General features: G+C 60.2%; 80 protein-coding genes, 13 pseudogenes and 1 riboswitch (1 of these 94 cut by a window edge). Of the genes and pseudogenes, 21 read left to right on the forward strand and 72 right to left on the reverse strand.

The genetic code is table 11. The annotated features are described in order from the left end of the window. The 6 genes and pseudogenes from IVA79_RS31845 to IVA79_RS31870 form a co-directional block, all read right to left on the reverse strand. On the reverse strand, positions 1-2,275 hold the 5' portion of the coding sequence (locus IVA79_RS31845) for a strawberry notch family protein (protein ID WP_247560577.1). It extends 2,024 nt beyond the left edge of the window; only the first 2,275 of its 4,299 coding nucleotides appear in the window; it begins with the start codon at positions 2,273-2,275; its stop codon lies beyond the left edge, outside the window. Positions 2,276-2,411: 136 nt separating this feature from the next. Then, positions 2,412-4,531 (reverse strand): annotated as a pseudogene (locus IVA79_RS31850) (ParB/RepB/Spo0J family partition protein). Positions 4,532-4,635: 104 nt separating this feature from the next. Next, on the reverse strand, positions 4,636-5,589 hold the full coding sequence (locus IVA79_RS31855; protein ID WP_247560578.1) for a zincin-like metallopeptidase domain-containing protein: 954 nt from the start codon (positions 5,587-5,589) through the stop codon (positions 4,636-4,638). A 504-nt stretch (positions 5,590-6,093) separates the two neighbouring features. Beyond that, positions 6,094-6,276, reverse strand: coding sequence for a hypothetical protein (locus IVA79_RS31860; RefSeq protein ID WP_247560579.1), 183 nt, complete (start codon positions 6,274-6,276; stop codon positions 6,094-6,096). 678 nt (positions 6,277-6,954) lie between these two features. Beyond that, on the reverse strand, positions 6,955-7,170 hold the full coding sequence (locus IVA79_RS31865) for a hypothetical protein (RefSeq protein WP_346658221.1): 216 nt from the start codon (positions 7,168-7,170) through the stop codon (positions 6,955-6,957). A gap of 108 nt (positions 7,171-7,278) precedes the next feature. Further along, positions 7,279-7,639, reverse strand: a pseudogene (locus tag IVA79_RS31870) (IS3 family transposase); the annotation flags it as partial. On the opposite strand from IVA79_RS31870, the pseudogene IVA79_RS31875 reads away from it, so the two are divergent. Beyond that, positions 7,600-8,970: pseudogene (locus tag IVA79_RS31875) on the forward strand (IS30 family transposase). The pseudogenes IVA79_RS31870 and IVA79_RS31875 sit on opposite strands and share 40 nt — an antisense overlap. Positions 8,971-9,010: 40 nt before the next feature. Here IVA79_RS31875 and IVA79_RS31880 read toward each other — a convergent pair. After that, positions 9,011-9,873, reverse strand: a pseudogene (locus IVA79_RS31880) (IS3 family transposase); the annotation flags it as partial. Positions 9,874-9,990: 117 nt separating this feature from the next. Between IVA79_RS31880 and IVA79_RS31885 the strand changes: the two are divergent. Both IVA79_RS31885 and IVA79_RS31890 read left to right on the forward strand, forming a co-directional pair. Continuing rightward, positions 9,991-10,851, forward strand: coding sequence for a hypothetical protein (locus IVA79_RS31885; RefSeq protein ID WP_247560581.1), 861 nt, complete (start codon positions 9,991-9,993; stop codon positions 10,849-10,851). Positions 10,852-11,112: 261 nt separating this feature from the next. Then, entirely contained in the window at positions 11,113-11,367 is a 255-nt protein-coding gene (locus IVA79_RS31890; RefSeq protein ID WP_247560582.1) for a hypothetical protein, read from the forward strand. A 168-nt stretch (positions 11,368-11,535) separates the two neighbouring features. Here the strand turns inward: IVA79_RS31890 and IVA79_RS31895 are convergent, their stop codons facing one another. From IVA79_RS31895 to IVA79_RS31905, 3 genes are all read right to left on the reverse strand, one after another. After that, entirely contained in the window at positions 11,536-12,057 is a 522-nt protein-coding gene (locus tag IVA79_RS31895; RefSeq protein WP_247560583.1) for a hypothetical protein, read from the reverse strand. Between the two features lie 526 nt (positions 12,058-12,583). Further along, entirely contained in the window at positions 12,584-12,817 is a 234-nt protein-coding gene (locus tag IVA79_RS31900; protein ID WP_247560584.1) for a hypothetical protein, read from the reverse strand. 50 nt (positions 12,818-12,867) lie between these two features. Next, positions 12,868-13,602, reverse strand: a complete 735-nt coding sequence (locus IVA79_RS31905) for a Crp/Fnr family transcriptional regulator (protein WP_247560585.1) — start codon at positions 13,600-13,602, stop codon at positions 12,868-12,870. Between the two features lie 391 nt (positions 13,603-13,993). Between IVA79_RS31905 and IVA79_RS31910 the strand changes: the two genes are divergently transcribed. Continuing rightward, positions 13,994-14,653, forward strand: a complete 660-nt coding sequence (locus tag IVA79_RS31910) for a hypothetical protein (RefSeq protein WP_247560586.1) — start codon at positions 13,994-13,996, stop codon at positions 14,651-14,653. After that, entirely contained in the window at positions 14,641-14,970 is a 330-nt protein-coding gene (locus IVA79_RS31915) for an ATP-binding protein (RefSeq protein ID WP_247560587.1), read from the forward strand. Before IVA79_RS31910 ends, IVA79_RS31915 begins: the two co-directional genes overlap by 13 nt. A 96-nt stretch (positions 14,971-15,066) precedes the next feature. On the opposite strand, the gene IVA79_RS31920 is transcribed toward IVA79_RS31915, so the two are convergent. Then, positions 15,067-15,486 carry a hypothetical protein gene (locus IVA79_RS31920; protein ID WP_247560588.1) on the reverse strand — a complete coding sequence of 140 codons (420 nt, stop codon included), beginning with the start codon at positions 15,484-15,486 and terminating at the stop codon, positions 15,067-15,069. Between the two features lie 1,238 nt (positions 15,487-16,724). Here IVA79_RS31920 and IVA79_RS31925 point away from each other — a divergent pair. Beyond that, positions 16,725-17,432 carry an SPASM domain-containing protein gene (locus tag IVA79_RS31925; RefSeq protein WP_247560589.1) on the forward strand — a complete coding sequence of 236 codons (708 nt, stop codon included), beginning with the start codon at positions 16,725-16,727 and terminating at the stop codon, positions 17,430-17,432. A gap of 113 nt (positions 17,433-17,545) precedes the next feature. Further along, entirely contained in the window at positions 17,546-17,860 is a 315-nt protein-coding gene (sugE, locus tag IVA79_RS31930; RefSeq protein WP_247279066.1) for a quaternary ammonium compound efflux SMR transporter SugE, read from the forward strand. A 1,866-nt stretch (positions 17,861-19,726) separates the two neighbouring features. Here the strand turns inward: sugE and IVA79_RS31935 are convergent. Further along, positions 19,727-20,248 carry a thermonuclease family protein gene (locus IVA79_RS31935; protein WP_247560590.1) on the reverse strand — a complete coding sequence of 174 codons (522 nt, stop codon included), beginning with the start codon at positions 20,246-20,248 and terminating at the stop codon, positions 19,727-19,729. Between the two features lie 454 nt (positions 20,249-20,702). After that, a complete protein-coding gene (locus IVA79_RS31940; protein ID WP_247560591.1) occupies positions 20,703-21,446 on the reverse strand; it encodes an energy-coupling factor ABC transporter permease in 744 nt (247 codons plus the stop codon). Positions 21,447-22,167: 721 nt separating this feature from the next. Here IVA79_RS31940 and IVA79_RS31945 point away from each other — a divergent pair. Continuing rightward, positions 22,168-23,002: pseudogene (locus IVA79_RS31945) on the forward strand (RMD1 family protein). A 1,006-nt stretch (positions 23,003-24,008) separates the two neighbouring features. Here IVA79_RS31945 and IVA79_RS31950 read toward each other — a convergent pair. The 8 genes and pseudogenes from IVA79_RS31950 to nifH form a co-directional block, all read right to left on the reverse strand. Further along, on the reverse strand, positions 24,009-24,344 hold the full coding sequence (locus tag IVA79_RS31950; protein ID WP_247560592.1) for a hypothetical protein: 336 nt from the start codon (positions 24,342-24,344) through the stop codon (positions 24,009-24,011). 560 nt (positions 24,345-24,904) lie between these two features. Then, positions 24,905-25,201: a ferredoxin family protein gene (locus IVA79_RS31955; RefSeq protein ID WP_247560593.1), complete on the reverse strand. Its 297-nt coding sequence runs from the start codon at positions 25,199-25,201 to the stop codon at positions 24,905-24,907. Between the two features lie 41 nt (positions 25,202-25,242). Further along, positions 25,243-26,550 (reverse strand): FAD-dependent monooxygenase, encoded by a 1,308-nt coding sequence (locus IVA79_RS31960; protein ID WP_247279061.1) that lies wholly within the window; start codon positions 26,548-26,550, stop codon positions 25,243-25,245. Positions 26,551-26,561: 11 nt separating this feature from the next. Beyond that, on the reverse strand, positions 26,562-27,674 hold the full coding sequence (locus tag IVA79_RS31965; RefSeq protein WP_247560733.1) for an electron transfer flavoprotein subunit alpha/FixB family protein: 1,113 nt from the start codon (positions 27,672-27,674) through the stop codon (positions 26,562-26,564). Positions 27,675-28,819: 1,145 nt separating this feature from the next. Then, entirely contained in the window at positions 28,820-29,152 is a 333-nt protein-coding gene (gene nifW, locus IVA79_RS31970; RefSeq protein WP_247560594.1) for a nitrogenase stabilizing/protective protein NifW, read from the reverse strand. 118 nt (positions 29,153-29,270) lie between these two features. Then, positions 29,271-30,416: pseudogene (locus IVA79_RS31975) on the reverse strand (homocitrate synthase); the annotation flags it as partial. Between the two features lie 583 nt (positions 30,417-30,999). Further along, entirely contained in the window at positions 31,000-31,728 is a 729-nt protein-coding gene (locus IVA79_RS31980; RefSeq protein WP_247560595.1) for a nitrogen fixation protein NifQ, read from the reverse strand. A 66-nt stretch (positions 31,729-31,794) separates the two neighbouring features. Further along, positions 31,795-32,685, reverse strand: a complete 891-nt coding sequence (nifH, locus tag IVA79_RS31985; protein WP_026233535.1) for a nitrogenase iron protein — start codon at positions 32,683-32,685, stop codon at positions 31,795-31,797. A gap of 522 nt (positions 32,686-33,207) precedes the next feature. On the opposite strand from nifH, the gene IVA79_RS31990 reads away from it, so the two are divergent. Next, positions 33,208-33,762, forward strand: a complete 555-nt coding sequence (locus tag IVA79_RS31990) for a peroxiredoxin (RefSeq protein ID WP_247560596.1) — start codon at positions 33,208-33,210, stop codon at positions 33,760-33,762. An 899-nt stretch (positions 33,763-34,661) separates the two neighbouring features. On the opposite strand, the gene IVA79_RS31995 is transcribed toward IVA79_RS31990, so the two are convergent. The 13 genes from IVA79_RS31995 to IVA79_RS32055 all read right to left on the reverse strand — a co-directional run bounded on the left by IVA79_RS31995 (position 34,662) and on the right by IVA79_RS32055 (position 45,859). Next, complete coding sequence (locus IVA79_RS31995; protein ID WP_247341862.1) at positions 34,662-34,925, reverse strand: hypothetical protein; 264 nt, start codon at positions 34,923-34,925, stop codon at positions 34,662-34,664. Between the two features lie 667 nt (positions 34,926-35,592). Then, on the reverse strand, positions 35,593-35,730 hold the full coding sequence (locus tag IVA79_RS37075; protein WP_346658217.1) for a hypothetical protein: 138 nt from the start codon (positions 35,728-35,730) through the stop codon (positions 35,593-35,595). Positions 35,731-35,866: 136 nt separating this feature from the next. Next, positions 35,867-36,226 carry a hypothetical protein gene (locus tag IVA79_RS32005; protein WP_247560597.1) on the reverse strand — a complete coding sequence of 120 codons (360 nt, stop codon included), beginning with the start codon at positions 36,224-36,226 and terminating at the stop codon, positions 35,867-35,869. Between the two features lie 11 nt (positions 36,227-36,237). Beyond that, a complete protein-coding gene (locus IVA79_RS32010) occupies positions 36,238-36,477 on the reverse strand; it encodes a nitrogen fixation protein NifZ (RefSeq protein ID WP_247560598.1) in 240 nt (79 codons plus the stop codon). Next, positions 36,474-36,794: a nitrogen fixation protein NifZ gene (locus IVA79_RS32015; RefSeq protein WP_247560599.1), complete on the reverse strand. Its 321-nt coding sequence runs from the start codon at positions 36,792-36,794 to the stop codon at positions 36,474-36,476. Before IVA79_RS32015 ends, IVA79_RS32010 begins: the two co-directional genes overlap by 4 nt. A gap of 1,114 nt (positions 36,795-37,908) precedes the next feature. Continuing rightward, positions 37,909-38,133, reverse strand: coding sequence for a 4Fe-4S binding protein (locus IVA79_RS32020; protein ID WP_247560600.1), 225 nt, complete (start codon positions 38,131-38,133; stop codon positions 37,909-37,911). 17 nt (positions 38,134-38,150) lie between these two features. Beyond that, positions 38,151-39,707, reverse strand: coding sequence for a nitrogenase cofactor biosynthesis protein NifB (nifB, locus tag IVA79_RS32025; RefSeq protein ID WP_247560611.1), 1,557 nt, complete (start codon positions 39,705-39,707; stop codon positions 38,151-38,153). A gap of 636 nt (positions 39,708-40,343) precedes the next feature. Then, positions 40,344-42,455: a prolyl oligopeptidase family serine peptidase gene (locus IVA79_RS32030; protein WP_247560613.1), complete on the reverse strand. Its 2,112-nt coding sequence runs from the start codon at positions 42,453-42,455 to the stop codon at positions 40,344-40,346. Between the two features lie 21 nt (positions 42,456-42,476). Continuing rightward, positions 42,477-43,237, reverse strand: a protein-coding gene (locus IVA79_RS32035; RefSeq protein WP_247560615.1) for an IS5 family transposase whose coding sequence is annotated in 2 segments (ribosomal slippage) — positions 42,477-42,898 and positions 42,898-43,237 — 762 coding nt in all. Because the reading frame shifts where the segments join, the coding sequence is not laid out codon by codon here. 537 nt (positions 43,238-43,774) lie between these two features. Continuing rightward, entirely contained in the window at positions 43,775-43,996 is a 222-nt protein-coding gene (gene nifT, locus IVA79_RS32040; RefSeq protein WP_247279050.1) for a putative nitrogen fixation protein NifT, read from the reverse strand. After that, complete coding sequence (gene nifS, locus IVA79_RS32045) at positions 43,993-45,186, reverse strand: cysteine desulfurase NifS (protein WP_247560627.1); 1,194 nt, start codon at positions 45,184-45,186, stop codon at positions 43,993-43,995. The genes nifT and nifS overlap by 4 nt, the downstream gene beginning before the upstream one ends. 18 nt (positions 45,187-45,204) lie before the next feature. Further along, positions 45,205-45,498 (reverse strand): NifU family protein, encoded by a 294-nt coding sequence (locus IVA79_RS32050; RefSeq protein WP_247560630.1) that lies wholly within the window; start codon positions 45,496-45,498, stop codon positions 45,205-45,207. Positions 45,499-45,538: 40 nt separating this feature from the next. Next, positions 45,539-45,859, reverse strand: coding sequence for an iron-sulfur cluster assembly accessory protein (locus tag IVA79_RS32055; protein WP_247560632.1), 321 nt, complete (start codon positions 45,857-45,859; stop codon positions 45,539-45,541). A 326-nt stretch (positions 45,860-46,185) separates the two neighbouring features. Here IVA79_RS32055 and IVA79_RS32060 point away from each other — a divergent pair, with 326 nt between their 5' ends. Together IVA79_RS32060 and IVA79_RS32065 are read left to right on the forward strand one after the other, a co-directional pair. Beyond that, positions 46,186-46,776 (forward strand): hypothetical protein, encoded by a 591-nt coding sequence (locus tag IVA79_RS32060; RefSeq protein ID WP_247279047.1) that lies wholly within the window; start codon positions 46,186-46,188, stop codon positions 46,774-46,776. Between the two features lie 696 nt (positions 46,777-47,472). Further along, positions 47,473-47,885, forward strand: a pseudogene (locus tag IVA79_RS32065) (IS5 family transposase); the annotation flags it as partial. A gap of 148 nt (positions 47,886-48,033) precedes the next feature. Here IVA79_RS32065 and IVA79_RS32070 read toward each other — a convergent pair. From IVA79_RS32070 to IVA79_RS32165, 21 genes and pseudogenes are all read right to left on the reverse strand, one after another. Next, the gene (locus IVA79_RS32070; RefSeq protein ID WP_247560634.1) at positions 48,034-48,318 is read right to left on the reverse strand and encodes a hypothetical protein; all 285 of its coding nucleotides are present in this window, start codon (positions 48,316-48,318) and stop codon (positions 48,034-48,036) included. 150 nt (positions 48,319-48,468) lie between these two features. Further along, positions 48,469-48,606: a hypothetical protein gene (locus tag IVA79_RS32075; protein WP_247560636.1), complete on the reverse strand. Its 138-nt coding sequence runs from the start codon at positions 48,604-48,606 to the stop codon at positions 48,469-48,471. Between the two features lie 127 nt (positions 48,607-48,733). Then, positions 48,734-49,783: a type 2 isopentenyl-diphosphate Delta-isomerase gene (gene fni, locus IVA79_RS32080; RefSeq protein ID WP_247560638.1), complete on the reverse strand. Its 1,050-nt coding sequence runs from the start codon at positions 49,781-49,783 to the stop codon at positions 48,734-48,736. A gap of 85 nt (positions 49,784-49,868) precedes the next feature. After that, positions 49,869-50,770, reverse strand: a pseudogene (locus tag IVA79_RS32085) (hypothetical protein). Beyond that, positions 50,767-52,317, reverse strand: coding sequence for a hypothetical protein (locus IVA79_RS32090; RefSeq protein ID WP_247560640.1), 1,551 nt, complete (start codon positions 52,315-52,317; stop codon positions 50,767-50,769). The pseudogene IVA79_RS32085 and the gene IVA79_RS32090 overlap by 4 nt, the downstream one beginning before the upstream one ends. A 281-nt stretch (positions 52,318-52,598) precedes the next feature. Beyond that, positions 52,599-53,597, reverse strand: coding sequence for a polyprenyl synthetase family protein (locus IVA79_RS32095; protein ID WP_247560743.1), 999 nt, complete (start codon positions 53,595-53,597; stop codon positions 52,599-52,601). A gap of 148 nt (positions 53,598-53,745) precedes the next feature. Beyond that, entirely contained in the window at positions 53,746-55,089 is a 1,344-nt protein-coding gene (locus tag IVA79_RS32100; protein ID WP_247560642.1) for a cytochrome P450, read from the reverse strand. Next, complete coding sequence (locus tag IVA79_RS36730; RefSeq protein WP_253075260.1) at positions 55,089-55,637, reverse strand: SDR family NAD(P)-dependent oxidoreductase; 549 nt, start codon at positions 55,635-55,637, stop codon at positions 55,089-55,091. The genes IVA79_RS32100 and IVA79_RS36730 overlap by 1 nt, the downstream gene beginning before the upstream one ends. Then, the gene (locus IVA79_RS36735) at positions 55,628-55,882 is read right to left on the reverse strand and encodes an SDR family NAD(P)-dependent oxidoreductase (protein WP_346658218.1); all 255 of its coding nucleotides are present in this window, start codon (positions 55,880-55,882) and stop codon (positions 55,628-55,630) included. Before IVA79_RS36735 ends, IVA79_RS36730 begins: the two co-directional genes overlap by 10 nt. Further along, a complete protein-coding gene (locus IVA79_RS32110; RefSeq protein WP_247560644.1) occupies positions 55,869-56,177 on the reverse strand; it encodes a ferredoxin in 309 nt (102 codons plus the stop codon). Before IVA79_RS32110 ends, IVA79_RS36735 begins: the two co-directional genes overlap by 14 nt. Before the next feature lies 1 nt (position 56,178). Then, on the reverse strand, positions 56,179-57,468 hold the full coding sequence (locus tag IVA79_RS32115; protein WP_247560745.1) for a cytochrome P450: 1,290 nt from the start codon (positions 57,466-57,468) through the stop codon (positions 56,179-56,181). Between the two features lie 871 nt (positions 57,469-58,339). Continuing rightward, a complete protein-coding gene (locus IVA79_RS32120) occupies positions 58,340-58,567 on the reverse strand; it encodes a hypothetical protein (protein ID WP_247560646.1) in 228 nt (75 codons plus the stop codon). 81 nt (positions 58,568-58,648) lie between these two features. After that, positions 58,649-58,933 (reverse strand): ferredoxin III, nif-specific, encoded by a 285-nt coding sequence (gene fdxB / locus IVA79_RS32125; protein WP_247560648.1) that lies wholly within the window; start codon positions 58,931-58,933, stop codon positions 58,649-58,651. A gap of 13 nt (positions 58,934-58,946) precedes the next feature. Continuing rightward, entirely contained in the window at positions 58,947-59,147 is a 201-nt protein-coding gene (locus IVA79_RS32130) for a CCE_0567 family metalloprotein (RefSeq protein WP_247560650.1), read from the reverse strand. Positions 59,148-59,154: 7 nt separating this feature from the next. After that, positions 59,155-59,625: a NifX-associated nitrogen fixation protein gene (locus tag IVA79_RS32135; RefSeq protein WP_247560652.1), complete on the reverse strand. Its 471-nt coding sequence runs from the start codon at positions 59,623-59,625 to the stop codon at positions 59,155-59,157. A gap of 10 nt (positions 59,626-59,635) precedes the next feature. Next, on the reverse strand, positions 59,636-60,031 hold the full coding sequence (nifX, locus tag IVA79_RS32140) for a nitrogen fixation protein NifX (RefSeq protein ID WP_247560655.1): 396 nt from the start codon (positions 60,029-60,031) through the stop codon (positions 59,636-59,638). A 22-nt stretch (positions 60,032-60,053) separates the two neighbouring features. Continuing rightward, the gene (gene nifN / locus IVA79_RS32145; RefSeq protein ID WP_247560657.1) at positions 60,054-61,436 is read right to left on the reverse strand and encodes a nitrogenase iron-molybdenum cofactor biosynthesis protein NifN; all 1,383 of its coding nucleotides are present in this window, start codon (positions 61,434-61,436) and stop codon (positions 60,054-60,056) included. Between the two features lie 9 nt (positions 61,437-61,445). After that, positions 61,446-63,080, reverse strand: a complete 1,635-nt coding sequence (nifE, locus tag IVA79_RS32150) for a nitrogenase iron-molybdenum cofactor biosynthesis protein NifE (RefSeq protein ID WP_247560660.1) — start codon at positions 63,078-63,080, stop codon at positions 61,446-61,448. A gap of 119 nt (positions 63,081-63,199) precedes the next feature. Continuing rightward, entirely contained in the window at positions 63,200-64,759 is a 1,560-nt protein-coding gene (gene nifK, locus IVA79_RS32155) for a nitrogenase molybdenum-iron protein subunit beta (RefSeq protein WP_247560747.1), read from the reverse strand. Between the two features lie 72 nt (positions 64,760-64,831). Beyond that, positions 64,832-66,334 carry a nitrogenase molybdenum-iron protein alpha chain gene (gene nifD / locus IVA79_RS32160; protein ID WP_247560662.1) on the reverse strand — a complete coding sequence of 501 codons (1,503 nt, stop codon included), beginning with the start codon at positions 66,332-66,334 and terminating at the stop codon, positions 64,832-64,834. A 1,407-nt stretch (positions 66,335-67,741) separates the two neighbouring features. Continuing rightward, a pseudogene (locus IVA79_RS32165) lies at positions 67,742-68,067 on the reverse strand (ISNCY family transposase); the annotation flags it as partial. Between the two features lie 62 nt (positions 68,068-68,129). Between IVA79_RS32165 and IVA79_RS32170 the strand changes: the two are divergent. Then, entirely contained in the window at positions 68,130-68,303 is a 174-nt protein-coding gene (locus IVA79_RS32170) for a hypothetical protein (protein ID WP_247560664.1), read from the forward strand. Between the two features lie 561 nt (positions 68,304-68,864). Here the strand turns inward: IVA79_RS32170 and IVA79_RS32175 are convergent. After that, the gene (locus tag IVA79_RS32175; RefSeq protein WP_247560666.1) at positions 68,865-69,158 is read right to left on the reverse strand and encodes a hypothetical protein; all 294 of its coding nucleotides are present in this window, start codon (positions 69,156-69,158) and stop codon (positions 68,865-68,867) included. A gap of 1,974 nt (positions 69,159-71,132) precedes the next feature. Here IVA79_RS32175 and IVA79_RS32180 point away from each other — a divergent pair. Continuing rightward, a complete protein-coding gene (locus IVA79_RS32180; RefSeq protein ID WP_249816265.1) occupies positions 71,133-72,200 on the forward strand; it encodes a cytochrome-c peroxidase in 1,068 nt (355 codons plus the stop codon). 76 nt (positions 72,201-72,276) lie between these two features. On the opposite strand, the gene IVA79_RS32185 is transcribed toward IVA79_RS32180, so the two are convergent. After that, positions 72,277-72,768, reverse strand: coding sequence for a reverse transcriptase domain-containing protein (locus IVA79_RS32185; protein ID WP_247560668.1), 492 nt, complete (start codon positions 72,766-72,768; stop codon positions 72,277-72,279). 1,612 nt (positions 72,769-74,380) lie between these two features. After that, positions 74,381-76,696 (reverse strand): 5-methyltetrahydropteroyltriglutamate--homocysteine S-methyltransferase, encoded by a 2,316-nt coding sequence (gene metE, locus IVA79_RS32190; protein ID WP_247560670.1) that lies wholly within the window; start codon positions 76,694-76,696, stop codon positions 74,381-74,383. A 100-nt stretch (positions 76,697-76,796) separates the two neighbouring features. Then, a riboswitch (cobalamin riboswitch) is annotated at positions 76,797-76,996 on the reverse strand. 173 nt (positions 76,997-77,169) lie between these two features. Between metE and IVA79_RS32195 the strand changes: the two genes are divergently transcribed. Beyond that, entirely contained in the window at positions 77,170-77,481 is a 312-nt protein-coding gene (locus IVA79_RS32195; RefSeq protein WP_247560672.1) for a hypothetical protein, read from the forward strand. Between the two features lie 498 nt (positions 77,482-77,979). On the opposite strand, the gene IVA79_RS32200 is transcribed toward IVA79_RS32195, so the two are convergent. Both IVA79_RS32200 and IVA79_RS32205 read right to left on the reverse strand, forming a co-directional pair. Then, positions 77,980-78,183: a 4Fe-4S binding protein gene (locus IVA79_RS32200; RefSeq protein ID WP_247560674.1), complete on the reverse strand. Its 204-nt coding sequence runs from the start codon at positions 78,181-78,183 to the stop codon at positions 77,980-77,982. A gap of 617 nt (positions 78,184-78,800) precedes the next feature. Continuing rightward, positions 78,801-80,015: an EAL domain-containing response regulator gene (locus IVA79_RS32205; protein ID WP_247560676.1), complete on the reverse strand. Its 1,215-nt coding sequence runs from the start codon at positions 80,013-80,015 to the stop codon at positions 78,801-78,803. 617 nt (positions 80,016-80,632) lie between these two features. Between IVA79_RS32205 and IVA79_RS32210 the strand changes: the two genes are divergently transcribed. Continuing rightward, entirely contained in the window at positions 80,633-81,121 is a 489-nt protein-coding gene (locus IVA79_RS32210; protein WP_247560678.1) for a GNAT family N-acetyltransferase, read from the forward strand. Between the two features lie 569 nt (positions 81,122-81,690). On the opposite strand, the pseudogene IVA79_RS32215 reads toward IVA79_RS32210, so the two are convergent. The 6 genes and pseudogenes from IVA79_RS32215 to IVA79_RS32240 all read right to left on the reverse strand — a co-directional run bounded on the left by IVA79_RS32215 (position 81,691) and on the right by IVA79_RS32240 (position 87,383). Further along, positions 81,691-82,584: pseudogene (locus IVA79_RS32215) on the reverse strand (SMP-30/gluconolactonase/LRE family protein). Further along, on the reverse strand, positions 82,581-83,408 hold the full coding sequence (locus tag IVA79_RS32220; RefSeq protein ID WP_247560680.1) for a citryl-CoA lyase: 828 nt from the start codon (positions 83,406-83,408) through the stop codon (positions 82,581-82,583). Before IVA79_RS32220 ends, IVA79_RS32215 begins: the two are co-directional and overlap by 4 nt. Before the next feature lie 54 nt (positions 83,409-83,462). Beyond that, positions 83,463-84,728 (reverse strand): CoA transferase, encoded by a 1,266-nt coding sequence (locus tag IVA79_RS32225; RefSeq protein WP_247560682.1) that lies wholly within the window; start codon positions 84,726-84,728, stop codon positions 83,463-83,465. A 53-nt stretch (positions 84,729-84,781) separates the two neighbouring features. Continuing rightward, positions 84,782-85,804, reverse strand: a complete 1,023-nt coding sequence (locus tag IVA79_RS32230) for an ABC transporter substrate-binding protein (RefSeq protein ID WP_247560684.1) — start codon at positions 85,802-85,804, stop codon at positions 84,782-84,784. Between the two features lie 33 nt (positions 85,805-85,837). Further along, positions 85,838-86,611, reverse strand: coding sequence for an ABC transporter permease (locus tag IVA79_RS32235; RefSeq protein ID WP_247560752.1), 774 nt, complete (start codon positions 86,609-86,611; stop codon positions 85,838-85,840). Further along, entirely contained in the window at positions 86,595-87,383 is a 789-nt protein-coding gene (locus IVA79_RS32240; protein ID WP_247560754.1) for an ABC transporter ATP-binding protein, read from the reverse strand. Before IVA79_RS32240 ends, IVA79_RS32235 begins: the two co-directional genes overlap by 17 nt. Positions 87,384-87,545: 162 nt before the next feature. Here IVA79_RS32240 and IVA79_RS32245 point away from each other — a divergent pair, with 162 nt between their 5' ends. After that, positions 87,546-88,235, forward strand: coding sequence for an IclR family transcriptional regulator (locus IVA79_RS32245; RefSeq protein WP_256465677.1), 690 nt, complete (start codon positions 87,546-87,548; stop codon positions 88,233-88,235). A 198-nt stretch (positions 88,236-88,433) separates the two neighbouring features. Here the strand turns inward: IVA79_RS32245 and IVA79_RS32250 are convergent, their stop codons facing one another. Next, the gene (locus IVA79_RS32250) at positions 88,434-88,655 is read right to left on the reverse strand and encodes a hypothetical protein (RefSeq protein WP_247560688.1); all 222 of its coding nucleotides are present in this window, start codon (positions 88,653-88,655) and stop codon (positions 88,434-88,436) included. A 623-nt stretch (positions 88,656-89,278) separates the two neighbouring features. Between IVA79_RS32250 and IVA79_RS32260 the strand changes: the two genes are divergently transcribed. The 3 genes from IVA79_RS32260 to IVA79_RS32270 all read left to right on the forward strand — a co-directional run bounded on the left by IVA79_RS32260 (position 89,279) and on the right by IVA79_RS32270 (position 92,593). Next, positions 89,279-89,506, forward strand: coding sequence for a hypothetical protein (locus IVA79_RS32260; protein WP_247560691.1), 228 nt, complete (start codon positions 89,279-89,281; stop codon positions 89,504-89,506). Between the two features lie 609 nt (positions 89,507-90,115). After that, positions 90,116-91,585 (forward strand): outer membrane beta-barrel protein, encoded by a 1,470-nt coding sequence (locus IVA79_RS32265; RefSeq protein WP_247560703.1) that lies wholly within the window; start codon positions 90,116-90,118, stop codon positions 91,583-91,585. Between the two features lie 639 nt (positions 91,586-92,224). After that, positions 92,225-92,593 (forward strand): hypothetical protein, encoded by a 369-nt coding sequence (locus IVA79_RS32270; protein ID WP_247560705.1) that lies wholly within the window; start codon positions 92,225-92,227, stop codon positions 92,591-92,593. Here IVA79_RS32270 and IVA79_RS32275 read toward each other — a convergent pair. From IVA79_RS32275 to IVA79_RS32290, 4 genes and pseudogenes are all read right to left on the reverse strand, one after another. Next, positions 92,556-93,644: a transposase family protein gene (locus IVA79_RS32275; protein ID WP_247560708.1), complete on the reverse strand. Its 1,089-nt coding sequence runs from the start codon at positions 93,642-93,644 to the stop codon at positions 92,556-92,558. The genes IVA79_RS32270 and IVA79_RS32275 overlap by 38 nt on opposite strands. A gap of 200 nt (positions 93,645-93,844) precedes the next feature. Further along, positions 93,845-94,189, reverse strand: a complete 345-nt coding sequence (locus IVA79_RS32280; protein WP_247560710.1) for a hypothetical protein — start codon at positions 94,187-94,189, stop codon at positions 93,845-93,847. Continuing rightward, positions 94,189-95,259: pseudogene (locus tag IVA79_RS32285) on the reverse strand (IS5 family transposase). Before IVA79_RS32285 ends, IVA79_RS32280 begins: the two are co-directional and overlap by 1 nt. 636 nt (positions 95,260-95,895) lie before the next feature. Beyond that, positions 95,896-97,323: an MATE family efflux transporter gene (locus IVA79_RS32290; RefSeq protein ID WP_247560712.1), complete on the reverse strand. Its 1,428-nt coding sequence runs from the start codon at positions 97,321-97,323 to the stop codon at positions 95,896-95,898. A 463-nt stretch (positions 97,324-97,786) separates the two neighbouring features. Between IVA79_RS32290 and IVA79_RS32295 the strand changes: the two genes are divergently transcribed. Further along, the gene (locus IVA79_RS32295; protein ID WP_247560715.1) at positions 97,787-98,011 is read left to right on the forward strand and encodes a hypothetical protein; all 225 of its coding nucleotides are present in this window, start codon (positions 97,787-97,789) and stop codon (positions 98,009-98,011) included. Positions 98,012-98,127: 116 nt separating this feature from the next. Then, a pseudogene (gene queD, locus IVA79_RS32300) lies at positions 98,128-98,489 on the forward strand (6-carboxytetrahydropterin synthase QueD). A 168-nt stretch (positions 98,490-98,657) separates the two neighbouring features. On the opposite strand, the pseudogene IVA79_RS32305 reads toward queD, so the two are convergent. After that, positions 98,658-98,777 (reverse strand): annotated as a pseudogene (locus IVA79_RS32305) (ATP-binding protein); the annotation flags it as partial. Positions 98,778-98,865: the final 88 nt, after the last annotated feature.

A 98,865-nucleotide genomic window follows, 5' to 3' on the forward strand; every position in this document is an offset into this window, starting at 1 on the left:
CGGTGATGTTCGCGGCCCGCATCGCCGCATCGAGGTTGTTATGGATGACGCTGAACGCGCCACCATAGGCGTCATAGATGCGTACCTGCTCCGGCGTGAGCTGGTGCTCGACGAGTTCGTACGCGACACCCTCGTAGGACAGCGAGCGAGCCGCATAGAGACCGAGCGCCTTGAGGTCGCGCGCCAACACTTCCATGGCCGCAACGCCGCCCTCCTCGATCGCTTCGACGAACTCGGCGCGCGTGGCAAACGGGAAATCGGTGCCTCCCCACAGACCCAACCGCTGAGCGTAGGCCAGATTATGCACAGTCGTGGCGCCCGTCGCCGAAACATAGACGACGCGGGCATTTGGCAAGGCGTGCTGGAGCCTCAGGCCGGCACGCCCCTGCTGAGAGGCTGCCTGGTCGCCGCGCTCGCCCTTCTGGCCTCCCGCGTTCTGCATCGCGTGGCTTTCGTCGAAGACGATCACTCCGTCGAATTCGGAGCCCAACGATTCGACGATCTGTCGAACGCGCGAAAGCTTTTCGCCGCGTTCGTCGGTTCGCAGCGTAGCGTATGTGGTAAATAGGACGCCTTCCGAAAGCCGGATCGGCGTGCCCTGGCGAAAACGTGACAGCGGCGTCACGAGCAGCCGCTCCATGCCGAGCGCGGACCAATCTCGCTGCGCGTCCTCGATCAGCTTGTCAGATTTACTGATCCAGACCGCGCGACGGCGGCCCTTGAGCCAGTTGTCGAGCAGGACGCCGGCGACTTGGCGTCCCTTGCCCGCGCCGGTGCCGTCACCCAAAAACCAGCCGCGGCGAAAGCGGACGACATTCTCTGCGTCGTCGCGCGCGGTCGCGACGACGTCAAAGGTTGCATCGACCGTCCAGGAGCCCGCGAGGAATTCGGAATGCGCCTCGCCGGCGTAAATGACGCTCTCAAGCTGGGCGTCCGACAGAATGCCATCCGTCACGAGACTGGCCGGCAGATGCGGCCGATAGGATGGCCTCGGTGGCGCGACAGATGCCATTGCAGCCGACTGCACGAGCTTGGTCGGATGCGCGTGCGCGCCCGGAATACGGATCGACTGCAATCCGTATTCCTCATAGAGCGCATCGGTAAGCCTGGCGCCTTCCGGCGGCGACCACTCGACCATCTTGTACGAAAGTTCGACGCCTTCTTGCGCGGCGCCGCCGGAAGTAGAGGGCGGACGTGGTGCAAAGGCGCCGGCCGGCCGCAACGTCGCAGGGCGCCTGATGACGTCGGGCACGACGGGCGTGGCAATGGGCAGCCTCGGGGGCACATGCTGGGTCACCCAACTGAGCAAGGTGGCGACATCACCCGCCATGCCGAGCGAGGCAGGACGGTCCGCCGCGGGCTGCTTGTCGATCACAAGCAGCCTTTTATCGATCTGAGTTCCGTGCTTCGCGTAGACGGCTCCGTCGACTGGGGCAGAGAAAACAACTCGCCCGCGTTCCTGAAGGCGAACGAAGGCATCTCGCCATGCCGGATTGTCCGGCCCGAAGCTTGCACCGGTGATGGCGACCAGACGCCCACCCTCGCAAAGGCGCGCGAAGGCTGAGGCGATGTGCCGGAGCGCCGCGTCCGCCATTCGTCGATCAACGTTCGCCAGTGCCGAGAACGGCGAGTTCATCAAGACGACGCTAGGTACGAAATCGGCTTCGAGATGATCATCGATCTGGGCGGCGTCGAAGCGGGTGACCTCAATGCCGGCGAACAAATGATCGAGCAACTCAGCACGGGGTTCGGCAAACTCGTTCAATATCAGGCCGCCGCCGGCGAGCTCGGCGAAGATGGCGAGCAAGCCTGTCCCCGCCGACGGCTCCAGAACGCAATCAGCGGGTGTAATCGCGGCTGCGGTACATGCGGCCAGCCCCAGCGGGATTGGCGTCGAGAACTGTTGAAACAGCTGGCTGTCCTCGGAACGCCGCGTATGGGTCGGCAGGCAGCTCGCGATTTTCGCGAGCATCGGCAGCATTGCGGCCGTCTGACCGGCCTTGGTCGGGATGGCCGAACCGAACTTGCGAAGGAAGAGAACGGTGGCCACCTCACAGGCGTCATAGGCGGTCTTCCAATTCCAAGCACCGGCCGCGTCCGAAGCGCCGAAGGCAGCCTCCATGGAGTTGCGCAGGACAGGGGCATCGATGCGACGGCCGCGTTCGAGATCGGCCACGAGCTGTCGCGCAGCTCGGACAACGGCGGAGGTGAGGCTTACAGCGGCACGCATCGAGAGCGGCGCAGCGGCAGCGCCGCCGGCGAGAGATTCGGTCATGGGGATTTCTTTCGGAGAGCAGGAAGGGGTCGAACCGCCCGGCGCTCTCACGACCACGACGATTCAAACCCTTCCCGGCCCCACTCTTCCTCTCAGCCCTTCCCATTAAAATGGGACCGGTGCTGGGCACCGGTCCCTAAGCAACTGCAGGAGAGCCGGAGTGTTGCGAGTGCTCGTCGCTGCCGTTCTCCAGATCCTCCTCGCCAGCGAGGAATTCCGGCAGCGGGCCCGCTTCACCTTCCAGCTCCACCGAAGACGGGCTGGAATCGACGAGACGCAGCGGCTCCGGCAGCCAGCCCGAGCCATCCAGGAGACGCTCAGCCTCTTTGGCCATGTCGGCCTTCTTCAGATGGTCGATCAGTTGCGCCGACGACTCGCCCTTGGCCTCCCGCACCGCCTCCAGAATGCGAGGCTTGGTGACTCGGCCGAGATAGTTGTCGACTGTCGGTCTCCAGCCAGCCTGCACCATGTCGAGTCCGGCAGCACGCGCCAGCACGTTGGCCTGGTCGGGACGCGTGCGGACGCCGTGGGCTGAGACGCGACCCTGATTGTAACGATTGGCCGGCTCATAGACGGCGTTGACCGCAAAGGACGCGCAGTGGGCGAACAGCGATGCCTGTGCACCACCATCGAGAGCCGTCAGCCCATCCCAGAGATCGTTCTCGCTCTTCGGCAACCGTGCCTTCCAGCCCTCATGCCGCACCTCGACAGCCTTAGCCGAGATGCTTTCCCTTAAGCCAGGAGCTTGAGCGGGAAAAGGTTGGTGTGCGCAGTCCGATTTCAAGGCAGCTCCCGGACGAAGCAAACCGGTAAAAGGCCGTCTGCACGAAGTTGTGCAGCGCCGCTTGGAACGCGATCTCAGGATTTTCCGCCAGTGCATCCCGCAATGCCAGCGTACGGTGCGCCGTCAATTCGATGATGAGCCGATCTGGCAACGGCCTTGCCGGGTCTTCATCATCCTCCTCGGCTTCGGTCGACACGCCTGCGACCGAGATCGCTGCGCGCCTTGCAGACGCTCCAGTATCCTGTCCTTCAGTCGACGGCACATCGGTGGCCCGCTCGATATCGATATCGATATCGGCGGCAGGCGCCTCATCCTCAGGCCGAACATAGCCCCGATCGACGGAAAGCCGTCCTTCGGAATCGATGCTGACGAAGACGCCCGCCCGGGCAATCTCGGCCGGATCGTAAGTCTTAGGCCGGTCTTCGAGCGCGAGCAGCGCGGCTTCGATCGCGCCGAGACGCTGGTCGACCTCTTCGGGCAGCTCATCCGCATCCTGATATTCCGTTTCGAGCTTCGCCTGCCCGGCGTTGAGAGCGTCGATGGTGGCCTGCTCCTCGGAGGTCAGATCGACAGGTTGGCCTTCCAGCTCGCGCAGCCCTGTCGTGTCGCCGTAGGGGAAGTCAACGGCGGCTGAGATCCATTTCCATCCCTCCGCACCAATTGCTTCCGCCTCGGCTTTGAGCTCCTCCGTCACAAGGCGGTCGAGCAGAGCGACGTCTTCAAGCCAGCCACCATCATCGTGCTCGAACAGGTCGCGCAAAACGCTGCCACCAGCCTGCTCGTAGGCACCCAGCCCAATGAACTGCACGCGGTGGTCGGACGCGCGCACGTATTTTCGGTCAGCATTCGCCGGATCTGATAGGGCTCGTCATAACCGGATCGGCTGACATTCTCTCAGACCTGCTCCTGCCGTGTGTGATCCGCCGTGACCGAAAAGGCCATGAGCTGCTCGAGGGCCATGCCGTCTTCGGCATAGACCTCGTGCAGCTTGACGACACGGACGCCAGCCGGTTCACGACGGCCGGCGTCACGAAGTGCCGGGCCGCGATATCCTCGTCGGAAAGACCGGCGCCACTCAAGGTCTGGAAGGCTCGGAACTGATCGAGGGGGTGAAGGCCTATCCGCTCGTCGTTCTCGGCAAGCGAGTCGTCTTCGGCAATGCCCCCATCACGCACGACACACGGAACGGCCTGCGTCTTTGCCATGCGCTTTTGCTTGACGAGAAGTTCCAACGCACGATAGCGCCGGCCTCCGGCCGGTACCTCGAACATGCCGGTCTCATTGCCTTCCGCGTCTACAACCGCCCGCACATTGAGACTTTGCAGGAGCGTCCGCTGCGCGATGCTTTCCGCGAGTTGCTCGATCGAAACGCCCGCTTTCACACGCCGAACGTTCGACTGGCTGAGCACCAGCTTGTTGAATGGAATGTCGCGTGAGGGCGATAGGATGATCTTTTGGACAGTCTTCGTCATGTCGATTCTCCACGACGGGCGGCCGGGAGCCTCTCTCTCGGCCTCCAACCCGTCGCGGAAAACGACCCCGCCCTCTCACTCTCGTGCCGCGGCCATCGAGAACCTCATGCCGGTTCCTGATCCGCTCTCTCCACCGTCATGTCGACAGTCCGTTCCGGCAAGAATTCAAGGAGATAGTCCGCAACCTTGCTGGCCTGCGAAGCGGCACGCACAATTGCACGATTGTCCTCGCGCAGCACGTCGAGCCACGAGCCGATATAGTCGGCATGTCGCACCGTGGGCACGATGGCGAGCGACGCGCAACTGAACGCAGACGAGATCTCCGCAACCAGCTCCTCGAACGCGTACTTCCTCGTGCCGTAGCTGCCTGACAAGTCACGGTTGAGACGTGACGGATGACCGCTGGCATGCGCCAGCTCATGCAGGGCCGTTCGATGCCAATTGATCGGTTCGAAATAGGCTTGCGGAGGCGGCACCTGCACGTAATCTTCTGCCGGTGTATAGAAGGCCCGGTTCCCGCCGATGCGAAAGTCGATACCTGTCGCCCTGATCAGGCTTTCGACCCGCGGCTCGATCAGGCCTGGCGGCGGAGGCTGCGCCGTCGTTGCGATCTCTGGAGGCAGGCCATCGCACTGGTCGGTATTGAACACCGTGAAACGCTTGAGAAACGGAACAGCCTGTGCGTCCTTGCCGGTCTCATGTGCGCGGCGCTTTTCGTCGGCCGGCACAAAACGGTCGGCATAGACGACGGTCGTGCCGCGCTCGCCCTTGCGGACCTGACCGCCGAGCGACAGCGCCTGCCGAAATGTAAGCCAGCTCTGACTGGTGAATGCACGCTCGGTGGCAGCTCCCCAGAGGATCAGAATGTTGATGCCGCTGTATTGTCGACCGGTCGCGGCGCTTTTCGGCAAGGCCAAGGACGCCTTCGCCACGGTGCCCCATGGCTGCACCCACGGCACTCGACCGGCCTCAAGTTCACCGATGATCTTGTTGGTGATTTCGTCATAAAGGCTCGTCCGGTCCTCACCGGCGCGCGCCCGAGGATAGTATCTGGACATTGCGGATCTCCGCGACGGGCGCCGCGAGCCTCTCTCGCAGCCTGTAACCCGTCACCGCAAACCGCGCGATACTCTTACTCTCGGCCCACTCAGCGACAGAGTGCGAAATCCGCGACGCGGCCCGGCTTTCGTCCATTTCATCATGGGGCTTTGGCCTCAACTGCCCACGACCGCAGGCCCTGATCAGGCGTGCGCCAACGGCACATCGCCTCAGCGGAAAATGGCACCCGGAGAGCGTGAGCATAGCGACCCGAAGGGCCACGCGGGTCCGAGTGCAGCGATGAGACGGGTTAATAGCGGCACCCGGGAACGGGGCAGTGATAGCGATCGCCGAAGGCGAGCCCCTTTCCCGAGTGCCCCCGGCGAGGAGCTCCGAAGCTCTTGGCGCGAGGGATCGAAGCCGGGACGGCCGAGACGCAAAGCGGCTCGGTTCACGAGAGCCCGATGCGGCGAAAGCCGCACGCGCGCAAGCGGAGAACTCCGCTTAGACTCGAACCGGCGGATCTAGATTTCATCGCGAGCATGCGTCTGCGCGTCGTAGATCCTGATCTGAAGCATGGGAAAACGCTTCTTTAGCTCTTCGCCACCCGCCCTGGCGCCGTCTCTGGTTGTAAATTCGGCTTTGAACCGGCCGTCCACTTCAAGCGCGTAACCAGAGGTCGGCAATTCACGAGTGGCAGCAACCATTTCATTCCCATTGTGCAGTGAGGTGATAGGCAATGATGGGTAGCGTGAGTCGCCCAAACCGCGCCAGACCCACCTGCCCAACTGCGATGATAGGCCAATACACGTTGTGGATCGGCTCTCCGGAACCGCATCAAGGATGGGCATTTGCGTCATCCGAGCAGGTGGCCGGCTTTCCACTTGCCCGGATGCATGCACGATAGAGCCACGGCTCGACGTAGCTGACCATTGCAAACCGGTCAGCACGCGCGGACTACTGGCAACCGCGCCAGTTTCGCACCAAAAATGACCTCACCGAAATGCAACAAACGCGATCGAACGCAGACGAAACCGGAGCAAAATCAACGAAGCTGATCGATAGTCTGCCGCTCACAACGGCCTGGTGCTGGTTCGAGTCCTGCCGCACACATCGGGAAATCGCCCGCGGTAGATTTTCGACCAGTCTCCTTCACCCCTGCGGCTCTGATCTTGGACGCCGCGTGATAGTTCGCCACTAGGTGGGCTTCTTTTCTGCTCAACCTTCCAGGGGGTTCTTTAGTCAACCACCAACTGCAGCTGCCCAGCTGAAATCATAATGAGCGCTCAACAACTTCATTGCGACAACAGCGACGAGAACGCAGATGATTTGCAACAACGTTCTGGTCGAGAACACTCTATTGAAGAGCGTCATGATGCCGCCTGCTAGCGCTGGTGACCGAGCCGGATTCCAAGCTTGATCGCTTTTTGGCGAAGTGAGCCTTCGGAGCGCTTTGTAAGCTCCGCAATTTTTGCAACTGGAGTCTTCGCTTTCGAATGAGCGCGCAGCTCCTTCACGTCAGCCTTTGTGTATTCGCGACGCACAGCCTTCTTCTTCGTAGCCGTCTTCTTTGCCTTCTTCACCACTTTTAGCTCCTCGATTCGAGAGTGGGCGTACTAGCAACAGCCGCATTGAGGCGCAACCCTCCATCAGTTGGCTCTATTTGTAGGTCCGATGTGTGAGCTGCTGCCACTTTGATGGACACGAGGTTAAACTAATCCCACCTTGCGCTCGAACTCAACCGGGCCGAGATAGCCGATGGTCGAGTGCCGGCGGATCGTGTTGTAAAATCTTTCGATGTAGTCGAAAACATCGACTTTGCCTCGTCTCTGGTTCGGTAGATCTTGTTGCCGGTCCGTTCGGTCTAGAGCGACGAGAAGAAGCTCTCCATCGCCCCGTTGTCCCAGACGTTGCCGGAACGGCTCATGCTCCAGAGAATGCCGTGGTCGGCCATCAAACGCTGGAACTGCTCGCTGGTGTCCTGGGCGGATTCAAACGGTCGTCGCAACACTCGGAGGTTGGAGGTTGCGATGAACGTTGTAAGGCGCCGATCGGCGCGGTCAGGACAAGCCCCATTGCCATCGCCAGGACGGCCGTCTGTTGCAGGACGCAACGAACAGAATAAATTTTGGCGGACGATTGCTGTGGGGCTGAGTAGCGAAGATGCTGCGCTCGACGCTGGATTGTCACAACCTGTCGGAAGCAGAATATTCCGAAAGGGGCGGCATGCCACCAGCGATGTTCAGATCTTCGGCAAAACCGCTCTCCGGGCGGTAGCTCTCGTTGGTAGAGCGCGACGAGATCGCACTTTTAAAGGTGCAGGGCCATTCCATGCAAGAGATTGGACGTCGCCTGGGGCGGGCCGCTTCGGCAGTCTCCCGTGAACTGCGGCGCAACGCGGCCACCCGCGGCGGCGGGTTGGAGTATCGGGCAACGACCGCCCAATGGCATGCGGATCGATCCGCGCGCCGGCCCAAGCCGAGCAGGCTTGCGCTCAATGCAACCTTGCGCACTTATGTGGAGGAGAGACTTGCTGGCGACGTCGTAGCCCCGAGCGGCGCTCCCGTTCTTGGTCCCGCCGTTCCGTGGAAGGGCCGCCGGCGTGGCCCGCGCAAGGATCGGCGATGGGCCAAAGCCTGGAGCCCTGAGCAGATTGCCCGACGCTTGCCGATCGACTTCCCGGACGACAAGACGATGCGCATCAGCCACGAAGCTATCTATCAAGCTCTCTTCGTTTAGGGCCGTGGGGCGCTCCGCCGCGAGCTGACGGCCTGCTTGCGAACAGGACGTGTATTACGGATGCCCAGGGCGCGCGTACGCAGGCGAGGCAAGGGCTTTGTCTCGTCGGGGATCATGATCAGTCAACGTCCTGCTGAAGCTGCCGATCGAGCAGTGCCGGGACATTGGGAGGGAGACCTCATCCTCGGTCTTGGCAGCTCGGCGATCGGCACGCTGGTCGAGCGTACGACGCGCGTCACGATGCTATTGCACGTTCCCCGGTTGGCAGGGCATGGCGATGCTCCGCGCGCGAAGAACGGACCTGCGCTGGCGGGACACGGGGCCGAAGCCGTGCGCGATGCGATCACGCGCACCGTCATCTCCTTGCCCGAAGAACTGCGTCGCTCGCTGACGTGGGACCAGGAGGCCGAAATGGCTCAGCATCATCGTCTCAAGATCGATGCGGTTATCCAGGTCTACTTCTGCGACCCGCAAAGCCCTTGGCAGCGCGGACTAACGAGAACACCAACAGGTTGCTGCGGCAGTACTTCCCGAAAGGCACGGACCTGAGCATCCACAGCGCCGACGAGATATCCGCTGTGGCAGCGGCCCTCAATGCCCGACCAAGAAAGACACTAGGCCGGAAAACGCCGGCGGAGGCGCTTGACGAATTGCTGTCATGAGTGAAAATAACTGATGTTGCGACGACCGTTTGAATCCGCCCTGACTGCCCTGGTCGGAGTGGTGCAACAGGGCGTCCGGCTTGCCGCGTCGCCGGACAACCATCAGCAGGGCATCGGTTACCAACTGAGCTGTCATGGCGGCGCTCATCGACCAACCCACCACCCGGCGTGAGAACAGGTCGATCGCTGCTGCGACGTAGAGCCAGCCCTCGGCCGTCCAGAGGTACGTAAAGTCGGCGATCCACTTCTGGTTCGGCCGCTCGGCGGCGAACTGCCGGTCAAGGAGGTCCGCAAGCACGGTCTCGAGCTGTCGATCGCCGCTGTCCTTCGGCAAGCGCCGGCGTCGCGGCCGCGCCCGCAAGCCTTGCAGGCGCATCAGCCGTTCGATTTCGTGCAAGCCACAGTCCGCCCCATCGGCGAGCAGATCACGCCACACCTGGCGCGCACCATAGGTGCGGTCGCTCGCCATGAAGCTGGCCTTCACCTTGCCGCCGAGCTCTTCGTCGCTGCGGGACCTGGCGCTGGGCGAGCGATTCAGCCAGCCATGGAAGCCCGACCGCGACACCCCCAGCGCATCGCATCCATGCCAGCGCCCAGATCGCCCGGTGCTTCGCAATGAAGACGAACTTCATGTCGCTTCCTTCGCGAGTTTAGGATATCCCGCTCGGCCTTCAACTTGGCGACCTCACGGCGCAACCGCTCGATCTCCTGCTGCTCCGGCTTCATCTGCCCGTGGCCGGGAAAGGCCTGCACCGGATCGGAGCCGAACTCTTTCACCCATTTGCGCAGAACGTGCTCATGAACATCCAGATCTCGCCCGGCCTGCGCCACCGACACCCCACGCTCCCTAACCAGCTTGACCGCCTCGATCTTGAACTCGCGACTGAACTTCCGTCTCTTCATCGCCCACCTCCGGCTTCATGAAGCACCCAATCTCGGTGTCCATCAAACCGGCAGCAGCTCAATCGACTGATAAACTGGCGGGGTGGACGACGCCTCCTCACCATCGTCGATGAGGCCTTGGCCAACGTGGTGAAACACAGTCAGGTCAAGCTCGATGAGCTAAGCCAGGTGATCGGCAACATTCCGCACGAGATGCGGCTCACTTATCCCACCCAGGTGGAAGCCCTGGAGACCCTACGTGAGGAGATGCTGTTTCACGCCGGGGTGAATGATGGCTTTCGTATTGGCACGGCATTAGCGTGGGAGGCCGGTAACAGTCCGGGCGTGGTCGACCTCTCCGACTTGCGCGCTGAAATGCGCAAGCTGCCATACGACCGCATCATTGGAAGGGACGATGATAAGGAGCGCGACCGAATAGCAAAACGGTATGACAAGACGCTTGCCGCCGCTGAAGATTTGCTCGACCAACACGCGTTTATGGCCTTGAGGGGAAACGAGCACACCCTGAACTCGTCGGCACTGTCGGTGCCCTTGGAGCTACCTGGGCCCGTGGTGCTCGATGCCACGGCCGGTGTGGACCTGATGTACGATTTGATGGAGGACCCGTGCCGACATCATCCCTACCCTCGCGGAGTTCGGGACTATAGCAACCTGACCATCCACGTGGCTCGCACTGAGAGGATCGGTAAGACTGCGATGGAGGAACTGGCCGCGCCCCGGTTTGCGGCTCTGCAAGAGAACCTTCCTCAGCGCCTTGGCCCCGAAAGACAGGTCCTCTTCGTTGTGCACAAACGGGTGGAGCACCTCGTCCCGACTGCGGGTGAGCTCAAGGTGAAGGCGGTTTCAGCAACGCATTGGGGAGCCGTAGACGGCCGCAATGAGTTCAAGGACTACGACACGGCGGTGATCATGGGCTTCCCGTTTAGAGACCACGTGTGGGCACCAATGTTTTCTTTGCGTTCCAAGGGCGCAGAGTGATGACGGCACGATAACCCCTCGTGGAAGGGCCACGTAAACGTCCGTGAGCTTCAGCAGCAGCGTCATCTTGCAGCATCCATCGTGCAGGCTATCGGACGCGTTCGGCTCCGAAACGTCATTGACGTGCAAGGCCGATGCGCCCCGACAGGCGTTTTCATCGTGCTACCGACCGGAGAGCGTGGGTCTGAGATACTGCGCTACATCCGGCAGGAGCTGCCCAACGTGTTGGTGCAAGACTGGGCATTTGAGCTAGACGGTCCAATGGTCCGCGTGAAGCGCTCGGCGGTACCTCACGAGCGGCTGGTGACCTTCATGGCGCACCGCAATCCTGGCCGCACCTACATGAACGTGATCGGCCGAGAGTTCAGCTTGAAGCCTCAGCAGCGCAAGGACTTGCAAAGAATGCTTCGTGACGAGAACCAGGAGACCACGCTGGCCCTGCGGTCCATTGTGGTGACGTATGGTTCGGAAGGTAAAGGCGGGGGAGCGAAGAGCTTCGTCGTGAAGGCCGCCTGATCAGCAATGGCCGCACCAAGGTTTTCCCATTTGGAGCCTCCGGTGCGGCCTTTTTCGCGCATCGTGGCGCCTCCGCTTAGAACGCAAAGGCGGACATAGCTGCGGTTTGGCCGAGATGCCGCTATGGGGCCACATGCGGACGTCCACCGGCATCGCCGTGTAGGTCAGCTAGGAGCGGTCCGTGTCGTGTTGGAATGGCTTGCTGCGAAACTTGCCTTCGGTGAGTACCTCCTGGAACTCTTCGGGCAGGTCGTCGTTTTCGCTGACAAAGCCGACCATAGCGAACGAATGCCGAAATCCGCACAGGAAAACGCTGAACTGCCGGTCAGTCGCGATCTGGTACTCGTAATCGAATTGACTGCGCAGATCGATGCTCGCTTGGGTCAAGACAGGCGCGCGCCCCAGAACGCGCAAGATATCTGCTGGTAAATTGCCGTCCATCACCTGCACATTGCTGAAAAAGCGGGTGATGATCTCGCCTTCCAAGGGAACTATGCGGCCGGTGTGCTTGTAATGAAGCGCGCAGAACAGCTTGGTTGCGAATGCTCGCAAAGCTTTCATGAACTCCGGCCGGCCGATGGAGATCACGGGGATCTGGTCTAGAGTTTGATATCCTTGCGCCTGAAAGTCAGTCCGGGAAAGGCCAGTGCGCTTCAAGAAGCCACGCACCTCGTTTGCCGAGAGGCGCATGGCCTCGAAGGCCTCCGGGAAAGCGAACGCACCGCCGCCATTGATCTTCGCATCTCCTTATTCTGAACCTCGTTTGTGCGGTTTTCTGGGTGCATTATGCGAGCGAGCATGGCGACAATCTTCACGTCGTCGCGCGTGATCGCATTGCAAGGCTCGTAGGCCGGAAAATTATAATCGACCGGCCAGTGTCTTTCATCAAATATACCCCGTGCTGGGATATGGTCTTCCGTTGTCGTAGCAGCCGCGCCACCGCAAAATCAGCATCTTGGATGAGCCGCAAGGAATGCCTGCTTGCGTCGTCGTTTGTCCCCCATATGATCTCACTCTCGTGAAGCTAACCCTGGAGGCGTGATTCGCGAATCGGCGAGGTGCGCTCGCGCAGATTAAACCCGCGCGGTAGAACTCAAATGGCCGCCTAACGCCCGCTTAACAGCGGCGCGAGAGCGAACGTCTCTCGAGGTCGGTTGAAGGGCCAACAGACGACAGCGGAGATGAGCGAGAGGGCCGCCCGAGGCGGTTGCGAAGATCACAAGCTTTCAATCTGTTCAATGTCGGCACAGACTCTCAGGAGAATGCCGGCCTTACTCCTAACCACAATCGCGATGCTGCCCGGGCGAGCAGCAAGGGTAAAATCGCGCACGGCCTCGCCCAAGGCAACCATGGCCATTCTGCGGGCTATATCAGCAGTCTGCAGTTCCTGGCCGACCTCGTCGAGAATGACGCGTTCCGCTTCATGATAGTCGAAATGAAAGCGTGGCATCCGGCGCTAAGCTAGTATTTGCCCGGATGTTCCTATAAGCCCCAGTCAGCTTAGCTGACCTTAGATCCTCCGCTTGGGTTCAGCTCGTGAAGATATTCAGGGCTGAACTCGGCTAAGGCTTTCAATTCCTCTGGGCGGAGCAGGGTCACGGTGTGGTTTTCCCATTCAATGAGGCCTAAACCCCTGATTTCCTGGATCGTCCGGTTCACGTGAACTACTGAAAGCCCACATGCATCGGCAACATCTTGCTGCGTGAGCGGAATTCGGAAGCTGCCGCTGTCCGCCAGCCCAACGAATTCCATGCGGACGGTAAGCTCGCAAAGAAGATGCGCGACCCTCCCCAAAGCTTGGCGCGATCCAAGATTTTCTACCCATTCGCGATAGATGGCAGCGTGTATCAGCGTTTCGCGCCAAAAAGCGTGCGCAAGTCCTGCAGATTCGTTCATCATCTCTCTGAGTGCTGAATGGGGCACAGCGGCTATCGTCGAACTGCCCACACTGCAAAGATCACAATCCGCGATCGGCAAATGCAGGGTAGGCAAGTCAGGCATGTCCCCGGCGAGGTAGAACGAAGATATCTGGTTTCGAGCATTCACTACTCTTTGCCGAGATAGAAGGCCGCTCATCACGACGATGCAGCTGCTGGGCTTGTCGCCCTGGCGCAGCACATATTCGCCATCTGCCAGCGATTTCACCTTGTATGGCAGGCGCGTGAGCCTGGTCTGATCTTGGTCAGATAGGCCGCTAGCGGCCTGTAGGCGCGATATTAGCTTTTGGTGCGGCATTGTATGCTCCCTGTGTGACGCAGGCGGGAGCCCAATGCGTCTCTCAGCCACCGACGCCTACGGACAAGCCGAAGCCGGTGATGCCGGAACAATAAGCTTCCCATGAAAGGGTTGCAATAAAGAGAAAAGCCGCCAGCCTTGGGGCTCGGCAACACGCCCGCGGTGCCTGAACGCCAGGCTTCTGAGGTCAAACGCTACGGTCGATCCGGACTCTCGTCGCGCTTTGCGCATGTCTGACGCTTGCTTTCGAAGTTCATGCGAATAAAGCCAACTCTCCCGATCACCGGCCGCAGGCGCGAACCTTTCGCCCATACGAGCCCCCTGCCACAGTTCCATTCTCGATTATCACGTCGAGATCGCCAAGCATTACTACAGCGTCCCTCACAACCTCGTGCATCAGGAGGTCGAGGCTCGCATCACCCTAAAGACCGTTGAGATTTTCCTGCGCCGCAAGCGCGTCGCTTCGCATCTGCGCAGCACCCTGCCGCATCGTCCGACGACGATCCCCGAGCATATGCCAAGCTCGCGTCGCCGCTACCGCGATTGGACCCATGAGCGCATTCGTTCCGAAGCCGCCAAAGTGGGCCCCGACGCCGAGACGTTGGTCGACATCATCCTGCGGTCGCGGCCGCATCCGGAACAGGGCTTCCGCTCCGCCATCGGCGTTCTCGGGCTGGTCAAGCGCTATGGCCAGGAACGCGTCGACGCCGCCTGCGCCCGTGCCCTCCTGCTCCATGCCCGTTCCTACAAACCGGTCGCCGCCATCCTCAAGAACGGCACTGACAGAACCGCTCCTCCCACCGAGGAGGCGCCCAGCTCTTCCACGCCAACATCCGTGGCCGCAACTACTACAACTGATCAGGAGATCATCGTGCTCATTCATCCGATCGTCGAACGCCTACGCGCCCTCGGCCTCACTGCCATGGCCGATACCCTCACCGAACTGCAAAACAATCGCGAGGCCGCCGAGATGCCGCACCCCGATTGGCTGGCCTCCTCGTCGATCGCGAGGTCACCGCGCGCGACAACCGTCGCCTCATGCCGCGCCTGACCAATGCCAAGCTCCGCCAGGCCGCCACCATCGAGAACGTCGACTATCGCACCGCTCGCGGTCTCGACCGTTCGCTCTTTCAGATCCTCGCCACCGGCCAATGGATCCGGGATCACAACCATCTGGTGATTGTCGGCCCAACCGGAACCGGCAAGTCCTGGCTGGCTTGCGCGCTTGGCAATAAAGCATGCCGCGACGGCTTCTCCGTCCTCTACAAACGCGTGTCCCGCCTGTTCGCCGATCTCGCCCAGGCGCGGCGAAGGCCGTCTCGCTCGCCTGATCGCCGCGCTGGAGCGCGTCAATCTCCTGGTCCTTGACGATTGGGGACCCGAACCGCTCACTGCCGACCAGCGCCGTGATCTGCTCGAGATCGTCGATGATCGCTACGACAAGGGATCATTGTTGATCACAAGTCAGGTCCCCGTGTCGCAATGGCATGACGTGATTGCCGAGCCGATGACTTCATGATGCCTCCGTCTTTGAGCGCTTGGTACGTCGTATCCGATTGCGCAGCCGACTGATTTATTCGTCTGAGAGCTCGATCTGCCATGGGGCCTTTGGTTAACTGACGACCTGCCAGCTTCCGCGCGCAAGATAATCGAAGATGTTTGCGGGGTTACTCCAAGCTCGGCCGCTGCGCCCTGAATCGAGAAGCTGCCGTCGGGCCAGCGCATCGGATTCTTGTCCACGCCGTTGATTTTGACGGTGGGAATGCCCCAGCGGGCGCGCAACAGCCAGACGTCCTCGCCTTTGAAGGCGCAGCCTCGGGCCGCGTCAAAACCTTCCTGATTGAATATTGCCGCCGATCTCGCCATCCATTTTGTGTTCAGCATTCAACTCGACGATCCGTCGCCGCAACCGATCAATGTCGATATAGTTGCGGCGATCCGTCGCCGCAACCGATCAATGTCGATATAGTTGCGGTAGGTACCCAACAGCGGTGCAGCCACAGTGATGGCCGTCGTGGCGCTGGCGTGTTGTCTAGTGGATTATCCGAGCACCATTTCGAATGCCCCTCATCCCTGTGGTCAGGCTCGATGACGAGATTGTCATCGCGATCATGATATTACCGCGGCCTGAGGCCAAACACATACCAGGCAGGCGTCGATGATGCACGGATGAGTCGTTCCCGGCTCGTGAAAACTCTCATCGCAAAACTCGACGGGTGGCTCGCGACAATGCTTTCTGGTAGGCAACTTTGTACCGATGCCGCCACCGGCCTGGTTTGCCTTGATATAGATCTCAGGGCCATTTATCAGCAAGAAGTCAGCACGTGGCGTCGCTGCGATCGATCGCCTAGCCTCATGCGACGTCCTCTTGAGTCTTGGTTTGCGCGTCATAGATTCTGATTCGCAGCATCGGAAACCGCTTCTTCAGCTCAGACTTTGCATTCTCGACGGGGCCAATGGCACTCGCAATCGGAACTTCGCGGGTCGATGCCGGCCACGTTGATCATGATGACGTGGCGCTCAGGGCTGCGGCTACACCGTCACGTTTTCATAAGAAAGCTGCCATTCAACTCATTCTCGAGAGAGTTTGAATCGTACGTAGCGTCATATTGTACGCTATCGATCCCGTAGAGTTGCGCTTCGGTTGCGGCATTTGGGACGACACTTATCGCGGACGTGTCGAGTTATAGACAGTACCGCCAATGGCATGACTGATGCTTGTTGGAATAAACGAGACGTTAGACCAACCCTATCGACACATGTGCATTCGGCAGCCGTCCAATCCTGCTGGACTGGTACGCTAAGGGGAGAGAGCCGTGGCGCTTTCTTCATCTGTCGCGACCGCGCTTGCGACGGTGCCGTGTCGCACTGATGGACGAAGAATCGAGAATGATGGATGAGCGAACCGGCATGAGATGCAACTCGACGGTCCCCTCAATATCTCTTTGTTCCAAATGCGGAGCGCGGAATTGGACAATATAGAATCGATGACTCTACAGGAGCTGCGCTCTGCGATCAGTGGCGGTAGGGTCTTGGAGATAACTACGACAACGGGCTGTGTCGTCGGATGTTCTTATTGCCCGCAGGACAAGTTTGCCGAACGGCAAAGAGCGATATCCGACGTGAAGCATCTTTCTCTCCAAGATTTCAAGCGATGTCTGGCGCGCGTACCAGCAGCTGTCGACATCAGCTTTTCCGGCTATTCGGAGCCTTGGCTCAATCCGGCTTGCACCGAAATGGTTGAGCATGCCTATGCGTGTGGTCATGGAATCCGGATTTTCACAACCCTAGTAGGAATGAACGGACGGGATCTAAGACGCTTGCGTGCGCTGCAGTTCCGCGTTTTCCTGGTGCATGTTTTTGATGACGGCACGCACATGGACAGTGGTCTCGTCAGGCGCAACTATGTCGATTTGATGCGCCAACTTGTCGATGCCGACATCTCATCGTTGCTCTTCATAGTCATGGGCGAGGTGCATCCCGATCTTGTCGGCATAATTCCTGACGAAGCGCTGGTTCGCTCGCGTCCGCTGCGCAGCAGGGCTGGCAACGGCAAGAAGATGGTTGGAGCGCGGCCGCCAATCATTCGAGCACTGACATGTCCTGACGAACGGCAATATCGTAATGTTCTTCTGCCAAACGGCGACGTTACTTTCTGCTGCATGGATTTTGAGCGACGACACGTTTTGGGCAACCTCCTCCGCGATAGGTACAAGGATCTCTTCGAAGGGGCAGCTTTTTGCAACATTGCCAATCGTATGAACGGAACGGACGGCTTTCTGCTTTGTCGATCGTGTGAATTCGCCGAACCAATAACGTCGGATTGCTGACTTTGAGAGAAGTTGACCCCCTTGGAGCGAATCGCGAGTCCTGGCAAGGATGGCCTTCCAGCTCATCACCACATCAGCCGCGGGGACGACCCTGCCATGAACGGAGGGCCGCCGTGGCCTGGAGCATTTTGTTGGTCGCCGGCCTGCTGGAGGTCGCCTGGGCAATCGGACTCAAATACACCGAGGGCTTTACCAAGCCCGTTCCGTCCGTGCTCACGCTCGCGGCCATGGCCGGCAGCGTGATCCTGCTCGGCTTGGCTCTAAAGACGCTGCCCATTGGAACTGCTTATGCGGTCTGGACCGGCATCGGCGCGGTTGGCACCGCAGCGCTCGGGATCATCCTGTTCGGAGAACCGGCCGCCGCGTTTCGCCTTGCCAGCATCGGACTGATCGTCGCCGGCATTGTCGGGCTGAAGCTCGTGTCCTGACGAAAACATCGAAAGCATTGACCCCACCAGGTCAGCGCCGCAACGATCGCCGAGGCAGGCACATAATTCTCCAGGCATAGAGGATCGAGATGGCCACGTTCCAGCCGCACCGCCGAGAGGCGCGGCGCCGACAATGGCGAGGAAATCGCCAAGAACAATACGCTGATGCAAGGCCTCTGGGCCGAGACCATCTGGCCGCGACCTGGTCGTGACGCGTGCGGACGATACGCCAGCCGCCCATCAGGGTCCCACCGGCATCGGTCTGGCACGATAGCACCACCCAGAACGGCACGAACAATTCGCCGCCGAGATCACCGTGCGAATAGAACGGCAATGAAGCTATACTGGCTGACCTCCGGGCGACGGTCAAGAAAGGTCGCTTGCCCGAGTTATACGATGCCTGATCTGCGGAGCAGCAGGGGAGAAGATGCAGACTGGCAGATCGTGTTCGTTTGCTCCGAACTGCTTCCGACCATCCCGCGTCAGCACCATCGGGGGGCTGCCGACCAGTTCATCTCTAAGATCGCAGTCAGTTGAGCTTGCGATCTCTGACTGAGTTCAGCTCCGCGCCTCGAATTACCGGTGCGACTTCATTGTGTGGTTGCAAAGAAGCTCGATCACCCAATCTCTTTCGCAGGAGCGTTCATGAAATCATCGAACTGGCGGTGCCGGCGCACGGCATTCGATTCGTGTTCGACCTCAGACCCGCGGCTGTTTGAACAACGACCGCTATTGTCGCGTAGACGACGACATCGCGATCGAACAACGCCGGGAGCTTGCATCGTGCCCGTCCGCACAGAGTCTGCACACAACGAGGGCAACGGGGCGACGCTGCGAGTTCAGTGGCTCACGCTTCGTTCTGGAAGGCGCGCGCACTTCGCGTTCGGAAGGTGACATGCGATCTGACGTTCTTGTTCGGGCTGCCGCAGCAGCTGCGCTCGTCGCATGCGGTGTTGCTCATTCAGCGGATCTCCAGCCAATCGTCAGCGGGCCATGCTGTTTCCAACCCAACGAACAGCTGCATTGTCTTCTGTGGCATTGTTGTGATCGGCGCCTGCAAGGCGGGTCCACACGTCCTTGTCACCGAAACCGCACGTGTGGTGTTAGGCTCCTTACCCGCACGGCCATATGCTGGAGCAGCCGTGGCTTGAAAAGGCAATTGCGGCCGACATCGCCAACAGCAGCGAAGTCCGCGAAGGTATCTATGCGGCGTTCCCGCGGCAAAGCGCGCAATTCGACTACCGTCGTTTCGATGGGCCCCTCGGAGCCGGCGTTGAGCAAGCACCTGCTTGGTCCATCAGATTTGAGTGCTAGTGTGTGAGTTTTGGCGGGACAGCATCTGGCGACGTCTGGGAATCAAGCTGCGAGCTGCTGGACATGTCAAAACCTGAAAGTTTGAGGCGAATGGAGTGGAGGTAGGCTGCATCCCAAGCCTCATTCCTGTTTGCCTACCTCGCCCAGTGGTGCCTTGAACGGCATTGGCCTTCTTTCTTCCGCTCAACCTGTATCCGGCGGAATCTGATTGTTGTTCCGTTCCACGCCTTTGTCTTGTTTAGGCTCCAGAGAGCCCACCATTTTTCCGAGTAAATGCGGCTCTCTCCCGAACTCGAAAAGGCGCCTGCTTGGCATGACCGCGAGTCCATGGTTCCGAAGAATTACGCCAAGAACGATGGCGTTCCTGCGGAGCTCGCGATTTTCTGTCTTTCGACTTTCGCGCTTACGAGAGCTTGAGGGCATCCTACTTGTTTGAGCATGGTTGGACGGCAGTGGTAAGCTTGCTCACTCCCCGGTCTACGCCAGCTCGCCCGCGACTGTCACTTTGTGCGGAACTGTCTCTGGGATATATTCTGGTGTGGGGACTACGAGTCAAGGGTGTGCATTCGCGTCGTCAGAACAGCTGGCTGGTCGACCACCTAACCGAATGCACGCTCGATATAGCCAAGGTACGGCAAAGCTGCCCGCCCACAAGCCCAGTCCGGCACGATCGGCCGCGCGTTGCGCAGCGTGGTATCGTCCCCTGGAGTATCGCGCCCAATCGAGCACGAGACCGTTACGCACCAACCATTCTCCGAGATCGATGCCGTCAGCTGAACAGATCGCCATCGTCCGTCCACACTCATCCTCCAGGATTGACAGACAACTGACTTCGCGCTCTGCAACGAAGCTTTCAAGATCGTTCGCTGCCCTGAGGCCACATCGATATGGATTGACGTTGATATCTCGGCACATTTGAGTCTTGTCCGGCGCGTCGATGCCCCAGAGCCGAACGCGTGTTCCGTGAATTTCCAGGGTGTCGGTGCTGATGACCTTTGCCGGCCCCGTCAATTCGCCGGCAAACACGATGCTGCACAGTGCGAGCATGGTCAACACCACGATCAATCCATACATGGCGATCTTCTTTTTCGAACTGCGAACATTCCGGCCGAGTGCTGCAGAGCGTGGGAAGCCGCCGAACGGCGTGCCATCGCGGCTGTGCTTAGGAGGCTGCTAATGTTGTATGGGTAAGCTCGTTCGACGGATAAATCCCCGTGTATCAGCAGCGCAAGACGCCCCTCGTGTCCAACCTCGCCCCCGATGCTCTGCGACCAGGCTGCTGCGCTGACCGCATCCCGCCATTCCTCCAGCTCGTTGCGGCAGTTCGCTTTGGCCGCATCACGCACCAGCAAGTCGAATTCGGCAGTACGCGTCCGCTCATTAGCGACCGGGCCGACGCAGACGGCCGGCCGCAAGTCGGCGAGATATGATTTCCTGGTCGCCTTGTGCGGAATGAGCATAAGCTCGACCCCCTCGCTGCCACCGATAGCAGCGAGCGAGCGTCGCCCGGGATCGCGGCAGCCGGCTGCTATCGGGCAAAGTTTACGCATCGCTTGAGCAAAACGGGCGACATGGCGGCCATCGTTGCTATCAACAGCAACATGCCTTCTAAAAGCGATGGGCGACAGATCCCCTCGCACTCACGCCGCCCAATTTGTTTCGCGAGCGCCAGCACGGCCAGATCAGCTACCGGCTCGACCAAGGCCACAACAACTGCATAGAAAACTGCGAACGATGCGACGTGACCGAGGTTGGCGGCGCCGAAACCTACGCCATACAGCGCCCAAAACGCGACCGAGACAACGATAGCGGATTGATACGCAGTTGAGAACGCAATCGCGTTACTGTACTGCAGATCGCGATAGGTGGCCTTGGATGGAATGAGCCGCTTGGCGAGCGCCCGGACCGCAAACAGCGGCACTAGAAGCGTCGTGGCATTCATAGCATTTTGCGACCGGTCGGTCGGAACAAAGAGGACGCCTTGCAGCAAAAGGCCGAGCGCAAGACCAAAGGCAGCCGGCGCAGCGCCGAACAACAGTGACAGCGTCGAGCGCAGGACGAAGTGCACTTCGGAGACCCCAACCGTAAAGTGCGGCAGGATTTCGAAAAGCGTGAACACAAGGCCACTCGCGGCGATGGTTTGCATAGCAAATGACAGAGCGCCCCGCTCGCGTATAGCCACAAGCTTGGCGATGACGCAGCGCGTCGCAGTGCCTGTCGCGTACCTCAACACGAGCTTGGCGCCTGTTACTATTCCCGGTTCGATATGCACGGTCTCAAGTCCTTTCTGCCGTTGTACTCGGGCCTTGGCTCAAGAATTTGCCGGGACCGTCGTGTGGCTGACGGTTGGAAAACGGCACTTCACCTTCGCCACCCTCGGTCCACTGGTCACGTCCTGTTTTCGCCAGAGCGGAGCGGATGTGCACTCCGCCTTCGCTCGGTCATTGCGACATTTGATAGCAACAGCTATGCCAGCGCCGCTGCGGCGGTTAAGGCTCTGATTGCCTTGAAACATCCCGCGGCGCGCAGGATTCGCCGTGTTCTGTAGCCGACACGCTCTGGAGGAAATTGAACACACATCGTGGCCAGTCTTTGGTCAACCTGTGCCGTTTCACACAATCATTTTCGCTCGCCCGTTGAAGCGGTAAATCCTGACGCCGCTGGCGCGAAGACACCGGTTCGGCATCAATCTTGCTCGACCTTGTTCGAGGACGGCGCCTACGGCGCAGCCAAATGTTTGGCGGCCCGGGTCGTCGAATTCCTCGAAGAGCTTGCTGGGTCGTTCGATTGACGTTGCGGCCAAGCATGCACGAACATGCAAATGGCGACGCACCCATCCAAACTTGGAGCCGGCATTTTCTGGATCGCAGCATCATCTCTCAGGGACGCGCCCGGCAAATTCCGCTGCACGATCTGCAACGAAGTTCTGGACGTGTTTGAAGGTCCCGGGGGAACGCTATCGTGTCGCAGTCAAACCGGATGCTAAAGTGAACATGCATCAACTTACGCCCGGTAAGCCTGCCGTCTCCGAACAGACGGCGGCCACCTCGATGCTGAGTATTCGCGCAGTCATGCTGGGCGATCGCATCAACCCGTCGGCTCTCGAAATCGGACCGCTGACGTCCTCGACGCCGATCGCTTTCCGCATTCATGCGGGCCTTGTCGTGATCTTCCGCTATGGCGTTGTAGTGCTCATCGGATTATCGCCCTCGGAAGAAACCGCTCTGATCGAAACGCTGATATCGCAGGTCATCGGTGAACTCCAGCTCCTACGAGGAGGAGAGCGCGCAGGCGCAGCTCTGCAACGACCAGAGCGCCGAGGTCATCCTCCCGGGCGGACGGATTTGTCTCAGAGAATTTAGCGACGATCGGCTGCTGCTGATCGCCGATACGCTAGCCAAGAGCACGGCGTTGGAGCGAGATGAGCGCCGTATCGCCGCGGTGTTCGACGTGATCGAACCCTTTGCACGCGAACTAGCCGAGCACGGCCGGACGCCGCGGGGCCGCAAGGGCATTCTCCAACTGATCGGCAATGCGTTCCTGGTCCAGCAGCGCGTCGCGCGCCGCGTCGCCATTGCCGAAAAGCTCGACGCACTCTGGGAGAAGCGGGAACTCGAGCGGCTCTATTCGCGTCTGAAAGACGAATACGAACTGAAGGAGCGTCTTGAGATGCTTGAGCGCAAGCTGTCGGGCATATCCGGAACGGCTAACGCACTGACGGACATCATCGACACACGGCGCTCGCTGCGTCTTGAGTGGATTATAGTCGTGCTGATCGTGATGGAAGTTGCGATCGGATGCTTTCAGATTATTACAGCAGCTCACTGAATGCGGCTGGCCCCAGCGCGTGAGGCGCCTTCGTGGGGTTTGAGCGGGCCTACTGACCGACCTGACCGGCATTGACCTGGGACGCGCCGTTCGGCCGCACTCAGCTGCGTTTTTCGGCTATGTCTTCGCCGTGCTCGTGGACACGAGGTTCGGCGAAATCCCGGTGCGCCCACGAACACAGCGAATAGCCGTGGCGAGTTCGTATCCCCGGGGATCGAGCGAGGATAGGGGATGTATGGCAGACGCGCGGCTGAGCGTTCATGTCGACGATCCAGCGCCACCCAAGAAGGCCGTTTTGCCCAATTTGCAGCGGGCCGCCACTCAGCTTCTCTGCTATTGTTGACTTGGTCGCGGCATACTTGCCAGGCCTTTCCCCGCCGCCCCAGGGCGCAGCCAGCGACTACCGAAACAAGGACGGTCGATTTCACCAGGAGCCCCACTGAGTTGATCGACTGCCTTTCGCCGCTTTGCCACATCGCCGCGGCTCGGTCGACGTGTCCTGCCGTGATTTCCCTTGCGTGGCTGTCAGCGAACGGTTGCATGATTCGCCAGCGCGCAAACGCGCGCTGCAACGGAACATGAAAGCTCAGAACTGCGGATCTCGTCCTCGCTAACGCGAAGCTCGCCGAGCGTGACGCGGCCGGGGACTGCGACCGGGCGTGCATAGCGGCTCCGCGTCAGCGATAAACACTGAACGGATGACAAAGGAATTACGCCGCGAATTTCGACTCGGTTTTGAGCTCGCAAGCAAGCGCCTAGATTTTCTGACGTCGGCATCCGCACTGGACATTCCATCTACAGGACTGTCCCTCAAAGCGCCCTCGGCAGCTCCTCTCAAATCTACTTCCGAACCGATCCCGGCATGGCGATCCTTCGCTGGCTGGTTCAGGAGCCGGGCGAGCCTGAGGCCCTCAAGGACTCCTTCGAGCCGCTGTTCGCGAATGATTGCGGCCAGCAGCGAACGGCCTCCTCCCGATCGACGGTGAAGCAGACGTCAGGTGCTCGCTCAACCAACAGGACCAGCAAGGTCCGGAAGGTCAGCAACGTGGTGGCGTAAGGTCGAGACCACATCATTCGCGAGATAGCTCGCCAAATCAGCATTCGGCGGCGGATCAAAGTCCAAGTCGACCTCGGCGCGCTTCTCGATCGCATGTCGTATCAACTCGCGCTGCCGTCTTGCATTCATCGAGAGCATGAACACCGCATCCGCGAGGTTCTCGCGCGGCGAGCTTCTCAGTTCGGCTATGCGGGCCTTGATGTCGCCGACCGAACTCTCATGGCGTGCTTCTGCTCGCCGAGCGTTAGCGGCTGCCCTGCTCGTTTGTAATCGAACCATCGTCATGCTCTCCGGCCGACCATATATCCCGGCGATACAGGCGAATGAAAGTGCAAACTTGTGTGCTGCATGCGCGCAGCCCGCCTGACGAACGCGCAACCGGCGGTCGCGCGAAGGAGTCACAAAGCGCTAATTTCGTGATCCGCTCGTGCCTGTCTGTCTACAAGGCGCTCGATGGCACGTTCGTCGGGCCGGCGGCTATGGCGAAGCGAAGTCCTGCTTCCAGCGTTCCGTTTGTAGGTGATAGGCAGCGTCGCGAGGCAGTGCCGGCAGGCGGATCGCCGCGAACTCCAAGAAGGACGAAACCGGCAAGATATTGGGGAAGAGAACAGGATTGGTCGACAGATCCGAGATGGACGAGCTAATGCCGCCAATGCGTTGCGCCCTGTTTCGGATCCGCTCGCTTTGGCTATCTCCGGTGCATATTATAGCGGAACCTGGCAAGGGCCCGCCCGGTAGATGGAAAGATCGGGACTCGATTGAATCAGGTGAAATCTCAATTTCGCGCGTGATCTCGTTGTATCGCGAGAACGCCGCAGCCTGCCAATCAGCCGCTACCCGAAGCTTTAACCAAATTTGAATAGCACACCGTAACCGCCACGTGGGTAGCTCCACTCGATATCACCACTTTCTTCGCAGATCACCCGGCAGGTGCCGCACTCGATACACCCGTCGACTGTCACCTCAATATGACCTTTATCGCTGAGCTCGTAGCACCGTGCAGGGCAGGCCTTCAGCATCGATAAGAGCCTCGAGGATGGTGTGGTGTGCGGCCGCACCTTGATATGGGCGCGGCCGGAATCAACGAGATAGCGGTTGTAGAACAGTTTGTCCTCGACACGTCGGGATGGCTCGCTCGGCATTGTTAATGGCTCCGTCGTTCGTCGTTGTCTTTGGTTTGTGATCACCGCCAGGCCCGGGCAATGCGCAGGGCATCGCTGAACAGTCCACTCCACGACCGCGCCTTGATGAACGAGCTCAGCATCAGCTTCTCTTTCTCAAGCTTTGGTGTTCCGTCGACGCGCACGTAATCCTGCATCGCCTTGGAGAAGAGCTGCGGATATGTGAGAAAGAAGTTCTGCGAGTGGGTATGCATAAGTGCCGGCATATCCTTGTACTTCTTCAGGTCCTTGATCACGAACGAATCATTCAGCAGCTTTTTGTAAAGCGAAAGATTTTTGGCCGTCATCGGATCATTTCGCGATTTGATAAGGCAGATCGCTTCCGCGGCAATACGGCCCGACGTCATCGCCAGATTGGACCCCTCGCGATGGATGGCGTTGTTGAGCTGTGCGGCGTCTCCGACAACGACCCAGCCCTCACCACAAAGCTGCGGGATCGCCTTGTATCCACCTTCGGGGATCAAATGCGCGGAATATTCCTTTACTTCCGAACCCTCGATCAACGGCGCGACGGACGGATGACGCTTGAAGCCCTCGAGCAGGCCGTAAGGCGTCTCGCCGGTACGCTGGAAGTCGGCAACAAGACAGCCGATACCGAGCGATATGCATTCCTTGTTGGAATAGATGAAGCCCATACCGGTCATGCCGCGGGAGATGGTTCCGGCGGCTTCGATGACGAGCCCCTCGTCGCCTTTGAGATTGAAGCGAGCATCGATTGTCTCGCGCGATAGGAAATGCATCTCCTTGACCGCGAGTGCGACCTTGTCCGGTTTCGGCCGCCCTCTTAAGCCCGCACCCGTCCCCAGCACTCCGTTCACCCCCTCGGCCAGCACGACGACATCTGCATGGATTTCACCTCCATCTCGGTCTGTGCGCACCCCGACGACCCTCCCATGGGAATCCTGGAGGAGCTCGGTCACCGTGGTCTCACATAGCACTGTGGCGCCGGCCTCGCGGACCTTCTGCGAGAACCATTTATCGAACTGGGCGCGGATGATGGTGTAGCGGTTCGGCTTCTCCTCGTTGAAATCATCGGAGCGATAGTGAATCCCCGTGTGCGAACGCTCGTCGACGATCCAGAAGCGTTGCTCGACGAGATGCCGCTCAAGCGGTGCATCTTCTCGGAAATTCGGGATCAGCTTCTCCAGCATATCGGCATAGAGGATGGCGCCTTGCACGTTCTTCGACCCCGAATACTCGCCGCGCTCCAGCTGCAGCACTTTTAGGCCCCGTTCGGCCATGATCAGCGCTGCCGCATTCCCGCCCATTCCAGCACCGACGACGATCGCGTCGAATCTTTCCTCGATCATAACAAGCTCCCCTAACCAGCGATGCGGTCGTGCGAGTGCGGCGACAGCTGCGCGCGGAATGCAGAGGTCAATGCGGGCAACAGTCGAATGGCGTCGGTGACGATGCCGATATGGGCGAAGTCGAAGATCGGAGCGTTCTTGTCGGTGTTGATGGCCACGATGAGGTCGCCCCCCTCTACGCCAACGCGATGCTGGATGGCGCCGGAAATACCGGCCGCGATATAGAGCTTTGGCCGAATGGTTTTCCCGGTCTGGCCGATTTGTCGGTCCGAGGTGACCCAGCCCTTCTGGACCAGCGGCCGCGAGCAGCCATATTCGGCGCCAAGCACGTCCGCGAGCTGCTGTACCAGTTGGAAGTTCTCAGGCGACCCCAGACCGAGCCCTCCAGCGACGACCACGTCGGCATAGGCAAGGTTGGACTTTTTAGAATCGCGGTCTGGCAGGAACGACAGCACTTTTGTGACGATATCTTCTTCTACAAGCCCGAGCGGATGCGAGATGACGCGCCAGACCGCGCCGGTCACGCGCTCGGGCATCGGCATCACGCGCGGACGGACCGTTGCCATCTGTGGACGGTAGTTCAGTGTGTAGATCGTGCACAATAGTGAGCCGCCAAACGTCGGCCGGGTCGCTGCAAGCGAGCCGTCGGCATCGACATCGAGCTCGGTGCAGTCGGCAGTTAGGCCGGTGAGCAGTGTGGTGGCCACTGAACCGGCGAGATCGCGGCCGAGTGTAGTTGCCCCTAGGAGTAGGATTTCCGGCTTGTACGTATTGACCAGCTCTGACAGGGCCTTCGTGTAGGATTCATTGCGATAATCGGCCAAGAGATCATCCGCGACGATATAGGCGAGGTCGGCGCCGTAGCAGAAGGATTCGGCGACCGCCTGCTGCGTTGTCTCCCCGACTGGGCCGATGACAACCGCGGCGAGGTCAACGTTGAGCTTGTCGGCAAGCCGTCGGCCGGCACCCATCAGCTCCCAGGAGACGGGGTGTACTATCCCGCGTTCCTGCTCGATGAAGACCCAGACGTGCTTATACGCTTTGAATCGTTCGGGCAGCTCCTTCTTGGTCGCCGCGCGACCACCACCCGCGGCCGGAGCTGCGCTTTTGGGTGCGGTGCTCATCATCTGTACTCCCATCCGTGTTCAGTAGCGGCTCGCTAGCGACGCGTGCTCCGCCTCCAGCTTTGAATTCGCGGGTGAAGATTGCTTCAGTTAACGTTCGGCCGCGTGCCCGCCGTCATTTTGTCAACACCGCCTGGCAGCAGCGCGGGGCCGAGACACCCATTGCTGGATTTTTGTCGACGAGTCCGGAAGCACGCGCTTCGGGTTCTTTCCGGGTTTGGCATTCTGGGACCACCATTTGGCAACTAGTGAGGCACGCAACCGCGCGGTCACGCGAGCCGATCGATTGGTCCCCCTCATCTTCGAGATGCAACCGAGCTGGAACAGATCGAGGACCTACCAGAGGCTCGGCTGGTGCCATTGTCGGCCGCGAGCTTGCCGGTGACAACGCGATCCATTACTCTGAATGCCCTCGCAATCTTGCCGATTGCAGCGACACGCTCGCAACTCTTGGCGAGGGCACCAGGGCCGGCGGTGAAGCCGCCCGTCAACGGCGCCGCGCGGCCGGCGCTGGAGAGCAAGGGGTTCCCCCGGGAAGTCTCGGCCATAGATCGGCCAACGGGAGTGATTTCGTCGACGAATCTTTGGCGCGGATCAAGCGCAGCTTTCAGCTCAGCCAGGCCGGAATATGCAACCATCGCTTTGGCGTCGCGACGCATCATGATGCCGACAGGCAGCGCGCGCGAAACTGCGCGGCGTCCAAAACCAACTCGATGCGGACCAAGATGTGCATTCGCTTCTCCAGACTAGCTGAGCATATGTCAGCAATTGTCGTACCAATTGCGCAGACGATGAAAATTGACCGCCAATACAGAATCTTACTGAAGGACATCGGATTGGCAGCCTCTCACGAGGATCGGAACATTAGAAACCGTGCTGACCCGTGTCCGGAATGCGACAGAAGACAGTCATCCGAACCTTGCTGCGCTTTCCTCGCCACATATGCGCCCCCCGCTGCCGGTCGTACCATTGCAGGAGATAGCTGCACCATGAGACCAGCTTGAAACGACGGAAATATCCGGGCTGAGCCGTGATTACCTTAAGGAGCCGAGTGTCCAGGCTGCGGATCCGCGAGGCCGTAACTGCAACTTGGGGCGTTGGCAGGTTCTCTGAACCTTCACGCTCCAGAGCACGAGCAATTCAATTCACTCCAAAGAACCGAGCTGCACCAATGCTGGACGCTTGTTCGGTTGTGGTGCGGCCGCATCCTTCAGGACCTTGAACACGCGCTGTTCGATCGGGGAGGACGTGACGAAGTCGGCATAGGCGCGCTCAAGCGTGGCCTTGCAACGCGAGGCGATGTCAGGATCTGATGCACCGGTAAACTCCTCGCCGGCGAGATATTGACCCATGCGACGCAGGATATGAAGCCGCGCCACGTCGATGATTTTCGCATCGTACTCGACGCCGAGCAGTGCAAAAAACTCCTCTGCCGCCGAGGCCTTGTTCAATTGCGAAAGGATCCCGTCCGTCGTCATTTTCAACCTCCATTAGATCCGCGCCGAGAAACCGTCCTGGCTCGAATGTTCCAACCTGATCGCGCGATGCGCATGGCTGACCACCCGATCGCCCTTGGTTGACGAGCGATCTCTCGTGAATGTCGCGCCAGATCGCCACCACCGTTTTCTGGGAAACCGGACCTTTGTGCTCGATGGCATGCTTGCTGACGCGCGCGAGAATGGTTTCGGTTTGCTCGGCGGTGACCGAAAGCTGCAACTCGGACAAGAGCGAAGTGATAGCGGCAAGGCCTGAATGCTTGCCGATCACAATGCGGTGGGAGCGGCCGAGTAACCCCGGGTCCAGCGCTTGGTAGGTCGGCCGGTCTTTTTGAGAGCCCACGTGGATGCCGGGTTTATGGGTAACGACATGCTCGCCGACAATCGCCTTGTTGAGCGCAATGGTGCGGCACGCTGCGGCTGCAACGGCGGCCGCGAGCTTTTCCAGTTCAGATACCAGCACGCCGGTATCACGGCCGTAGAGCTGCCTAACTGCGACGGCAACTTCCTCCAGCGGCGAATTGCCGGCTCGCTCGCCCAGTCCAATGACCGTCACAGAGGCATGCGTCGCACCGGCCTTGATCGACGCCAGCGTATTAGCCGTCGCCAGCCCAAGATCGTCATGGCCGTCGAATTCGAGCTCGAGTTCGGTGCTGGCGCGCAGTGCGGCCACGAGCGCGAAGGACGCGTCGGGATCGAGCACGCTCAGCGTATCTGCGACACGAAAGCGCCGCGCGCTGGCCGCCTTGGCGATTGCGATCAGGTCGATCAGGAAGTTGACATCGACACGCGAGGGGTCTTCGCCACCCACCGCAACATCCAGTCCCTTGGTGCGAGCAAAGGCCATGACGCGCTCCACCCGCTCCAGCGCGGCCAAGCGGCCGCCACCGAGTTTCGCTGCAATCTGCACGTCGGACGATGGAATCGAAAGGCTGACCATCGAAACACCGGCCTCGATCGCCGCATCGACGTCCTCGGGTTTCATCCGGCACCAGCCAATGATCGTGGCCCCAAGGCCCGCTTCGATCGCTCGGATCGCGGTAATCTCTTCCTGACCCATCGCCGGCGTTCCGGCCTTGATCTGCGTGACTCCGGCCGCGGCCAGCGCACGCGCGATCGAGACCTTTTCCGGTGTCGTGAAGGCCACGCCAGGTGTCTGTTCGCCGTCGCGCGAGTTGGTGTCGTTAAGGACTATGGACCTCGACCGATCTTTGTCGGGCCCGGTGATTGCGGCGGCGAACGCCATCAGCGGCTCCGTATGTTTATTCCGGCAGCTGTTTAGCAACTGCTGTGCCAACCCGCTCGAATTCCCAAGAACCTGTGAATGACGCGAATTTCAGATTAGTCGGGTGTGTCGCAAATCCGACAGGGTGGAAACGGCGGAGCGCCAGGTTCGGTGCGCTTGCGACCGAGCTGAAGGCAGACGCCGAGCTTGGAAGCTTGCTAGCCGGCCAACGGTTCGGGCCTCACCTCAAGCTACAGCACTTCGGGGAAGGCGCGTGCATTCCGGCGCTTATCGAAGACGATTTTTGAGCCATCGGGTTCGGTCCAACCACAAGTCGGTGTTCGTAAACAAGTTCAGCTGGGCGCGATCAAGAGGCGGATGTTGGCGTCGATCGTCGCGTCAACATAGAACATCTCGGCGGTAAATGTGACGGTCGCCTCCGCCAGTTATCAAGCCGCGATCATCAGGCGCCGCCGCGTCCTGCTTAGGCCGCCTGCGCGAAGTTGTTTTTGTCTTTTCAAACTCTCAGTCTCGTCGTGTGACAGCTGGCCGAAAGCTCGTCCGACACCGGGACTCGCGCCAGGAGGGGGCATCCATTATGAGCTCAGTCTTGCGAACTTGGAATGGCTTGGACTGAGTCATCGAGACGACGCAGATGATCCCGCCGGCGTCCGGCCATCCGGCTCTCCCCGCTCTCCTCGCCGAAGCAAAGATCAAAATCATTGCATTCCGTGCAGACCGGCGTGGTACACATCACCAGACCGTCATCTTCGCATAGCGTGCGATAGAAGAAGCGCTTCCAGCGCATGTTCTTGGTGTTGCGAGCCGCCAGCGGCCCGAAATGGCGCATCAGGAGGCGGGACAATTCGTCCCGCTCCCGCAGACCGAGATCTTCCCACAGGTGATTAGGCTCCATGGCGCGCCGCGCGATCATCGTCGCGAGCCAACCGCCGACCTCGCCATGAGTGGAACGTTGCGCAAGCAGGAGGTCGCGCACCATAATCGTGTCGTCAGGAGACGGTAACGCGGACTGTTCGCGCCAGGTACAACTCCTGACTGGGGTGGATGGGAAGCATTGCACCAAGAGCGCATCGAGCTCCTGGTTAGTCAAGCCAGCCCGTTCGGGAAGTTGGCCGCCATCCATAGCGGATGCGGCAAGAACGCAAGCGAGCACATGGCGATCGAAATCGTCATCGTCGCTGATGTCGACTTCTGTTGGATGGCGCCCGGTCAGAAGCCCGTAGAGCTCACTTGCGTCGCGCTGCTCGGCGATGTGAGCTGCTGATACAGGAGATGACATCGTATCGGCCAATTTGCTTTGTGTGCCAATCATGAAGGTCCCCCAGCTTCTGAGTGGACGATGTCGGCCTTCCCCGGTCGAGAAGGCCGACAACATGAACTATGCCGAAACAGCGGCGAGCTCGGCGGCGGTCTTGCCGACCAGGCTCTCGTCGACAGGCTTGATGATCCCGTGCTCCATGAGCATATCCTCGAGCTCGTCCATGCTGATTGGCGTCGGGATGGCGCCTTGTCCCGCATTATTGTGGATCTTGGTCGCGAGATTACGATAGTGATCCGCCTGCTTGGACTCTGGCGCGTATTCCAGCACAGTCATGCGGCGCAGCTCCGCGTGCTGCACGACATTGTCTCGTGGCACGAAGTAGATCAGCCGGCTGCCGAGCTTCTTGGCAAGAGCATCTGCCAGCTCCAGCTCCTTGTCGGTCTGCCGCTCGTTGCAGATCAGGCCGCCGAGGCGCACGCCGCCGGAATTCGCGTACTTCAGAATACCCTTGGAGATGTTGTTGGCGGCATACATCGCCATCATCTCGCCGGACATCACGATGTAGATTTCCTGTGCCTTGTTCTCGCGGATAGGCATCGCGAAGCCACCGCAGACAACGTCGCCGAGCACGTCGTAAGACACGTAGTCGATGTCCTCATAGGCGCCATTCTCCTCCAGAAAGTTGATCGAAGTGATCACGCCTCTTCCGGCGCACCCGACCCCCGGCTCTGGACCGCCGGACTCGACGCATCGAATGTCCTTGTAGCCGAGTTTGATGACGTCCTCGATTTCGAGGTCCTCAACGCTGCCGGCATTCGCCGCCAGACTCAGAATGGTGTCCTGCGCTTTGGCGTGCAGGATGAGGCGAGTCGAATCCGCTTTCGGATCACAGCCGACGATGAGAATCCTTTGGCCCAGCTCAGCAAGAGCCGCCAGCGTATTTTGCGACGTTGTCGATTTACCGATGCCACCCTTGCCATAAAACGCGATTTGTCTCAGCGAAGACATGTTGCTCTCCATCAACCGATTGCCAATTTTTCGCGCGGAACGCGCGAGGCTGTTTCTCTCTCAGAAACGTGGGCACACGGGTTTCGGGAAGGAGGCCATCGCTCGCCATCGGCGTCGGCGTGCCCTCAGCCCTCACTCGTTGTTGCTGCATCCAGTTAGCAACGGACGTGCCATTCGTTCGCACGCGCGTTAAGCATCTGACTAGGCTCGACTAATAGCGCAGTGTCCGAGACGGGATGCTGTAGCGGACCTGACAGCGGCAAGAGCTCTGAGACAAACCCGACAAAGCCCGGCGCGTGGATTCCACTGCGAGTACGGGCGAAAGAGCGCGGAACGGGGAATGCCGGGGCCAAGTCAATTGAGGACCCCACGCTGCAGATGGGGTTCGAGGACACGCCAGCATCAAAGGCGAATGTTCCACGACCGGCATGATGGGTACTTGCCGTAAGTTCGGGTGGCATATCGCTTGCTTTGCCAGTCGCGGAACGCTGTTTCCGTGTGACGCGATGTTGTGAGGACAATATGCCTGGAATTGGAAGTAAGTTGCCGCCGTTCGACATCACAGGCGTGAAGCCCGGCTTTCACCTGCAAGAGGAGAACGGGCAGAGCGCCTTCGAGACGCTGACTGAGAGGAGTTTCCCCGGAAAATGGAAAGTCATCTTCTTTTACCCGAAGGATTTTACATTCGTCTGCCCAACCGAAATCGCTGAGTTTGCTCGCCTGTCCAAGCATTTCGCCGATCGCGATGCAGTCGTGCTTGGTGGCTCGACTGATAACGAGTTCTGCAAGCTCGCCTGGCGGCGTGAGAACAAGGATCTGCACCGTCTATCGATCTGGCAGTTTGCCGACACCAAGGGCGCACTGGTCGATAGCCTTGGAGTGCGATCGCGTGATGGCATCGCGCATCGCTACACCTTCATCGTCGATCCTGAGAACACGATCCAGCATGTCTATGCGACAAGCCTCAATGTCGGCCGCAGCCCGACTGACACGTTACGCGTTCTGGATGCGATACAGACTAATGAGCTCTGCCCTTGCAACCGCGAAATCGGCGGCGACACGCTTAAAATTGCCTGAGGCAACATATCGAAAGTGCAGCAAGGAGCAGCTCCCGCATTCGAAGGACGTCAGATTCAATCGTTTGTCGGATACCAGATGAGACGATCTTACCGCAAATGCGGCCTGCTGCTAGCGAGTGCGGCCCGCAATCAATTCTCATTGGCCGACGTGGAGTCTGCCGCGGCCGCCGCGCTGTCCGCGCGCGGCACTCGCGGCGGCGAAATCGACGGTCTCGATGATAACGATGAACAATATTCCCACTGCTTTTCTCACCTCACAACAAATTCCGCATAGAAGAGGATGCCGGCGCGGCTCCGCATGAACATACAAAATGCTTGTACGCTTCTGCGCCTGCTGTATGCACATCTTCTGCCGGACTTCCTATATTGTCGCGGTAGGCCGGACCGCGGCTATTCCCTCTGCGGCTTGCCGGCCGGCAGCATCATCAGAGCGATCTGCGTCAGCCGCAGGCCGCTAATGCTGTAGGCCGACGATGTCGGCCCCGGACTGGGAAAAATGGTGCCAAGCTCCCTCTTGGGGGCAACTAGGTTCCAGTCGCTGCGCCTCGAGAAGTATGGAGGCAGAGGGAGATGACTCAGCGCCGAATGATGTCTACCGGCCGAGATGATGATCCGCCGGCACGCTCGCGAACCGTATTTCCAGGCTCGGTAAATCTATATTCACGATGTAAGCCGCACAGTGAGACGAACGAGTCGGCTTTATCAGTCCCTGAATTGAAACCGTGACAATCTACGGTTTAGGCCAATTGACTGGTCTATCGGAAAACCGGTCAGCTCGTTCATCGCGCGAGCTGACCCAAGGGCGCAGGGACCTGAAACGATCAGGTGGCGACGGTCGTAAGCCGTCTGGCCGTCTCGATCATCACGCCGGTCAATTTCCGAACATTCACACGTATCTCAGCGCTGGTGACCCAAGCCAATCCCCAGGGTACGTGCTTTCTGTCTTAGAGAGCCCTCGGATCGCTTCATAAGCTTTGAAACCCTAGCTACAGGGGTGCGGGCCTTTGAGTGCGCTTTGAGCAGCTTGACGTCATCCTTACTATACTCTTTGCGCTTGGTGCTTTTTGCCACGTGTTCTCCGATTTCGCTTTGCACATCTGCCTGTAGCGTCTTGTTTTTGGCGAAGACGCAACTGCTTCCCATTACCATATCAATGGTCATCCACAACTATTCAAGCGGATTTTTCTCTTCGAGACGAGAATTGGAACTACACGCGAATTTGTCCTCTGTCCTCTGGATCTTTATCTGCGTGACAAACCCGATTTTCGACGTGCACGCAGCCCCTTCAACATGGAAGCAAGCCATAGAGAACGCTCGATGCGTCGTCGAAAAACAACGCGAAAAGCGCTTCTTGCTTGAATGCGCCGCCTTCACTCATCAATTTCGTAGTGTGATATTTCCAGGCGCCGATACTATTGATGGAGTAGCGCGGATCGGCCGGGGCAGTCGCACTGCCTCACTTGCGCGCGCACGCGAAAGCAAACGTCTTCTCCTATTTTCTCAAGTCCTGCGGACTTAAGGAGCGAGTACTCACAAAGGCAAATCTTGCAACGCCTGACCGTTACTCCTCGTCAGCTGATCGAGCAGGTTCGCTCATCCCCATTTGATCTACCGCAGTATCCTTGGTTTAATAAGCCACGTTGAGATACCCAGGCAATTCCGCCTTCAGCGGACATTTCTGCGAGACATCGCCTGCCCGCCTCATGGACCCGATGAACGAGCGAGTGACCTGATCGTGATATTTCCGGGCCCGGGCACTACGGCATGGCAAGCAACCCGCGGGCCTAGCCGTCCTGTGTCAGCTTGGCACCGGAAGGCGATTGGTTGATCATGACTTGCCAGAGCGCTTGGTCAGCACAATGCCGACGGCGCGGTGTGGATCATTCGTGATCTGTACACAGTGATCTCCACTGTCGAGCAGATGCAGGTCGAACTTTCCAAGCCGGCGGAACGGACTCTGCGTCATGTCGGACGCCTCGCAAGAGGGCAAGATGGGGAACTTTCTGCCGGAGCGTAAGGCAGGGTTCAGAGGGCTGTATCAATAGCGGCGAGCGTCTGCTCGATCTCCGTCAAGTCGCCTTCGAGCACCATCTCCACCATCCTTATTGCCAGAACAAACGTTCAGGGTCGGCGTTCAGAACCGCTGTCGCCAAGCCAAGCCGTTGATGGGTCGAATGCCACTCCCAGACGCCCTTGCGGTGATCTTTGCGGAGCAGCTGCCATGCCGCCCCAGTCCTATCATGGTGCAGCAGCGCGACGTCGACGAGGCCGCCCTCCGCATTAATATTGCCTGAGCAGCACGGGCTCTCGACCAGATAGCCGCCAGCAACCGCTGTCACCTTTGGCGGGATATATCGGTAGTGCTCGCGCTTCGTCAGCGCGCGCACGATCCGCCACCGGTCTAGCTCGTTGGGATGCGCAGGCAATCCGGAATGATGTCGTCTGATGATTGCGGCGTTCATTGCGCGATATCCTAGACTGCAGAGATCTCTGCCTCGAGGCAGCCAACCACCAAGTGCTTGCCGAAGTCGACCATATAAATGGGTAGCTTCGCTTCCGTATGGCGACCGACCTGGACGATCTCACCAATGTACCCGACGCTGACCAGACACTCTTCCGCCGACGCGCCGGGAAAGGAACCGTCGTTGAGCAGATCGATTGCCGCCTTGACACGTTGGCCTGACCGGTATTTTGGCGATCTTGGTTCGATCATCGGGGTGCCGCTCCTGACAAGAACGGCTCCTCGCCTTCGTGGCTTGGCGTGACTAGATCGAGCTCCTTGCATTTCATGCCGACGCGATTGCCGGAGCCGAGGAATTCGACTCCATAGATATAAAATTGCTGCAGGAACGTGCCGATCGAGATGACATAGCCAAGCTCGCCTTTCTTGACCAGAACCTCACCGATCTCCTTGCCCACATAGGTGCCGTCGTTACGGATGGTGCGGTTGGCCCGCACTTTGTCACCATAATCAAAGAAGGGGGCGTCCGTCAGCTCGACGATGTCACTGTCACGGGCGATGTTGCTCATGCTGCCGTCCCTGTTCCATAGTTAACTGTGCCGCGCCTTGCAGGCCGCCCGGCCTTACGGACTACCCTATCATGATGCTCGATCAACTCCCTCCATTCCCGCACGGCGGCGCTTGCGATCACGGATTGCATGAGCCTGTCGGGATCCGGTGCAGCAACATCAACGCCCGCAACCTAAACTCCAGATGCTCGAGAGTATCGGTGAGCCCATGGTGATGTTGAAGAAGCCATCGACGCGGCACGCGCGTCTGCCATCGAGGGAGGCGTGCTTGAGCCGGCGGCGAGGCGCGTGCTTCAGCGCGGGATGCGCACAGCCGACAGAGTCGACCTGATTACCCCGGCAACCGATGGCATTGTGGACGTCATCACTCACGGTCCCGCCCATACGCTCGAGCGTGCCCAACAACACCTTGGCCCCAGCCTTGTCCGCGGGACAAAGCCCCAGCAGTCTCCCGACAGCTGCCGTCCTTCCCGAGTTGCCCGAGACGCATCTGCAAGTCGGCAATATGCGTTGAGCGAGAACAGGAAGACCCACACGAGGTGCTCTCATAGCAGCCGAATTCCGGCTTGGTGGCGCCCACCGCACAGGTGGCAGGAATTCGTTTCCGCATCACGTGATCCGGTGCGAACGCCTTGGCGTGGCGCAGGTGTACTTTCTGCACTTTCATCGAGGTGATAGGATAGCCCTGTTGCCCTGGGATGATGCTCGGCCGGCTCGACACCGTGCGACCAAGACAGGACTCGGCGAGGACGCCCTCTTTTGGATGACCAACTGAAGAAGGCCTCGGGCATGAATGTCGCCTGATCAACAATGGCTGCGGGTGCCTGGATTGATGTCGCGGAAGACGCGTCCGCTCTTCGTGGGCCCATCGGCGAAATCGATCCTCCACGCTCAAGACGGCGGCCTTCGGGCCGACAGGAATAGCTCGACGCGCTCCCGCCGACGTGCTCGTCGCTACAATATGACTTGGCAACTTGCGAAAACGTTTGCGACCAGGGCGAGCCGTCCACCTGGTCAGAGAAGGCGAAAGCCGCGACCGGCGCCTCGTCAAGGCGGAGCATCATCCGCCCGAGTTTCTGAACCTTTAGTGTCGTAGTGACATCCATCGTAGCCCTCAAGCAGACTCCTGGTGACGCGGCAGTGCCGTGTCGAGCACGCATGTATTGTCAACCGGGCAAACCGCCACGCACTGCGGCTCATCAAAGTAGGCGGCGCACTCGGTGCATTTCTCAGGATCGATTAGGAAAACGCCGGCTCGCTCGGAAATAGCGAAATTCGGGCATTGCGTTTCGCACGCCGAACAGCCCGTGCATTGCGAGGCGATGATCTTGAACGGCATTGTCTGAACCCATCCTCTCAGGCGGCGGAAATCAGCGCATTGCGGCGGGCCGCCGGATCGACCCGCTCAACGTGCTTGATCTTCCCCTCATTGACTTTATCGAGATAGAGTTTGAACCAGGCGATCGCCGAGCCATCAATGAACTCGTAGGCATACTGAGCGACCGGTTCGATTCCGGCCTTGATCAATTCGGCCTTCGGGCAGCCGCCGATCTTTGACACGAACACGGCATGACAATCGTTGATGGCGCCGATGGCGATTTCGAGCTTGCTGTCCTCGCCATGGCCGCCCTGGCAATAGGGATGAATAGGACGATGACCAACGAATTTTGCGCCCGAAGTCGAGAGCTCGTAGATCTGGAACTCCTTGGCGTGACCGAAGTGCTGGTTGATTAATCCCGAGCCCTTGGTTGCAACCGCCACCAGCACCTTGATTTCGCTGGACGCGCTGGCGAGCCCCGCAACCTGCTCCTGCTTGGCCGCGAGCTTTGCAATGCGCGCCTTCTCGACTTTGGCCTGATACTCCTTTCGGGCCTGCTCATCATATTTGATGTCCATGGCCATGATCTTTTCCATGGTGAACTCCGCGCCGCGGTCCTCCCCGAGTAGTCCGACGGCGTCGGCGCGGCACTGGCGACAGTGACGCATCATGTTCATCTCGCTTTCGCAGCTATCCTGCAATGCTGTCACTTCCTGTGCGGTCGGGCCGCGTTGCCCGCTGAGACCGAACACGGTGCCGTGCTCGGGCGACGAAATCAGCGGCATAACGTTATGCAGGAAGGCGCCGCGCGACTTCACGGCCTTGTTAACCTCAACCAGATGCTGATCGTTAATCCCGGGAATCATCACCGAGTTGACTTTGCACAGGATGCCGCGCGCGGTGAGCATCTCCAGGCCCTGGAGCTGCCGATTGCTGAGGATGCTTGCAGCTTCAATGCCTGTGTAGCGCTTGTGGCGGTGAAAGATCCAGGGATAGATCTTTGCGCCAATATCGGGATCGATCATGTTGATCGTGATCGTCACGTGATCGACCTTGAGTCTTGCGATCGTGTCGACATGATCAGCTAGCGCCAGGCCGTTCGTCGAGAGGCACAGCTTGAGATCTGGCGCGAGTTTATTGACGAGCTCGAACGTCTTGAATGTCTTGTCCGGATTCGCCAGGGGGTCGCCAGGGCCAGCAACGCCGACCACGCTCATCTGAGGGATCGCGGAAGCGACGGCCAGCACCTTCTTGGCGGCCTGCTCCGGCGTCAACTTCTCGCTGACAATGCCGGGGCGCGATTCGTTGGCGCAATCGTATTTACGATTACAGTAATTGCACTGGATATTGCAGGCGGGGGCGACCGCGACGTGCATGCGGGCATAATGGTGGTGCGCCTCCTCGCTGTAGCAGGGATGGCTCTTCACCTTTTCCCAGACCTCATTTGGCACATTGCCGATGCCGGCCTGAGATCCGCAGCTCGCCTTGCCGCTTCCACCGACCGTACCGCAGCTCTTGTGCTTAGCCATGACTTGCATGGTCTCGCTGATCTCGCCGCCGCCGCAGGATACCCGGTGTTGCGCTGAAGTACTCATTTTTCCAATTCTCTTCGCAAGTCGAATCCTTCCAGGCAAGCATCCCCAGAATCGTTTCTGAAAAGCCAAGAGCAACTGACGTGCCATACCTGCCACAAACGAATTTTTTGGTTCGCTTCAAGCAGTTAGATAACGCCTGCTCGAATGTCCGTTTTATCAACTCATGTTGGAAAGCTGACAGAAATTGCGATCACAAGAGCGCTGGCCGCGCTATGATGACAGCGGGTACGCTCTTCATCTATGCCCTTGGGCCAAGAGCATGGCGGCTGGTGTCGTTGGAAGTTGATCTTGTCGCCGAAATGTGACGCGTATGCAAAGCACAATCCGCAAAAGCCGTTCCGGAGCTTTGAAGGACAACTTGAACCGGCGATCCTACGTAGATGCAGACAAGAAGCAGCCCCCGTTACCGACCTATGTCGTGAAGATCACGCGGGCCTCCGCCCTGACACTCCGGAAGGCATTGTCGGGGTGAAGAGAAACGTCTGGTGGCCAGGGTGCCGGCGGCCACGAATTGGACCGTGCGTCCAAACGTTGGCTGGCATCTCGAAAAGGTCTTGCGGGTTTGGACGCCGATCAGATTCGTAAGGCTGCAGCCGCCTCGGTCGACATCGCACGAACTGCCGTCCAACAACTACGCTACGTCGCTGACGTCTCGGTATCCAGCCAGCCGATCCTGCTCTTCAGGAAACTCAGGCCCAGCACCAACAAGCTGGCGTGCTCCCTGTTGTCCTTGCCATAGCCGTGGCCGCCGGCGGCATGCTCGTAGAAATAAGCCTCATAGCCCATCGCCTGCAGCTTCGCTGCCATTTTGCGCGCATGTCCGGGATGGACGCGATCGTCCCGCCGCCTGGTGGCCATCAGGATCGGCGGATAGGACTGCCCGGGTCTTGCGGCATGATAGGCAGAATAGGTCTTCAGCCACTCCCACTCCTCAGCGTTATCGGGATCACCATATTCGGCGAGCCAGTTCGCCCCGGCGAGCAGTTTGGTGTAGCGGCGCATGTCGATCAGCGGGACGGTGCAGAACAGTGCGCCAAAGAGCCCGGGATATCGCGTTAGCATGTTGGTAATCAGGATACCGCCGTTCGATCCACTCTCGGCCCCGATCCGCTTGGCCTGTGTCACGCCGCGCTTAACGAGATCGGCGGCGACGGCTGCGAAATCGTCATGCGACAATCTCTTGCCGGCCAACCGGCCGGCGTCGTGCCAGCGCGTGCCGAACTCACCGCCGCCGCGTAAATTTGCCTGAACCGTGGTGCCGCCGCAGTGAAGCCAAAGCTTACCGAGCGCGGAATTGTAATACGGTTTCACCGAGATTCCAAACCCGCCATATCCGCTCAGATGGACCGGCGCGTTGCCGGTCTGTCTGACCGGGCCGGTCTGTAGGTAGGGAATTCGCTCACCGTCGATCGAGATGGCCTCGTGCCGCGTGACCACGCAGTGCTCCGCGGCAAACGTCTTCGGCGCCTGCTTCAGCACGGCGGGACTGCCAACGCCCCGCTCCATCAGGATGAGGGACGGCGGGGTGAGCGGATCCTCGACGTGAGCCAGCAAGTCGCCATTGCTCTCGGACGGATCGTGATCGAGAGACCAGATGTCGACCACGCCAAGATCAGGAAGCCCGCCCAATTCCTCGCGGTTCCAGCCATGATCGGATGGCGTGCAGATCTCGAAGACTGGCCGGAGTTCGTCGAGAATACAAAGCACAACCTTGCCCGCACTCCAAAAGAAGCTCTGCAGCGCACGGCGTCGGCCCGGCTCGAAGAGAATCTCGAACTGGCGGCTGCCCGCCAGGAATGCCGGCAGCGGGATGACGAGCACCGTATCCGCGGCATAGGTCTGCCCTGCCACAGACCAGGATTCGCGCGGCTTCAGGGCAAGCCAGTTGCGATGCGACCGCATCCAGATATTACTTGGCAAGTCGAGCCTCGTCTTGGCGCCCGTTTCATCGCCCAGCCAGACCACGCAATCGGAGACGTCTGTCGCATCGAGGAACCAGATCCTGGGCGGCACGACAGTGTCGTCAACACTGCAACCGACTGACACATGAGCGACCTTGATCTCAAAGATCACTGCCGCTTTGTCAACATGCGTACCACGCCGCCACAGCCTCACCGTGCGCGCATAGCCGGTGGTCGCGGCCATGCCATCGCCATGGGAGCTTAACAACACCAGCGTATCAGAATCGAGCCATACGCCGCTGCCTTTGGCTTCCGGCAAGCTAAAGCCATCGTGGACGAAGAGCTTCGTGTCTGAATCGAACTCGCGCAAAGTGACGGCATCGCTTCCGCCGCGCGATAGACTCAAGATCCATCGCGAGTGATTTCCAGGCGGTGCGGCCGTGGCGTTCAGAAGCCAGTCTTTGCCTTCGCTGACGGCAAGTTCATCGAGGTCGAGCAGAACGTCCCATGACGGCTTCAGCGTGCGATACTCTTTCAGAGTGGTTCGCCGCCAGAGGCCGCGTGGATTATTGGCGTCCCTCCACAGATTGTAGAGATACCCGCCGCGCCGGCTGACATAGGGGATATTGTCAGGTCGGTCGTAAATCGCTGTCAGCGCATCTCCGTCTCGTTCGGCTGCGGGTCCGCCAAACACCTCCAGGGTTCTGCTATTCTGCCGCTCGACGAAGTTCAGCGCCCGCGCGCCTTCGATCTGTTCCAACCATAGATAGGGATCATCGTCAGGAGCGGAGGGCGTTGGCCTTTCAGTTCGCGCGTCATCGACGCTCCTTGTCTGACCATGCTTCATTTACAACCTTAGGGTCCAGACTCAATTGAGCCAATATGCGACGAGAGCGGCGAGATGAACAGCGGCCAAGAAATTCCGGGCGAGCTTGTCATATCGTGTGGCGATGCGCCGGAAGTCCTTGAGCCGGCAAAAGCAGCGTTCGATGACATTGCGGCCTTTGTAGGCGCGTTTGTTGAAGCGATGGATGACGACACGGTTGGATTTATTGGGAATGACGGGCTTGGCGCCGTGTCTAGCGATTTCGGCGCGAAGGTTGTCACCGTCGTACCCTTTGTCTGCGAGAAGCGCGCTCATGGGTGGTGCGAGCGCCAGAACATCGGGCGCAGCAGCGATGTCGGCATCCTGACCTGGGGTCAGATGCAGGACAACCGGTCGGCAGAGCGGATCGCTCAGCGCATGGATCTTTGTCGTACGGCCTCCCCGCGAGCGGCCGATTGCCTGATTGTGCTCCCCCCTTTTCCGCCGGAGGCACACCGATGAGCTTTGATCGAAGTCGAGTCGAGCGACAGCACGACGGCATCTTTGCCAGGCTTAGCCAGTGCTTCAAAGATTGCGCACCATCGTTCGCGCTTAGCCCAGCGATTGAAGCGATTGTAGATCGTCGTGTAAGGACCGTATTCGCGCGGACAATCACGCCATCGCGCACCCGATTGCAGCATGTGAACGATGCCGCTGATGATGCGCCGGTCGTCGTCCCGATCCGGCCCCGTCAGCCCCGTCGGCAGATGAGGTTCGATACGAGCCCATTGCTTGTCATTCAGCCAAAACAAACCCGCACGCATTCTCTCGCCCCCGAATCAAGAACACCGAGGCAAGAGAATCACGTGGCGCTATTTAGGTACAGACCCTAGTCTTGACGCGTAGTTCGACTGATTCCAGGATTTGCATCGCGAACGTTGCATCAAGATTTGCAAGCTACGAGCTGGCCCGAGATTCAATCCTCTCGAAACTGAATCTTGCGGAGTTGCAGCAATTGGCCTGACGCTGTTAAGATGCGCGGAATGCAACGATCGGGCTGGCGATGTCAGCACAATGGGCCCTCGCGAGGGCCTTCCCATCAACGCCATCTCGCTGGCCCAACGCCTCAGTGCTGGCCTAGGCCGAGATATTGCGTGTGGCACCGCGCGTCGGCGCCATCTTGGTTCCCAAGGATGCGTCGAGCGCTTCCGGAGTCATCGGCACGCTCGGCTGGAACCTTCGGTCACGCCAAGCCAAAGCCAGAGAATGATGTGGCCTTCCTCGCAGGGGCCAAACCGCTCCGCCAAGAATAGCTTCCGCATCCGCCGGGTTGGCGAGGTTCTGTGGAGTCGCAGCATTCATCATTCGGTTGCTTCGCCGCCGCGCTTCTTGGCGTTGATAGTGATTGGAAGGATGGTGTCACTCGCCATCGCGGGTAGGTCGAGCACCCAGCCATTCGCGATTCGAATCCAACCACCCCACAGCGTCTCGTGCTCACATTCGACAATCGACTCCTCAAGATCCTTCTTGGGCACATAAATCGAAAGCCCCGTCTCGGGCGAACGGCGAATCATGACCTTCATAGGAGCTCCGCAGGTTGTGATCTCTCGCCCGCGCGCTCCTGACACGCACGCCACAAGGCTCTCTGTTTGGCATTGATGTCCGCCAGGACTTGCAGGACACGATCGATCTCATCCGCCGCCGTCTCGCGCGACAGCGAGAAGCGAACCGCACCGCGCAAAAAGGCCGGTGGTACTCTCATCGCGCGCAGGACATGGGACGGCTCCATCGAGCCGGACGCGCAGGCTGAACCGAGTGAGACGGCAATTCCGTTGCGGTTCAGGTGGTCGACGATGGCCTCTGCTTCGAGATGCTCGAATGCAATGTTAGACGTATTTGGCAAGCGGTTCTTGATATGACCAAGCACGATGCAACAGCCGAGAGCGAGAATGCCTTGCTCCAGCCGGTCGCGAAGGGCGCCAATCTGCATCTGCTCTTGTACGAGGTGTGCCGCAGCGAGCTCCGCCGCCTTGCCGAGCCCAATAATGCCCGGAACGTTTTGGGTGCCAGCGCGGCGATGCCGCTCCTGTGCGCCGCCGAAGATCAGCGGTCGGAACTTGATGTCCTTGCGCACATACAGCGCGCCGATCCCCTTCGGACCATGGAGCTTATGGCCGGAGAGCGACAGCATGTCGATGTCCGTGGTCTTCAGGTCAATCGGAATCCGCCCGACCGCCTGAACCGCGTCGGTGTGAAAGAGCGCGCCGACTGAGCGCGCCATCTTGGCGAGGGATTTCACCGGAAAGATCGTACCGGTCTCATTATTGGCCCACATGACCGAGGCGATTGACGTGCGCCTCGACAATGCGTTGCGATAAGCCTCGATGTTCAATCGGCCGCTTGCATCGACCGGAATGACGTGGGTCTTGATTCCTCGTCGGCCCAGGTCCTCGGCAAGGGACAGCACGGCTGGATGCTCAACGGCCGTTGTGACGATCTCGTCGCGTCTCTCCTGCACGGCGAGTGCGGACAGGATCGCTGTGTTGTCGGATTCGGTCGCGCCCGACGTGAAGACGATCTCGTGATCGAATGCCGCGCCAACGAGGGCCTGCAGCTTCTGGCGCGCTTGCTTCAATGCGGGCGCAACCTCAATGCCGAATGCATGCGCGGACGACGCATTGCCGAATTGCCCAGAGAAGAACGGCAGCATTGCCGCGACCACCAAAGGATGCGCACGGGTCGTCGCGTTGTTATCCAGGTAGATCGGCCGCACGGACTGTCCGCTCTGCACTTAAGGCCCCACTTCGGCAGCTCCGGGGAGCGGGATCAGGCGGACGAACTCGCCGAGCCACTCGATCAGGCGCGCCTGAATGGCCGCGAGCGTCGTTCCCGCAAGCTTGCATAACATGCAGGCGCCGGTGAGCCTGACCATGATCTTGTCGCCTTCGATTTCGACGAGCTCACAATCCCCACGATCACGCCTGAGGCTTGGCCGAATCTCATCCAGCACGGTGCGGACAATCCGCTCGCGATCGGAAGGCTCTGCAGTCGAAGACTGCTTCGTTCGTTCAGCCTTCAGGCCCATGTTCGATGCTCCTTCCAGTTACGAATGGGCCGAAGGCGGCTCAGCTGAACGATTTGCCGCAGGAGCAGCTCAATTTGGCATTTGGGTTATCGAAGCGGAACCCTGATCCTTCAAGCGACACCACGAAATCGATCGTGGTGCCGTTGAGATGCGCCCGGCTCGCCTTGTCGACGAAGACTTTGATCCCGTCTTGCTCGAACACGGGCTCATCGGAGACCGGCTCATGAGCAAGACCCATTTTGTATGTGAACCCTTGGCAACCGCCGCCTTCGACCATGACCCGCAAACCGCTTGCCGGCTGGGCTGTCGAGGAGATTGCGGCCTTCAGTGCGTTGATAGCGCTATCCGTTAGATTGATCATTTCTGGCTCGCTCTCAGTTTCTGTCGCGAGGCACAATTCGCAAATCCCATGCCAGTCGAGATGCAGCTGAAATCGATTGGTTTTGCAGGCAGCGACCATACGATTTGCGACCTGTCGGCTTTGCGACAGGCGGTTTTCCGGCGTCCCGGCCTCATCCGGCCGGGACCTCGTGATGGTGCCGGCACGTATTCATGCACATTGCGCCAAGCCGCCGCTTACGCTGTGCGTCGCTGCAGACACAGGCGCACGGCAAACAACTTGCATAAGGTTAGCGGACACGCCGCTTCGGCGATGAATGTACACGACAGATTGATGAGGAGCCTTCCATGACGTCGATCGACAACACCGCTCTTGGCCAGTTGGACAAGGAGGGGCGGTTGCTGAATGCGGTGCTTAAGACCGAGACAACGAAGTCGGGGAGATTTGGATTTCGGGGCGACATCGCGCTGAAGTTCCAAGCCCAGCTCGCCGACGAAAAGCGACCGCCGGACTATTCCATCGAACAAGTTCTTGCAATCGCGCAGGAAGGCGAACCGACCATCCCAGTCCTTGCCGGATATCTGCATTCCTTCGCCTATCTACCTCAGGCCGCGAAGGTTCTGGATGGCAGGCTGAGCCCCAAAGGCAGCTATTTCATGTTCTGCAACAACATTGATCTGCTCGCGAAGTACCGCACCAAGATAGGCGACATCACCTTCCGCATTCTGCCTTGCGACGAATCAACTGTATGGAAGGAGATGATGGACCTCGCCGGCGTCGACAAGAATGACATCAAGAAACTCGGTACGGCCGGTAGGCTCGACTACTTGCTCGACGCGGCCAAGGACATCGGTGGATCATACACGGAAATTTCATACGAGGACGGCCTGGCCAAAATGGAGCCGGTGAAGAACAGAAGCGAAAACCGCCCCGTCTGAGGCATCGCCTCAGACCCTCTCTCTCGCCAGCTCGACGACTATGCCGCAGAGAGAGCACTGCACCCGCTTCGCCGGGACTGGCTCTGACAAACCCTGGTGATGGACTTATCGGCCTACCTTTCGGGAGAGAACACACCGCCACCTCTGCTAAGCGTGTGTTGGTCAAGAGCACTGTCGTCAATTGCACCGAGGAGCGGCTGGCCGCGACGGTCCGGCTGACTGCATCCTGGGATCCGGACATTCCAGTGCTCATCGGTTCATGATCGCGGTCACATTTCAGAGGGCGGATCGACGATGTATGGATCGGCGTTCGCGCTGTGCGCCAGGCCTTTGCCACCTGCGTGGCGCAGAGATGTCGCGCGCCGATGCTCGCCAGCCGACAGTTGTCGACGAGCTGCGCCCATGGACGATGGAAACCGACCCGGGGATTGGGTAACGCGCAGGTTGCATCGCTCGAGAGAACCCAGCGAGCCAGCGTCGAGCGGTTTGCCTCGTACATGCAGTTCCGCAGGGCCTCAAAATGCGACGGCGGGGTGCCGGTCGATCGAGCCAAGCCAAGCGATAGCTGAGCAGACTTGGCCGCACGTCCCCAATGTCGTGAGAACGAAGCGAAGCTATGCAGAATGCCGCAACCGAAGCTGTCCCAGGACCTCTACCTAAATAGCGCCAGGTGATTCCCTCTCCAAGCGCTGGCCAATCGGCCGCCCGCGCGGAGGCCGCGCGACAAAAATCCATGCGCTGAGCGATCCGCTCTGCCGGCCGGTCGTCTTGCATCTGACCCGAGGCCAGAATGCCGATATCGCTGCGGCGCCCGATGTTCTGGCGCTCGGGCGGCCCATGAGCGCGCTCCTCGCTGACAAAGGGTATGACGGCGTCGACCTTCGCGGCGAAATTGTTCGTCGCGGCGCCAAGCCCGTCATCCCTAACAAATCCAACCGCGTTGTCATCCATCGCTTCAACAAATGCGCCTACAAAGACCGAAAGTCATCGAGCGCTGTTTTTGCAGGCTCAAAGACTTACGCCGCATCGCCACCCGATACGACAAGCTGGCGGGGAATTTCTTGGCCACTGTTCATCTCGCCGCTCTCGTCGCATATTGGCTCAATTGAGTCTGGCACCTTCGGCGCCTGCCGGTAGGGCAGCATGCTTCCTAGCCGCGCCGTCAGTTCCATCAGCTCCGGTGTCGCTCGATCGGGACAAATTGCACCGACCATCCCTGGACGGCATTCCCGGCACAGCATCCGGGGATTGCGAACCTCAACGGTGCCGCAGACGGTTCGGATCGGGCGTGTCGTGTAGTCCTTGACACGGTCGGAACGTATGGCACTCCGGGCAAAACCGGCGAAGAAGGGCATACGTCTCCGCCTCATGATTCACGACCGCGTTCTGCAGCGCTGCCATGATCTTCTTGCTATCGCCGATCGGCAAGCCGATGCCGCCGTCGAATAGGCTCTCCCAGCTCTTGTCTATGCGGACCTCCTGCCGGCATGTTTCACCAAACTCGTTCCGGCCCTCGATCGTAAGCGTCCATTCCACCGTCATCGCTTTGTCTCAAAACGATGCTGATGGACTGCTCGAGCCTAACAACCCGTGTTTGACCCCAGAGAAGTTACCGGTCTCCTTACGACCGACCGCGCATGACTGGGCGTCAATGCGGATCGCTACTCCTTCATTGCAATGGACTTGCACCATCTACTCCTTGCCGGTCTCCCGACGCACCTTGTTGCGACCCTTCAGGGGCTCAGCTCGTTCGGCTTGGCCGATCACCCCGATCAAAGCATCGACATAAGCGTCAAATGCGGCTTCACTCTGAGCTGTCCAGTCGGGCATCGCCGGGCGCTTCCCTGATCACGAAGCAGCACCCTACAAATCCGCGCCAGCGCGAATCCACCCGCATCCGCGACTTTCTGACTCAGTAAGACTAGGCGCCCGCCGCCACGTGCGGGCGACGCCGGCATCAACCGGCGGGCAGATGCGCCGAGGGCAACAAGCGCGCCTGACGCAACGCCGCCAGATCAGCCGAGCCGGTGCAGAAGCAGACGACGGCCAACTGGCGGATGACGATCTCGAAATGCGCGACAACCGCCTCGGTGGATACCGTAGCCGCGCGCAGCACGCCGGCCGCCTGCCCGGCGATGTCCGCGCCCAGGCGAATGGCCTTGGCTACGTCGACGCCGTCGCGGATTCCGCCCGACGCGATCAGCTTCACCGTTGGCAGCGCCCGACGTACCGCCTGCACGCTGGCCGGGGTCGGAATCCCCCAATCGGCGAACGCCATCGTCACTGCACGGTCGCCGGCATCGCGGGCGCGCTCGCCCTCCACCGCGGCCCAACTGGTGCCGCCGGCGCCGGCAACATCGATCACCGCCACGCCCGCCTCGACGAGCGCACAGGCCACCGAGGCGGACAGGCCCGAGCCCACTTCCTTGGCCACGATCGGCACGCCCACGCTGCGCGCGGCGCGAGCGATCTGCGCCAGGACGCCGCGCCAGTCGCGGTCGCCCTCCGGCTGTACCGCTTCCTGCAGCGGATTGAGATGGATGATGAGTCCATCGGCCTCCAGCGCATCCACCGCCCGGCGCGCCAGGTCCAGGCCGTCGGTCTCGCGCAGTTGCGCAGCGCCGATATTGGCCAGCAAGGGAATGTCTGGGGCCAGGCGGCGCAGCGCGCGCGTCAGCCCCTGGGAGTTGCGGGATTGCAGGCTCACGCGCTGCGAACCGACGCACATGGCGATCCCCAAGACTTGCGCTGCCTCGCTCAGATGCCGGTTGATGGCCTCGGCGCGTGACGTGCCGCCGGTCATGGAGCTGATCAGCAGCGGCGCGCGCATGGTCTTGCCCAGCAGCGAGGCGCGCAGGTCGATCTGCGTCAGGTCCAACTCGGGCAATGCGCAGTGTTCGAAACGGATGTACCCCCAGCCGGCGGCAACCGTGGCCGGCGCCGTTCGCCGATCCAGCACGATGTCCAGATGGTCGTCCTTGCGCCGGCTCAGGGCGGTGTCGCTCATGCTCGCTCCCTCCGTCGCATCGGGCGACGGCGTTGCGTCGGATCGGACCGACGGCAGCGCGCGCACGCCGCCGCCTCCCGCGCGTTCAGGCCGGCGCACGCTGGCCTCCCCCGCAGCGTCGCTGCGGTAGCGGCTGGTCGAGGTCTGGTAGTACTGCCCACGGATGGCCGCCATGGCCTCGATCAACGGTCCCCACGGCGCGGGAAAGCGTTCTGAAGCCATCACCCGGTGCAGCATGCGCGTATGGCCGGCCAGCTCGTCGTTGAGGAACTCCACCACAGGCATAGCCGGATAGCGCTGCAGCAGCAGGATCGCCGCGTTGTCGGCCTCGCCGGCCGACCTGTCCTTGTCGCGTCCATGCAGATCGTTCTGCAGGCGCCCTATCGCGGAGATGAGCCGCAGGACCTGGCGAAACGCCGGACGCGCGCGCAAGGTCGCCATGTCCAGCCCCCACAGCAACGACAGGCAACAGAACACGTTCGTGTAGGCGATCGAATCGATGCCGTTGTGCAGGTATTCGGCGTAGGACCAGCATTCCGCCCCTGCCGCCTGCGCGTGTCCAGCGCGCAGCGCCGCGCAGTAGCACCGGGTATCGGCAAGAAGCTGAGCATAGTCGCGACGATCGTAGGCGAGCGCGGCCAGCGAAGCACGCAGCACAGCGCAGCCCTCGAATCCGGGGAGCGCGCACGGCACGCCCTGCCCCAGCGCCTGCTCCACCGCAGCGAGCTGCTCCGGCGCGATCAGACCAAGGTCGTTGCAATCGTCGAGCCAGAACAGCAGCGCCAGTTCGCGGTAGAACGCCACGATCAGCGTTTCGTCCTGCGGATCGCGGCCGGTGCGGGCGCTGGTGTCGCGCAGGCTCGGGTGGATGCGATGCAGGATGTACTGGCCGCCCCTGACCGCTTCCACGGCATGCTCGTCGGCGAACCCGGTCAGGGAACGCCCCCACTCCAGCACCTGCTGCAGCGCGCGTTCGGTCTGGATCATGGCGCCGCTCCTGCTCCCTCGGCCGGGACGCGCCGCCCCCAACGAAGCGCCAGCCACAACCCGGCAAGTTCGGCCACGCGCACGACCCGGGTGGGGCAATACAGTTCCTTTCCGATCCACAGCGGCGTCTGCGGCAATGCATGCGCCGCATGGCGGGCGAGCATCCACTCCAGTGCACGCGCCACCGCCTGCGCGATGCGCCGGCGCCCTGTCGGCTCCTCGCTCCCGTCCATCACGTACAACGCGAACAGCGCATAGGCGGTTTCCTCGAATGTGGACGCGCGACCGGCGCCCCAGCCGCCGTCGTCGCGCTGCGCCTGCAGCAGCGCCGCTAGCGCGCGCTCGTCGCGCCACTGGGGCTTGCCTTGCGCCAGCGCAGCGATCGCATGCGCGGTGGGATAAAGCCACGAAACGTGCCATTTTTCGTTGTCCCATAGACCGTGCGTGTTGCGATTGGCCTCGACGTAGGCGCTGGTGCCGGCAGTGGGCTTTCCCAACAGTCGCAACGCATGCAGGGCATGGATGTTGGTCGACACCGAGGCATTGCGCTCGCCGGGGAAGGTGACGAACAGCTCGCCAATTTCGAAATGGCGCAACGGATCGACCGCCGGGTCGCGGCCTGCAAGGCGCAGGACGCACAACGCAACGGCGGTGTCGTCCGCATCGGCCGCGAAATGCAAGGCCGGTCCCAGACCGCGCACGCCCAGACGGGCGTCGAGCTGCGCGATGATCACGCGCACCGCCTCGGCGAGCCCGGGATGCGCGAACAGCCCGGCCAGATGCAGGGTGTACAGCGACCAGCATGGCTCGAACACATTGATCGGCCAGACGTTGGGAACGACACCTTCGATGCCGCTGCGCGTCGCCCGCGATGCCGCCTGCAGATACGCGTCGGCGCGCGCGACGTGCGGCGTGCTCCCCTGGGTCACGGCGTGCGCACGACACGCGGCGGTGGCCGCCGGACTGATGCCGATGCTGCCGTCGTCATCCGGGCATGCGGTGGTCAGCGACGTGCCCCAAGCTTCCCAGGAGTGCAGCAACGGATGGCCGCTCGGCAACGTCGCCACCGCCCCCAGCTTGACAAGGCACGCTTGCCGCAACGGCAACAGCGCCGGGTGGCGCGGAAACGCCACGCCGCCCAGCAAGGATGCGGCCTCGCCGCACAACTGCGGCAGGATCAGCTCCGCGCCGATCGGCGCGTCTTCCGGCACCGTCTGCGCGTAGGGATCGGGCTCGCGCTCGAGGAACCGGGTTGCAGCCTGGACTGCGTCGGCAGCGCCGGGAAGACGATCGGCACGCTGCAATGCCAGCAACGCCGCCCAAGTGGGCGCATGGCGGAACAGCGGGAAGTCCGCGCTTCCCCATCCTCCATCGGCCTGTTGCTGCGCGATGAGCCACGCGTATGCGTCCTGCCGACCGGTGACGTTGCCGCGGAACTGTAGAGCTCGCGCCGTGTCATAGACGGACGGGCCGACGCTGCCGCCATCGCTCATCTCGCTCAGAAGGTGGCGCAATTCGGAAAGGATCTGTTCAGACAGCGCGTTCACTCGGGATGTTCCTTCTGCAGACGGTTCGGGCAGACGCCGCGCACGTCGCCGCAGGCCCGTCGCGGCCCAGCGCACGGGCGGCGCCGGACGGTCGCCCTGCTCCGGCGCGGCGACGCGCCGATGCTGGCGCCGGTCCGCCGCATAGACTTGCGCGCAGCGCGCCGCGGCCGTGCTGGGCAACCGCTGCGATCGGCGCCGCGGACTCGGACACAGTGCAGCATGCACCGCTGCCGCCGGGCGATCGCAGCGGCACAGGGGCGACTCCATGCGGACGGGCGCGCTCATGCGCATGGCGCGTGTTTGAACAGATACGCGTTGGCCCGCTGCAGCATCTGCGCCAACCGCTCCGCACGAGGGCCCAGTGGGGCGATGGCCTCCTCGGCGTCGCGTAACAAATCTAGCGCGAACTGGCGCGCTGCCTGCAGCCCCATGATCGACGCGCAGGTCGGCTTCTGCGCCGCGGCGTCCTTGCCGGGGGTCTTGCCCAGCGTCGCGGTATCAGCTGTCGCGTCGAGAATGTCGTCGACCACCTGCAACGCCAGGCCGAAACAGGCGGTGTAGCGATCGAGCGCACAGTACAGCGCAGCGTGCGCGGCATCCTCCGCGATGGCGCTTAGCGCGCCCATGCGAACGGACGCGCGCACTAGCGCTCCGCTCTTCATCCGGTGCATCGCCACGATCCTGTCCAGCTCGACGTGCTTTCCGACCAGGGACAGATCCATGGCCTGCCCGCCTGCGGCACCCTCGGCGGACACCGCCTGCGCCAGTTCGCGCACGAGCGCAATACGGTTGTCGCCCGGCGCATCCAGGCTCGCGAGGGTCAGGAAGGCGTGCGCCTGCAGCGCATCGCCGACCAGGATCGCAGTGGCTTCGCCGAACTTGACGTGCACGGTCGGGAGGCCGCGGCGAAGGACGTCGTCGTCCATCGCGGGCAGGTCGTCGTGGACCAGGGTACAGGCATGCATCATCTCGATGGCGGCGCCGACGTTGTCGAGCATGTGCGCCGGCGTGTCAGCCAGTGCGCCGGCAGCCAGACAGAGCAAGGCGCGGGTGCGCTTGCCGCCATTCAAGGTGGCGTAGCGCATCGCGGCCATCAGCTCGGTCTCACCGTTGTCTTCGGCGCAGAGAAGACGCGCCAGCGTCTGTTCGACTCGCTTTGCGCCGTCCTGCATCCAGATCTCCGGCAGCAGCCTGCCGGACGCGTCGCGCACCTGCGCGCCCAATCCGCCGAGCGCGGAAACGCCAATTCGGTCGTCCTGTAGCCTAGAACCGGTCTGCATGTTGTTCATGTCCTTGTACCTGACACGGCCACGGCGAGCGCCGAGCCGCCGCGGTGTTGCCGGCGTCGCACCGAGCGCACGCGCCGAGTGCAGCAATGCCGCGCGTCGCCGGCGCCGCTGCCTCGCCACACGGGGATGCGATGCCAGCTCATGAGAACTCGATGCGGATTGTCATGGACGGATGTGCGGTCGGGTAATAGCGCCGGCCTTTTTCGACGCCGCTCAGCAGCCGCGGCCGCACCCCGGCCTTGTGCATGGTCAGCGCCAAGGCGATGCAGAACTGCACCAGTTCCAGCCATACCAAGTGGTAGCCGATGCAGACGTGTGGGCCGGTACCGAACTGCAGCATGTCCACCGGCTGGATCGGCTCCGTGCGTTGCAGCCACCGCGCCAGGCGGAACTGATCAGGCGCCTCGTGCAGCAGCGCCGAGGTCGAGAAATGGAGCAGCGGGATGCACAGATGGGTGCCCGCGGGAATGCGCCGTTGGCCGAGTTGCAATTCCTGCAGCGCGCGACGCGGCAAGAGCGTGGCCGTCGGATGCACGCGCAGCGTCTCGCGGAACAGCGCCTCGGCGACCGGACACTGCGCCAGGTCCGCGTGCCGGGTCGGCACCGCGCCCACGCGTTGCGCCTCCTCGACCAGGGCGTCCCACAGCATAGGCTGCCGCGCCAGCTCGATCACCATCCAGGCCATCGTCGAGGCAGTGGTGTCGTGACCCGCAAGCAGCAGCAAGCGGATATTGGCGACCAGGACGTCATCGGAGAGCGCATCTTCGCTGCGATCGAAAGCGCTCACCATCTCGTTGATCAACCCCGTGCGCGCGGCATGCGCGCGCACGTCGCGGACGAACTGGCGCAACTGCGCGTCGATCCAGTCGCGGGCGGCGCGGCCGCGCCGCAAGGGCAGTCCGGGCAGGTCGACCGGGGGCGCGACGATCAACTGCACCACTTGCCGGTACTTGCGATGCCATCCCGGCAGGTCCTGCGCGGGGATTCCCATGAGGCTGAATATGAGCTTGAGCATCAGGTCGCCGGTTTCGCGCAGGATGGTTACGTCGCCGCGGTCGCGCCACGCCTGCACCCGTGCCCGGATGACGGGCACGAACAGGTCGCCGATGCCGGCCTGGGTCAGCCCCTTGGGCAGGAACGCCGCCTTGATCGCATCGCGCGCCTGCCGGTGCGCGCCGCCGTCCTGGGTAACCAACGTTCCGCCAAGCAATTCAGGCGCGATCTCTTCGATCAGCGCCGAGGACACGTCCTTGTGCCGGAGCAGTGCGAACGCATCCGGATCCACGCAGGTCATCAGGTGTCCGGCAGGGCCGAAATCTAGCCAGAAGTGGCTGCCCAGCGTCCGTTCCGCGCGCCGCAGCAGGCGCGGCAGGTCGCAGATGATGGCGGGAAGATGCCCGACCAGGGGGAAAGCGCCGGGCACGACCGGGATGTCGTGCCGCAGCCGGTGCCGACGGTCGAACGGGTTGAGCAGCATGTCCATCAGCAGCGCGGCGCCGCGGCCGCTTCGGCGGTGTGCCGGCAGGCCGCGCGGCGCGGCTGTTGCCACCGTCGGCGTACGTCGGCACATGCGCCAGCATGCCGCCGTCGATGCACACGACCTGGCCGGTGATGAACGCAGCATCGTCGTAGAGCAGGAACGCCACCAGCGCGGCCACGTCCCTCGGTGCAGCCGACGCGCGGCAGGAGCCGGCGCTGATGCCGTTGCATGCACTCGTCCAGCTTGGCGAGGAGGCACTCGGTCATGCCGAGACCCGGCGCAATCGCGTTGCAGCGGATCTGCGCATGACCGTACTGGGTGGCGAGCGAGGCCGACAGCATTTTCATCGCCGCCTTCGACGCGGCGTAGGACGTCTGCGCGGTGTCACCGCTGAGCTCTTGGCACGACGACATGTTGACGATCGCCACCGCCGCGGGCGATATGGCCTGCCGGCAGCAGAGCAGCATGCCGCGCAGATTGGTCGCCATGGTCTGATCCCAGGCCGCCAGGTCCAGGTCGAGGATCCCACGGTGGCGCGGGGTCAGATGCATGTCGCTCCACCAGCAGGTCGACCCCAGCGAAGTGCCGCTCCCACCGCCTGCGCATCGGCGATGTCCATGGCCAGGGCCAGCGCGTGGCCCGCTTCGGCCGCGGTCTGCGCGGTGCAGGCGATGGCCGCCGAGCCATCAATATCGGCCACCACCACTCTGGTGCCCTCGCGTGCGATGGCGAGGGCGCATGCCTTGCCAATGCCGGCGCCGGTCACCACGGCCACCTTGCCTTCAAACCGTGCCACCGTGTCCTCCTGGATTGCGTTGGTCTTTCGCGGCATGTCGCTCGGCCTCCGAAGGAGAAGGCGCAGGGTCGACGCTGGCGCACTCGTCATCACCATCGTCGCTTTCGATGACCCGAATGGCGGCGACCGGGCACTGGCTGGCCGCGAGTCGCACGGCGGCGTGCAGCGCCTGCGGGACCGTCGCCACGCACACTTCGGCCACGCCGTCAGGTTCGCGTTGGCGAAAGGTGCCCGGCAGCGTCAGCACGCACTGCCCGCTGGTTGCGCACAGATCCTGGTCGACCAAGATGCGCATCTCAGCCCCCCTGCGGATGCAGCCGCACCGGCAGCGCGCGCAACGTCCTAAGGAACTCGGAGGTCTCCCGCGTCGGCGGCTCGGCCAATGCCAGCGTGGGGAAGCGCGCCTGGATCCGCGGCAGGCTCTCGGCCAACTGCACCCTGGCCAGTTGCGCACCGAGGCAAAAGCGGATGCCGTGGCCGAAGCTCAGCATGATCTTCCCGTCGATCGACATGCCAGGACTGGTGCCGTAGAACCGCGCGGGATCGAAGCGGTCCGGATCGGCGAAGGCGTCCGGGTCGCGATTGCCGGCCGCGATCAGCACGCGCACGTCCGCGTTCTTCGGGATCACCACGCCGCCCAATTCGATGTCGCGCTGGGCGATACGCAGAGTGGCGCTGAACATGACGGGCGAGTCGCGGCGCAGGACTTCTTCGACGAATGCCTTCACCCCCACGGCGTCTCCTTGAAGCCAGTGCCGCTGTTCGGGATACGCCAGCATCGCGAGGACCGCATGGTCGATGGTCGCAGCAGTGGTTGCGAAGCCGCCCAGCAGCATGCCCCAAAGCATGCTGATCAACTCCGCATCCGACAGCGTGTCGGCATCGTCGTCGTGTGCGCCGACCAGCATCGACACGATGTCGTGGCGGGGATCGGTGCGCTTGCGCTGTATGAGGTCGCCGAAGTAGGCCTGCACCCTGGCGCTGGCCGCGTCCGCCGTGGCGAGCTGGGAGTCGCTGGCGTGCGGGCCCAGGCCTTTCAGAATGGGGTCAATGACGGCGGCGAGCCCGAACATGTCGTCCTGGGGCATGCCGAACAGTTCGGCCAAGACCAGCATGGGCAAGGCCAGCGCGAATTCCCGATGCAGGTCCACCGCCTCCCCGCGCTCCAGCGCGGGCGCCATGCCGTCCAGGCGCGCTGCGACGATGCGCGCGATGCTCGGCCGCAGGTTGTCGATCTGGCGCATGGTGAAATCGGGCGAGATCAGCCGGCGCAGACGCGTATGCGTCGGCGGGTCCTTCATCGCTAGTGTAGACGTCAGCAGATTGAGTGACAGGCTGGTCGCCGCACGCGGGAAATAGCGCGCCAGTTCGCCCGGCGCCGGTGCCCGAAACGCATCGCCCGTGGCCGTGAGCGCCCAGTAGATGTCGGCGTGGCGGCTCAACAGAAAGAGGCCCGACGCCGCGCGATGCACCGGATCGTGCTCGCGCAACCAGTGCATAAACGGATACGGGTCGTGGATGCGCGCTGGCGACGCCAGTTCGGCGAAGGCGTCCCGGCATGCTGCCGTCGTCTCTTGCACGTCCATCTTGGTTACCTGTTGGCTGGCTGATCTGACCGGCGCGCGCCAGGCGCGCCGGCAAATTGCGGAGAACATCGGGGCGATTTCGCCGAGGCCCGTTCCCATACAATGCTATTTGATGCGGATTTGACATTTTGCTTTTCTTTCTTCTTTCCATCGATCGCGGTGTCATCCACGAAATGAAGGTCGGTCGGCGGCTCCCGGCTCGCAACGAAGGAGCTTCAAAACTCGTGCCAATTTGGCCGACCCAGCAGAAGGAAAAGCTTGTGATTGCTTTTCAGCGGATTAGCGGATTAGCCTGAGGCCAGACAAGAGCTCGCGAACTAGGCCAGTTTCACGGACCAACAAAGGCGACAGAACAGTGTCGGATAGTCGTCAGACGCCAGACTGGCGACACCTTCTTTATCAGTTCTCCTGAATGACGATTCCAGTTGCTGGAATATATGCGGCCTCTCGCAAGTGGACTGCTGTTGCAGGCAGGCCATAATGAGATCCGCGCACACGCGTTCCCAATGAAGGGTTGGGGCACCAAGCCCGCTTTTTTTTGCACAGGGCTTACGGTATGCTGATCCACTGTTTCGTCATCACTATTCGCGAACCTTGCAATCGAGCCAGAAGCGTCAGGCAAACGCGGGATCTCTGCCTTCGTCGCCACGCATTTGCTCGAAGCGCTAACAAAGACAGTGCTCCAGATCGACTTCAGGTCCGTCGTCATGAACGGGACTGTTAGCATTCTTGCTCTTCGGGGGAGCGCTCCACGTCGATCTCGCAACGTTGGTAAGCCGCCCGTACCCCCAATCGAGCTTGCCACCTTCGCCACGATCACGTCGACGTTTATCCTTGGCTTTCTATTCTGGCAGCCCGCTGGTCTCCTTGGTTAGTCGCTGCCGCTGTCTTTGGCGCTGGTGTTTGGCGGCCTCATCAGCCTGACCGATCCGGTGGCGGTCGTGGGGAAGCTCAAAGTGTAAAGGCACCTGAAAGTCTCGAGGTCGAGATGCACGGCGAGTCGCTCTTCGACGACGGTGTCGGCATTGTCGTCCTGCTGGCCTTCGCCGCCGGCGGTCCATGCGAGGTCGCGGCCCAATTCGGCAACTAACGGCTTCACGCCAGAACAGGTCGGATCTGGGAGTTCCCTACCAGCTTGTATCTGACAACTCACTCGTCGATCTCGTCGGAGAATGCTGAATCAACCAGGTGGTGTGTGGGTCTGACAGTTTGTTGGGCACACCCGGGCGCAGGCGCTGCAGCCGATGCAAGCGCCTTCGTCCTTCAGCACCATGACCTTCTTTTCGAGCTCATCGTCGTCCTCGTCGAGATCGATGATCTCGCCACCCTCGCTTAGCCCCTTCAGCGTCATGACGTCACGGCCGCAGATCTTATAGCAGCGGCCGCAGCCGATACACTTGTTGGGATCGATAGAAACTAGGTAGTCCGGCCTCCAATTGCGACCGTCGCGGGTCCTGAATGACATGGCTAACCATCCGCTATGTTTTGTCCAACGCCTCGAGATATCGGCGCTTGCTTTCGAGCTCGCTGAAGGCAGCGTGGGCCTTCTGGGCCACGCTCAGGATCGACGACCAGTTGACCGGCAGCTCCTCGGAGAGGTCGTGGAGGTCCATCTTGGCCTGGGTCGCCTTGGCCGACAGCTTCTTTATTTCCGCTTTCAGAGTTTCGATATCGCTCACACTTGCCTCAACAACTCGCCACTTCCGGGAACTTACGGATCATCTCAACGCCACTGTTGACGAATTTGTCGCCTTGATTGGCGAGATCAGAGAGTTGGTCGAAACCAAAGCGATGCACGTCGCGCAGCTGCTTGCTCACGACAACGAGCCGGCCGCCGATCAGCACGATCCGACCGAACCCTTCGTGATGCATCTTCAGCATTGGCGAGATCATCACACCGGTTGCCTTCTCGATAGAGAGCGCAACGGCGTCGAAGAACAGCTCCAGCCGCCATGTCGTGTCCGGGTCGGGATTGCCGACGATCGGCAGCGCACGGCGCTTGCGCTTGTCGAGAACGTAGGGTTCGAGCAGCTCGAGATCCTTTTTGCCGTCCCAGGCGCCGTGGGTGTCCTGGGCGCGCCAGATCTTGATAAGCTCTTTCAGAAATGGCCCTTCCGCGGCGGCGGCGGCTGGAGTGACTTCAGACGGATCGGCCATCTTTATTCCTTCAGGCTTCGAAATCGACCGTACGTTCCCGGCTTTTGGTGAGCAGCTTCCGCAGCCAGGGCGGCGGCGACCCCTTCAGCACGGTTTCGAGTTTGACGCAAAGGTCGTGGATGGGCTCTGGCTGCAGCACCTTCATCGGATGGATGTTCCTGGCGACGACTCGCGCAGCACCCGAGCCGCCAATCGCCGCAACATAGAGGATTGCGCACCCCCTGATCGCCTCGATCTTCGGCGCGAGCTTATCCTCATTGCCGTCTTCGGTGAGGTCACCGTCGAATTGGATCGCCTCGATAAACCGATGCCCGTCCGGGCTGACCTCGTAGATCACGATGTTCTTGGCCCAGCCGAAGTGGGCATCGACGTGCTTCAAGTCCTGAGTGGCGAATGCAACTTTCATCCGGGTTGTTTTCTCTCCCTGCTCAATGCAACTGGGGTGGATGGACCTGCGGGCCGCCGCAGCTTGATCGCCAGGTGTCGGGCGTCGGCCCATGGTTCGCTTCGCGGTCGGTGATGATCAGATTGGCGATGTCAAAGATCAGATCGCGCGTGCCGCGATAGCCAACCATCGTGAGGTGCGCAGCGCCAAGGCGATCGAACATCGGAAAGCCTACCCGGAAGAACGGGACATTGAGTCGCGAAGCGGCCTGGCGACCATGTGAATGCGACATCAAGAGGTCGCAGTCACGCGACCTGGCAAGCTCTTCAAGGTCCTCCAGATCGCCGATCAGGACGTCCTCGGTCCTGACCCGCTGGAGCACCGGTGAGTTCGTCGTCGTCACCGCAGCACTTACCTGTGCGCCCATCTCGTGGAGCAAGCTGGAGAGATCGAATAACAAGTCCGGCTCGGCGCCGATCGCTAGCTTGCGGCCGCCGATATGGAAATGTGCATCCAGCATGGCGTCTGCCAGCTGTCCACGCTGCCGGCGATATTTCCAGGGCACCGACCGGCCGCTGATCTGGCTCAGGAAGGCGATGAATTCGTCATTTGGGATAAGGCCACAGAGCCGCTCGAACAGGCGGAACGGCGCGCCTGTCCGCACCTGCATTGCCTCGGCCGCACGACGCATCTGCGCGCCGATCGCGATCGTCCAGCCCACCTGCCCCATGGTCGCAATCTCGTCCACTCCAATGCCCCCGATCGTGGTGGGCGTGAATTCGTCGGGGATGTGACCGTCCAGCGAACCGGCGACGTCCGGCAGGAACGAGGGCTTGAGCCCAAAATCCTCAAAAATCGTGCGCAGCTCGTCGAGATCGCCGGGCGTGAGGTGGCATCCAGGTAGCACATTGACGCGCGAGATATCGCGCGGTCTCGCCGCGTCGACAGGAGCCACAAGCATCTCGATCATCCGCGCCACTGTCTTGCCCCAGCCATCCTGAAAGGCATCCTTGAAATCCGGGGTGGAGACGTAGACAAGGGGCAGCTTTTCGAGCTTCGGATGCTTCTGTCGGATCAACCGGATGAAGGCTTCGACGTCATCGCCGTTGGTCTCGGTGACGCCGGTCGAATTGATACCAATGATCTCAGGCTCGAGCCGATCGTAGATGTTCAGGATCGCCTGTTCGAGATTCTCGTGGCCACCGAGCACCGTGGCAACCTCGCTCATGGCCGTCGTCTGCATCGGCACGGCTTCATTGAAATGGCGCACGAACAGCGTTAGCCCGAAGGAGGTGCAACCTTGCGGACCGTGCAAAAGCGGCATTGCGCCGCGCAGTCCCAGGAAGGCAAATGAGCCGCCGATCGGCTGGCTCATTTTGAGCGGATTGACCGAACAGGCCTTCTTCGAGGTAGTGACGATCGCCATGCCGTTCCCCTACTCCGCCGCCTGCAGCGCAGGGGGCTGAAAATCGGAACGAATGTCCTTACAAGCAACGCACCGTGCGGTGGAACTGGTGCATGGCTTGGCGAGGTTCAGGCCATGCGCCGCAATCGCGCTCTCGCCACCGCTGGCCTCATTTTCATTGGAGAGACTTATCGTATTGACGCCGTTCTTGCTCGCGTCTCGAACTGGTTCAGCGGCTTGCGCATACATCTGCGCAACCGTCCTTGCCTGACGCTTTCGATCGAACTCATCCCATGGCGCGGCTTGGCGGAGCTGATTCCATATCGGATTGTAGAGCGCTTTCTCGATCTCCTCCATGAGCTTGACAATCCCGATATAGCCCATATAGGCGTGGCAGCGCTCCTGGTTGATATCGAGCCACGGCATCGCCGCCTTTAGTGCGACGAATTGCGACTTGCCGCCCGAGAGCATGATGTCGGCTTTTGCGTCCTTTAGCATCTTGTAGATCTCTTGAGGCGACATGTCCTCGATCATGTGGGCGTGCTGGCCCATTAACTCCTTGATACGTTCCTTGTCCTTCTTGGTCGATTTCTTCACGGACGTGCCGACGATCTCGAGCCCGGCCTCTTGCAAAGCGGACACCATCGACCAGGATTTTACGCCACCGGTGATGAGAACAACCCTCTTTGCGGCAAAGCGTGGCTTGAAACGTTCAATCGCAGCCCAGGCTTTGGTCTCTTCGCGTGCGATCAGGGCTTGCGTGCGTTCCATCAGCTCAGCCGGCGCGCCGCGTTCGATCAGCATGCGCGCGATCTGGCGTAGTGAATCGCTGGAATCCTCAATACCGTAGAACGAGCCTTCAAAAAACGGGATGCCGTAGCGCTGCCTCATCTTGCGTGCGACGTTGATCATCGCCTTTGAGCAGACCATCATCGCCGCTTTGGCTCGGTGCGAATAAGCCACCTCGCGATACTTGCCGTCCCCCGAGATGCACGACAGGATCCGGATTCCGAGCTCATCGAGCAGCGGCTTGACCTGCCAGAGCTCGCCGGACAGGTTGTATTCGCCGATGATGTTGATGTCATACGCAGTGGTGTAATCGGGCTCTTCGGTACCGATGACGTGCTCCAGCAGTGCTTCGCCTGCGAGCTTGTTGCCAAGGTTCTTCGACCCCACAAATCCCGGTGCATTGATGGGAATGATCGGTTTGCCAAGTTTGGCGGAGGCTGCCTTGCAGACCGCATCGATGTCGTCACCGATCATTGCGGGGACGCATGTCTGGTAGACGAAGATTGCCTGCGGGTCGTATTTCTCCGTGATCTCCTTGACTGCCCTGTACAGCCGCTTCTCGCCGCCGAATACGATGTCGGTCTCGCTCATGTCCGTGGTGAAGCTTCTGCGCCACAGCTCGGAGCCGGAGGAGGCGGAACCGCGATTGTCCCAAGAATTGCCCTCACAGGCGATTGGACCATGCACAAGATGGGCGACGTCGGTGAAGGGCTGCAGTGCGACTTTGGCGCCATCGAAGGCACACCCACCGGCGACGCCGCCCGGCTTCAGCTGCTTGGTGCATCCATTCTTGCGCTCAACGCTCGACTTGCTCGCATTCCTGGCGCAGCCCGGTTCGTTAAAGACGTCCTGTATGGTCGTGGAAAGCGAAGTCATGGTGTCTCTTTCGGGGATGTCAAGACATTCGCACAGACCAAGAGGATGGTCCGGCGGATAACCCGGGATCCCCGCCACAGCGCCGCTGTTCCTGCGGACGATGAGGCGGGGCGCTCGCCTCAACGTATGATGTCGAAGCTGTAGTCTGTCTTGCCAACTGAGCTGGTTTTTCTATCGATCTCATCAAAGATCTTGTCGAGAATCTTGACCAGCACATTCATGCTACCCTGATAGCCCCACACTGGATAACGATGGTGATGATGGCGATCGAAGATGGGAAACCCGATGCGGATTAGCGGCGTTCCAGTATCACGCTCGAGATACTTGCCATAGGTGTTACCGATCAGGAAATCGACTGGTTCTGTGAACAGGAGCGAACGCATGTGCCAGAGATCCTTGCCCGGGAAGGCGCGGCAGTTTTTACCGAACGGCGAGCTCGCGAACAGCGCCTGCATCTTCTGCTCCCAGGCCTTACTTCCGTTGGTCGAGAGCACGTGCGTCGGCTCCGCGCCAAGCTCCAGCAAGAATGCGGCCAGGCCATAGCAGAGGTCGGGATCGCCGTAGATCGCGAACTTCTTGCCGTGAACATGCGCGCTAGAGTCAGCCATTGCGTCTACCAGACGCCCGCGCTCACGCTCCAGCGCATTGGGAATTGCCTTGTTGGTAATACGCGACAGCGTCATCAGGAAATCGTCCGTGGCGCTGACACCCAGCGGGTGATTGAAGGCGACGACCTCCTGGTCGTGCCCCTTGATGAAGGGCAACGTCTTCTCCGTACAATATTGCTGCATGGAAATGGTTGCCTTCGCATGGACTGCGTTCGCGGCATCCTTTAGCGTCGTGCCGCCATCATACATGCGGAACTCGCCGTCAGTGGGGGTATCGAACACATCACTGTTATCCGCGAGGATCGTGTAGCCGATCCCCATCAGCTCGAAGATGCGCTTTATCTCACGGATGTTTCCGACAGTGTAGCCGTCGAAGCCACCGATGAAGTTGATCCAGTTGTTCGCTTTGCGCTGGAGTTTAGGCGCCGTGCCGGCTTTGCCATCCCAGAAATGCTCGAGGATGCCCTTAAGCGTGTTGTCGTAGCCCGTAACGTGGCTACCGACGAATGCAGGGGTGTGAGCGAATGGTACGTCGTAGTCCGCGGGGACTGAACCTTTTTCCTTTGATGTTTTGATGAAGGCGTTGAGGTCGTCGCCAATGACTTCCGCCATGCAGGTCGTGGCGACCGCGATCATCTTCGGCTTGTACATGTTGTAGCTGTTAGCGAGCCCGTCGGTCAGGTTGTTGAGTCCCCCGAACACAGCCGCGTCTTCCGTCATGGACGAGGAGACGCACGAGGTCGGCTCCTTGAAATGCCGTGACAAATGGCTGCGATAATACGCGACGCAACCCTGGGAGCCGTGGACGAACGGCAGTGTGCGCTCGAATCCGACCGCGGCGAACACCGCACCTAGCGGCTGGCAAGCCTTCGCCGGATTAACGGTTAGCGCCTCGCGGGCGAAGTTCTTCTCGCGGTATTCGGGCGTCTTGGACCATTCTCTGATACGGTCGACTTCGGCGGGATCGTGCGGATTCTCAAATAGCGCCTTCTTATTGGCCAGCATCTGCTGGTAGTCGTCTCCCCGGAAAAGCTCAGAGTGGTCGAGTATGTGTTCGGCGTTCTGTGTCATCATGGCACTCTTCAGATTCTTGTGTTCGTTCTCCTGCCCTTCCCCTCCTCTGTGGAAGAAAGGGCGGCTTTCCTATTCCGCCGCCATGAGGCTCGGCCGCGGAGTGTCCTTCCAAGGTGCGGTGGTCTTCCCCCAGATCGGGGAGTTGATCGCCATGTCCATGTCTCGGGCGAAGATCGCGAAGCCATCATAGCCGTGGTAAGGACCCGAGTAGTCCCAGGAATGCATTTGGCGGAACGGCACGCCCATTTTCTGGAAGACGTATTTTTCCTTGATACCGGAGCCGACGAGGTCTGGCCGGATCTTTTCTACGAAGCGCTCGAATTCGTAGCCGGTGACATCGTCGTAGATCAGCGTGCCGTCCTTGACGTAGTGCTGGGCGGTGCGCTGATAGTCGTCGTTGTGACCGAACTCATAGCCTGTGCCGACAACATCCATGCCCAGGTCCTCATAGGCGCCGATGACGTGGCGAGGACGTAGACCGCCGACGAACAGCATTACGGTCTTACCATCGAGCCGCGGCCGGTATTTCGCGGTCACCGCATCGACAAGCGGCTGATATTTCGCAATGACGCGCTCGGCGCCCTGCTTGATCTTATCATCGAAGAAGCTTGCAATTTTGCGCAGTGACTCCGCGATTTTGGAAGGTCCGAAGAAGTTGTACTCGCACCAGGGGATCCCGAATTTTTCCTCCATGTGCCGCGAGATGTAGTTCATCGAGCGATAGCAATGCAATATGTTGAGCTTCGCTTTCGGCGTCGCCTCCAATTCAGCGAGAGATCCATCCCCGGACCACTGGGCGATGACGCGCAGGCCCATTTCTTCGAGCAGGATCCGTGACGACCAGGCGTCGCCGCCGATGTTGTAGTCCCCGATGATGGCAACGTCATATGGGGTCGGCTCAAATTTAGAGCTGGCTTCTGGGGCGCTCTTGTCGAAGATCCAATCTCGAACGGCGTCGTTCGCGATGTGATGGCCGAGCGATTGTGACACGCCACGAAAACCCTCGCACCGCACGGGCACGATGGTTTTGCCGCCATATTCCTTTGACTTTTCTCTGGAGACCGCCTCGATATCGTCGCCGATCAAACCGATCGGACATTCGGACTGAATGGTGATGCCCCTGTTGAGAGGAAATAGCACCTGGAGCTCGTCGATGAGTTTGGTGACCTTCTTATCGCCGCCGAAGACGATATCCTTTTCCTGGAAATCGGAAGTGAATTGCAGTGTCACGAAGGTGTCGATGCCGGTCGTGCCGACGTAGTAGTTGCGCCGCGAGCCCCATGAGTACTGACCACAGCCGACCGGACCGTGGCTAATGTGGATCATGTCCTTTATCGGCCCCCAGACCACGCCCTTGGAGCCCGCGTAGGCGCAGCCACGGATGGTCATCACGCCCGGAATGGACTTGATATTCGACTTGACGCCACAATCCGACTTCCCCGCCTCGTGAACACTCAGATGCTTGGCGCGCCTTTTGGCGGTCTTCTCTGGGTAGACCTTCAACACCTCATCGATTAGCTGCTTGTTGCGCGCCTTGATCTCTGCGACGCTTTCGGTAGTTGCTCGGCTCATACAAAATTCCTTTCCATTGTCGTCTCACATCAAGAAGCGGCGCTTTTCCGGTGGACCGACGGATTTCCTTCCGGCGTTCAGGTGTAAAATGTGCAACCTCCCCGACCGGTCCTACCGGTCGCAAGTTCGCGGGCTTCTGGATCATGCCGCAGCGGTCGATCAGGATGTTGTAGCTCATGTCGGCTGAGCGTTTGCGAGAGCCCTGTGTGACGCTGTTGATTTGTCGACGGGATCGCGTCCCGGTGATGTTATGCCCGCCCTCCAGCGATTGGTCATATCCGCTTCTTTACTCGCTCGCGTGCCATCGGGGGCCTGTCTCTCTGCATGTCGATGAAGGGCTAACAACCGCCTCTTGCGCAGGAGTGTGCAACGAATGTGCCAGCGCTGGTTGAATACAAAAACCCATGTCTGTAGAGCTAGATAGCTGGCAGGATGCGGATTGTTATAAACCTGACTCTGTCTCGCACCGACAGGCGTACCCGCTAACGCCCTGTCCGAAACAAAACAATCACTTGCGCTCTCCGCCAGCGACATGGCTAGAGTCTTCCCGCGCGCCGACGTCACTCCGGTGCGCAGCTTTGCTTGGCGCACCCATTCGAGCGATCGCAAACACCATCGGTTCGAGATGGATTTCAGCGCACGTAGATGCGCCCATGGTGTTTGCGATCGATCCTAAGAAGGTGGTGATTGAGCTGCACCACCTCTTCCGGATGACTAAGTGAACTCAGTTGTCAGCAGAACGCTTTGTTTCACTTACGCTCGATCTTTCGCTTCGCTCGTCATTCCAGTTGATCTCGTGGAGACGCGCTCTAATGTGGTGACACCCGATCTCCTGGAGAGCATGTGGGGCTGATCGATTCTCAAACCGTGATAGCCTTAAAGGCGCAAGCTCGTGGCCCTTCCAGGGGTCGGCGTTCCACAATGGCCCCGTCCTTGTCATTCGGCAGTCCAGTTGCAGCTCGCTTCAGCATCTCAGTTAGACACGCCACGACGCAATTCGGCGCTTCGATCGGGCGCGCGTCGACTTTTTTCTATCGCCGCTTGCGGAGCGTGACAAAGTTGAGCCGAAGCCGGCACGCGGCACCGAGTGCAGCGACAACGAGGACGGTCTGCTGATGAGCGCGAGGCCCTCCTCCCACTAAAGACGGACACCGCTAGAGCGGCTCGATCAGCGCCGGCTGCCCTCAATTTCGCGTTGAGCGTTCATCATCCGTCGATGAAGCCTCGCATATTCTCCGTTCGGCAAATAGTGCCCGTGGATAGCCCACTTTTGTCTACTTCCCGGCGCGAAATTGATGCTTTCCAGCCTTTGGCCAACGGCATGGCCAAAACAAACCTCGCCGGGTCGACGGCGGGGGTCTGAAGCGAGCAATGATGGGTACGAGGTCTACGGAGCGGCCCGGCTGCTCATCGTCCGTCCGATGTTGACGAGGTTGAGATCACGCCGAGGGCGACCCAGCGCTGCAATCCGGCGTCATCCTTGTATCGGCGTCGATCGAGACCGTTTCGCCGCTTGACCACGCTGATGCGTTCTTCACATTCCGTGCGCCATTTCTGGCCTTCGCGGAACCAGCACTTCTTCTGTTCGCGCTTGCGCTCGGGGATTTTGCTCGGTCGATTGGGGATGCATACCCGCTTGCCCCCAATGCTCTCGCAGCGGCTTCGTTCCTGGCAGAGTAGAAGCCGGCGTCAGTCACGACCAGCGGCGGCACGCGCCTCAGCTTGACCTGGTGGGTTGCGATCGTGCCGAGCCACCACGACTGCGGCTCTTCGGGCACCGCGTCGCTAGTGCTTCGTGCACCGCCGCCACGATCTGCTCGTCCGCCAGAACCTGATCGGCGTGCTGCATCTACTCTTCGCGAAGATCACTCACTCCCTCGGCGATCAGCCCATCACCAAAGCTGAGTTGCGCCCGCCGCATCTCAACCATCTCGCCGCCCGCGCGCCTTCGATGCGGCTCTGGACGTAGCAGCTCATGATTGAGTTGGCAGATGGCCCTCGATCGCCTGCTTCAGCTTCTGATAATTGTCGAGCCAGCGACGAACCGACCCGTTCACGACGTACGCTGAACTGCTACGTGCGCGGCCGCCGGCGTATGTTGCGGTGAGCACGAACACCTGGTGCCCTCCGCCGCGCGCGCATTTAGGACAGCCTCTGGTATATCGGACGGTGCTCTCCAGCTACGAACCGCGCAGCAACTCGGCGGTGGCCGGCAGCTTGCCGACGAGCTTGTCGCGCGCTTTAACGGTTCGCTGAATCAATGGCAGCCTAACAAGTCAAGCGCCGATCCGTTCAACCTTGCAGTTTTCCGCCGACCGGCCCACTCTGAATTCAGACTGCCTCCACCTAATTTGCGCTGGGAAGTAGCCTAGCGCCTTCAAGTGCCTTCGGAGTTTGGGCTCGATCTTTGTTGCCGTGTGCTCGTCTTTGAGGACGGCACACAGGCCGGAGCGGTATTCATCGTGTGGAGTTAAGAGTCGATAGTGGCTCGTCCGCCCGAGTGCTTGCGGAAATGAGCGTGAGACACGAGTCACTTCCAAAAAAGAGATTCTGGCCAATCTGTGAACTCCAATTCGAAGCTACGTAGGCCAGTGAGTTTGGTGGTGAATTTAAGGGTCTTCCCTGAAAGGGCTGCCAATGAGCCAGATGCGAAATTGAATACTGTCGTGCCGGAAGTTGCGACCGCAATGCCTTGCTCGCCTTCCATGCTAGAGAAGCCGGTCACCTCGGAGAGTTGCCCAATTGCAACTCCCTCCAGCGCGCGGTGAAATTCCAGGGACGCTAAGTATGTTCCTTTATCAGCAGCCCACTCGCTGACCGACACTGCTGTAATCCCCGCGTCACCCAAGAGACCATCCGCGATCCGGCAGCCATATTGGACCGTGAGAATGACCCGCTCGTCCCGAACTCCGACCGGCTCTCTATCGGCGGCAGTGATCGTGCACGCGTACCGCCTTGTGTCCGCAACCGCGCCCGTGCTTAGCCCGAGCAACTCGAGAGCGGAACATAATACAAAAGCGATAACGGGTCTTCTCATTCGGCTACACCTAGTCTGGAGTATCGTTCGCCTGCTCTGTACAATCTGACGCTACGGCCGATTCAAGCTTCTTCGATCGCTCCGTCGGATGAAAGCTACTCATGGTGACCGCAATGTCGCAGAAACGGGGCAATCGGTATCCCCCAACGGTGGCCCTGGATGGGCTTCCCGAACGGTTTCATTATCGGCGCTTACGGTGCGCCGCGGGCCAGCACATCGGTGAACCAAGGCTGAGGGCCGAGGCATTCAGCTCGGCGGCGGCCATGACGGGCGCGACGCCCCGCGGCGACGGAGCGCTACGTTCCGGATGCAGGCGCATGCGTTTCTATGAGCGAACACCATTTTCCGCGCCAATGACTCGCGGCACAGGTCCCGAATGTTGCTTCACAGTGTCCATGTAAAAGGAAACGTGGTTGCTAGGAGTCGTTCAAAGGCAGATTGCCGCTCAAGCAGGCGCTCTTCGAGAACCTTACGCTCGAGATCACTTAGCTCGCTTTGAAGTCTTCTTCGGCAGCGCCAAATGTCATTCCGCACGTATCTGATCTCATTCAAGCGATCGTCAATCGAAGCCATCACGGTAACCATATCTAGCTTGAACCAGCCATGGACACTGCAGACATGATATAACGATCTCCTCCCAGCATGTCCTCTTGTATCGAAGTCTTTCAACGCAAGAGCACGAAGTGACCGTTGCTACTGCAGAAGTTCAGCGATTTTTGCCATCAGCGCGCAGGATTTCAAAAGCTGCCACTCGCCCGTGAGTGAGTCGAAATGGTTATCTTATTCCAACCAACACGCGGCCCGCTCAGGTGTGAGGCCGGCCACATAAGCTGGTGTCGAATGGGAGTATCGGAGTAATCGGACGGTCGTACCCGTCAAACTGTGGGTAACAGAGCTGGGATCGGCAATTGCCATGCTAGCGATCCCAGGTGGGGTTCAAGACAAGCCATGTTCAGGCTTGGGGTCTCGTCTGTTACAAACGAGTGGGATTTCGGCGGCGGCGCGCGAAGAGCCGGCGCGGGTATGAGGTCGGAGAGCCTTCAGTCGGCAGGGCGAGGCGAAATCGTGAGCGATAAGCACCGCCGGTCGCCTCGGCTCAGTGTCTCGCGTAGGCCAGCCTAGATCTTATTACCACCGTCCCACGTGCGGCCGGCAAGTTGGAATAGGATCTCATCACAATACTTTCTGCGATGATGTCTAGCCGGGACTGGCGCTTGTCGCATCTGTGACACTGTATGTATTCATCAAACCAAGACATCCGACGTTGTTCGGTAGTCAGGACTCGTTCTGTAAGTTAATCAGCAGCTTGCATGTCAAATGCAGCTGGCATGGGGGTTGCTATTGTCCAGCCGCACCGTGAGCGCTGAGCGCGACCAGCGGTGTAAGACGGATAAGATCAACTTCGGTGAAGCGTATTGCCCACCCAATCGCTTAATGGAGAACCGATGCGGCCACCGGACAGATTATCCTTTTTCGGCACGCTTGTTGTTGTCAGATCGGCCATCATGCCGAAGGTTGAGGCGCTAGTCTGATCTACCAATAGGAAAGTCGTGATCTGAGCTCAAAGCGAACTCGCGAATCAAATAACGGCCTGAAGCCTCGTGGGCGAACGCCGGCAGCGAGCACCTCGAAATCGAACATTTGATGCAGCCTCGCTTGAAAGGATCCGGTGCATGCTGCGCCGGCCTGTTGTGGGAACGGGGTGTGGCATCGCTTTCGACTGTTTCCTTGATTAACAATCAGAACTGATAAGGCGGGTGTATGAACAAATCGATCCGGGAGCTTCGGCTTGTGGCTGAGGCATCTGTTTTGGCCATTGGGTTGCTGATGTCGTCAGGAGCTAGCGCGGACGATGATCTGATGAGAAACGCCAGGCAGATCTTCCATCCGATCCCCTCAGTCATTCCTGCGGTAAAGGACAATCCAGTCACGCATGAAAAGGTCGAGCTTGGCAAGATTCTGTTCTTCGATCCGCGGCTATCGGCAAGTGAGATCATTAGCTGCAATACGTGCCACAATCTCGGCAGCGGCGGAGTCGATGCCGGTCCGACCTCAGTCGGTCACGGCTGGAAGGTCGGCCTACGTCGGGCCCCAACCGTCTACAACGCAGTGTTCAATGCGGCGCAATTCTGGGACGGACGCGCCGCGGACCTCAAGACGCAAGCAACTGGCCCTGTGCTGGCGAGAGCCGAAATGAATGCGACTCCGGATCGTGTGCTCGACACCTTGAATTCAATGGCCAGCTATGTCGTCTTGTTCAAAAACGCTTTCCCGAACGAAGCGAGACCGGTCAGCTTTGAAAACTTTGCGAAGGCCATCGAGGCTTTTGAAGCGACTCTCATTACACCTGCGGCCCCGTTCGATCAGTATTTGGAGGGCAATACACATGCTCTCGATGATCAGCAGAAGTCAGGGTTGGCGCTGTTTATGGAGAAGGGATGCTCCTCTTGCCACAATGGAATCAATGTCGGTGGACAGGCCTACTTCCCGTTTGGCGTGATGAAGAAGCCTGATGCAACCCTGCTTCCGGAAGGCGATAAGGGCCGATTCGCGGTCACCAAGGCCGTCGGCGACGAATATGTCTTCCGCGCGGCGCCGTTGCGGAACGTCGCGTTGCGAGCCCCTTACTTCCATTCGGGCCAGGTTTGGAGCCTGAAGCAAGCTGTTGCCCTGATGAGTGAAATCCAGCTCGGCGCCAAGCTTAGCGATGGGGAAGAAAACGACATTGTCGCGTTTCTGCATTCGCTAACCGGGCGCCTACCTAAGATCGAGTATCCGATACTACCCACCCGTACCAACACGACGCCAAAGCCTTCAATAGACAGGTAGGATTAACAGCACCAGCTTCATGCCTTGCCGAATAGTAACAAATGAGACGCAAGAACCCGGCGTCCCGCACACGTCCTCAGCGGCTTGTCGGCGACCTTGCGTTTGATCGCGCCGCCGGACCTGGCCAGAAGCTGTAGCCCAGGAACTTGCGACCGAACACACAGGCCACTGCGCTTTTGGTCTCGTTGACCGTCAAGCGCAGCCTGCCGTAGAGCCGCCGAAGCAGCGCCATCACCCGTTCACCCGCCCGGCGGCTGCGAACGTAGACGTTCGCATCGTCGGCGTAACGCACGAAGCAATGGCCCCGACGTTCCAGCGCCTTGTCCACTTCATCGAGCAGGACATTGGCCAGCAGCGGCGATAGCGGCCCGCCTTGCGGCGTCCTCATCGTACGCGTCTGGGCCACGCCACCGTCCATGATTCCACTGTTCAGATACGCCAGGATCAGCCGGATGACTCCGATGTCCCCAATCCGTTCCTGAAAGCGGTCGATGAGGATGTCGTGATTGATCCGGTCAAAGAACTTTTCCAGGTCCACATCCACCACGATCCGGCGACCCGATTGCACGTATGACTGTGCTGCAAGGACGGCATGATGCGCGCCCCGGCCCGGCCCGGCCGGAAGCCGTAGCTATGCTTGCCGAAGGTCGATCAAGAATGGGCTGCAACACCTGCAGCAGCGCCGGCTGGATCAAACGATCCGTCACCGTCGGGATGCCAAGCTCGCGCTCGCCGCCCTCAGGCTTGGGGATCGTCACCCGTCGTACCGGACTGGGCCGGTAAGTCCCCGACAACTAGTTGCTGGCGGATCGCCGGCCACGCCGAACGCAGATGCGCGACGGTCCTGGTCAATGTCCAGACCGTCCCCACCAGCTGCGCCTTTGTTGGCCCGCACCCGCTTGAGCACGCGTTGCAGGTTCTCTCTCGTCAGCGCCGCCAGAAGCAGCCCTGACCCTGTGCTCTCCGATCCATGCCGCGGGCGACGAGCTTCATCGCTGCCCGAGCCACACGTGGCTTCACCGCGTCCTACCCCGGACCGCCCTGCTTGCGCCGACATCTGATGCGATGCTTGCCACTTCGGCACGGCATTGAACACTCCTTCTCGTTTGGCTCTTCGCCCACCGTTCAGCCTTCCGACTCTACTGGCGGCGACTACAACCTCGGCTGACTTCTCGCTCCGGCTCGACACCCGTTGCCCCTTTCCAGGCACAGGCGAGATCTCCCCAGATAAGAGCGCACTCCTTCACTGCACGACCGCCGGATCTACGCCGCTTCCCCTTGATCACGAGAGTTTCGCGGTTTCTGGCCCGCTGACACTGGTCGGTAACGCCTTCTATCCGGTTCTTGTTCATCGGCCCGCAGCTTCGCTCCACGCCCACACTCGGTCGTGCAGTTGCGCTTCGCTTCGCTCGTTGTGATCAACTCGCGACAGGACTTTCACCCATAAGAGTGCACCCATGCTGGGCGCACCAAAAAAACGCCCGGCCTCCGCCGGAGGCCGGGCGAAAGTCACGCAGGAACAACGCTGCTTTACGCATCGCACCAGCTTTCGTCGGTAGGGAGGACTACCGGCGATCGATTTACGGCGAGGGCATTCGCCGTCAAGCAACGAGAAGCGGATGCCACTCCGCGCGAAGCCTGGAGCCGCTTGCCTTCCGGCTCCTGTCGGAAACTTCACGACTTGTCCACCACTCGCCCGCTGTCCGGTTGGCACGGCAGTGCCTTGATTGAACTGGGATCCTTTGCGCAAGCGGTTTGGCTGCCGTGCCCTGAAACACAAGCGACAGTTTGCCGTCGCAGCAGCATTTGGCACCCCACCAAAAAGGCTCGATTATCTTCCGGAAGAGCGTGCCAAGGCGCCAATTTCGTATGACATTCCGTAAGGGCGGTAAAATAGATTATTGTGATGGGACACATCCAAGCAATGGATAAATGAAAAATAGCGCTGTGCTTCGCGTCGAGCGTTAATGTTCGGAATAAGTGACCTGATCGGGCATCGCCGGCATGCTGTCCGCCGTCGGATCGAAAACCGAGCTTGTCGCCGGCTGTATGCGACCGCCTCCGCCGGCGCCGGCCGGCATTCCCAGGCGCTGGGAACTTTGGGAGCTCGCAAGGACATCGTAAGCCCCCAAAGCGCGTGCATCTTGTTCACAAACGCGTTGGCGAAACGCTCCGCACCATCATGGCTCAGCCCGCAACTCGCGTGCGGCGGCCACCATATTGACGAGCGCGGGACGCACCTCCTCCCACCTTCGAGTTTTCAGTCCGCAGTCGGGATTGATCCAGAGCTGCCGATCGGAAACTCGCTGCCGCGCCAACACAATCAGCTGCTTGATTTCCGCCGCTGCGGGAATGCGCGGTGAATGAATGTCATAGACGCCGGGCCCGATCTCATTGGGATATTTGTAGCTCTTGAAGGCCTCGAGCAATTCCATCTTAGAACGCGACGTCTCGATTGAAATGACGTCAGCATCCATTGCTGCGATCGCATCGATGATTTCGTTGAATTCGGAATAACACATGTGGGTATGGATCTGAGTTCCGTCGGCGACAGCGGAGGAGCAAACGCGGAAGCTGTCCACTGCCCAATCGAGATAGTTCCTCCACTGCGATTTGCGTAGCGGCAATCCCTCCCGCAACGCAGGCTCGTCGATCTGGATCATGGTCGCTCCAGCCGCCTCAAGATCGATGACCTCATCGCGGATCGCAAGAGCGATCTGACGGCATGTCTCGCTCCGCGAGATGTCGTCGCGGACAAACGACCAGTTCAGGATCGTCACCGGTCCGGTCAGCATAGCCTTGACGGGTTTCTTGGTCAGAGACTGCGCATAGCGCCACCATTCAACGGTCATCGGCTTCGACCGAAAAACATCTCCGAACAGGATCGGCGGACGAACGTATCGCGACCCATAAGACTGAACCCAGCCGTGCTTGGTGAAAGCGAATCCCAACAGCTGTTCGGCAAAGTATTGAACCATGTCATTGCGCTCGAACTCACCGTGTACGAGCACGTCCAGGCCGATATCTTCCTGCCACTGCACGGTCCGGGCTGTCTCGGCTTTCAGAAGCTGCTCGTACTGCGCGTCATTCAGCGCTCCCCGCGCATGAGCCGCACGCGCATTCCGGACGTCGACCGTTTGCGGGAAGGATCCGATGGTTGTCGTTGGAAACATCGGCAATGCGAACGCGACGCGCTGGACGTCGGCACGCTGGGTGAACGCACTGCGACGGCGACGCATGCTATCGTCGATCGCGGCCATTCGTCCGGCGACATTCGCATTGTGGATTTCGGGCGATGTTTCGCGGGTCACGGCTGCGTACTCCGAAAACGCAAGTTCATCGGCCACCTCGGCAGCATGGCCGGCCAGCGCTTTGCCCAATATCGAAAGTTCCTTGATCTTCTGAACTGAGAACGCCAGCCACGTCTTCAGATTGGGATCGAGATCGGTCTCTAGCTCAATGTCGATCGGAACATGAAGCAGCGAGCAGGAAGGAGCAATCTGAACACGGTCCCTGCCCAGCTTTTTGACCATAGGGGCAAGTTGGTCGAGCAAGGCCGCAAGTTTGGAGCGCCAGACGTTACGACCATCAACGACGCCTAGCGAGACCACGAGATCTCTGCGGGCTGTGGCAACAATTGCGTCCAACTGGTCGGGTGCCCGAACCAGATCGACATGAAGCCCTGCAACGGGCAAGGCCAAGGCTGTTTCAAGATTGTCGCCGATAGCGCCGAAATAAGTGGCCAGCATGATTTTAAGGGCCGGCACAACCTTTGCGAAATGAGCATAGGCCCGGCGGACAGCCGCCAGCGACGCTTCGTCGATGTCCATCACTAGGCATGGCTCGTCGAGCTGAACCCATTCAGCACCGCGCGAGGCTAGTTCGCGGAGAACATCGACATAGACTGGGAGGAGCCCATCAAGCAGCGACAGCGGATTGAATGCGGGATTTGCGCTTTTGCCGAGCTTCAGGAAAGTGACTGGGCCAACTAGGACGGGCCGCGTTTGATAGCCGAGGCTTTTTGCCTCCTCATATTCCTCGATCGGCTTTCGAGAGGAATACTTAAAGATCTGATCCTGGTGAAATTCCGGCACCATGTAGTGGTAGTTAGTATCGAACCACTTCGTCATTTCCTGTGCGGCTACGCCAGGCCTATGCTGAGCGTGATCACCATCCTGAGCGCCACGCGCCATGGTGAAGTAGGTCTTGAGCGACACAGGACCTTCAGTCCAGCCGTAGACGTCGGGAATGGCTCCGACCATTACGCTGGTATCGAGCACATGGTCATAGAGCGAGAAGTCATTCGAAGGAATGACGGTCGCACCGCAGGATTTCTGCCGTGCCCAATTAGCGGCACGAAGTCCACTCCCCGCCTCGAGGAGCTCGGCTTCGCTGGAGTTTCCCGCCCAGTAGCTCTCGAGCGCGAATTTGAGTTCGCGTCGTGGGCCGATGCGTGACGTCCCCAGTGTGGCAACGGGAAGCGAAAGAATAGACATAGCTCATACCCCATAATTGGGGGCAAAGGCCATGGCGGACGCATGCAGCGAATATCGCGTGAGCGACAGCTGCTTGGCGCACACCGGGACACCCCGCCCGTGGACGATATATTGTCGAGGCAGGTCTCCTGGCTCGCGGGTCGTCGCTGCTGTCCGGCCTTCCCGAAGCCGCATGGCTTCAGTGACTTCGTTGGACAGCGGCTCGCCGCTTACAGTTGCGGGGGCAGCGCCGGCATGCACCGGCTTCCCTCTTAGCTCCGGATCAAACGAAATCCGAAGACCACGACGGCTGGTATTATGCGCACGAGGATCGATCGGTCAACCTACTAGCTGTCGCTGCGATACTGCCCAAGAGATTGCGAGCTATACCAAATAGGCTACAACGGTCTTACTCCCGGCCTGGTGAAAACGCGTGGATCTGTGGAGACTCTGCTTGTGAATGCGTCCGCTCAACATCCTGTTCGCGTAGTCGGATGAGCTCCACGAGCAGAACGAACGCGCCGGGCGCTTTCGACATCTGCGTGATCGCGACAAAGCCTGGACTTGTCTGTCAGTGGCTTCTCGAACTCGTCCGTGAGGAAGTTGCGATCATGCTCGGCGGGCAACCGTTTGATGACAGCGCCAGCTCCTTAGGAATTGCCAAGGCGGGATTGCTCCAGGATCGAACGGATTATCAGGTCGGACTGCCTCTGTTCGGCCTGCCCCCGCGACGAGCCGCGAGCTCGATCGCCTCCGTCGCGTTGGTCAAGATGATCTCCTCGGTGCGCCAAGCACTTACGTGCTGAGCGACTTTGGCGCGCGCCTCCGTTGTTTCCGTCGCCGCTGGCGAGCAGTGCAGCCTGGACGTTGGCCTGCGCGAAATCGCAGGAACAGTTCCGGACCACGCTGACTTGCGAAACTGGAGTAAGCGGCGAGAGCGCGGGCGGCGGGGATCCTGCTATGACCCTAGGCTCCATGCACTCGTGCATGGTGACCAGGGGCAAGCGGATGCGAGCTTCTCGTATGTCTTCAGGATTTCCGGACCGATCTCGTCGCGCGTGGAGACGTCTCTTCGGCTCCGGCCGTGACGTAGCTTTAGATATCCTGCAAGTCGATCTTGGGATATTCGACGCCCGTCCACCTCGCTTCGGCTTCGAGGGTTTCTCGGAGTCGATCAGCGCCTTAAGCTCATAACGAGGTTGATCGACCTCGATGCGTCCCACGCGGTCGGCGCCCTCCTCAAGCGCGACATCTACTACTTCGTTCGCGAAATCGAGCGGTGACGCCTTCTGGACGCGGGCTGCTTATGCTGTCTTAGACGGGACACAGGTGTCAGGCACCGGACAGACCACCGCGCATTGCGGCGTGTCGGAATGGCCCTCGCACTCCGTACACTTTTTGGCATCGATAACGTAAATGTCGCGCTTGAGGCTGATCGCCGCGTTGGGACACTCGAACTCACATGCCCCACAAACGGTGCATTGCGAAGCGACGATCTTGTAAGTCATGCCTTCCGACTCCTTAGGCGAGCGATGCCATTGGCGATCCCCTTCAAGTGCCGTGCCAAGGACAGACGCGCTCAATGATGGGCAATTTGCCCAATTGTGCTGTCCCGGGTCTGAGACCATGTCGCATCTGCGACAGCAACGGGCCACTTCAATTTCAAGCGATGCGAGCCCTCGGGCCCTGCTCCGAGAGCCAGTCGCGACTCGACCGCTGGGAGCTTTCGTCGGTTTGTCTGGCATGGCAGCGCGGGGCCAAGCGACGTTCGACGATTCCGAAACCGGCGGCGCGACTAAAAGGCGCGAGCCGACGCGCGTCTACGCCGGATCTCCGCAAACCTCCGGTCACACGCCCTGACTGGAGGTTTTGTGCAAGCCTCGCTCACGGCTGCAACGTTAGCCCAGCGGATTGACTCGCTGGAGGCTTGCCAAAACGGGTTTGTGCTACAATAACTTTCGGCGTCGCTTCGGAGGGAAATGAAGTTCCGCCGGGAGAAGCGATGCTGGCTTTGCAAAATGACCGATTTAATTGCAGTCACCCGCATGCCTGGTGCCGAGTAGGCATGACGGCGCGTGCGAGCGCTGGTACGCTTTGCGTGTCTGCTCAGCCACTCCTCATGCAACTATTTTGGACGAAGTGGAACAGGGCTGAAAGATGACTGTGCAAATTGCTTCAGCGGCATGGCCTTTCCGAACAGAAGGCCCTGCGCAAGGTCGAAGCCGAGTTCGGTCACAGCGATCAGGTCGGCGTGGCTCTCCACACCTGCGGCGACGGTGCGCACGCTGTACTCTTTGGCTAGATCGACGATATGGCGGCACACCGTTCGCTTCAGGGGTCCATTTCCGCAACCGGCGACGTACTGCCGGCCCACTTTTAATTTCATGAATGGGAATTTTTCCATCCCCATCAGCTGCGGCCAATTGGCGCCGACATTGTCGATTGCAAGGCCAATGTTGTGAAAGCGAACCTCACGCGCGACCTCGATCAGGAGATCTAGATTCTGGATCGCTTCCTCGCTATCGATTTCAATCGTCAAGCCGCCGAAAGCGGGGTGCGACGGCATGCGCTGACAGAGATCGCGTACCGCCTGCGGGTCAATCAGGAATGCTGCCGGGAGATTGATGGAGAGATCGATCGAAGTTTGCTGCTCCAGAAGATAATGCCAATCCTTGATCGCGCGGTCGATCACGAACTGCGACAACTCCCTAAAATGCGGATCGTGAGCCTCCGAGATGAAATAGGCCGGTGGAACAACGCCCCAGGTCGGGTGCCGCATTCGCACAAGCGCCTCGGCGCCGCGGCGGCTGAGAGTACACGCGTCAAACTTCGGCTCATACCAGAGCTCAAGCCAGCCAGCGTGTAAGGCTTCCCCGACATGGACCGCGGGACGGGGAGCCGGCTCTCTGGGCAAGAGCATGGCGACCCGATCGCGTAGCGTCTCGGCTGCAAACGGCGTCCTCAGCGGCGGCAGCATAGCAAGTCCATATTCGCCCCCGACCTGCTGCACTGCCGTCATGATGATCGACTCGCGGGCGCCGAACGCCAGCACTCCGCCTGCAAATCCTTCGCGTACGAGTATCTCGAGCAATCGTCCAGGCTCGATTCGATCCGAGCCAATGCCGAGCAGGATCAGATCAGGGAGATCCGTGCCGAGTACGTGCGGCAGCTCGTCAGCAGTCCCGCATTCGCTGATAACAAACCCCATATCCTCCAGTACATCCCGAAGAAAGGCGCGCAGATGCCGCTTGCCGACGGCCACGCACGCTCGCGGCCGCACCTTACGCTGTCCGAAGATTACAGGTTTCCCTCCGACCAGTTCGGCCTGCCCATGCTCCATCGCAACCACTCCCCTTCCGTGACGGTCCCTTAAACGAGGGGCGAAGGTCCAAAACAAGCTGTGCTTGCCATTATCTTTCGATTCTTCGAGGTAAGCTTAAGATAGTGCATTAGCGTGCAAAATCTTTCGCGATGTTGCTCAGACGATTTTGTCGGGCGCACGCGTATGATACCTCTCCCGCCTCGCGCAACTTTGTACGAGTGACGCACACGAGTGTGGGGAATCTCACCTTCGGACGCGCCGAGCTGATGCGCCCTATGGCACGGCGATTACCATGCCGCAAGATCTACTGAATCGCGTCGCTCGTGAGTGATGATCGGCAATCACTCTTACGAAATGTTTGATCGGCAGGGCCGGCCTCCCCACGCGCGAATGTGCCATCTCGTGGATTTCCTTTCCAATCGAAGGCAGTCCATCATGAGTTCGTAGCAGGTCCGCTGTCGATTCTGAGAACGGCAACAGCTTGCACTTACCTCACCTCTGTTGCTGATAGCGAGTGCGGGCGTCCTATTCCCTATCGAGCTTGATAGTTGCTCTCAGTTGCGGTTTCTGTATCCTTCTGAAGCATGAATATTCCTCAAGAGGGACCGGAGGGACTAACGTGACGGGTGTTCGTGTTGGCGCTGAAGCGCAAGGCCTGTCCCACGGGGGCACGGCTTTGCGCAAAAGGCGTGCCGGGGGATGAGAACGCGATCGCAGAAGCCGTCGGAAAGCTACTTTCTGAATTAGGTGGCCCCGGACCAGAGTTCAGCCTTGAAGGCGCGAAGCAGGCTGCTTTGCGCCTGATTCAGGGCTTCATTTTTGTCACCGAGGAACAAGCCATCGGGCAGATTGTAGGGGTCGCAGCCACCTCGGCCGTACAGGCCGTGAGAGCAGCCGGACCGTACGGTGTGCTTCAGGAGCTATGGATTTCTCGCGACTTCCGAAGCTCTGACCACGGTCGGCATCTGCTCGAGGCGGTACATTCGGAGGCGAAGCGCCGAGGCCGGCAGATGATTGAGGTTGCGTTGCCCCCGGAGGGCTATCCAGCTTTACAACGGGTACGCCGTTTCTACGAGGAGAGGGGATATCGGGTTGGAGGATTGCGCGCGCGCAAGAGGCCATGACAGTACTGCGACCTCTGCTCCACACAGTTAAAAGCGCTCCTGGGCTTATCAGTAAAGACTTTAAAAGCAGCAAATCCTGCTGCTTGTTGGTTCTCAAAACGAACGCTCCAACGCGTGCGTCGCGGCCGAGGATGATCGAGAACCTCGATGCTGATGCGGTGCTTACTCCTACTGCGAGCGGATTACCTCTTCGACCTTCTTGGCGGGAATCAGCCATCAAATCGTTCTTCATGGTGCGAAGCGATACGAAGGTCTTCTGAAGGCTCGTGGACCGCGAGCCGAAACCTGCCCGGCTAAAAGGCGCGGAGCCAAGTCGGCGGGGGCCCGTTGGAGGCGAAACCCGACCCAGCCTTACAAACGATGGCCGGGTCATTCTTTCGTGCTTCCCACACAATGCGACTTACTGACGCCCGGTTTGGATCACCGCACACAAGTGCGATCCATTCGTCGCCAAGTACAATGCCTCGGCAACTGGCAAGCCAATCATCTACCGGGCTCCTTCATCTTGATTCGGTGGACCGTCGCGTAAAAGGATTCGGCATCACCTTGTCACTCCTGCTGGCGAACGTTCAAGGAAAATGAGCGAGATCAGCCATCAACACTGATCCGATAGAGGATTCTGGAATGAGCAATGTGCCGTTTGCCGCCTCCAATACGAGGTCCGTGCAAATCGCGCCAGCGCAGGACTTGATGCGGGCGATCGTTTCGCCGTTCGGCGCCGAAGACGTGGCCGAGGGAGGCGTGCGCGACAAAGAGCCGCCCTTTTTGATCCATCGTCAGCCCGTCAGGACCGCTGGTCCCGAAGAACAAGCTGAACCGTCCCACCTTCCCAACCCCACCGTCGTGCATCAGCGGCACGCGCCAGATGCTGTTGTCGCGCGTCATTGCAACGAACAACACGGCCTCGTCGGGACTGAGCACCAGCCCGTTCGGGCTTGGCCCGTTCGAAATCAGGCAATCGAGCCGGCCGTCAGGACACAGTCGGAACACCCGGCCGGTCGGATCGTGCAATCCAGTTTGCCCTGATCAGTGAAATAGATGTCGCCGCTGGTCGCGATATGCAGGTCGTTGCAGCCTCTGAAGGACTCGGAATTGCGGTGCCCCAGAAGTGGGCTGATAGTATCCCACTGCGGATCGAGCTCCATGAGGCGGTTCATGTAATCGGCCACCAGCACCCGGCCATCAGGTGCGATCTTCAGACCATTCGGCCAGCCGTCATATTCGATTATCAGAGACCAGATGCCGCCGCTCGCAATCCGGAAAATGCGGCCGAAGGGGATATCGACGACGTAGAGATTCCCGGACTTGTCGAACGACGGCCCCTCGATGAAACAATCCACCGGATGGCCCCCGCGGTTGGCCTCCGCCCATTTCGAGGAAACACCAGATCGACGCAATTCCGCCGGCATCGACGAGAACACGCGGGTCTCAACCAACTGAGGCGGCTTGTCGAGATACATCATGACGCGCCTCCCAGCGTGCGGCGCGGCTGGCCCTCATATTTGTAGCCAAACTGCTTGGGCATCGGTCCCTTGTTACGATCCTTGCGCCTGGTCTGCTCCCAGGCGTGGGCCAGGATTCCGACCGCGCGAGACAGGCAGAAGACGCCGCGCGCCAGCGGAGGCGCGAAGCCGAGCTCGCCATAAATGACCGCGGTCGCGCCATCAATGTTCATTGGGATGAGTTTGCCCTTGCGCTGCTGCATCACGCGCTCGATCGCGCGGGCGGCCTTGGCATAGTCGCCGCTGACACTGCCCTCAGCACCTGCGCCATCCACCAGCGCCAATAGCGGTGCCGCGCGCGGGTCGACCGGATGAAACCGGTGGCCGAAGCCGGGCAGATATTTGCCGCGCCTTGCGGTGAAATGGTCGATTGCGGCGGCCGCGGCCTCGCCGATCTCTAGGCCATCGCGCCTCCGCAGCACATCTTCGTAGAGTTCGACCGCCTGCTCCCCTGCTCCGCCGTGCACGTCATCGAGTGTATTGATCGCGGAGGCCATCGCACCGTTCAGGGGCAGCCCGCAGCTCACCGCCATCTGTGCAATTGCGATGGAGGGCGCGTGCGGACCGTGGTCAACGGACGCGACCAGCGCAGCGTGCAGCAGCCGCTCCTGCGCTGGCGTCGGCAGATCGCCGCGCAACATCAGCCAGATCATGGCGGGAAAGGAAATCCGGCCGATCAAATCTTCGATTGGATAACCCCGATAGGCGATGCGACCGGGCGCGATGTCGCAGATGGAGGTTCGCCACCAACGGGCCGCTTGCTGTCGCAATTCTTCTTCGCTCATTTCCGTTCCGCCCCTTCAACCTGCCGATTGCCAACCGCCGCAAGCAGTCGAATATCATGATATTGGTCCGTCCGCGGCTACGCGGACGGGCAGGAAATCAGCCTCTCCTTGTTTTGGCGTCCCGACGGCCCGGCTTGAGACCAGTTGCTCGACCTCCGCATACGAATAGCCGAGCCGCTGCAGCCATCGCTCGGTGTCTGCTCCGAGCGTCGCAGGTGGTAAAGGCACCGAAAACTCCTCATCCAGCCGGAAGCCCGGCCGCGTGATTCGTAACGGCTGCGCACCGCCTTGTTCTGGGGCCAAAGTCTCGACGAATCCGCGCTCGAGGAGCTGTGGCTGCTGCAAAACTTGCGAGACCGTCAGCACGCAGCCTGCGGGGACTCCAGCCAGATTCATTTGGGCCTCCCATTCGTCAGCGGACTTGCAACTCAACGCTTTGTTCAACTCCGTGTTCAGCGCTGCGCGATTGACCTTGCGCATCTCCCGCTCAGCAAAGCGTGGATCCGTCTTCAGGTCCGGTCGGCCAATCAGGTCGCATAGGGCTTGATACTGCTTCTGCTCGTTGGCGGAAATGTTCAGCGGGCCTGTTGCGGTGCGGAACGTGCCGGAGGGAGCCGCGGTGAAGTTCTCGTTGCCGATGGGCTGCGGCTCGACACCAGCGTTCAGGTGGTTGGAGACGACCCACCCCATCGCTGCAACGGTGGCTTCGAGCAGGGACACGTCAATGAACCGACCGCGGCCGCTATGCCGCTGTTCGACCAGAGCCGCGGCGATGGCAAAGGCAGCAGTGAGTCCCGCAATCGTGTCCGAGATCGGAAAGCCCGTGCGCAGGGGAGCCGAGGCCGTATCGCCAGTGACGCTCATGGCACCAGACAGACCCTGAACAATCTGGTCATACGCTGGACGGGCGGACCACGGCCCGCTCTGCCCAAAGCCGGAGATCGCGCAGTAGACGAGACGCGGGTTCTGCCTGCTGAGCACATCAAAGCCCAGACTAAGCCGTTCCATCACCTTCGGCCGGAAGTTTTCGAGCACCACATCGGCTTCCTTGACGAGTCGCAAGAATACCTCGCGGCCCGATTCCGACTTCAAGTTCAGCGCCACGGATTGCTTGCCGGCGTTCACCGCGACAAAAGAGAGGCCCTGCAGGCGCTCTGCCCTTTGCGGATCGGCGCCGAGGCGCCGCGCGAGGTCGCCCCCGTTCGGATTTTCGACTTTGATGACCTCCGCGCCAAGACGCGCGAGATGATAACCGCAGAACGGACCGGCCAACACGTTCGACAGGTCCAGGACGCGGATGCCGGTGAGCGGCAGAGACATCTGAAGACGCCTTCCTTAGGTGATCCGATGGCGAGGGCTTGGCCGGCGGGCAGCTATTTCAGCCGTTGTGCGGCGCGTTCCGCGAAACGATTGGTGAAGGTTTTGTTCAGGTCGATCTTTGCGGCAGCAATTTTTGGATCAAAGTCGCTTAGGACAGCCAGCGGGACCTTGGCCGCCTCCATGTCCATCTGTCCGGTTAGCGAGAAGAGCGCTTTCGATGCGTTCATGATTTCGATATTCACCTCGCGATTGTCAGTCTTGTAACCAGGAGGAATCGTATCGACGAGCTGCTCCGTCGGCGTTGCGTTGATCCAGCGGTGAGTTTTGAGCAAGGCGTTGACCAGGCGCTGGACCGTTTCGGGATTTTTGTCGATGAAAGTCTGCTGAAGGTAGAGACACGCGGTCGGATAGGACCCGCCGAAGGCCTGCTTTGAGCCCTCGATCGTGCGCGCATCGAACAGCGCTGTCGCGTTCTTTTTGCGCGCGAGAAGCGTCGCGATCGGATCGAAATAGACCAGGGCATCGACGTTCATGGCCTCAAGCGCCACCATGCCCGGTGCGCCGCTGCCGACGGCAATGATGTTGACATCGCGTGAACCCAATCCTGACTTCTTGATGTAGTAGCGCGCCATACTCTCCGTCGATGACCCCGGCGCCGTGATCCCGAGCCTGAGACCCTTCAGGTCGGCGCCGGTTCTAACCTTGTCGGCGAGGTCGCTGCGGACACCGAGCAGGACGCCGGGAATGTCATTCAGCAGGAACACGCAGGAAATTTGCTTACCCAGCACCTGCATCTGAATGGTATGATCGTAAAAGCCGATAGTCCCGTCGACGGAGCCGCCGATCAGGGCCTGCAGAGCCTTTGAGCCACCGGCCTGGAAGTTCTCGACGGTAACGTCAAGGCCTTCTTCCTTAAAGGAGCCAAGCTTCACCCCAAGTTCGACAGGCATATAGTTGAGGATCTGTGACCCCACGGCGATCTTCAATTTTGTTTTCTCGGGCTCGGTGGCATGCGCCAAAATGACCGAGAATGCGGCCAGCGCCACGACCGGCGTCAGTCTTATGGAAACGTGCATGCGAACCTCCATGATTGATGGGAGAGCGTACGATCAGCTTTCGTGCGCAGGCGCCGGCCGCCAGACCAGGAGCCGCTTTTCCGCGCAGTCGACGATGGCATCGAGAACAACGACGAAGGCGGAGAGAACGATAATTCCTGCGAACACTCCCGTCGCATCGAGGACGCCTTCGGCCTGCGCAATTAAGTGCCCCAATCCCGCGGACGAGCCGAGATATTCAGCGACCACGGCTCCCATCACGGCCATGCCGACGGACACCCGCAGGCTCGACAGAATCCAGGTCGTGGCGGACGGCAGGTAGACGTGCCGTAGCAGGGAGGACTTCGATGCACGCAGCAGGCGGGCATTCGCCAGCACGACCGGATTGACCTCGCGGACGCCCTGGAACGTGTTAAAGAATGCGACGAATAGAACCAGCGTGACGCCGAGCGCAACCTTGGAGGTGAGGCCCAATCCGAACCAGATGACGAAAATGGGTCCAAGCAAGATCCGCGGGATTGCATTGAACATCTTGATAAAGGGCTGAACGACTTCGGCAGCGAACGGGCTTAAGCCCAGCCAGATACCAAGTGCTGTGCCGATCCCGATGCCAGCCAGGAACGACAGGACCGTCTCCAACAATGTTATGCCAATATCGGTCCAAAAGTCCGCCGTCGACATCCAGTCCCCGATCCTTACGACAAGTGTCGACGGTGCCGGAAAGAAGAAGGGATCGATCAGTCCGGCCCACACGCCCAATTCCCAGATCAGGATCAGGCCAAGGACGATGGCGAACTGCGTGAGAGCGACCCTACCCCTGCGTGACATAGCTTTTCTCCACTTCGGCGCCGAGCAGCGACCAGATTTCACGATAGAGTGCTACGAATTCGTCGGTGGTCTGCAGCGCAGAAACATCGCGCGGACGAGGCAGCGCTATCCTGACGTCGGCAACCATGCGGCTGGCGGGACCGGCAGACATCACAACGACGCGGTCCGCCAGCGTGATGGCCTCGTCGAGATCATGGGTGATGAAGACGAGCGAGCGTCGGTCCGCCTGCCAGAGGTCGAGCAGGATGCGGTGCATGAGCCGGCGTGTGTGAACGTCCAGCGCGGAGAACGGCTCATCCATGAGAACGATTTTGGGCTCCATGATCAGAGTTTGTGCCATCGCAACGCGCTTGCGCTGGCCGCCGGACAATTGATGCGGATAGCGCTCCTCGAATCCCTTCAATCCGACCTTGGCGAGCCAGGGCCGTGCCTGCTCGCGCGCTTTCGCGATCGAGCTGCCCTGAAAGACGAGCCCGAGGCCGACATTGTCGTGGGCGGTCTTCCAGGGCAGCAGCCCTTCCTGTTGAAGCATATAGCCGGACTGACCGTTCAGGCCCGTAAGAGACTTGCCGAAAATGCGAACGTCGCCGGCGGCGGGCTTCAGCAGTCCGGTGACAGTGTTGAGAATGGTCGATTTTCCGCAGCCGGTCGGCCCCACCACTGCAACGAATTCAGTCTCGGCCACCTGGAGGTTCATGCTTTTAACGGCCGTGAAGTCGCCGAAGCGAATCATCACGTCGCGCAGGTCCACGGCAAGTCTCGGCCGCCCCATTGTTTCGCTCCACAGAACTTGTTCTGATGTCTGGAACCGAGTAGCTCGCGTGTCACGAGGAGTCAATCCTATTCTGGTGTGCAGAATGGCGGTCGTGCTAAGTAGCTGGACTGTTGGCGTCATTGTGACTATTCGTTCTGCACAGCAGAACCAGAGGTATCGATGGTAAGAACAGGGGTTGATGCGGTCGCGCGGGCACTGGCAATCCTTAAGGCGTTCGACCCAGAGCGCGCCGCGATGAGCCTGACGGAGATTGCGCATGCGACTGATCTCTACAAGAGCACAGTCCTTCGCCTTGCCGCATCTCTGGAGGCGGATGGCTTCCTGGTGCGGGGTACGGACCGGTTATTTCGACCCGGACCGGAGCTATGGCGCCTTGGGGCGCTCTATCAGCGCGGGCTCGACCTCGGTGACCTGATCAGACCCTCGCTCCATCGTCTGGTCGAGGCAACCGGAGAGACCGCATCCTTCTACATCGCGGAGGGCGTCGAGCGCATCTGCCTTTATCGCGTCAATTCTCCGCGTTCGGTCCGGCATCACCTCGAAGAGGGTCAGCGATTGCCGATTGACCGCGGCGCTGCCGGCCGTGTTCTTACCGCCTACCGCGATTCTGCATCAGCCGATGGAAAGAAGGTCAGAGATCGTGGCTTCTACGTCTCGATCGGCGAGCGGGACCCTGAGGTCGCGGCCGCAGCTGTGCCTGTGATCGACATTCATGGTCAATTGCGCGGCGCCCTCTCGGTCTCCGCCATTCGGACTCGCTTTGATGCAGATGCTCGGAAGGCTGCGATTGTAGTTCTGAAGTCCGAGGCTAAAGCGCTGATCGGTGTGCTGCCTGCAAGCGAGCGCTGAGCTACAATGGCAGCGTTCCGTTTATGACGCACAGCTCAGCGGGTGCTGCAGGGGGCCTCTCCTGAGCAGCGTGCATTTCTCACATTGATGAGGCGCATCGGGGCGCGATTCTGCGAGGCGTTCTTTTGCGACAAGAGGTTCAAGGGTGGGACGCCCCTGAAGCTGTTCCTGGAGTCGCCCAAGTGATCCCGCCGCAGATCATCCTCGATCTCGACGCCCCCACCCGTACACGGGCATCAGGAGGTTCAGCTGCTCGATATATGTGCTGGTGTTCTGGAGCCGGCATATGCTGAAGGCAAAGCTGCGGCGCGCCGGCATCGATGCAACCGCGGCCAGAACGTTGCGCAGATTGTGCGGCCGTTCGACCCATTTGGCCACCATCTTCGGTGTGGTGTTGAACTGGCGCGCGGCGGCGTGCATTGCTCAGTCCCGCTTCCACACACCGCAGCATGGCCTCTCGACCTTTCGGTGTCAGGAGAGCATTCTTGTGGCTGTTCATCTGGTCTGTCCGTGGAACACTGAAGCTTCGCAAACTCAGCTTCCTCGGTTTGGACCAGGTGGACAACCTCCTGAAAGACCACATCTAGCTCATGCACCGGCGTGGTCTTCGCACGCCTGACGATGTCAGTCGAGCGCCACGGTCTGATTGGTGTCGCAGCCCAAGCATCGAACTTCCAAGTAAAAATAACCGGCATGATCGGGTCGCAGATCGTAGGTGACGGCGGGGTCGGACGCCGGCGGCGTACAACGCGCCGGCTTCGAGCGAATGGTAGCGGAGGTTTGCCTTGGTAAGGTTGGTGCGGTTTGCGCCCGCGAGGTCTCGCGCTTCGCTCGCAACAGTCGGGATTGGCAGCACCTCAGCGAGATGTGCCGCATGGTCGATACCGATTCTGGTCGAACAGGAGACCATCTAAGCGCTGAGGCACGACAACGACCGCCTGCTGCTCGGGCTCAAGGGCAGCCTCAACGAGTACGAACTGGATTTGTTGCGCCAACGCTCGCTCTCGGCACGCTATGAGAAGGCGCCCGGGGGCGAGTTGGTTATGGCAGCGCCCGTCGGCTTCATGAAGGCCGGCGAGCGTTATGAGAAAGACCCGGATCGGCGTGTCCAGGAAGCGATCAAGATGGTGTTCGACAAGATCGAGGAACTGGGCGGCGCGCGAGAGGCGCTTTGCTGGCTCCACGAGTACAATCTCGATCTGCCGGTGGAAGCAAACCAACGGGGACACGGCCCGGCGGCGACCGCACTACTCCGCCATCGGCAGGCTTAAACACCGGGATGTGGTAGTTCCGAGCGCATTGATGTGACGCGCTCGCGGGTACGCGGCCGTTGCCGGTCTTGAGGCCATTGCGATTGAGGAAGCCAACAATGAGATCGTCGCTGGTGATCAGCACTAGTTGGCGCAGGCTGGATGATGTCGGCGGAGAGCATCACGCACCTGATCCCGCCGTCCCTTAGCTCTCCTGGGGCAGCGATTGCAGCGGCGATCGCCCCATGACGCCAAGCAGCGCTTCCTCGATCACCGCGCTGAACGATGCCGAGTTGAATGCCCTACATTAACGCGCGTCCCGTGTATTGAGGGGCGATGGAACAACTGTTCGAAGCGCAACGTCCTGTCGGACGATAGCAGCGCAGACTGTCAGTCTTGAGACAAATGTCAGCAAGTTGACGCTACACACCTTACGGAGCGGCTGCAGAGCCTCGAACTCTCTTCGGCACGAGGTTTGCGTTGTTCAGGTCATCATCACCAATCGCAATGCGATGGTCTTCGGGACGGGACTCGGCGCGCATCGCCGTTAGCGTCTGGTCCGCCGACGGCTTGCTGCGGCGATATTAAGGGCGCTCGGTTGTGGACCGAGAAAATGCAGGGAAGTATTGGATGCGATCTGGAGTTCTTTTTTTGGGAACCACGACAATTGCGCTCATCGCAAGCGGTGCAGCCAATGCGGCGGACCTTGAGCCGCAAGTGAAACTGCCAGCGAAGGTGTGGAGCTGGTCCGGAGGCTATATTGGCGGGCACGTCGGCGGTGGGTACGGCCGAACCTCCTTCAGCAATCCCTACGGTCCGTCAATCTATGGCGGCGTCGTCGATACCCCAGTGTTCCTCGCAGGAGGCCAGATCGGCTACAATTGGCAGAAGAACGGCTGGGTGTTTGGCGTCGAACTAGATGCCAGCGGCGCTGTCTCCGATGGCACAAATACCTGCCTGGCCGCCTCCGGCTTTGTTGTGAGCGCAAACTGCACGGCTGGTCCAAACCTCTTTGCCACCGGGACCGGTCGCGTCGGTTACGCGTTTGGCGCTCTCGGCCATACGCTGGCCTATCTCAAGGCAGGCGTGGCTTGGCAATACAATCAGGGCAACGTGCTCAATAACAACGAATATAATGGCCTGCAGCCACAGGAGAACACTCGTTTCGACTATGGTCAGGTCGGTGACGTCATCGGGCTGGGCGTCGAGCAAGCGCTTACGCCTGCATGGTCGGTCAAAGTAGAGTATGACTATCTACATTTCGGTGGGCCAAGTGTCGCAACGCCTCCGACGGTGCAGTTGCCGCCATTGTCAGTGCTTCCGGCGAACACAACGAGCCTGTCCAGCAACTATCACATCGGAAAGATCGGGTTGAACTACCATTTTGGCGCCGTGCCATGGGTGGCGCAATGGTCCGATGCGCCGCTGTACGCGAACGCACTTGCCGGCGTGCCGCCGATTGCTTACACGGCCGGTTGGTCGTTCGAAGGCGGATCGCGGCTCTGGCTCAGCCGGGGACGATTCCAATGGGACTTAAGCGCTATTTCCGATGAGATCGCTACTGAAGATCCTAACATTCTTATATCAAGGCTCACCTACCACGGCCTCGACGGACTTTCCGGGGAATTATTTGGCCGTCTTGACAGCCCATGGGGAGTGTTCCTGAAGAGCAACGTCGGCATCGGGCGCTTCGATAAAGGAAAGCTCAACGATGAAGATTGGGGCATCCCTCGCGTCTCTTATAGCAACACGATATCGGGCCAGGCAAACGGGAGGTTTACGTACTACACGGCCGACGTTGGTTACGATTTTTTGCACGGCGCCAACTACAAGATCGGCGGGTTTATCGGCTGGACCTATTACGCCCAGAACGCCGACACGATGGGATGCATGCAGATTGCCAACCCCATCGTTTCATGCCCCGCGTCCGCTGATCAGATCGTTGGCAGCCAGGATACGCAGTGGAATGCACCTCGCGTCGGCCTGAGCGCCGAAACCATGCTTACCGAGCATTGGCGTTTAAGCACAGATGTCGCTTACCTGCCTTGGACCGATTTCGCTGGTCGCGACCATCTTGCGCCCGAGGACTACCTTTTTTGATCAACGCGGGAACGGAGGCGGGGGTGTACAGGCCGAAGGCGTGCTGTCCTACTTCATCACCAATAATCTCAGCATCGGCGTCGGCGGGCGCTATTGGGCAATGTGGACCCAAAAGGACAGCGAAACGATATGCACAGGCTGTTCTTATCCGGGAAGCACTGCGACTCAGTTTTCGAAGTTCAGCATGGAGCGCTGGGGTACGTTCTTTCAGGCCTCTTATAAGGTCAATTGAAAAGGCCCCACCGTAGTCAAGCTCCAGACTCCAGCCTTTCTGGACGAGCATCCTGAAGCCGTACGTTTCCCTAGCAGAAGAACCTTGAACCGTCCGAGACGTTTTCGAAGGTGTCGCGCGCCATGGAAAACTGCCCCCTCATATTGCCTCAGATGACAATGTTACCGAAACGCACCCTACTGTCTCCCGAATCAGCTGCCGCGAGTCAGAGCAAGCCGCTCGCGAAGCGCGCCCTCCAGAGCGCCGTAGCGAGCGAGCGGCTTGCGGTGATTCGGCGAAAGAACCTGTCGGGATTAGATACTGAGACACGAAGGTTGAACCGATAGTGTGATTTCTGTGCTGCTGATGAGTTGTCGAGTGGCCTTTGATCGCCAATTCTTCACCAATCGCTGCGCCGTACGCCGCTGATGGCCGCTGAACCGACCGGGCGCATGCGCTTCGAGCCGGGAGAGAAGATCGACCGCGGACAAGTGCGGAGCCGCGGCGAGCCATCCCTCGATGATGGGAATGTAGGGGTCGAGCATCGATGGCCGACGTGGCACAGGCTTGCGCCGCACATAGCGGCGCCGATGAATGGCCCGCTGCTCACCCTGTTTCCAGTCATCGCCGAGCTCTCGGCAAAGGCCGCCAAGTCGCTTTGCACCGGCGACAGCCATCGCTGGCTTTCCAGCCCGCTGGTCAACGCGGCTGCCCAGCTCATTTTGAGCGTCCCGCATCTGTGCCTGCAATGCCACCGGATCAAGCGTGCGGTAAAATCTCCCGCAGTCGATGTTTGAATGCCTCATTGAGCCTCGGGTGGACCAATGCTCTTTCGTACGGCGTAGCGGGAGGAAGATAGCGTTTGATCACCTTGGCACCTTCGCGGTGCTTCTCCTTCAGCTTAAACGAGGGCTGGAAGAAATTGATGTGCAGCCGTGCCGCCGCAAACAGGCGAGCTAATGAGCGAGCGGCATCAAGGCCTTCAAACCGCCCGTAGCCCACCAGGCGACGAACGATAGCTCCGTTCTTTTGTTCAACGAATGCCTGATCGTTCTTCTTGTAGGTCCTGAAACGAGTGACTTCGATAGCGTGAGAACGGCACCACGACACAACCGTGTTGTTCATGAAGGCGCTGTCGTTGTCAAAATCGAGCCCGCGAACGGGCCAGGGAAATAGGTTCTGGGCGCGCTCGAGAGCCTCGACCACAAGAGTTGCTTCACGCACGACGAGCGGAAAGCATTCGGTCCACCCCGTTGCGATATCCACCATTGTTAGCGTCTGAACGAACGCGCCGGATACGGACATGCCGCCGTGCGCAACCAGATCCGCTTCGCAGCACCCCGGCGGAGGTGATCCCCAGCCATTGAATGTACGCACCGGGACTTGCCGCCGTACGGCATTGGAAAAGCCCGCCCGCCGTCGGCGTCCTCCGGCTGCTGCGATCTTTACGTTACTCAGCAGGCGATCGATCGTCGCCGCGCTCACCCTCAAAACCCTCGACCGCTCATCGGCAGAAAGCTTCAATCTGCCGTGCCGTTCAAGCGCCGGGAGCAAGAACGGGATCATTGCCACGAGCCGCTTACTGCAGAGCCGGTCAGAGGCGTCCCATAGCACAATCAGTGCAATGCGAATGGAAGCTCCGTAGGTCCGGCCCCGCCGCCGCGGCACGGCCGATCCCGATGCCCCGTCCACTGACAGTGCTCGGATCGCGTGCTTGCGATGCCATCCCGTGACGGCGCAAAGCTCGTCTAGGATCCGTCCCTTCTCGAGCCGCCCGCCCGCCCGATAACGCTCGGCCAGCGCTGATGTGATCTCGCGCTTTGCGTGCATGCTGATCTTCCCTGCCATAGCCACCACCGAACTGATTCGGCAGCTCCGCCCCAGGCGCGACAGGGAAGTTGTCCGGTAACATTTTTAGTGAGGCAATGCGAGGCCATCTCAAACACTGGCCCCAGTGTTGATGGTCACGATATCTCCTGAGGCTGGAAAGAAAAATCGGAGTGCTTGTGCTTCAGAGCACCGAGCTCCCTAGCAGGCTGTTGAAGAACTCATCCGCGTTCGCAAACGAAGGCTGAGTCGTCGCCATTGTGGATGTAGAAGTGGCCGACGAGCCTGCCCGCAGTGCCGATCATGACCCATCCGCGACCGCAGGCAGGGTCATTCTCGTCGTGCCCTTCCCATGAGAACTCCGCACAGGCCGAACCGTCTCGCGCGCCGTAGCGGACGTCGAGGATGCCCTTGAGAGCCCCAAAGGCGATTTCGCCATCGGACTTGCCCTCGAAGGTGAGATGCGCCTCTTCGACAAGATCGAGGAAGTCGCTGTCCCAGACGTCCATCTCGACGATGCGCCAGCGGCCGGCAAAGGCCTTGGCGAAGCCGGGCACCTTGGCCATCAGCCGGTCTCCGCGATCAGCTTGGGCAGTCGCACCAGATTGTAGGCGGTGGCAGCGAAGGTAAAGGCCCATGCGACGCGATCACGGCCACGGAAGCTGGTCTTCTCTTGCCCGGCGACCGTCTTGATCCAGCCGAATGCCTCCTCGATCCGCTTGCGGATGCGCTGGCTGACGGCATAGCCGCCGTGCCGGGTCGTTTACCCGTCAATCGCCGAGCCCGCAACATGCGGCGTGACGTTCATCGAGCGCAACTCATTGACGAAGTCTTCTGCATCGTAGGCTTGTCGGCGCCGAGCGTGATCGCCGTCGGCCGGTCGGCACAAGGCTCGATCATGTGCAGCCCCGCCACCCGTTCGGCATGCCCGTCCGCCAGCGTGAGACAGGCGTCGATGAGCAGGCCGTGGCGGTTCTCCATCAGCCCGTGCCCGATGAAGCACAGCTTTGTCTCCTTCTTTGCCCTTGCGGTAGAGCCTGGCATCGGGATCGGTAGTCGAAGCATGGGTGGCGTTCGAGCGTTTCTGGCCATGGAAGTCCGCCTCGGCATTGCGGCCACCGCCTTGCGCCGGCGGCTCGCCAGAGCTGTCCTTCGGCCTGACGCTCTTCATCGAGGCCCAGGCCTCGATCAGCGTGCCATCGACCGAGAAGTGATCGCTCGATAGAAGCTTCTTCACCCTGGGCTGCGCCAGCACCGCTGCCAGGAACTTCGCCGCGATGTCGCCTTCCAGCAGCCGGTCGCGGTTCTTCGAGAACACCGAATGGTCCCAGGCCGCGTCGTCAACGCCGATTCCGACGAACCAGCGGAACAGGAGGTCGTATTCTAGCCGCTCCATCAGAAGCCGCTCGGAGCGGATCGAATAAAACGCCTGCAACAGCATCGCCCGCAGCAGCTTCTCCGGCGGGATCGACGGCCGCCCAATCGGCGAATAGAGCGCGGCAAACTCGCGCTCCAGCACCGCTAGCGCCTCGTTCACGATCGTCCGGATCGCTCGCAGCGGATGATCATGCCGCACCCGCGCCTCCAGATCAACGTAGCTAAACAGCTCACCCGTTCGATTGTCGCCGCCGCGCACACACCATCTCCGAATCTCGTCGGAGCCAATGAATCACGATCGTTGGTCCACGACGAGCGCCTTTTTCAACAGCCTGCTAGTGCGTGTTGCGCGTTTCAGACGTGGGCGAGACTACTAGTCCAATCAGCAAGATTGCGTCTCGCGGTCACGCTAAAAATATGACCAATGCGATGAAAGCGAGATTGACCGAGGCGGCCACGACGGCCCAACAGCGAATCGTGCCAGGCGAAAATTCAAGAGCGTCCTGCGAAGTGTCGACCCAAAGCGGCGGCATTCAAGTCAGCTCCAAAGACCCGGGTTAAGGGACAAACCTGCATAAGCGCGGAAACCACCCACTCTGCTAAAGCCGAGCCTTTCGACCGCGCGTAGAGCCCTTGCCCCCTCCAACCGCGCTCGCAAAAAGCCTCCCGTCTGGCGGGCGGGAGCACATCGGCTATCGCTCGCCGAACTGCCCGATGCGTCCGCTAGGCGAGCCGGTGCGATCCGCGAGTGCGAGGAGCACGGCTGGATGAAGGACCGCGCCGATCGCACGCCCGCGAGCCCGCAAAATCCGTGCCCACTCCCAGCGCATCTTGCCACGAGCCCTCGGGAACGATTACGCCCAATGCTCTGAGCTCGATGACATCCGTTCTAAGGTCAACCCGCTATCCCGATCGCTCTTGAACCACGGTGCCGGAGCGCTCGTCTGAGCTCTCCGAACTGGTGGAACATGACGAACATAGCGATCATTCCGGCGCCCAGCTCAGCGATTGCTTGACTGGCTAACAGTCCGTCGAAACCCGCAACCATCGGGAACAACAGTACGGCCGGTATGAAGAGATAGCCCTGCCTCGCCAGGGCCACAATTGCACTGAGGCGTGCTCTCCCAAACGCCTGAAGCATTGCCGTCACGAAACTCTGAACCCCAAACAGTCCAAAGAAGAGATGGAACACGATGCAGGACGAAACGGCTATTTCCGTGACATTCTCGTTATCGCTAAATAGGCTCACCAAAGGCCTTGCAAAAACCACAACGGCCGCAGAATACGCGATGGAGAATGCGACCGTTACGAAGAGCATGAACTTCGCAGCCTTCAGAATACGAACATAGTCGCGTGCGCCCCAACCGAAACCCAAGACAGCTTGAGCGCCTATGCAGAACCCGGTGATAGGCAGTGCGCCGACCATCAAGATTCGCACAGCTATTCCAACTGCGGCGATGGAATCATCGCCAAACGGTGCAGCAGCTCCGTACAAGAGCATAACTGCAAGTGCCGATAAGATACTCGTCATTGTTGCTGGCGCGCCCACCAACGCGAGCTGTTTGATGCGATCTGCTCGCAATGATATGTGAGATATCCTGACGAGAACTGTCCCGCCAAGCTTCGTAAAATACGCGATATAGAGTCCAATAGCAGCGATCTGCGATACCAGCGTTGCGAGGGCTGCGCCACGCACACCAAGGTCAAGCAAGAATATGAAGACGGGGTCAAGCACAGCGTTCAGTAGAAACGCGGTAAGCATCGCCCACATGCTGAATCGCGTATCGCCTTCGGCTCTGACAATGAACCCGCTGACGATGTTTAGAAGCATCAGGGTGTTCCCGAACAAAAGCGTTCCCGCGTAGTCGAGCGCCACGGGCATGATGGTGGGAGTCGCTCCGAGGGTTGCGAATATCGCTGGCAGACTTGGAAGCAGAGCGACGGTAACAATGATACCAGTCGGAGCGGTGAGCGCGAGAGCTGTACTTGCGCCGCGACTCGCCTCTAGGTACTCACGAGCGCCCAGATGACGAGATATGAAGGACGCCGTTCCAACACCAATCCCCTGTGCGGCTGCCGCGAGCAGGACCATGATCGGCAAGGTCATGCTCACAGCTGCGATCGCCTGCGCGCCAAGTGCGCCAACAAAGATCGCATTGACGACCTGCTGTAACGCATGGATCGATAACCCAACAACAGATGGAATGGCGAGCCGCAGGATAAGGCTTGAGAGGTTCGGGTCCGATAGATCGATGTGCTGCTTCTTCTGTGGCATCAAATTTCGCTCGCTCTCGAGCGCGAATTCTGTATCCGGCTCATTCATGGATGAACGTGTCGCGAGCTTTTCCAAATTCGCTGATCGCGTACTCAGCGCAACCCTCGCCGGAGCTGCTCTTGCACAGTGGTACATAAGTTTATCTGCGCCCATCGATCGCCGCGATCGCGTGGATCCATTTGACGTTTCACAAGCTGATTTTTGCGTTGGTCGATTTTCCCTAGGCATATGCCTCTCGCCAATCGTAGCCTTCTGCGGCTCTTAAGTCAGAACAACGAGGATCCTGATTGAGGTGTTCGTGGGTAGCCACCCAGGTTCTGCCAGTCATATTGTGCCGTTCTGCCCTCTGTTGACTTCTCATGGGTTGCGTTCATTTCTTTTCCTCGATGATGATCGGCGGGGAACGCGGCCGGACCCTAGGGCGACAAGTTGGCTTTGGCATCTACCGGATCTTGTAGTAGACGCTCCATCGTCTGCATGGCACACGGAAGGAACGTGCCCAGAACCACAGTTGTGGTTCGGCGACGATCTCATGCAAGCGCTCCATGATCTCGGGTTCCTTGTCGCGATCGAGACGAACGGCAGGCTGCTGGTCCCGGCCGGCGTGGTAATTGGATTTGCGTCAGCAAATCGCGCCGCGCTGGCCATCACTCGCGGACACGAACTCAAAATTCGTGTAGCCGCAGCCGGAAGCTATGCCGGCGGTTCGATGAGAGGGAGCTCGGACGATTTCTGATTCGGCCCACGAGACGGCCCTGACGCCGTCGACCCCATGCGGCAAGCCGTCGCGTAATGCCTCGCTCATCGGAAATGTCGAATCAGCGTGCAATCCCAAAAACATCCCGGCATCAGATGAAGATATCTCAGGTATTTAAGTTCGAGGCAGCGCACCGACTTCCAAACGTCCCGCAGACACATCGTGTCATCGGACGCACGGTCATTCCTATCGCGTCGAGATCGTGCTGAACGGGCCCGTCGATCCGCACACCGGGTTCGTAATGGATTTCTTCAACATGGAAGAAGCGTTCGGTCTTCTTCTAAAGAAGCTCGATCACCATTGCCTGAATGAAGTCCCGGGACTGGAAAATCAGACGGTGGAAAATATCGCCATCTGGATCTGGCAGCACGCGAAACCGCGCCTTGCGCAACTCTCGAGCGTGAGGGTGTACGAGACGACCGATTGTTGGGCGGAATATGACGGGCCGGATCGGTGAATTCAGCGCTCGTTGGGACTGTGTCGATGCGGCGCGCCTGTCAAACGCCATCCGGAACTGCCCCCTTTGCGTCATGCAGAACTGCCCCCACCCTCGCGTTCATGATGTCGATTGAAGGTTGGCTCCGCCGGTGACGGGCGGAGGGAGGCGGAGCCGACCGGAGGGCCGTCAGCGGGCGCTCTTTCGCTTGGCGCGGAGCCGGTAGCTGTCGCCGCGGATGTTCGGCACGTGGCTGTGGTGCAAGAGCCGGTCGAGGATGGCGGTGGCGACCACGGGATCACCGAACACGTCAGAGTACCCCTATTCTCGAGCGGGTCGTGTCTCACGTCACGATCACTGACCCGCATCATTTTCTGTTCGGGCACCGGCTTGAGGT

This window comes from Bradyrhizobium sp. 138, assembly GCF_023074075.1.
Taxonomy (GTDB): Bacteria; Pseudomonadota; Alphaproteobacteria; order Rhizobiales; family Xanthobacteraceae; genus Bradyrhizobium.

Bases quoted from the DNA above. Each gene is read 5' to 3' on its own strand.
- IVA79_RS31855 (WP_247560578.1), bottom strand. From the start codon at position 5,589: ATGTCCAGATACTATCCTCGGGCGCGCGCCGGTGAGGACCGGACGAGC.
- IVA79_RS31860 (WP_247560579.1), bottom strand. From the start codon at position 6,276: ATGGTTGCTGCCACTCGTGAATTGCCGACCTCTGGTTACGCGCTTGAA.
- IVA79_RS31890 (WP_247560582.1), top strand. From the start codon at position 11,113: ATGGTCCGCGTGAAGCGCTCGGCGGTACCTCACGAGCGGCTGGTGACC.
- IVA79_RS31895 (WP_247560583.1), bottom strand. From the start codon at position 12,057: ATGCGCCTCTCGGCAAACGAGGTGCGTGGCTTCTTGAAGCGCACTGGC.
- IVA79_RS31900 (WP_247560584.1), bottom strand. From the start codon at position 12,817: ATGCCACGCTTTCATTTCGACTATCATGAAGCGGAACGCGTCATTCTC.
- IVA79_RS31905 (WP_247560585.1), bottom strand. From the start codon at position 13,602: ATGCCGCACCAAAAGCTAATATCGCGCCTACAGGCCGCTAGCGGCCTA.
- IVA79_RS31915 (WP_247560587.1), top strand. From the start codon at position 14,641: ATGCCGCGCCTGACCAATGCCAAGCTCCGCCAGGCCGCCACCATCGAG.
- IVA79_RS31920 (WP_247560588.1), bottom strand. From the start codon at position 15,486: ATGCTGAACACAAAATGGATGGCGAGATCGGCGGCAATATTCAATCAG.
- IVA79_RS31935 (WP_247560590.1), bottom strand. From the start codon at position 20,248: ATGTATGGATTGATCGTGGTGTTGACCATGCTCGCACTGTGCAGCATC.
- IVA79_RS31950 (WP_247560592.1), bottom strand. From the start codon at position 24,344: ATGACGATGGTTCGATTACAAACGAGCAGGGCAGCCGCTAACGCTCGG.
- IVA79_RS31955 (WP_247560593.1), bottom strand. From the start codon at position 25,201: ATGCCGAGCGAGCCATCCCGACGTGTCGAGGACAAACTGTTCTACAAC.
- IVA79_RS31960 (WP_247279061.1), bottom strand. From the start codon at position 26,550: ATGATCGAGGAAAGATTCGACGCGATCGTCGTCGGTGCTGGAATGGGC.
- IVA79_RS31965 (WP_247560733.1), bottom strand. From the start codon at position 27,674: ATGAGCACCGCACCCAAAAGCGCAGCTCCGGCCGCGGGTGGTGGTCGC.
- nifW (WP_247560594.1), bottom strand. From the start codon at position 29,152: ATGACGACGGACGGGATCCTTTCGCAATTGAACAAGGCCTCGGCGGCA.
- IVA79_RS31980 (WP_247560595.1), bottom strand. From the start codon at position 31,728: ATGATTGGCACACAAAGCAAATTGGCCGATACGATGTCATCTCCTGTA.
- nifH (WP_026233535.1), bottom strand. From the start codon at position 32,685: ATGTCTTCGCTGAGACAAATCGCGTTTTATGGCAAGGGTGGCATCGGT.
- IVA79_RS31990 (WP_247560596.1), top strand. From the start codon at position 33,208: ATGCCTGGAATTGGAAGTAAGTTGCCGCCGTTCGACATCACAGGCGTG.
- IVA79_RS31995 (WP_247341862.1), bottom strand. From the start codon at position 34,925: ATGACCATTGATATGGTAATGGGAAGCAGTTGCGTCTTCGCCAAAAAC.
- IVA79_RS37075 (WP_346658217.1), bottom strand. From the start codon at position 35,730: ATGACGCAGAGTCCGTTCCGCCGGCTTGGAAAGTTCGACCTGCATCTG.
- IVA79_RS32005 (WP_247560597.1), bottom strand. From the start codon at position 36,226: ATGAACGCCGCAATCATCAGACGACATCATTCCGGATTGCCTGCGCAT.
- IVA79_RS32010 (WP_247560598.1), bottom strand. From the start codon at position 36,477: ATGATCGAACCAAGATCGCCAAAATACCGGTCAGGCCAACGTGTCAAG.
- IVA79_RS32015 (WP_247560599.1), bottom strand. From the start codon at position 36,794: ATGAGCAACATCGCCCGTGACAGTGACATCGTCGAGCTGACGGACGCC.
- IVA79_RS32020 (WP_247560600.1), bottom strand. From the start codon at position 38,133: ATGCCGTTCAAGATCATCGCCTCGCAATGCACGGGCTGTTCGGCGTGC.
- nifB (WP_247560611.1), bottom strand. From the start codon at position 39,707: ATGAGTACTTCAGCGCAACACCGGGTATCCTGCGGCGGCGGCGAGATC.
- IVA79_RS32030 (WP_247560613.1), bottom strand. From the start codon at position 42,455: ATGAAGCATGGTCAGACAAGGAGCGTCGATGACGCGCGAACTGAAAGG.
- nifT (WP_247279050.1), bottom strand. From the start codon at position 43,996: ATGAAGGTCATGATTCGCCGTTCGCCCGAGACGGGGCTTTCGATTTAT.
- IVA79_RS32050 (WP_247560630.1), bottom strand. From the start codon at position 45,498: ATGGGCCTGAAGGCTGAACGAACGAAGCAGTCTTCGACTGCAGAGCCT.
- IVA79_RS32055 (WP_247560632.1), bottom strand. From the start codon at position 45,859: ATGATCAATCTAACGGATAGCGCTATCAACGCACTGAAGGCCGCAATC.
- IVA79_RS32060 (WP_247279047.1), top strand. From the start codon at position 46,186: ATGACGTCGATCGACAACACCGCTCTTGGCCAGTTGGACAAGGAGGGG.
- IVA79_RS32070 (WP_247560634.1), bottom strand. From the start codon at position 48,318: ATGACGGTGGAATGGACGCTTACGATCGAGGGCCGGAACGAGTTTGGT.
- IVA79_RS32075 (WP_247560636.1), bottom strand. From the start codon at position 48,606: ATGCCCGACTGGACAGCTCAGAGTGAAGCCGCATTTGACGCTTATGTC.
- fni (WP_247560638.1), bottom strand. From the start codon at position 49,783: ATGAGCGACACCGCCCTGAGCCGGCGCAAGGACGACCATCTGGACATC.
- IVA79_RS32095 (WP_247560743.1), bottom strand. From the start codon at position 53,597: ATGCAGACCGGTTCTAGGCTACAGGACGACCGAATTGGCGTTTCCGCG.
- IVA79_RS32100 (WP_247560642.1), bottom strand. From the start codon at position 55,089: ATGGACATGCTGCTCAACCCGTTCGACCGTCGGCACCGGCTGCGGCAC.
- IVA79_RS36730 (WP_253075260.1), bottom strand. From the start codon at position 55,637: ATGCATCTGACCCCGCGCCACCGTGGGATCCTCGACCTGGACCTGGCG.
- IVA79_RS32110 (WP_247560644.1), bottom strand. From the start codon at position 56,177: ATGCGCATCTTGGTCGACCAGGATCTGTGCGCAACCAGCGGGCAGTGC.
- IVA79_RS32115 (WP_247560745.1), bottom strand. From the start codon at position 57,468: ATGGACGTGCAAGAGACGACGGCAGCATGCCGGGACGCCTTCGCCGAA.
- fdxB (WP_247560648.1), bottom strand. From the start codon at position 58,933: ATGTCATTCAGGACCCGCGACGGTCGCAATTGGAGGCCGGACTACCTA.
- IVA79_RS32135 (WP_247560652.1), bottom strand. From the start codon at position 59,625: ATGGCCGATCCGTCTGAAGTCACTCCAGCCGCCGCCGCCGCGGAAGGG.
- nifX (WP_247560655.1), bottom strand. From the start codon at position 60,031: ATGAAAGTTGCATTCGCCACTCAGGACTTGAAGCACGTCGATGCCCAC.
- nifN (WP_247560657.1), bottom strand. From the start codon at position 61,436: ATGGCGATCGTCACTACCTCGAAGAAGGCCTGTTCGGTCAATCCGCTC.
- nifE (WP_247560660.1), bottom strand. From the start codon at position 63,080: ATGACTTCGCTTTCCACGACCATACAGGACGTCTTTAACGAACCGGGC.
- nifK (WP_247560747.1), bottom strand. From the start codon at position 64,759: ATGACACAGAACGCCGAACACATACTCGACCACTCTGAGCTTTTCCGG.
- nifD (WP_247560662.1), bottom strand. From the start codon at position 66,334: ATGAGCCGAGCAACTACCGAAAGCGTCGCAGAGATCAAGGCGCGCAAC.
- IVA79_RS32180 (WP_249816265.1), top strand. From the start codon at position 71,133: ATGAACAAATCGATCCGGGAGCTTCGGCTTGTGGCTGAGGCATCTGTT.
- metE (WP_247560670.1), bottom strand. From the start codon at position 76,696: ATGTCTATTCTTTCGCTTCCCGTTGCCACACTGGGGACGTCACGCATC.
- IVA79_RS32195 (WP_247560672.1), top strand. From the start codon at position 77,170: ATGAGCTCCACGAGCAGAACGAACGCGCCGGGCGCTTTCGACATCTGC.
- IVA79_RS32200 (WP_247560674.1), bottom strand. From the start codon at position 78,183: ATGACTTACAAGATCGTCGCTTCGCAATGCACCGTTTGTGGGGCATGT.
- IVA79_RS32205 (WP_247560676.1), bottom strand. From the start codon at position 80,015: ATGGAGCATGGGCAGGCCGAACTGGTCGGAGGGAAACCTGTAATCTTC.
- IVA79_RS32220 (WP_247560680.1), bottom strand. From the start codon at position 83,408: ATGAGCGAAGAAGAATTGCGACAGCAAGCGGCCCGTTGGTGGCGAACC.
- IVA79_RS32225 (WP_247560682.1), bottom strand. From the start codon at position 84,728: ATGTCTCTGCCGCTCACCGGCATCCGCGTCCTGGACCTGTCGAACGTG.
- IVA79_RS32230 (WP_247560684.1), bottom strand. From the start codon at position 85,804: ATGCACGTTTCCATAAGACTGACGCCGGTCGTGGCGCTGGCCGCATTC.
- IVA79_RS32235 (WP_247560752.1), bottom strand. From the start codon at position 86,611: ATGTCACGCAGGGGTAGGGTCGCTCTCACGCAGTTCGCCATCGTCCTT.
- IVA79_RS32240 (WP_247560754.1), bottom strand. From the start codon at position 87,383: ATGGGGCGGCCGAGACTTGCCGTGGACCTGCGCGACGTGATGATTCGC.
- IVA79_RS32245 (WP_256465677.1), top strand. From the start codon at position 87,546: ATGGTAAGAACAGGGGTTGATGCGGTCGCGCGGGCACTGGCAATCCTT.
- IVA79_RS32250 (WP_247560688.1), bottom strand. From the start codon at position 88,655: ATGCACGCCGCCGCGCGCCAGTTCAACACCACACCGAAGATGGTGGCC.
- IVA79_RS32260 (WP_247560691.1), top strand. From the start codon at position 89,279: ATGGCAGCGCCCGTCGGCTTCATGAAGGCCGGCGAGCGTTATGAGAAA.
- IVA79_RS32265 (WP_247560703.1), top strand. From the start codon at position 90,116: ATGCGATCTGGAGTTCTTTTTTTGGGAACCACGACAATTGCGCTCATC.
- IVA79_RS32270 (WP_247560705.1), top strand. From the start codon at position 92,225: ATGGCCGCTGAACCGACCGGGCGCATGCGCTTCGAGCCGGGAGAGAAG.
- IVA79_RS32275 (WP_247560708.1), bottom strand. From the start codon at position 93,644: ATGGCAGGGAAGATCAGCATGCACGCAAAGCGCGAGATCACATCAGCG.
- IVA79_RS32280 (WP_247560710.1), bottom strand. From the start codon at position 94,189: ATGGCCAAGGTGCCCGGCTTCGCCAAGGCCTTTGCCGGCCGCTGGCGC.
- IVA79_RS32290 (WP_247560712.1), bottom strand. From the start codon at position 97,323: ATGAATGAGCCGGATACAGAATTCGCGCTCGAGAGCGAGCGAAATTTG.